Source organism: Williamsia soli, from assembly GCF_017377795.1.
Classification (GTDB): Bacteria; Actinomycetota; Actinomycetes; order Mycobacteriales; family Mycobacteriaceae; genus Williamsia; species Williamsia soli.
In genome coordinates, this window is record NZ_JAFRDR010000007.1 from 1 (window position 1) to 115343 (window position 115343).

The 115343-nt window shown below is 66.0% G+C and carries 100 protein-coding genes, 1 pseudogene and 1 riboswitch (1 of these 102 running past the window's edge); of the genes and pseudogenes, 61 read left to right on the plus strand and 40 right to left on the minus strand.

Annotation, left to right across the window (positions count from 1 at the left end; genetic code table 11):
• A partial coding sequence (locus tag J3S28_RS18375; RefSeq protein ID WP_207842194.1) for an LLM class flavin-dependent oxidoreductase occupies window positions 1-495 on the plus strand: 495 nt, incomplete at its 5' end.
• A 68-nt stretch (window positions 496-563) separates the two neighbouring features.
• Here the strand turns inward: J3S28_RS18375 and J3S28_RS18380 are convergent.
• Window positions 564-1382, minus strand: coding sequence for a DUF1206 domain-containing protein (locus J3S28_RS18380; protein ID WP_207842195.1), 819 nt, complete (start codon window positions 1380-1382; stop codon window positions 564-566).
• Between the two features lie 362 nt (window positions 1383-1744).
• Window positions 1745-2641 carry a LysR family transcriptional regulator gene (locus tag J3S28_RS18385; protein ID WP_207842196.1) on the minus strand — a complete coding sequence of 299 codons (897 nt, stop codon included), beginning with the start codon at window positions 2639-2641 and terminating at the stop codon, window positions 1745-1747.
• 82 nt (window positions 2642-2723) lie between these two features.
• On the opposite strand from J3S28_RS18385, the gene J3S28_RS18390 reads away from it, so the two are divergent.
• From J3S28_RS18390 to J3S28_RS18405, 4 genes are all read left to right on the plus strand, one after another.
• The gene (locus J3S28_RS18390) at window positions 2724-3650 is read left to right on the plus strand and encodes a DMT family transporter (protein ID WP_207842197.1); all 927 of its coding nucleotides are present in this window, start codon (window positions 2724-2726) and stop codon (window positions 3648-3650) included.
• Between the two features lie 9 nt (window positions 3651-3659).
• Complete coding sequence (locus tag J3S28_RS18395; protein ID WP_207842198.1) at window positions 3660-4220, plus strand: TetR/AcrR family transcriptional regulator; 561 nt, start codon at window positions 3660-3662, stop codon at window positions 4218-4220.
• Between the two features lie 997 nt (window positions 4221-5217).
• Window positions 5218-7317 (plus strand): phosphate acetyltransferase, encoded by a 2100-nt coding sequence (gene pta, locus J3S28_RS18400; protein WP_372436033.1) that lies wholly within the window; start codon window positions 5218-5220, stop codon window positions 7315-7317.
• Window positions 7310-8524, plus strand: coding sequence for an acetate kinase (locus J3S28_RS18405; RefSeq protein WP_207842199.1), 1215 nt, complete (start codon window positions 7310-7312; stop codon window positions 8522-8524). The genes pta and J3S28_RS18405 overlap by 8 nt, the downstream gene beginning before the upstream one ends.
• Here the strand turns inward: J3S28_RS18405 and J3S28_RS18410 are convergent.
• Genes J3S28_RS18410 through J3S28_RS18420 form a run of 3 tightly spaced genes read right to left on the minus strand, consistent with a single transcriptional unit; the run spans window position 8521 to window position 13200 of the window.
• Window positions 8521-10818, minus strand: a complete 2298-nt coding sequence (locus tag J3S28_RS18410; protein ID WP_307797247.1) for a serine/threonine-protein kinase — start codon at window positions 10816-10818, stop codon at window positions 8521-8523. The two genes, J3S28_RS18405 and J3S28_RS18410, sit on opposite strands and share 4 nt — an antisense overlap.
• A 10-nt stretch (window positions 10819-10828) precedes the next feature.
• Window positions 10829-11821, minus strand: a complete 993-nt coding sequence (locus tag J3S28_RS18415) for a glutamate ABC transporter substrate-binding protein (RefSeq protein ID WP_207842200.1) — start codon at window positions 11819-11821, stop codon at window positions 10829-10831.
• On the minus strand, window positions 11818-13200 hold the full coding sequence (locus J3S28_RS18420; RefSeq protein ID WP_207842452.1) for a GlnX family signal transduction membrane protein: 1383 nt from the start codon (window positions 13198-13200) through the stop codon (window positions 11818-11820). The genes J3S28_RS18415 and J3S28_RS18420 overlap by 4 nt, the downstream gene beginning before the upstream one ends.
• Window positions 13201-13418: 218 nt before the next feature.
• Between J3S28_RS18420 and J3S28_RS18425 the strand changes: the two genes are divergently transcribed.
• Window positions 13419-13898, plus strand: coding sequence for an NUDIX domain-containing protein (locus J3S28_RS18425; protein WP_207842201.1), 480 nt, complete (start codon window positions 13419-13421; stop codon window positions 13896-13898).
• A 21-nt stretch (window positions 13899-13919) separates the two neighbouring features.
• Here J3S28_RS18425 and J3S28_RS18430 read toward each other — a convergent pair whose 3' ends face one another.
• Together J3S28_RS18430 and thiE are read right to left on the minus strand one after the other, a co-directional pair.
• Window positions 13920-14381: a hypothetical protein gene (locus J3S28_RS18430; protein ID WP_237341780.1), complete on the minus strand. Its 462-nt coding sequence runs from the start codon at window positions 14379-14381 to the stop codon at window positions 13920-13922.
• Window positions 14382-14514: 133 nt separating this feature from the next.
• Window positions 14515-15201: a thiamine phosphate synthase gene (gene thiE, locus J3S28_RS18435; RefSeq protein ID WP_207842454.1), complete on the minus strand. Its 687-nt coding sequence runs from the start codon at window positions 15199-15201 to the stop codon at window positions 14515-14517.
• Window positions 15202-15242: 41 nt separating this feature from the next.
• Window positions 15243-15361, plus strand: a riboswitch (TPP riboswitch).
• Between thiE and thiO the strand changes: the two genes are divergently transcribed.
• The 5 genes from thiO (at window position 15352) to J3S28_RS18460 (ending at window position 19222) form a co-directional block, all read left to right on the plus strand.
• Window positions 15352-16395 (plus strand): glycine oxidase ThiO, encoded by a 1044-nt coding sequence (gene thiO / locus J3S28_RS18440; protein ID WP_237341781.1) that lies wholly within the window; start codon window positions 15352-15354, stop codon window positions 16393-16395. It overlaps the preceding riboswitch by 10 nt.
• Window positions 16392-16589, plus strand: coding sequence for a sulfur carrier protein ThiS (gene thiS / locus J3S28_RS18445; RefSeq protein ID WP_207842203.1), 198 nt, complete (start codon window positions 16392-16394; stop codon window positions 16587-16589). Before thiO ends, thiS begins: the two co-directional genes overlap by 4 nt.
• Window positions 16590-16614: 25 nt before the next feature.
• Complete coding sequence (locus J3S28_RS18450) at window positions 16615-17376, plus strand: thiazole synthase (protein ID WP_207842455.1); 762 nt, start codon at window positions 16615-16617, stop codon at window positions 17374-17376.
• A gap of 68 nt (window positions 17377-17444) precedes the next feature.
• On the plus strand, window positions 17445-18476 hold the full coding sequence (locus J3S28_RS18455) for an ABC transporter ATP-binding protein (protein WP_207842204.1): 1032 nt from the start codon (window positions 17445-17447) through the stop codon (window positions 18474-18476).
• On the plus strand, window positions 18476-19222 hold the full coding sequence (locus J3S28_RS18460; RefSeq protein WP_207842205.1) for an ABC transporter permease: 747 nt from the start codon (window positions 18476-18478) through the stop codon (window positions 19220-19222). The genes J3S28_RS18455 and J3S28_RS18460 overlap by 1 nt, the downstream gene beginning before the upstream one ends.
• Window positions 19223-19304: 82 nt before the next feature.
• Here the strand turns inward: J3S28_RS18460 and thiD are convergent, their stop codons facing one another.
• The 3 genes from thiD to J3S28_RS18475 all read right to left on the minus strand — a co-directional run bounded on the left by thiD (window position 19305) and on the right by J3S28_RS18475 (window position 23691).
• Entirely contained in the window at window positions 19305-20147 is an 843-nt protein-coding gene (thiD, locus tag J3S28_RS18465; protein ID WP_207842456.1) for a bifunctional hydroxymethylpyrimidine kinase/phosphomethylpyrimidine kinase, read from the minus strand.
• Window positions 20148-20182: 35 nt separating this feature from the next.
• The gene (gene thiC / locus J3S28_RS18470) at window positions 20183-21940 is read right to left on the minus strand and encodes a phosphomethylpyrimidine synthase ThiC (RefSeq protein WP_237341783.1); all 1758 of its coding nucleotides are present in this window, start codon (window positions 21938-21940) and stop codon (window positions 20183-20185) included.
• A 128-nt stretch (window positions 21941-22068) separates the two neighbouring features.
• Window positions 22069-23691, minus strand: a complete 1623-nt coding sequence (locus J3S28_RS18475) for a (2,3-dihydroxybenzoyl)adenylate synthase (protein WP_207842206.1) — start codon at window positions 23689-23691, stop codon at window positions 22069-22071.
• A gap of 208 nt (window positions 23692-23899) precedes the next feature.
• Here J3S28_RS18475 and J3S28_RS18480 point away from each other — a divergent pair, with 208 nt between their 5' ends.
• Genes J3S28_RS18480 through J3S28_RS18505 form a run of 6 tightly spaced genes read left to right on the plus strand, consistent with a single transcriptional unit; the run spans window position 23900 to window position 32712 of the window.
• Window positions 23900-25264: a salicylate synthase gene (locus J3S28_RS18480; protein ID WP_207842207.1), complete on the plus strand. Its 1365-nt coding sequence runs from the start codon at window positions 23900-23902 to the stop codon at window positions 25262-25264.
• A gap of 3 nt (window positions 25265-25267) precedes the next feature.
• Complete coding sequence (locus J3S28_RS18485; protein WP_207842208.1) at window positions 25268-26257, plus strand: ATP-binding cassette domain-containing protein; 990 nt, start codon at window positions 25268-25270, stop codon at window positions 26255-26257.
• Entirely contained in the window at window positions 26254-27066 is an 813-nt protein-coding gene (locus tag J3S28_RS18490; protein WP_207842209.1) for an ABC transporter permease, read from the plus strand. Before J3S28_RS18485 ends, J3S28_RS18490 begins: the two co-directional genes overlap by 4 nt.
• The gene (locus J3S28_RS18495) at window positions 27063-27887 is read left to right on the plus strand and encodes an ABC transporter permease (protein ID WP_207842210.1); all 825 of its coding nucleotides are present in this window, start codon (window positions 27063-27065) and stop codon (window positions 27885-27887) included. Before J3S28_RS18490 ends, J3S28_RS18495 begins: the two co-directional genes overlap by 4 nt.
• A gap of 1 nt (window position 27888) precedes the next feature.
• Window positions 27889-31392 (plus strand): non-ribosomal peptide synthetase, encoded by a 3504-nt coding sequence (locus J3S28_RS18500; protein ID WP_207842211.1) that lies wholly within the window; start codon window positions 27889-27891, stop codon window positions 31390-31392.
• Between the two features lie 3 nt (window positions 31393-31395).
• Window positions 31396-32712, plus strand: a complete 1317-nt coding sequence (locus J3S28_RS18505) for a SidA/IucD/PvdA family monooxygenase (RefSeq protein ID WP_207842212.1) — start codon at window positions 31396-31398, stop codon at window positions 32710-32712.
• 17 nt (window positions 32713-32729) lie between these two features.
• Here J3S28_RS18505 and J3S28_RS18510 read toward each other — a convergent pair whose 3' ends face one another.
• Window positions 32730-33392, minus strand: a complete 663-nt coding sequence (locus J3S28_RS18510) for a GNAT family N-acetyltransferase (RefSeq protein WP_207842213.1) — start codon at window positions 33390-33392, stop codon at window positions 32730-32732.
• Between the two features lie 101 nt (window positions 33393-33493).
• On the opposite strand from J3S28_RS18510, the gene J3S28_RS18515 reads away from it, so the two are divergent.
• The 7 genes from J3S28_RS18515 (at window position 33494) to J3S28_RS18545 (ending at window position 51226) form a co-directional block, all read left to right on the plus strand.
• The gene (locus J3S28_RS18515) at window positions 33494-34294 is read left to right on the plus strand and encodes a thioesterase II family protein (protein WP_207842214.1); all 801 of its coding nucleotides are present in this window, start codon (window positions 33494-33496) and stop codon (window positions 34292-34294) included.
• A gap of 10 nt (window positions 34295-34304) precedes the next feature.
• A complete protein-coding gene (locus J3S28_RS18520) occupies window positions 34305-35666 on the plus strand; it encodes a beta-ketoacyl [acyl carrier protein] synthase domain-containing protein (protein ID WP_207842215.1) in 1362 nt (453 codons plus the stop codon).
• Window positions 35659-38730 (plus strand): nocobactin polyketide synthase NbtC, encoded by a 3072-nt coding sequence (gene nbtC, locus J3S28_RS18525; protein ID WP_207842216.1) that lies wholly within the window; start codon window positions 35659-35661, stop codon window positions 38728-38730. Before J3S28_RS18520 ends, nbtC begins: the two co-directional genes overlap by 8 nt.
• Window positions 38731-38845: 115 nt before the next feature.
• Window positions 38846-39589: an MTB12 C-terminal domain-containing protein gene (locus tag J3S28_RS18530; RefSeq protein ID WP_207842217.1), complete on the plus strand. Its 744-nt coding sequence runs from the start codon at window positions 38846-38848 to the stop codon at window positions 39587-39589.
• Window positions 39590-39668: 79 nt separating this feature from the next.
• The gene (locus tag J3S28_RS18535) at window positions 39669-45551 is read left to right on the plus strand and encodes a non-ribosomal peptide synthetase (protein ID WP_207842218.1); all 5883 of its coding nucleotides are present in this window, start codon (window positions 39669-39671) and stop codon (window positions 45549-45551) included.
• 8 nt (window positions 45552-45559) lie between these two features.
• On the plus strand, window positions 45560-50182 hold the full coding sequence (locus J3S28_RS18540) for a non-ribosomal peptide synthetase (protein ID WP_372436036.1): 4623 nt from the start codon (window positions 45560-45562) through the stop codon (window positions 50180-50182).
• Window positions 50183-50314: 132 nt separating this feature from the next.
• Window positions 50315-51226: a DMT family transporter gene (locus tag J3S28_RS18545; RefSeq protein WP_207842220.1), complete on the plus strand. Its 912-nt coding sequence runs from the start codon at window positions 50315-50317 to the stop codon at window positions 51224-51226.
• On the opposite strand, the gene J3S28_RS18550 is transcribed toward J3S28_RS18545, so the two are convergent.
• From J3S28_RS18550 to J3S28_RS18560, 3 genes are read right to left on the minus strand one after another with little or no spacing between them, the layout of a single operon-like run.
• Window positions 51159-52619 carry a SagB family peptide dehydrogenase gene (locus tag J3S28_RS18550; RefSeq protein ID WP_307797252.1) on the minus strand — a complete coding sequence of 487 codons (1461 nt, stop codon included), beginning with the start codon at window positions 52617-52619 and terminating at the stop codon, window positions 51159-51161. The genes J3S28_RS18545 and J3S28_RS18550 overlap by 68 nt on opposite strands.
• Window positions 52616-53590: an ABC transporter substrate-binding protein gene (locus J3S28_RS18555; protein WP_207842221.1), complete on the minus strand. Its 975-nt coding sequence runs from the start codon at window positions 53588-53590 to the stop codon at window positions 52616-52618. Before J3S28_RS18555 ends, J3S28_RS18550 begins: the two co-directional genes overlap by 4 nt.
• A 17-nt stretch (window positions 53591-53607) precedes the next feature.
• On the minus strand, window positions 53608-54303 hold the full coding sequence (locus J3S28_RS18560) for a siderophore-interacting protein (RefSeq protein ID WP_207842222.1): 696 nt from the start codon (window positions 54301-54303) through the stop codon (window positions 53608-53610).
• Between the two features lie 98 nt (window positions 54304-54401).
• Here J3S28_RS18560 and J3S28_RS18565 point away from each other — a divergent pair, with 98 nt between their 5' ends.
• The 3 genes from J3S28_RS18565 (at window position 54402) to J3S28_RS18575 (ending at window position 56881) form a co-directional block, all read left to right on the plus strand.
• Entirely contained in the window at window positions 54402-54596 is a 195-nt protein-coding gene (locus J3S28_RS18565; RefSeq protein ID WP_207842223.1) for a hypothetical protein, read from the plus strand.
• Window positions 54597-54692: 96 nt separating this feature from the next.
• Window positions 54693-56441: an MFS transporter gene (locus J3S28_RS18570; RefSeq protein ID WP_237341784.1), complete on the plus strand. Its 1749-nt coding sequence runs from the start codon at window positions 54693-54695 to the stop codon at window positions 56439-56441.
• The gene (locus tag J3S28_RS18575) at window positions 56441-56881 is read left to right on the plus strand and encodes a MarR family winged helix-turn-helix transcriptional regulator (protein ID WP_207842224.1); all 441 of its coding nucleotides are present in this window, start codon (window positions 56441-56443) and stop codon (window positions 56879-56881) included. The genes J3S28_RS18570 and J3S28_RS18575 overlap by 1 nt, the downstream gene beginning before the upstream one ends.
• 16 nt (window positions 56882-56897) lie before the next feature.
• Here J3S28_RS18575 and J3S28_RS18580 read toward each other — a convergent pair whose 3' ends face one another.
• Window positions 56898-57701, minus strand: a complete 804-nt coding sequence (locus tag J3S28_RS18580; RefSeq protein ID WP_207842225.1) for an exodeoxyribonuclease III — start codon at window positions 57699-57701, stop codon at window positions 56898-56900.
• Window positions 57702-57819: 118 nt separating this feature from the next.
• Between J3S28_RS18580 and J3S28_RS28610 the strand changes: the two genes are divergently transcribed.
• The 5 genes from J3S28_RS28610 (at window position 57820) to eutC (ending at window position 62844) form a co-directional block, all read left to right on the plus strand.
• Window positions 57820-57954, plus strand: coding sequence for a hypothetical protein (locus tag J3S28_RS28610; protein WP_272874215.1), 135 nt, complete (start codon window positions 57820-57822; stop codon window positions 57952-57954).
• A 1-nt stretch (window position 57955) separates the two neighbouring features.
• Window positions 57956-59143 carry a N(5)-(carboxyethyl)ornithine synthase gene (locus J3S28_RS18585; RefSeq protein WP_207842226.1) on the plus strand — a complete coding sequence of 396 codons (1188 nt, stop codon included), beginning with the start codon at window positions 57956-57958 and terminating at the stop codon, window positions 59141-59143.
• 140 nt (window positions 59144-59283) lie between these two features.
• Complete coding sequence (gene eat / locus J3S28_RS18590; RefSeq protein WP_207842227.1) at window positions 59284-60684, plus strand: ethanolamine permease; 1401 nt, start codon at window positions 59284-59286, stop codon at window positions 60682-60684.
• Window positions 60685-60691: 7 nt separating this feature from the next.
• The gene (locus J3S28_RS18595) at window positions 60692-62113 is read left to right on the plus strand and encodes an ethanolamine ammonia-lyase subunit EutB (RefSeq protein WP_207842228.1); all 1422 of its coding nucleotides are present in this window, start codon (window positions 60692-60694) and stop codon (window positions 62111-62113) included.
• Complete coding sequence (eutC, locus tag J3S28_RS18600; protein ID WP_207842229.1) at window positions 62113-62844, plus strand: ethanolamine ammonia-lyase subunit EutC; 732 nt, start codon at window positions 62113-62115, stop codon at window positions 62842-62844. Before J3S28_RS18595 ends, eutC begins: the two co-directional genes overlap by 1 nt.
• Window positions 62845-62859: 15 nt before the next feature.
• Here the strand turns inward: eutC and abmR are convergent, their stop codons facing one another.
• Window positions 62860-63429: an ATP-binding transcription factor AbmR gene (abmR, locus tag J3S28_RS18605; protein ID WP_207842230.1), complete on the minus strand. Its 570-nt coding sequence runs from the start codon at window positions 63427-63429 to the stop codon at window positions 62860-62862.
• 112 nt (window positions 63430-63541) lie between these two features.
• On the opposite strand from abmR, the gene J3S28_RS18610 reads away from it, so the two are divergent.
• Complete coding sequence (locus J3S28_RS18610; protein WP_207842231.1) at window positions 63542-63970, plus strand: protein-tyrosine phosphatase family protein; 429 nt, start codon at window positions 63542-63544, stop codon at window positions 63968-63970.
• Window positions 63971-64038: 68 nt separating this feature from the next.
• Here J3S28_RS18610 and J3S28_RS28790 read toward each other — a convergent pair whose 3' ends face one another.
• Together J3S28_RS28790 and J3S28_RS18620 are read right to left on the minus strand one after the other, a co-directional pair.
• Window positions 64039-64998 (minus strand): N-acetylglutamate synthase, CG3035 family, encoded by a 960-nt coding sequence (locus J3S28_RS28790; RefSeq protein ID WP_207842232.1) that lies wholly within the window; start codon window positions 64996-64998, stop codon window positions 64039-64041.
• 46 nt (window positions 64999-65044) lie between these two features.
• Window positions 65045-65656 (minus strand): peptide deformylase, encoded by a 612-nt coding sequence (locus tag J3S28_RS18620; protein ID WP_207842233.1) that lies wholly within the window; start codon window positions 65654-65656, stop codon window positions 65045-65047.
• Window positions 65657-65808: 152 nt separating this feature from the next.
• Here J3S28_RS18620 and napA point away from each other — a divergent pair, with 152 nt between their 5' ends.
• From napA to J3S28_RS18640, 4 genes are all read left to right on the plus strand, one after another.
• Window positions 65809-66159: a nucleoid-associated protein NapA gene (gene napA / locus J3S28_RS18625; protein WP_084895097.1), complete on the plus strand. Its 351-nt coding sequence runs from the start codon at window positions 65809-65811 to the stop codon at window positions 66157-66159.
• Window positions 66160-66208: 49 nt separating this feature from the next.
• Window positions 66209-66715: a LytR C-terminal domain-containing protein gene (locus J3S28_RS18630; RefSeq protein WP_237341785.1), complete on the plus strand. Its 507-nt coding sequence runs from the start codon at window positions 66209-66211 to the stop codon at window positions 66713-66715.
• A gap of 122 nt (window positions 66716-66837) precedes the next feature.
• A complete protein-coding gene (gene sodC, locus J3S28_RS18635) occupies window positions 66838-67518 on the plus strand; it encodes a superoxide dismutase[Cu-Zn] (RefSeq protein WP_207842234.1) in 681 nt (226 codons plus the stop codon).
• Window positions 67519-67545: 27 nt separating this feature from the next.
• Window positions 67546-68682, plus strand: coding sequence for a glutamate--cysteine ligase (locus tag J3S28_RS18640; protein WP_207842461.1), 1137 nt, complete (start codon window positions 67546-67548; stop codon window positions 68680-68682).
• A 74-nt stretch (window positions 68683-68756) separates the two neighbouring features.
• Here the strand turns inward: J3S28_RS18640 and J3S28_RS18645 are convergent, their stop codons facing one another.
• From J3S28_RS18645 to J3S28_RS18675, 7 genes are read right to left on the minus strand one after another with little or no spacing between them, the layout of a single operon-like run.
• Window positions 68757-70142 (minus strand): ABC1 kinase family protein, encoded by a 1386-nt coding sequence (locus J3S28_RS18645; RefSeq protein ID WP_207842235.1) that lies wholly within the window; start codon window positions 70140-70142, stop codon window positions 68757-68759.
• A 33-nt stretch (window positions 70143-70175) separates the two neighbouring features.
• A complete protein-coding gene (gene mnhG, locus J3S28_RS18650; RefSeq protein WP_207842236.1) occupies window positions 70176-70508 on the minus strand; it encodes a monovalent cation/H(+) antiporter subunit G in 333 nt (110 codons plus the stop codon).
• A complete protein-coding gene (locus J3S28_RS18655; RefSeq protein WP_207842237.1) occupies window positions 70498-70779 on the minus strand; it encodes a monovalent cation/H+ antiporter complex subunit F in 282 nt (93 codons plus the stop codon). The genes mnhG and J3S28_RS18655 overlap by 11 nt, the downstream gene beginning before the upstream one ends.
• Complete coding sequence (locus J3S28_RS18660; protein ID WP_207842238.1) at window positions 70779-71528, minus strand: Na+/H+ antiporter subunit E; 750 nt, start codon at window positions 71526-71528, stop codon at window positions 70779-70781. The genes J3S28_RS18655 and J3S28_RS18660 overlap by 1 nt, the downstream gene beginning before the upstream one ends.
• Before the next feature lies 1 nt (window position 71529).
• The gene (locus tag J3S28_RS18665) at window positions 71530-73140 is read right to left on the minus strand and encodes a Na+/H+ antiporter subunit D (RefSeq protein WP_207842239.1); all 1611 of its coding nucleotides are present in this window, start codon (window positions 73138-73140) and stop codon (window positions 71530-71532) included.
• Window positions 73137-73766 (minus strand): Na(+)/H(+) antiporter subunit C, encoded by a 630-nt coding sequence (locus tag J3S28_RS18670; RefSeq protein ID WP_207842240.1) that lies wholly within the window; start codon window positions 73764-73766, stop codon window positions 73137-73139. Before J3S28_RS18670 ends, J3S28_RS18665 begins: the two co-directional genes overlap by 4 nt.
• Window positions 73763-76651, minus strand: a complete 2889-nt coding sequence (locus tag J3S28_RS18675) for a Na+/H+ antiporter subunit A (protein ID WP_207842241.1) — start codon at window positions 76649-76651, stop codon at window positions 73763-73765. Before J3S28_RS18675 ends, J3S28_RS18670 begins: the two co-directional genes overlap by 4 nt.
• 291 nt (window positions 76652-76942) lie before the next feature.
• On the opposite strand from J3S28_RS18675, the gene J3S28_RS18680 reads away from it, so the two are divergent.
• A complete protein-coding gene (locus J3S28_RS18680; protein WP_207842242.1) occupies window positions 76943-77365 on the plus strand; it encodes a hypothetical protein in 423 nt (140 codons plus the stop codon).
• A 5-nt stretch (window positions 77366-77370) separates the two neighbouring features.
• Here the strand turns inward: J3S28_RS18680 and J3S28_RS18685 are convergent, their stop codons facing one another.
• The 5 genes from J3S28_RS18685 to J3S28_RS18705 all read right to left on the minus strand — a co-directional run bounded on the left by J3S28_RS18685 (window position 77371) and on the right by J3S28_RS18705 (window position 84026).
• Window positions 77371-79596, minus strand: coding sequence for an AAA family ATPase (locus J3S28_RS18685; RefSeq protein ID WP_207842243.1), 2226 nt, complete (start codon window positions 79594-79596; stop codon window positions 77371-77373).
• Between the two features lie 48 nt (window positions 79597-79644).
• A complete protein-coding gene (locus tag J3S28_RS18690) occupies window positions 79645-80586 on the minus strand; it encodes a CDP-alcohol phosphatidyltransferase family protein (RefSeq protein ID WP_207842244.1) in 942 nt (313 codons plus the stop codon).
• Window positions 80583-81296 carry a phosphatidylserine decarboxylase gene (locus J3S28_RS18695; protein WP_207842245.1) on the minus strand — a complete coding sequence of 238 codons (714 nt, stop codon included), beginning with the start codon at window positions 81294-81296 and terminating at the stop codon, window positions 80583-80585. Before J3S28_RS18695 ends, J3S28_RS18690 begins: the two co-directional genes overlap by 4 nt.
• Window positions 81297-81450: 154 nt before the next feature.
• Window positions 81451-82677, minus strand: coding sequence for a molybdopterin molybdotransferase MoeA (moeA, locus tag J3S28_RS18700; protein WP_207842246.1), 1227 nt, complete (start codon window positions 82675-82677; stop codon window positions 81451-81453).
• A complete protein-coding gene (locus J3S28_RS18705) occupies window positions 82677-84026 on the minus strand; it encodes a dipeptidase (RefSeq protein WP_207842247.1) in 1350 nt (449 codons plus the stop codon). Before J3S28_RS18705 ends, moeA begins: the two co-directional genes overlap by 1 nt.
• 136 nt (window positions 84027-84162) lie before the next feature.
• Between J3S28_RS18705 and J3S28_RS18710 the strand changes: the two genes are divergently transcribed.
• Complete coding sequence (locus tag J3S28_RS18710; RefSeq protein ID WP_207842248.1) at window positions 84163-84951, plus strand: HAD-IIA family hydrolase; 789 nt, start codon at window positions 84163-84165, stop codon at window positions 84949-84951.
• 87 nt (window positions 84952-85038) lie between these two features.
• On the opposite strand, the gene J3S28_RS18715 is transcribed toward J3S28_RS18710, so the two are convergent.
• From J3S28_RS18715 to J3S28_RS18725, 3 genes are read right to left on the minus strand one after another with little or no spacing between them, the layout of a single operon-like run.
• A complete protein-coding gene (locus J3S28_RS18715; RefSeq protein ID WP_207842249.1) occupies window positions 85039-85494 on the minus strand; it encodes an SRPBCC family protein in 456 nt (151 codons plus the stop codon).
• Window positions 85495-85535: 41 nt separating this feature from the next.
• On the minus strand, window positions 85536-86693 hold the full coding sequence (locus tag J3S28_RS18720; RefSeq protein ID WP_207842250.1) for an acyl-CoA dehydrogenase family protein: 1158 nt from the start codon (window positions 86691-86693) through the stop codon (window positions 85536-85538).
• 36 nt (window positions 86694-86729) lie between these two features.
• On the minus strand, window positions 86730-87902 hold the full coding sequence (locus J3S28_RS18725; RefSeq protein WP_207842251.1) for an acyl-CoA dehydrogenase family protein: 1173 nt from the start codon (window positions 87900-87902) through the stop codon (window positions 86730-86732).
• A gap of 133 nt (window positions 87903-88035) precedes the next feature.
• On the opposite strand from J3S28_RS18725, the gene J3S28_RS18730 reads away from it, so the two are divergent.
• The 6 genes from J3S28_RS18730 to J3S28_RS18755 all read left to right on the plus strand — a co-directional run bounded on the left by J3S28_RS18730 (window position 88036) and on the right by J3S28_RS18755 (window position 93734).
• Window positions 88036-88698, plus strand: a complete 663-nt coding sequence (locus tag J3S28_RS18730; protein ID WP_207842252.1) for a TetR/AcrR family transcriptional regulator — start codon at window positions 88036-88038, stop codon at window positions 88696-88698.
• 74 nt (window positions 88699-88772) lie between these two features.
• Window positions 88773-89609: an AraC family transcriptional regulator gene (locus tag J3S28_RS18735; RefSeq protein ID WP_307797255.1), complete on the plus strand. Its 837-nt coding sequence runs from the start codon at window positions 88773-88775 to the stop codon at window positions 89607-89609.
• 189 nt (window positions 89610-89798) lie between these two features.
• A complete protein-coding gene (locus J3S28_RS18740; protein ID WP_207842253.1) occupies window positions 89799-90815 on the plus strand; it encodes an iron-siderophore ABC transporter substrate-binding protein in 1017 nt (338 codons plus the stop codon).
• A gap of 56 nt (window positions 90816-90871) precedes the next feature.
• Window positions 90872-91873 (plus strand): FecCD family ABC transporter permease, encoded by a 1002-nt coding sequence (locus tag J3S28_RS18745; RefSeq protein WP_307797275.1) that lies wholly within the window; start codon window positions 90872-90874, stop codon window positions 91871-91873.
• Window positions 91870-92928: a FecCD family ABC transporter permease gene (locus tag J3S28_RS18750; protein ID WP_372436028.1), complete on the plus strand. Its 1059-nt coding sequence runs from the start codon at window positions 91870-91872 to the stop codon at window positions 92926-92928. Before J3S28_RS18745 ends, J3S28_RS18750 begins: the two co-directional genes overlap by 4 nt.
• Complete coding sequence (locus J3S28_RS18755) at window positions 92925-93734, plus strand: ABC transporter ATP-binding protein (RefSeq protein WP_207842254.1); 810 nt, start codon at window positions 92925-92927, stop codon at window positions 93732-93734. Before J3S28_RS18750 ends, J3S28_RS18755 begins: the two co-directional genes overlap by 4 nt.
• 79 nt (window positions 93735-93813) lie before the next feature.
• Here J3S28_RS18755 and J3S28_RS18760 read toward each other — a convergent pair whose 3' ends face one another.
• Window positions 93814-94569, minus strand: coding sequence for a type IV toxin-antitoxin system AbiEi family antitoxin (locus J3S28_RS18760; RefSeq protein ID WP_504970636.1), 756 nt, complete (start codon window positions 94567-94569; stop codon window positions 93814-93816).
• Window positions 94570-94646: 77 nt separating this feature from the next.
• Here J3S28_RS18760 and J3S28_RS18765 point away from each other — a divergent pair, with 77 nt between their 5' ends.
• From J3S28_RS18765 to J3S28_RS18795, 7 genes are read left to right on the plus strand one after another with little or no spacing between them, the layout of a single operon-like run.
• The gene (locus tag J3S28_RS18765) at window positions 94647-95171 is read left to right on the plus strand and encodes an MSMEG_0572/Sll0783 family nitrogen starvation response protein (protein WP_207842256.1); all 525 of its coding nucleotides are present in this window, start codon (window positions 94647-94649) and stop codon (window positions 95169-95171) included.
• A gap of 7 nt (window positions 95172-95178) precedes the next feature.
• Window positions 95179-96249 carry an MSMEG_0568 family radical SAM protein gene (locus J3S28_RS18770; protein ID WP_207842257.1) on the plus strand — a complete coding sequence of 357 codons (1071 nt, stop codon included), beginning with the start codon at window positions 95179-95181 and terminating at the stop codon, window positions 96247-96249.
• A 1-nt stretch (window position 96250) separates the two neighbouring features.
• Window positions 96251-97663: an MSMEG_0567/sll0787 family protein gene (locus J3S28_RS18775; protein WP_207842258.1), complete on the plus strand. Its 1413-nt coding sequence runs from the start codon at window positions 96251-96253 to the stop codon at window positions 97661-97663.
• Window positions 97660-98553 (plus strand): carbon-nitrogen hydrolase family protein, encoded by an 894-nt coding sequence (locus J3S28_RS18780; RefSeq protein ID WP_207842259.1) that lies wholly within the window; start codon window positions 97660-97662, stop codon window positions 98551-98553. Before J3S28_RS18775 ends, J3S28_RS18780 begins: the two co-directional genes overlap by 4 nt.
• Window positions 98546-98869 (plus strand): MSMEG_0570 family nitrogen starvation response protein, encoded by a 324-nt coding sequence (locus J3S28_RS18785; protein WP_207842260.1) that lies wholly within the window; start codon window positions 98546-98548, stop codon window positions 98867-98869. Before J3S28_RS18780 ends, J3S28_RS18785 begins: the two co-directional genes overlap by 8 nt.
• 31 nt (window positions 98870-98900) lie before the next feature.
• Window positions 98901-99734, plus strand: coding sequence for a carbon-nitrogen hydrolase family protein (locus J3S28_RS18790; RefSeq protein ID WP_207842261.1), 834 nt, complete (start codon window positions 98901-98903; stop codon window positions 99732-99734).
• Window positions 99731-100822 carry an MSMEG_0565 family glycosyltransferase gene (locus J3S28_RS18795; protein WP_207842262.1) on the plus strand — a complete coding sequence of 364 codons (1092 nt, stop codon included), beginning with the start codon at window positions 99731-99733 and terminating at the stop codon, window positions 100820-100822. Before J3S28_RS18790 ends, J3S28_RS18795 begins: the two co-directional genes overlap by 4 nt.
• A gap of 17 nt (window positions 100823-100839) precedes the next feature.
• Here the strand turns inward: J3S28_RS18795 and J3S28_RS18800 are convergent, their stop codons facing one another.
• Window positions 100840-101160, minus strand: coding sequence for a hypothetical protein (locus J3S28_RS18800; RefSeq protein ID WP_207842263.1), 321 nt, complete (start codon window positions 101158-101160; stop codon window positions 100840-100842).
• A gap of 41 nt (window positions 101161-101201) precedes the next feature.
• Window positions 101202-101648: a GNAT family N-acetyltransferase gene (locus tag J3S28_RS18805; protein WP_207842264.1), complete on the minus strand. Its 447-nt coding sequence runs from the start codon at window positions 101646-101648 to the stop codon at window positions 101202-101204.
• Between the two features lie 191 nt (window positions 101649-101839).
• On the opposite strand from J3S28_RS18805, the gene J3S28_RS18810 reads away from it, so the two are divergent.
• Window positions 101840-103444, plus strand: coding sequence for an ABC-F family ATP-binding cassette domain-containing protein (locus J3S28_RS18810; RefSeq protein WP_207842265.1), 1605 nt, complete (start codon window positions 101840-101842; stop codon window positions 103442-103444).
• Here J3S28_RS18810 and J3S28_RS18815 read toward each other — a convergent pair.
• Window positions 103419-104672: a benzoate/H(+) symporter BenE family transporter gene (locus tag J3S28_RS18815; protein ID WP_207842266.1), complete on the minus strand. Its 1254-nt coding sequence runs from the start codon at window positions 104670-104672 to the stop codon at window positions 103419-103421. The two genes, J3S28_RS18810 and J3S28_RS18815, sit on opposite strands and share 26 nt — an antisense overlap.
• A 62-nt stretch (window positions 104673-104734) precedes the next feature.
• Between J3S28_RS18815 and J3S28_RS18820 the strand changes: the two genes are divergently transcribed.
• Window positions 104735-105430, plus strand: a complete 696-nt coding sequence (locus J3S28_RS18820; protein ID WP_207842267.1) for a GntR family transcriptional regulator — start codon at window positions 104735-104737, stop codon at window positions 105428-105430.
• Window positions 105431-105455: 25 nt separating this feature from the next.
• Window positions 105456-106238, plus strand: coding sequence for a DNA-formamidopyrimidine glycosylase family protein (locus tag J3S28_RS18825; RefSeq protein WP_207842268.1), 783 nt, complete (start codon window positions 105456-105458; stop codon window positions 106236-106238).
• Here J3S28_RS18825 and J3S28_RS18830 read toward each other — a convergent pair.
• Window positions 106201-107475 (minus strand): MFS transporter, encoded by a 1275-nt coding sequence (locus J3S28_RS18830; RefSeq protein WP_207842269.1) that lies wholly within the window; start codon window positions 107473-107475, stop codon window positions 106201-106203. The two genes, J3S28_RS18825 and J3S28_RS18830, sit on opposite strands and share 38 nt — an antisense overlap.
• 167 nt (window positions 107476-107642) lie before the next feature.
• Here J3S28_RS18830 and J3S28_RS18835 point away from each other — a divergent pair, with 167 nt between their 5' ends.
• The 3 genes from J3S28_RS18835 (at window position 107643) to J3S28_RS18845 (ending at window position 112014) form a co-directional block, all read left to right on the plus strand.
• Window positions 107643-109592, plus strand: a complete 1950-nt coding sequence (locus J3S28_RS18835) for an acyl-CoA thioesterase/bile acid-CoA:amino acid N-acyltransferase family protein (RefSeq protein ID WP_207842270.1) — start codon at window positions 107643-107645, stop codon at window positions 109590-109592.
• Between the two features lie 212 nt (window positions 109593-109804).
• A complete protein-coding gene (groL, locus tag J3S28_RS18840) occupies window positions 109805-111430 on the plus strand; it encodes a chaperonin GroEL (protein WP_084835243.1) in 1626 nt (541 codons plus the stop codon).
• A 227-nt stretch (window positions 111431-111657) separates the two neighbouring features.
• Complete coding sequence (locus J3S28_RS18845) at window positions 111658-112014, plus strand: hypothetical protein (protein ID WP_207842271.1); 357 nt, start codon at window positions 111658-111660, stop codon at window positions 112012-112014.
• 67 nt (window positions 112015-112081) lie between these two features.
• Here the strand turns inward: J3S28_RS18845 and J3S28_RS18850 are convergent, their stop codons facing one another.
• The gene (locus J3S28_RS18850) at window positions 112082-112381 is read right to left on the minus strand and encodes a Dabb family protein (RefSeq protein WP_207842272.1); all 300 of its coding nucleotides are present in this window, start codon (window positions 112379-112381) and stop codon (window positions 112082-112084) included.
• 9 nt (window positions 112382-112390) lie between these two features.
• On the minus strand, window positions 112391-113431 hold the full coding sequence (locus J3S28_RS18855) for an IclR family transcriptional regulator (protein WP_207842273.1): 1041 nt from the start codon (window positions 113429-113431) through the stop codon (window positions 112391-112393).
• Window positions 113432-113545: 114 nt separating this feature from the next.
• Here J3S28_RS18855 and J3S28_RS18860 point away from each other — a divergent pair, with 114 nt between their 5' ends.
• From J3S28_RS18860 to J3S28_RS18865, 3 genes and pseudogenes are all read left to right on the plus strand, one after another.
• Window positions 113546-114394 (plus strand): fumarylacetoacetate hydrolase family protein, encoded by an 849-nt coding sequence (locus J3S28_RS18860; protein WP_207842274.1) that lies wholly within the window; start codon window positions 113546-113548, stop codon window positions 114392-114394.
• A 1-nt stretch (window position 114395) separates the two neighbouring features.
• A pseudogene (gene fdxA / locus J3S28_RS28410) lies at window positions 114396-114707 on the plus strand (ferredoxin); the annotation flags it as partial.
• A 63-nt stretch (window positions 114708-114770) separates the two neighbouring features.
• Window positions 114771-115343 carry the 5' portion of an NAD(P)/FAD-dependent oxidoreductase gene (locus J3S28_RS18865; RefSeq protein WP_372436037.1) on the plus strand. It continues 480 nt past the right edge of the window, so 573 of the gene's 1053 nt are visible here — the first part of the coding sequence; the start codon lies at window positions 114771-114773; its stop codon lies off the right edge, out of view.

Genomic DNA, 115343 nt, shown 5'->3' on the forward strand with positions numbered 1-115343 from the left:
TACATCGCTGCCGGTGGCCCGGTCGTGGCCCGCTACGCAGGCCGGTCGGGTGACGGTTTCATCTGTACCTCGGGCAAGGGTATGGAGCTCTACACCGAGAAGCTGATCCCGTCGGTCAAGGAAGGCGCGGACAAGGCCGAGCGGAACTTCGAGGAGATCGACCGGATGATCGAGATCAAGATCTCCTACGATCCCGACCCCGAGCTGGCGTTGGAGAACTGCCGGTTCTGGGCGCCGCTGTCGCTGACGCCGGAGCAAAAGCACAGCGTGAACTCCTCGACGGAGATGGAACGTCTCGCCGACGAGCTGCCGATCGAGCAAGTCGCCAAACGCTGGATCGTCGCCTCCGATCCCGACGAGGCCGTCGAGAAGGTCAAGGCCTACACCGACGCGGGCCTGAACCACCTGGTCTTCCACGCACCCGGTCACGATCAGCAACGGTTCCTGACCAACTTCCAGAAAGACCTCGAGCCCCGCCTGCGCAAGCTCGGCTGACCGGTTGTGGTGGGTTCTGGCGACCATTTCCCCAGGTGGGAAGCGTCAGAACCCACCACTTTCGGGGGTTACATACGGGAGTAGCGGGCCATCGCGAAGCTGTAGAGGCCGTAGGCGGCGATCCCGATGCCGGCGAGGATCAGCAGGAACTTGCCGAACGGTGCTTCCCCGAGCGTCTTGACCGCCCCGTCGATGCCGGTCGCCTTGGATGGGTCCGAGTTGATGGACGCCACGATCACCAGGATCCCGGCACCAATCAGAACCGCCCCCTTGGCGACGTAGCCGACGACGCCGAGTGGGGTGATCGCCGTGCCCCCGGAGATCTTGAGGTCGTCCAGGAAGTTCTTCGTCACGCCCTTGTAGACGTGGTAGCCGCCGATCGCGATGATGACCAGACCGGCAACCACAAGGACTGCTTTCCCGGCCGTGTTCTCCATGAGTCGTGCCGACAGACCAGAACTCTGCTTTCCGCTGGACTGACCGGAGCCGCGAGCGAACTGAACAGCCGAGAACGCGAAGCCGAAATAGACCACCGCAACGCCGGCGGCTTTTGCCCGATCGAAGAGTCCGGACGCGCCTGAATCGCCGTTACCCGGCTCGGTGGCGTGTGGACCGATGATGGCCTCCGCAACCCGCCACAGTGCCATCGCCAAGAAGGCGACCGCCGCGATCCACAGCATGGCTTTACCGCCGGGACTGCTGCCGAGGGTGCCCAGCGCTCCGGACTGGTCGGCGTTGCCCCCGGAGCCGAAGGCGATCCGGATGATGATGAACGCGATCAGCAGGTGGACCAGCCCGCTCACGATGTGACCGGCCCTGGCCGCCCGTTCGAACGCCGTGCTGTCGGTGGCTTTGTCCACCGCGCCACTCACTCGATTTTCAGACATGGGCACCTCTGACGTGTAGTGATGAGACGGGGCGCGGTCTGGACCTCGTGGATCCCTCAACATTAGTGGGCCTATGGTCGGCTTGGTCACAGGAGGCCGCTCCTGGCTCGACTCACGTGCGCATTGCGCCTACGTTGGGGAACTCGATCAACCGGTGTTCGATCCGCACAGCACGGTCGATCACCATGCGCGTCATCAAGAAGTGAGTCAGTGCCGACTCCGGCGGCATCAACATCTCTCACTCAGGAGTCCCCAGTGCAGTTCTTTCCCCTTCTCGTCGTCCTTCAGGGCATTCTCTTGTCGACGTGGGTGATCTACGGCATGGCCGCGATCATCGTCCGTCGCGCCGACCAGACGCCGCCTCAGGCTGCCTGACGCACGGCGACCCGCTCCCGGAGCAGGTCGATGATCCGCTGCACCGCGGGGTTGTCGCGTACCGCCTCCCGGGTTCGGACGGCGATCGTCCGCATCGGGGTCGGGTTGATCAGCGGCCTCGCCACCAATCCTGCGGGCAGGATCCCGATGCCGAGTCGGGGCAGCACGGTGATGCCGATGCCTGCGGCGACGAAGCTGATCGCTGTCGGGTAGTCGTGCGTCTCGATGTGGAATCCGGGACTGAAGCCCACCACCGAACAGGCATCGAGAATCGATTGCCGGCATGGGCCGCGGGACACGTCGTTGTCGACCCACCGCTCGTCGCGCAATGCTGCGAGTTCCACATGTTCGCGGCCGGCGAGTGGATGGTCCTCGGGCAGGACCACCACATAGGGCTCGCTCAGCAGTTCCTCGACGTCGTATCCGCGCAGCGATGTCGACGCGGCTCCTTCGACGTAGATCTCCACATCGGGGTCGCCCGAAGAATCGTGGGCAAGTTCGACGAGCCGCAAATCGACCCGGAGCCTGGGGAATTCGTGGGTGATCGCGGCGATCACAGGGGGTATCCAGGCTGCGCCCGCCGATGCGAAGTAACTCACGGACAAACTGCCGACTCGACCCGAGCGTAGGTCTGAGACGAGTGATTCGAGCTCCGCCAACCGTTCGAGGACGTGTGCCGCTTCCTCGGCAAGGGTTCGGCCCGCGGCGGTCGTCTCTATGCCGCGACCATGTTTCTCGACGAGGGTGAGGCCGGTTTCCCGTTGCAGGGCGGTGAGGTGCTGGCTGATCGCTGATGGCGTGTATCCGAGCGCAGCCGCGGCGCCGTTGATCGAGCCGGCCGCGACGACGGCCCGGAATAAACGTAAGCGGTGCACATCGAGCATCTGTCAATCGTACAGTCGGACTGAAGTGTCATCAAGAAGTAATCGCTTGTGCTTACGTATGCGAGTCGGCGACAGTGGACCCATGAAAGCCAAGCTCTCGGGCAACCTTGCCGTTGTCGCCGCAGTGATCACCGTGCTGCTGTGGGCCTCGTCGTTTGTCGTCATCCGTTTTGTCGGGGAATCGTTGTCGCCTGGGGCGATGGCGTTCTCCCGTCTGTTGGTCGGGGCGGCGGTCCTGGCGGTGATCGCGGTGCGGTACCGCAGGCCCATCCCGCGGGGTCGGGCACTGGGCCTGGTCATCGGCTACGGACTGCTGTGGTTTGCGGCGTACACGGTGTTGCTGAACTGGGCCGAACAGCACCTGGACGCCGGCACAGCCGCCCTGCTCGTCAACTTCGCCCCGATCCTGGTGGCGATCTTCGCGGGTCTGTTCATGGGCGAAGGGTTTCCGCGACCACTGGTCATCGGGATCGTCATCGCGTTCGCCGGGGTGCTGCTGATCGCCCTCGGAGGTTCCGGCGGCAGCCACAACGACCGACTCGGCATCATCCTCGGCCTGATCACCGCCGTTCTCTATGCGGCGGGCGTGCTCATGCAGAAGGTGGCCCTTCGTACGGTGGACGCGGTCACCGCTACGTGGGTGGGCTGTTTCGCGGGCCTGCTCGCCACCACACCGTTCGCGCCGCAGGCGGTGGGCGAACTGGCCGACGCGTCCGCGGGGGCGATCGCAGGCGTGGTGTTCCTGGGTGTCGGACCGACCGCGATCGCGTTCCTGACCTGGGCGTACGCGTTGTCGCGCACCGACGCAGGCAAGATGGCCGCGACGACTCTCGCGGTTCCGGCGATCGCCATCGGGCTGTCGTGGGTGTTCCTCGGTGAGGTTCCGACCGTGCTCGGGCTGGTGGGCGGCGCCATGGCGTTGACCGGCGTCGCGATCAGCAGGCGCAGGCCCCGGCAACGGACACCCGCTGTCGATGCCCAGGTACCCGAAGCGAGCCCGACCTCCTAATCTTCATGTATGGATCGTGAGCGGATGGTCGACGTCGCCATCGCAGTGGTGGAGAGATTCGGTGCGCGGGCGCTGAGTCTGACGTCGGTCGCTCGGCATGCCGGCGTCGGGAGGGCGACTGCATACCGGATGTTCGGAGGTCGTGACGAACTGGTCCAGGCAATCGTCGAGCGTGAGGTGAGGACTCTCGGTGACCTGATCAAGGAGTGGACGGCCTCCCGGTCCGAACCGGCGGACAAGGTCCGGATCCTCGTCATCAACGTGATGGCGTATATCCGCAAACATGAGGCGCTGCAATACATTTTGCAGAACGAGCCGGAAGAGATCATCACGACCCTGGTCGCCCGCGGGCCTGATCGGGGGACCGATGTCACCATAGTCGACCTGATCGTGGCCAACAGTGTCGGCAACTTCGAGGGAGAACCCGAACTTGAGGCCGCGTTGGTGCCCGATTCGCGTCGGGCCACCGAGCTGATGGTCCGAGTCGTGTACTCGTACATGCTGATTCCGCGTAGCGCGATGTCTGACGAGGACATCGCCGACATGGTGGTGCGCTCGGTGATCCGCTAGTTCCTCCGGCTTCGGCGGGTTTTCCGGTTGCAGTCGGAGGTGGAGGCCAACGTCGGAGGATGTGCGGTTCCCAGGAATCTCCCAGGGTTCGCGCAGCCGTAGCGCAACCGGCGACCCCAGTGTGGTCGCATGACAACAGTGCTGAGCCGGCCCACGGCCGAACCCGACGAAGGGCGACACCGCGCGCCTGATACGCAACCTCGAGAGAGGGTGGCCACATACCGGCTGGGTGCGGCGGGTGCTGCATCTGCTGGGTGCCGCCCTCGCCCTGGTCGCGGCGGCCGGCTGGTGGGTTCTCGCCGTCGCATTGTGGCCGGCAAGCGCGCGCCCATATATCGGCGGCTCGACGGACTACACCGTGATGGATCTCGTGCTCGGCTACAACGGTCTGGGCCGGATCTTCGGCGCCTCCGGTGGTGGCGGAGGTGGTGGCGGTGGCCAGGGCGGCGCAGGATCGAGCTTCGGTGGTGCCACCGGCCTGAGCCGGCTGTTCTCTTCGGAGATGGGTTACGAGATCTCCTGGCTGCTGCCGGTGCGCCGCGGTCCGAATTCGTTGACGCGCAACACCCAAGCCGCGCTGATGCTGTGGTCGGGCTGGCTCGTGGTGACGGCTCTGGTGTTCAGTTACATGAGCGGCACCATCCACCCGTACTACACCGTCGCGCTGGCTCCCGCCGTTGCAGCGCTTGTCGGCATCGGGGGTGTCCTGGCGTGGGAGCTCCGCGGCACGGCGATCGGCCGGCTCGCTCGCCGGACTCGGGGGAGTAGGTACTTTTGCGATCGCGACCGCCGCGACGGCGCACAGTGGTTCGATTCTGATCGCGCTGCTCGAGGCCTCCGACGCCACATGGGCTGCGGCGACCTGCGGATCTGCGGCTGCCGGGCAACTCGAGATCGCCAGCGGCACAGCGGTGATGGCCATCGGCGGCTGGAGTGGGAGCAGCACCGTCTACAAGCTCATATAGCCGGTAGGCACGAAGAGCCCGTGTGGCCCACTATGGTGGGCGGCATGGGCTCTTCCTCGTCGAGCAGCATCTATCTGGCCTCACCCGAAGGCGACACCGGCAAATCGACAGTCGCGTTGGGGGTGTTGCACCTACTGGCTGCCTCCGGAGGGCGGGTGGGGGTGTTCCGGCCGATCTCGCGTACCAACTCGGGCCAGCGTGATTACATCCTGGAACTGTTGATCGAGCACGACTCCACCGATCTGAGCTATGAGGATTGCATCGGTGTCACGTACGACCAGGTGCACGCCGACCCCGACGGCGCGTTGAGTGAGATCGTCACCCGCTTCCATGCGGTCGAGCAGCGGTGCGACGCCGTCCTCGTGATCGGTTCCGATTACACCGACATCGCCAGTCCCTCCGAGCTCAGTTTCAATGCCCGGATCGCCGCCAATCTCCAGACACCGATGCTGTTGGCCCTCAAGGCAGCGGAACGCAGCGAGGCCGAGGTCGTCGGTTTGGCGGAACTCTGCCTGGCCGAGCTGGCCACCAATCACGCCCAGGCGGTCGCACTGATCGCGAACCGTTGTGATCCAGCGCGGCTGGCCCAGGTGAAGGAAGCGCTGGAGTCGGCGACCGGCCTGCCCGCCTGGGCGCTGCCGGAAGATCCGGTGCTGATCGCCCCCACCGTCGGAGAACTGATGGCCGAGTTGGGCGGGGCGATTTACAGCGGCGATCCCGAACTGCTGAGCAGGGAAGCGATGCATGTGATGGTCGGCGGGATGACTGTCGAACACATCTTGGAGCGGCTCACCGAGGGGCTGGCGGTGATCACCCCGGCCGATCGGTCCGATGTCCTGGTCTCGCTCGTCGCAGCAAATGCGGCCGAAGGGTTCCCCAAACTCTCCGGCATCATCCTCAACGGCGGGCTCGAGCCGCACCCCAAGATCGCCGCGTTGATGGAGGGATTGCAGTCCTCCCTCCCGATCATCACCTGTGAACAGGGGACGTACGAAACAGCGCGGGCCGCAGCACATGCCCGGGCCCGGATGAACATCGACTCGGTCCGCAAGATCGATGTCGCGCTCAACCTCATGGAAGAGCACGTCGATTCGGTGGGCTTGCTCGAGAAGCTGCAGCTGCCGATTCCCGAGGTCGTCACGCCGCAGATGTTCGAGTACCAGCTGATCGAGCAGGCCCGCAAGAACAAGAAGCGAATAGTGTTGCCGGAGGGGGGAGATGACCGCATCCTGCGGGCAGCGGGACGGTTGCTGCGGCGTCAGGTCGCCGACCTCACCATCCTCGGCGACGAACGCGCCGTCCGGGACCGGGCAGCCGAACTGGGTATAGATTTGTCCGAGGCCACCGTCATCGACCCGGCAACGTCGGAGCTCCTCGACGAGTTCATCGACACCTACACCGAGTTGCGCAAGCACAAGGGTATGGACAAGCAGCGGGCGCGAACGATCGTGCAGGACGTCTCGTACTTCGGCACGTTGATGGTGCAACTCGGCTATGCCGACGGCATGGTTTCGGGGGCGGTGCACACCACCGCACACACCATCCGGCCGGCGTTCGAGATCATCAAGACCGTGCCGGGAGTCTCGACGGTGTCGAGTGTCTTCTTCATGTGTCTCGCCGATCATGTTCTGGCCTATGGGGATTGCGCTGTGGTTCCCGATCCGACAGCCGAGCAACTCGCCGACATCGCGATCTCGTCGGCTGCCACCTCGGCCCGCTTCGGTATCGAGCCACGGGTCGCGTTGCTCTCGTACTCGACCGGAGAATCCGGCAGCGGCGCCGATGTCGAGAAGGTGCGTGAGGCGGCCAAACTCGTGCGCGAGCGGGCCCCGGAACTGTTGATGGAAGGGCCCATCCAGTACGACGCCGCGGTCGACCCGTCGGTGGCGAGCACGAAGATGCCCAACTCTCCGGTGGCCGGTCAGGCGACCGTACTGATCTTCCCGGACCTCAACACCGGCAACAACACCTATAAAGCCGTGCAGCGCAGCGCCGACGCCGTTGCTGTCGGGCCTGTCCTGCAGGGCCTGCGTAAACCGATCAATGACCTGTCCCGCGGCGCGCTCGTGTCCGACATCGTCAACACCGTCGCGATCACCGCGATCCAAGCCCAGGGGCAACCAGATGAGTGAAGCTGACCCGACCGACACCGTCTTCGTCTTGAACGCCGGCTCGTCGTCGCTGAAATACCAGTTGGTGCGACCGGCATCGGGTGAGGTTGTCGCACACGGTGTGGTGGAGCGGATCGGCGAGTCCGAAGCGCGTGTTGTCCTCGTCCGGGGTGATGACACCAAGGAGTTCGTCGGAGAGATCGCCGATCACCGGGCCGGACTGGCGAAGGCCCTGGAGCTGTCACGGGTGGGAGATCGGGATCTGACGTCCGAAGGCATCACCGCAGTCGGGCACCGGGTTGTCCATGGCGGGCCGAAGTTCTACAAGCCGACCGTCATCGACGACGACGTGATCGAGGCCATCAACGAACTCGAAGACCTGGCACCGCTGCACAACCCGGTCAACGTCCTCGGCATCGAGGCGATCCGGGAGCTCCTCCCGGACGTGCCTTCGGTAGCGGTCTTCGACACAGCGTTCTTTCACGATCTTCCCGACCATGCCGCCGCCTACGCGATCGACAAAGCGCTCGCAGATGCCCACCACATCCGGCGCTACGGTTTCCACGGAACGTCCCACGAGTACGTGTCGCAGCAGACCGCTGAGTTCCTGGGCGCTGACCCGGAGAGCCTGAACCAGATTGTGCTCCACCTGGGCAACGGCGCGTCGGCGTCGGCCATCGAGGGCGGCAGGCCGATCGAGACGTCGATGGGTCTGACCCCACTGGAGGGCCTCGTCATGGGCACCCGCAGCGGCGACATCGATCCCGGCGTCGTGATGTATCTGCGTCGAGCCGCCGGTATGGATGTCGACGAGATCGACGCCGTGCTGAACCGGCGATCCGGGTTGAAGGGGTTGTGCGGGGAGAACGATTTCCGCGCGCTGACCGAACGGGTGGAGGCCGGAGACGCCGACGCGACGTTGGCGTACAACGTGTACATCCATCGCCTGCGCAAGTACATCGGTGCCTACATGGTCACCTTGGGCCGAACCGACGCGATCGTCTTCACCGCAGGGGTCGGCGAGAACGCCGCCAAGGTACGCGCCGATGCGATGGCAGACCTCGAGAACTTCGGGATCCAGCTCGACGCTGATCGTAATGCGGCGAAAAGCCGTGATGCACGGGTGATCTCCACAGACGATTCCGCTGTGACCGTGTTGGTGATACCAACCAACGAGGAACTCGCGATCGCGCGGCAGTCGGTGGAGGCGCTGAAGGCGTCGGGCTAGAACAGTGTGTGCGGACGGACGAAGTTGGCCAGGTCGACGAGTAGGAAACGTTGGGTCCGGTTCATGGTGCCGCGTGCCAACTGTCGCAAGGATCGCTCGCACCCGACGCGCAACCCGTGGTCGTTGAACTTGTAACCGAGGATGTCGCCGCGCGCGGAGGCGTCCGTGGGGGACTGGTCCGGGCGCCGATGGATCCAGCCCAGCGCGATGCCGAGCACCAGGATCACGAGCCGTTGCTTGCGGGGTTCGCTGTCGGGCATCGACTCCAAACGGTGTGCGGCTTCGCGGAGTTGGTCTTCGTGGACCTCGCCGGGGTCGCGGCCGTGGACCAAGGTGAGGATCGATGTGCAGCTCGCGGCGTTGTAGTGGCGGCTGGTCGGTGGGACGTCGTCGAGAGCCTTCACCGCGCCCTCGACGTCACCGCCCGCGTACCGCATGCGCGCCAGGCCGAAAGCTGCGGTGACGATCGCCCGGTCGGTCTGCCAGAGCGACCGATAGTGTTGCAGCGCAACGTCATGGTTGCCCATCAACTCGGCCGTCGCTGCAACGGCAAGTTTGGGCGCCACCTCTCCGGGCATGGCGGCGAGTACGTCGTTGAAGCGTGCGTGCGCTCCGGCGACGTCATCGATCAACAGTGCGCCGAGTCCGAGGAACCACTCGGTCCGCCATGATTTGCCGTGATGCTCGGTGGCCTCGTTCAGCAGGTTGAGTGCGGTCTGTGCCTCGCCGAGTTCGAGATATGCGCGTGCCTCGATCAGGTCGATCTCACGGGACGGGTGATCGTCGGACGGATCGGTGCCGATCACCGACGACAGTCCACCCTCGCGAGCACTGCGGATCGAGTCGAGGGTTTGGGTCGGTTCCGACAGCGCTGTCGAGTTCAGCAGTCCGGCAGCGGGATCGGACTGATCGACGAGCGGTACCGGTAGCGCGGCGACGACATCGGTGGTGTCGAGGGTGATCCGGGCGCGAATCGGTTCGAGTATTCCGTCCACCGGTGCGAGCATCATCTCGGTGCCGAAAGTGGTTCGCTGCGGACTGAACACGGTGGACAAACCGGGCCGTGGGATCCCGGACTTGGCAGCCACGGTTTCGCGCAGCACATTGAGGAGTTGGCCCGCCATCTCGTCCGCGGAGGTGAAGCGTTTGGCGGGATCGGGATGCGTGGCCCGCTGTAACAACCGGTAGAAGGACGGATTCTCCGCGAACAGCGGCACGTCGGCAGGGTCGGGGAGACCGTCGAGATAGCGGCCCTTCTCCATCGGCATGTCCGCGGTGAGCACCGCGAGCGTGCGCCCGAGACTGTAGATGTCAGTGGCGATCTGCGGTCCCGTCTGCACGATTTCGGGGGCCTGGAAGCCGGGTGTTCCGTACAAATGCCCGTACCCGTTGATGGGAGAGACGGCGCCGAGGTCGATCAGCTTGACGTCCTCGCTGCCGATCATGATGTTCTCGGGTTTGATGTCGTTGTAGACCAGGCCGAGTGAATGCAGGTAGGAGACCGCGGGCAACACCTCGAGCAGGTAGGCGATCGCCTGCTCGGGTGGGAGTTGCTTGCGTGGAGCCCCCGAGTCGTCGTCCTGTGACGAGACGATGTCCTTGAGAGTGCTACCGCCGACGTACTCCATCACGATGTATCCGAAGGAGTTGCCCTTCGGGTCGTGGTGCTCGACAAAATTGTAGATCTTGACGATGCCAGGATGGGACACCGAGGCGAGGAACTGGCGTTCGGCCAGAGCGACGGCCTGTGCCTGAGCATCTTTCGAGTTCAGCAGGCCCTTGAGGACAACGGGTCGGTCTGACACGTTTCGGTCGATGGCGAGATAGATCCAACCGAGGCCGCCGTAGGCGATGGCTCCGGAGATCTCGTACTGGTCGGCGACCATCGTCCCTTTGTCCAGCCCGGGGATGAAAGAGTAACGAGCACCGCAATTCTCGCAGTTCCCGCTGAGGGGACCCCGCCCTTCCCCGGACTGGCGAGCAACCGGTTTGCCGCATTTCCAGCACAGCCGTTTGCCCTCGGAGATGACGGGGTCGGTCATGACTGCGTCGGCGGGTTCGATGTCGTGGACCCGGGGTACGTCGACCAGGCCTCCACCCATGCGTCGCCGGCTGCGGGAGCTGCGACTGGTGGGGACCATGAACGTCGGCTGACTGTTCTGGGTGGTGACGGCAGTGGGTTCTGTGAACGCCATGTCCCAGCGCACGGCCTGGGTGCCCACGTCGAGGTCGGCGGGGGTCGCTGCCTGCGTACCGACCTCGGGGTCGTTGTCAGATGTCTTGTCAGTGGTCACGATGGTCGCCTCAGTCCCGGTATTCCGGTTGCGGCGGATAGTATTTCGGTCCGAGGATGGACAGCCAGCGGTCGTAGATGTCGAACCAGGTGCCGTCCTCCCGCATCTTCTGCAGGACGCCGTTCGTGAAACGCACCAGGTCCTCGTTGTCCTTGTTGATCCCGATACCGTACGGCTCCTCGCCGAGGCTCTGCCCCACGACGTGGACATAGGGATCCTGCGCGGCCATACCCGCGAGGATGGCGTCGTCGGTGGAGACCGCGTCGACCTGCCCCTGCTGGAGCATGACCAGGCAATCGGCCCATGACGAGACCGTGTCGACGATCGCATCCGGCACCCGCTGCTGGATGCGGGAGATGGACGTGGTGCCGCGCGCGGCGCAGACCCGCTTGCCGGCCAGGTCCGCGACCCCGTTGATGTTGGAGCTTCGCATGGTCAGGATTCGCTGTGAGGCTTCGTAGTAGACAGTCGAGAAGGCGATGTCCTTGAGTCGCTCACAGGTGACGCTCATCGTCTTGACCACCACGTCCACGGACTCGTCCTTGAGGGCGTCGATCCGATCACCCGATTTGAGGATCTTGAACTCGACGCGTTCGGGGTCACCGAAGATGGCCCGGGCCAACTCCTTCGCGATGTCGACGTCGAAACCTTCGATGCTGCCGCTGATGGGGTCGCGGAAGGAGAGCAGATTCGAACCGATGTCGAGGCCGACCTTGAGCCAGCCCCGCTGATGGATGGTCTCCATCGTGCTGCCCGGGGGCATCTGTCCGACCGGGGGCAGGGGGCCGGGAGTCAGAGACGCGGTCGCATCGCATTCGTCGGTGGCCGGGGTCGGCTCCACCGGGACGTCGCTGGTGACCCCGGCAGGCGCCGGCCAGTTCGCGGTGGCCGAGGGCGGCAGGCTGTCCGGCGCGGCGGCGTGGACGCAACCGGCAAGGGAGGCGGCGGTGAGCGCGACTGCGCCGGCCAGAGCGATGGCACGAGCGCGCATCCGAATACTCATCGGTACTCCCTGATTCGCGGGAACAGCCCGGCCAGCGCCGCGACCGCCGCGGCGATACCCAGCAGCATGATGCCCAATCCGGCGTACCCGATCACGACGCGGGCGGTGTTGATGTCGTCACGGAACGTCTCCCGTGTGTCGGTGATGCCCTCGACCAAAGCCGTGTCGAGTCGGGTGTAGGCCGCTGCCGCACCGTCCGGATTGTCGCCGACGGCAATGGCTGTCGCCCCGTTGAAATCGCCGGCGTTGGTGCGCTCGAGCATGGCCGCGTGCGCGTCACGCCACATGGCGAGCGCCGCGACAGCTTCATCCACCGAACCCTCGGCGACATCTCGGCGTTCGTCGTCGCGGTAGTCGTCGAGTAGTGCGCCGATCTGTGCGGTGGCGTCGGCGTACCCCGCTTCCAGGGATTCCTGATCGCCGCGACGCACCAGCGACAGCGTCTCGTCGGATCGGGCCTGCTGGATCAGGATGCGTGCCGAGGTCAGCTCGCGCAGCGGCGCGGCCCCTCGATTCTCGGCATTGCTGGTGGCGTTCACCGAGAGGAGACCGCCGACCAACAGCCAGAGCAACCCGATGACCAAGAACCCGACGCCACTGAGCAGTCCGACGTTGAACCGGCGGCGACTGCGGCGGGCGACGTAGATGTGCGTACCGATCATGACGGCGAGCACCAGGACGAGAGCGATGTAGACACCCCAGGGCGGGCTGGTGAAGTTGGTCCGCGCGTCGCCGATGGCGTCGGCCCGCTCGGTGTACAACCGTTCGGCCGCGGGCAGGATCGTCGACTGCATCATGTTCGACGCCTCACCGAGATACGCGGAGCCGACCGGGTTGCCGAGGCGGTTGTTGATGCGAGCGGATTCGATGAGTCCGGTGTAGACCGGGATCTGTGACGAGAGGATGGTGAGGTCCTCGCGGATCCTGGCGTTGTCGATCGACGCACCGCTGACCGATTGGACGAGAGCCTGCCCAGACGTCGCGATCGCGTCGTTGTAGCGTTGCCGCAGTTCGGCCGGTTCGAGCCCGCCGGATATGAACGCGGTGTTGGCTGCGGCGTCGGCGATGGACAGCGAGCTGTACAGAACCTGTGAGGCCTCGGCAAGGGGTTCGGTCTCGACGATCATCCCCTCGAGAGTGCTGGTGCGATCGTCCAGCGTGTCGGAGGCGTACCAGCCGACCGTCACGCACGAGATCACCAACACGATCGCCAGCAAGAACAATTTGCCGGGGCTGGTCCACGCCAGCTGCCGCATGTTCGTGAAGGGATTCTGGGCGCGTTCGCGGGTCAGGACCATCAGTTCGCGCCGCGTCAGTGGAGCAGGCCGATCGGCCCCGGCCCGCCGGAAACGGTACCCCTCGGCTCTGTCGGCACGCATGAGCCGGGTACGCAAAGAGGTTGCGTTGCCGCCGGTCACACGATCCCTTCTTCCCGGAGTTCGCCGGTTGCTCAGGGTCTTACCTGAGAGGATGTTTTGTTGCTGAAACCGACATTACTGCGAATGCAGGTACACCAGTGACAGTGCGGCACCGTGTCACCACGTCGGTCCAAGTAGCGTGAGGATCGAGAACGGTTGGCCTGGCGAGGAGGTGCCGCGTGCGTGGCGACGGCGACGGATGGGTTTTCGACGCGGATGGATCGCGGTATTGGGGTCGACACGGCGCTGCCGGCTTGCTCCTCTTCACATCTAGTGAAACGAGCGCAGCGCTCATTCTGTTACAGCACCGTGCGGTCTGGAGTCATCAGGGCGGCACCTGGGCGCTGCCCGGCGGGGCGCGCGACTCCCACGAGAGTGCCGTCGACACCGCCACCCGGGAAGCCGACGAGGAGGCCGGCATCGCGGACGCCGAGCTCACCGTCCACGCCGAACTGGTGACTCACCGAGCGCCCAGCGGCTGGACCTACACGACGGTCATCGCCGAGGTGGCGGCCCCGCTGGCGACGACGGCCAACATGGAGTCGGTCGAGCTGCGCTGGGTGACCCCCGAGGAAGTGGACGGGCTCTCGCTGCACCCGGCGTTCGCGGCGAGTTGGCCCGAACTGCGCGCACAACTCATCGGGCTGGCCGGCGCGTGAGTCCGGTTGCGGGGCCGCGGTTCAGCTGAGCCGGTTGGCTGCCGCGATCAGCGCGCCGAGTGCGGACTCTTCGCCACCCGGACCGTTGCCCATCGACCAGCTCCGTCGTTCATCTCGCTCACAGAGCAGGAATGTCGCGACCCCGCCCGCGTGCGGGTACTGGTGCAAGCTGATGATCTCGACGCCCGAACCCAGCCGGTAGAGCATGTCCGACAACGCAGCGATCGAGCCTGTCGCGGTCGCCGTCAGCGAGGCGATCGTGGTGCCGGAGGCGATGGTCGCCTGGCACTCGAGCAGATCATGGCGCGTACGCGAAGCGGTCCAGGCGCCCAGCCGGATCGGGCCGGTGGCCGGAGCGTAGGTCTCGGTGAAGGTGGACCAGCTCATGCCGGTCGACTCGGCGCGCAGCGCGGGCGGGAGCGGGGTGCGAAAGTGCGAGGCACAGGAATCGAAACGGGTGTCAGGTGAGGTGAGAGTGTTCATGAGAGCGGTCTTCCGATGAGATGAGGATGACCAGCAGATAGCACGACGGCCCGCAGCGGGGGGCCGGTCGGATCAGACCCCGCTACGGGTGCGTACTACGAGAATTCGCTTCATGATCGCTTCACCATAGACCTCAGGTTTTCGGTGACGCAAGCAGCTTCCGCCGCAGTCGTTCTGCCGCTGCGCGAGGATCATCGGCCGCGGTTATGGCCCTGACCACCACGATCCTGCTCGCGCCTGCGGCGACGACGTCAGGGAGCCGGGCCTCGTCGATGCCACCTATCGCGAACCACGGCCGTTCGGTGGCCAGCGCCGCGGTATCGCGGACGAGGTCGAGTCCCGGTGCCGGCCGGCCGGGTTTGGTCGGCGTCGGCCAGCACGGTCCGGTGCAGAAGTAATCGACCCCCGCAGCTGTCGCGGCGGCGGTGGCCTCGGAGGTCGCATGGGTGGAGAGTCCGACGAGGATGTCGTCGCCGACGATCGTGCGGGCGAGGTCCACCGGTAGATCGTCCTGACCCAGATGGAGTACATCGGCGCCGGTGAGCGCGGCGATGTCGGCGCGGTCGTTGACCGACAGCAGGGCGCCGTGCCGTGAGGCGACCTCCGCCAGTGCACCGAGCAGGTCGATCTCCTGCGCGGCCTCGAGTGGTCCGAACTCGCGTTCGCCCGCCGAGCCCTTGTCCCGGAGCTGGATGACGTCGACGCCACCGGCGAGCGCCTGATCGGCGAACGCGATCAGATCTCCGCGTTCGCGGCGGGCGTCGGTGCAGAGGTAGAGCCGGGCTTCGGCCAGGCGAGCGCTGCGGGTGGAACGGGCGATGGGAGTCACGAGGTCAAAATGTACCGGCGTACCCTCGAAGCCAGTACACACACGGGTGCTCGAGGGAGACGTCGGGCTGAGATCGGGACGCGAGCCGTCCAGAGACCGTTACACCTGATCCGGGTAATGCCGGCGAAGGAAGGAGGTGGGATGAAAACCCTCGGGGTCGTCGGCGGCGCTGTCATCGGCTTGTCCTGCGCGCTTTACGCTGCCGAGAATGGTTGGGAAGTAACGGTTTTCGAACCCGACGAAAGTTCTGCGGCGTCGCGTGTCGCGGCGGGCATGCTGGGCATCGCAGGGGAGAGCCGTACCGGAGAAGACACGTATCTGGCGTTCGCCGAACAGGCGATGTCCCGGTGGCCCGCCTTTCTCGAGCGGCTCGGCGACGACGGTATCGTGGCCGCGTCGTCGAGCCTGATGGTCGGCGTGGACAGCGCCGATGTGGGTGAGCTGACAATGGTCGCCGACTGGCTCGCCGGCCGCGGGCACCCGGTGAAACCGTTGACCGGCAGAGACATTCGTGCACTGGAGCCGACCGTCTCACCCCGGATCCGCAGCGGTTTCTGTGCCTCCGGCGAGCTCGCGGTGGACAATCGACGGCTGCTGCAGGTGCTGTCGGATCGGGCTTCGGCAGCAGGGGTGCGGATCGTCCGATCGCAGGTCGCCGACCTCGCCGACGTTCCGGGAGACCAGGTAGTGCTGGCGGCAGGTGTGGGCTCTGCGAGGTTGTGGCCGGGCCTGGGTGTCTATCCGTCGAAGGGCGAGATCTTGCGGTTGGGCTGGGCGGCGGGAGCGCTGCCGCCACCGGAACATGTTGTTCGCGGCCGGATCAACGGACGAGCCGTCTACGTCGTGCCGCGCCACGATGGAGTCGTGGTGGGGGCCACGCAGTACGACGGCGGCGACGACCGGTTGCCCGGCGCGGGCGGGGTCGCGGATCTGTTGAGCGACGCCATCGAACTCATGCCGCCACTGAGGGAGTACCGGTTGCTCTCTGCGGAGGCCGGTCTGCGCCCGGCCACACCGGACGGGATGCCGCTGATAGGCCGTCTGGATGAACGCACCGTGGTGGCCACCGGGCACGGCCGCAACGGCATCCTGATGAGCGCCATCACCGCGGAATTGATCACAGAGGTGCTGGCGGGCAGGACCATTGACAATCCGTCGATCGATGCAGGGAGAAGACGGTCATGAACGTGATGGTGAACGGCGAACTCACCGCGATTCCGGAGGGTGCGACGGTGCGGTCGCTGCTGGGACAGCTCGACCTACCCGATACCGGTGTCGCCATCGCCATCGACGACACGGTACGCCCGCAGTCGTCGTGGGATTCGGAGCTCGGCCCGTGTGAACGCATCGAGATCCTCACGGCGGTACAGGGTGGTTGAGGCAGCGGAGCAGAGCTCGATCGGTATGGTCGACGCGCTGGTCATCGGGGACCGAGAGTTGTCGTCGCGGTTGATCACCGGCACCGGCGGAGCGGCGAATCTGGCTGTTCTGGAGGAGGCATTGGTCGCCTCGGGCACAGAACTGACGACGGTGGCGATGCGCCGCGTCGACTCAGGTGGCCGCACCGGGGTCCTCGACCTGTTGCGGCGCTTGAACATCGATGTCCTGCCCAACACTGCCGGGTGCCGATCGGCGGCTGAAGCGGTCCTCACGGCACAACTGGCACGCGAGGCACTCGGAACCAACTGGGTCAAGGTCGAGGTCATCGGTGACGAGCGGACGCTGTTGCCCGACGGTGTGGAACTGGTGGAGGCCACCACCCGGTTGGTGGACGACGGGTTCGTGGTGCTGCCCTACTCGAACGACGACCCGATCCTGGCGCGCCGGCTCGAGGACGCGGGCGCCACGGCCGTCATGCCGCTGGGGTCACCGATCGGCACCGGTCTGGGCATCATCAACACCCACAACATCGAGATGATCGTCGCGGGTGCCGGTGTGCCGATCATCCTGGACGCCGGTATCGGCACCGCCAGCGACGCCGCACTCGCGATGGAACTCGGCTGTTCGGGGGTCCTGTTGGCCTCGGCGGTGACCAGGGCCGCGGATCCGCCACGGATGGCTGCGGCGATGAGGTCCGCGGTGATCGCGGGCCGGCTCGCGTACGGAGCGGGGCGGATACCCAAACGGTTCTGGGCGCAGGCGTCCTCTCCCGCGCTCGAAACGTAAGTGGTCGGGCGCAAGATCAACCGCAAGGATGAGGCGTCGGTGCGTGGTGCTCTGGCACACTGACCTCCATGATCAGTGTTCAGGGATTGACAAAGGTCTATGGAAAGAATCAGGTGGTCAGCAATCTGACCTTTGATGTGAAACCCGGTGTCGTCACCGGTTTCCTCGGGCCCAACGGGGCCGGGAAATCGACGACGATGCGCATGATTCTCGGACTGGACCGGCCCACCTCGGGTGTGGCGACCATCAACGGCGTCACGTATCAGCAGTTGAAGAACCCGTTGACGCAGGTCGGTGCGTTGCTCGACGCCAAGTGGGTCCACCCGAATCGCAGCGCCCGAAGTCACCTGCGCTGGATGGCCGCCGCGAACGGCATCCCCGCACATCGCGTCGACCAGGTGCTGAGCGATGTCGGCCTCACCGAGGTGGCGGGCAAAAAGGCAGGCGGGTTCTCGCTCGGTATGTCGCAGCGGCTCGGGATCGCCGGTGCCCTACTGGGTGATCCCGGTGTCCTGCTGTTCGACGAGCCGGTCAACGGTCTCGATCCGGAAGGCATCGTCTGGATCCGAAAGTTCATGCGGGCGTTGGCCGATCAAGGCCGGACGGTCCTGGTCTCCAGCCACCTGCTGACCGAGATGTCCCTCACCGCAGAGCATTTGGTCGTCATCGGGCGGGGTCAGCTCATCGCGAACTCGTCGGTCAAGGACTTCACCAGCAACGCACAGGTCACCGTGCGAGTGCGGAGCCCACGGCTCGGTGAGCTGCAATCCGCGCTGGCATCGGCCGGTTTGCGGTCGGTACCCCTGCCCGACGACGGCGCGGGTCCCGCGCTGAGCCTGGAGAACGTCACCACCGATCAGGTCGGTGACATCGCGGCGGCCAACGGGATCGGTCTGCACGAACTCTCGGGCAAGACCGCCTCCCTCGAAGAGGTGTTCATGTCGATGACCGCCGGTGCGGTCGAGTACCACGGCGACTCGTCGATGGCGTACAGCGCGCAGCAGCAGGCCCCGTACAGCGCCCAGCAGCCTCCGTACGGTGGTCCGCCGCCGGGTCAATCGCCGCAACAGCCGAAGCAGTTCGGGGGAGGACACGCCTGATGTTGACCAATACCATTGCAGCCGAACGAATCAAGCTGATCACCACCAGGTCGCCCTACTGGTGTGTCGGCATCGTCATCGTCTTGGGGATCGGGCTCGCCCTCATCTTCGGATTGGTGACGAACGGCGAGAGTACGAGCGCAGACACCAACGTTTCCGACTACGTGATCGGTGTCACCGGATTCGGCATCACGGTCTTGATGATCATGGCCGTGCTCGCGGTGACGAGCGAGTTCAGGTTCGGCACCATCAGGACCACCTTTCAAGCCGTGCCACAGCGGTACAACGTCCTCATCGCCAAAGCCGTCGTCTACGGAGGCCTGTCGGCGGCGATCACGTTCGTGCTGACACTCATCTCACTGCCGATGGGCAAGGCGCTCTCGGGTAGCGACGTCGACCTGCTCGGCTCACACGCCGTGCGGCTCTACTGGGGTGTCCCGGTCTACGCGTTCTTCGCGGTGCTGATCGGGCTCGGGCTCGGCGCACTGATCAGGCAGACGGCAGGTGCGATCGTGATCCTGCTGGTGTGGAGCCTGGTGTTGGAAAACGTCCTGTCGGCCATCCCGAAGGTCAGCGACGTCGCCGGACCGTTGATGCCCTTCCTCAACGCCAACCACTTCATCGACGGCCGCGAGTACGGATTCGACTGGTGGTGGAACGAATACGGATCGCTGCTGTACTTCGTGGTGATCTCCGCGCTCATCTTCGGTGCCGCCGTCTTCGTCACCGATCGCCGCGACGCCTGATCTGTCCTACACACACCCACCCGTTCCGGGCACACCCAGCAGCTGCAACACCTGGGTGTTCCTGGGGCGGGTGGTTTTGTGTTCAGACCTCGAGCCGCCACAGCGGGTTGACCGGGCCATGTCCTGCCCCGAGTGCGTAGGCCACGGACAATGACCTGGTGACCCAGGCCTTCGCGAACCGGACGGCATCAGGTACCGAGAAATCGTGCGCCAACGCGCATGTGATTGCCGCGGCCAAGGTGTCACCCGCGCCGTGATCGTGCCCGGTATCGATTCGCGGAGCGCTCAATTCGGTGAACTCGGTTCCGTCGAACAGCAGATCGGGGCTACTGGTGCTCCCTCGCAGATGTCCGCCCTTGACCAGGGCCCACTGCGTCCCGAGCGCGTGGAGTTCGCGGGCGGCAGCCTCCTGGGTCGCCCGATCGATCACTTCGATCCCGGTGATCAGCCGGACCTCGTCGAGGTTCGGGGTGATGATGGTGGCGATGGGGATCAGGCGTGTCTTGAGAGAATCCATGGCCTCGTCCGCCAGCAGCTGATCGCCGTGCATCGAGGCGCAGACCGGGTCGACGACCAACGGGATCGCGCGGCCGGCCCCGAGGCCGACCTCCGCCGCGGCGTCCACCACCGCGTCGATGATCGCCCCGGACGCAAGCATCCCGGTCTTCGCTGCCCCGATCCCGATGTCGGAGATGACGCTGCGCATCTGCGCGGCCACCACCTCGGGCGGGATCGGATGGAAACCGCTGACACCCAGGGTGTTCTGCACGGTCACCGCCGCGACGGCGACGGTGGCGTGGACCCCGCAGAGCGCCATGGTCCGCAAGTCCGCGTTGATACCGGCGCCGCCACCGGAGTCGGTCCCCGCGATGGTCATCACCCGCACCGGGGTCTGGCCCAGGGGTACGCGCGGCAGCAACGGCACAGGTGCCTCCGCGCGTCGGGCTCCGGCGTGGTCGCTCATGTCGCGGCGGCTGTATCGATCTCGGCGAGTGGCAGATACACCGTTGCTCCCTTGTCCTTGAACTCCTTCGACTTGGCCGCCATGTCAGCGGCCAGCTTGCGGTCGATGTCTTCCTGGGTGACGAGGTCGTGCTCGCGCGCGTACTCACGGACATCAGCAGAGATCCGCATCGAACAGAACTTGGGTCCACACATCGAGCAGAAATGCGCCGTCTTCGCGGGCTCGGCGGGCATGGTCTCGTCGTGGTACTCCACAGCGGTGTCCGGATCGAGCGCGAGGTTGAACTGGTCGTTCCAGCGAAACTCGAAGCGAGCCCTCGACAGAGCGTCGTCGCGTTCCTGTGCCCTGGGATGCGCTTTGGCGAGATCGGCGGCATGCGCGGCGATCTTGTAGGTGATCACGCCGACCTTGACGTCGTCGCGGTTGGGCAGACCCAGATGTTCCTTCGGCGTCACGTAACAGAGCATCGCGGTCCCGGCCTGGGCGATCATCGCTGCCCCGATCGCGGAGGTGATGTGGTCGTAGGCCGGTGCGATGTCGGTGGCCAGCGGCCCGAGCGTGTAGAAGGGCGCCTCTTCGCACAACTCTTCTTCGAGCCGTACGTTCTCGACGATCTTGTGCATCGGGACGTGCCCGGGTCCCTCGATCATCACCTGCACCCCAAAGGCTTTGGCGCGTTTCGTCAGCTCGCCGAGGGTGCGTAGCTCGGCGAATTGCGCGGCGTCGTTCGCGTCGGCGATGGAGCCGGGGCGGAGGCCGTCGCCGAGTGAGAAGGTGATGTCGTAGCGGGCGAAGATCTCACACAGCTCGTCGAAGTGTGTGTAGAGAAACGACTCCTCGTGGTGTGCCAGACACCACGCCGCCATGATCGAACCGCCGCGGGAGACGATGCCGGTGACGCGGTTCGCGGCGAGCGGAACGTATCGCAGCAGCACCCCGGCATGCACGGTCATGTAGTCGACGCCCTGCTCGGCCTGCTCGATCACGGTGTCGCGGTACATGTCCCAGGTGAGCTTCACCGGGTCGCCACCGCATTTCTCGAGTGCCTGGTAGATCGGGACCGTGCCCACCGGCACCGGCGAGTTGCGCATGATCCATTCACGGGTTGCGTGGATGTCCTTGCCGGTGGACAGATCCATGATGGTGTCGGCGCCCCATCGCGTCGCCCAGACCATCTTTTCGACCTCTTCGGCGATCGACGACGACACCGCCGAGTTGCCGATGTTGGCGTTGACCTTCACCGTGAACGCCTTGCCGATGATCATCGGCTCGGACTCCGGGTGATGGTGGTTGACGGGGATGACCGCGCGGCCCGCCGCCACCTCCGACCGTACGAATTCGGGACTCATCCGCTCGCGTGCGGCGATGTACCGCACTTCGTCCGTGATCAAACCCGCTCTGGCCCAGGCCAGTTGAGTGCTGGCGCCGTCGATGGGGGCGAGGCGGTTCCAGCTGTCGCGGGTGCGCGGCAGACCTGCCTCGAGGTCGAGATGGGGGTCTGCGTCGGTGTAGGGCCCGGACGTGTCGTACAGGTCGAGGTGCTCACCGTTCGACAGGTGGACCCGGCGTCCCGGCACCCGCAGGTGGTCGATCTGCTGGTAGGTCTTCGAACTACCCCGGATCGGTCCCGTGGTGATCGGGGTCTCGCGTTTGTCGGGTCGAGCTCCGCTCCGCTTCGTCTCGCGATTGTCGGGTCGAGCTCCGCTCCGCTTCGTCTCGCGATTGTTGGGAACAGAATTCGATACGTCGGCCATGTGCTTCTCCCTACGCCGGCATTACCCGGTCAGGTTCATCCGGTCGACGGCCGCCTGCCGTCATCTCAGCCCTCGGTTCGCGAGAGCCCCCGTGCGTGTGTGCTTACCGAACGCAGCCTACGCCAGCGTCAGGTGAGTTGTGCCACGAGTGTGCGTTTGTCGATTTTTCCCACCGCGGTGACCGGTAGTGAACGCACCACCCGCAGCTGGTCGGGTTGCTTGAACGTCGCGAGCCCGCGGTCGGCCAGAAAGGCCCTGACCGCGGGTAGGTCGGGTGCCGAGTCGTTGGTGACGATGGCCGCGCAGATCTTCTCCCCGAGGCCCGGATCGGGCAGGCCGACGACGGCGGCCTGCCGAATGTTCGGGTGAGCCAACAGGTTCTCTTCGACATCGTCGGCGGCGACGTTCTCGCCGCCGCGGACGATGGTGTCCTTGATGCGCCCGGTCACCATCAGATGTCCCGAGGCCAGCCTCCGCACCCGGTCCCCGCTGCGGTAGTAACCGTCGCCGGTGAACGAGCGCGCGTTGTGGTCCTCGGCGCGGTAGTAGCCACGAATCGTGTACGGGCCGCGGACCAGCAACTCGCCCTCAGACCCGTCGGCCACGTCGACACCGTTGTCGTCGACGATCCTCACATCGTCGAGATCGCTCATCGGCCTGCCCTGGGTGCGGGTGACGACCTCGTCGGCGTCGTCGGCCCGCGTGTAGCAGATGAGCCCTTCCGCCATGCCGAACACCTGCTGCACAGCGCCGCCGAACACGGCGTTGGCGGCGATCGCGTCGGGTTCGGCCAGCTTGGCCCCGCCGACCTGGAGGAGACGCAGTGATGAGATGTCCGCGGGCTCCCATTCGGTGGCAGCGGTCCAGACCTGGGCCAGCGCCGGCACGAGTGCGACGACGGTGACGTGATGTTTCTCGATGAGGTCGAACGTGTTGTCGGGGGACGGGTTGTCGGTGAAGACGGTGTGCCCGCCCACCGACAGGACGCCCAGCAGTCCTGGGCAGGCGAGGGGGAAGTTGTGGGCGGCGGGGAGGGCGACGAGGTAGGTGTCGTGCGCGGTCAACGCGGCGATCTCGGCGCTGCGCTGCGCGTTGAACCGGTAGTCGTTGTGGGTGCGTGCGATGAGTTTGGGTAGACCGGTGGTACCACCGGAGACGAGAAACAGGGCAGGCGCATCGGGGTCGGGTGCGGGTACGTCCCGCAGAGACTCGGCGTCACCATCGGGCAACGGGGAGAACTCGGCGGGGTCACCCGTCACGAAGATGTTCTGCACCGCGGGCTCCCGGGTGACCAGTTCGCGCGCGAGGTCGCGGTAGTCGAAGTCCTTGCTCTCGTCGTGGCAGATGTATCCGACCGCGCCGGCCGTGTGCGCGAGGTGAGCGATCTCGCTGATCCGGTGCGCGGGCAGAGTCATCACCGGGGCCATGCCGCCGCGGAGCAACCCGAACAGGTTGATCGCGAACTCCACGGAGTTCTGGTTCTGCAGGATGACGCGGTCACCCGCGCGGAGTCCGGCGTCGAGGAAACCCGCGGCGCGGGCCTGCGCGGCGCCGACGAACTCTTGATACGTCAGGGTCCGGTCGGCATCGGACACCGCAGCCGCCTGTGGACGAGTATCGGCCTGGTCCCACAGCACCCGCCACAGCGGTAGGTCCAGCCATAGACCGAGGTCGCGGTAGCGCGCGGCGGCGGGACCGGGGTGATCGGTGAAACCGCTGGTGAGATCGCCGAAAGAGGTGACGTCAGGCATGCGTTGATTCCTCGCTGGGGGGCCTACGGGGTTGGCCGGGGCCGAAGTCGGCTCCGGACCGGCGTCGCTTCGCCACAAGAGACTTGGCGCCCCGCTTTGCTTAGGCTAACCTTCAAGCTGAACTTAGCCAAGCCTAAGTGTTGCACGGTCGCGTGATGCGGTGAGCAGAGGATGTCATGAGCAAAGCATGGGCCGCGGGAGTGCCGCGATGACGGCCATCATCGACACCGAGAACAACGATCACACCCACTCCGGCGTCGTCGGCACCATGAATGCGGCGCAGGTCTGCGCTGCGTGGGCCGCAGCGGGCATCAGTTCCGACCATGTGGTCTACGAGCGTGAGAACCGATGGGTCTTCGCCGGAGGCCACCGCGCTGAGCTCACGCTCACCACCGAGACGATCACCACCATCGCCGGCGACGGAGAGACTGTCGGCGAATGGACCGGGTCACCCGCGGCCGTGATCGCGAAGGCGTTGGCGGAGTTGCCGTTCCCACATTGGCGCGTCTATGGCTGGGTGGGCTTCGATTTCTGTGCCCCGGGGCTGGGCGCCGGCCATCATCTCGCTGCGGGCAGTGTCCTCGCGCACCTCATCGTGCCGGAGTTCGAGGCCTGGATCGACAACGACGGGATACGCATCGAGGGTGCCGACACGGCCACCGAGGCGCGCCTGCGGCAGATCGCGGCGGACACCGATCACACCGATGCGGTGGTGCCGCGCCCCCTGCCGGTCCACGAGGACACCTCCGACTACCGCGCGCGGGTGGCGACCGCCGTCGCCGAGATCCACCGCGGCGACTATGAGAAGGTCATCATCTCGCGCGCGGTAGAGGTCCCGTTCGACGTCGATGTCGCGGCCACCTACGCCGAAGGTCGCCGGAACAACAACCCGGCGAGGTCGTTCCTGTTGCGACTCGGCGGCCTCGAGGCCGCCGGGTTCAGCCCGGAGCTCGTCGGCGCCGTCGATGCTGCCGGGACTCTGGTCACCGAACCGCTGGCGGGCACCCGTGCGTTCGGCCGATCGGACGAGATGGATCGGTCGGCACGTGCCGAGCTGATCTCCGACGCCAAAGAGATCGTCGAACACGCGGTGTCGGTGCGTACCTCGTTCGCGGAGGTCCAGTCCGTGGCCGTCCCCGGCACCACCGCGGTCACCGAGTTCATGGTCGTCCGCGAACGGGGAAGCGTTCAGCACCTGGCTTCGACGGTCGAAGGCACACTGGCTCCGCAGTTCGGACCGTGGGATGGACTCGAGGCGCTGTTCCCGGCGGTCACCGCGTCCGGAATCCCGAAAGCGGCTGCGGTCGACGCGATCTACCGCCTCGAGGCCACCCGCCGTGGGCTCTACTCGGGTGCGGTCCTGACCGCATCGTCGGAAGGCGAACTCGAAGCCACCTTGGCCCTGCGCACCGTCTTCCGTGAGGACGGACGTTCGTGGATCCGGGCGGGCGCGGGGATCGTGGGGCAGTCGTCCCCGGACCGTGAGTTCGAAGAGACCTGCGAGAAACTCGGCAGTGTCGCGCCGTATCTCGTCGAGCGCGAGCTGCACCACGGCCGTGAGGACAAGAGGTGAACTGTGTCGGCAGTTGTCATTGATGAATTGGTCAAGGACTACGGAGAGATCCGAGCGCTCGACCAGGTGAGCTTCGCGGTCCCTGAAGGTGCCGTGCTCGGATTGCTGGGTCCGAACGGCAGTGGCAAGACCACTGCGTTGTCGATCTTGGCGACGCTCCAGCGACCGACGGGTGGTCGCGCAACCGTCGGTGGATTCGACGTGGTCGGCGATCCCGCCCGCGTGCGGGAACTGATATCGCTGACCGGGCAGTACGCGTCGTTGGACGAATCGCTCACGGCCAGAGAGAACCTCACGATGTTCGGTCGGCTGACCGGGTTGAGCAGGCGTGGGGTCCGCGCGCGGATCGGCGAGGTGGCCCGCGACTTCGGTCTCGAGGAGTTCATCGATCGACGGATCGGCACGCTGTCCGGAGGCATGCGTCGCCGGGTCGACATCGCCTGTGCGCTGGTGACGAGGCCGCAGGTGCTGTTCTTGGACGAACCGACCACCGGACTCGATCCCCGCAGCAGGCAGTCGGTCTGGGAGACGGTCTCCACTTTGCGTACCCAGGGCATCACGGTGCTGCTCACCACCCAGTACCTCGAAGAGGCCGACCGGCTCGCCGATCAGATCGTCATGCTCGATCACGGGCACGTGGTCGCCGAGGGCACCTCCGAAACCCTGAAAGCCCGGGCGGGTGGGGCCATCTGCGAGATCAATGTGCAGGATCCGACCGATCTGAATCGCGCGCGAACGGCACTGGCCGGGCTGGCGCTGATCGAGAACGGCGACAGTACCGCCGCCACAGCGCATCCACGTCTCGGGGTGGCAGCGCCGGATGGGATGGCCACCGTCGCCGACGTCATCGCCCGCCTGCAGGACCACTCGATCGAGGTGTTCGACATCGGCCTGCGCCGACCCTCGCTCGACGAGGTGTTCTTCCGGCTGACCGGGATCGACCCCCAGCCCGTCGACAGCGCCACCGGCGATATCGGGTCGGTTGTGCCGTGAGCCTCGCCGCCCAGATCGACCGCGCGCCGGCGAGCAACGCAGCGGTGCGTACGAGCGTTCGCTTCGGGCCTGCGCTGCAGGTCCTTTCGGCTCGTTCGATCGGTTCGGCCTGGCGCGACGGTGATCTGATCTCCGGTGCACTCACCCCGGTCATCTTCTTCGTGTGCTTCTATGTTCCGCTGCACGGACAGTTCGAGCGGTCCGGCATCGACTACGCGCAGTATCTGACGCCCGTGATCCTGCTGCAGACAGGACTGTTCACCGCGATCATGGCTGCGCAGAACGCGGGCATCGACGCCGCAGCCGGCGTGCGCGACCGGCTCACGTCGTTGCCCATCTCCCGATCTGCACCCATCCTCGCCCGGATGTCGGTGGTGATCGTCATGTCGCTGGTCTCGACATCCGGCGGCCTCATCATCGGTTCCGTCTTCGGGTTCCGCTTCGATACGACGGCAGTCGGGATCGCGGTGTTCGTACTCCTGGTCGTGGTCTTCGCCCTGGCACTGAGCCTGCTCACCGACGCGCTCGGGTCCGTGATCACCAACGCGGAGAGCGTCGGACAGGCTCTGATGATCCCGCAGCTGATCCTGGTGATGCTCTCGACCGGCATCGTGCCGGCTGCGGCGTTCCCGGAGTGGGTGCAACCGGTGGTCCGCAACTCGCCGGTTTCTCAATTCGCCGACGCGCTACGGGCACTGTCCACCGGATCGGAATTCGACGCCACCGCACCGACCATCTGGGCTGTCGGCCTGCTGGTCGCCGGAGGCGTGGCCGCCGGTGTGGTCGGTCGCCGGGCGGCGAGTCGATGAGTCAGGCGCAGACGGCTTCAGTCGCTGCCACCGCATCTTCCGTCACTCGGAGCCGTGTCGGTCTCGGCACCCAGAGCACGGTGCATGCCGCGGCATTGCTGCGAGCGTGGTCCCGCGATCCTGCTGTCGTGGTGCAGGCTATCGTCTTCCCCGCATTCCTGCTCGTCATGTTCCAGCTCGTTCTCGGTGAGACCGTCACGGCGATGGGCGGTGGTGACAGCGTGTACGGCAACGTCGGGCTCGTCGCCCTCGTGGGCACGATGTTCGGCACCGTCTCGACCGGTCTGAGTCTGACCGCCGAGCGCGAAAGCGGGCTGCTCGGGCGGCTGTGGACGTTGCCGGTGCCGCGGATCGGTTTCATCACCGGGCGGCTGCTGGCAGAGATCGTCCGTACCGGGATCGGCACGATCATCTTGTTCATGGTGGCCATCCCCATGGGATTCCGGTTCGAGCAGGGAATCGCTTTGGGGGTGGCGGCCATCGGCGTCGCGATGCTGTGTTCGCTCGGCTGGGCGGTGCTCGTGATCGCTCTCGCCACCGTCTCCTCCGGCAAACAGATCGTCACCCACCTCGGCGCGCTGTTCCTGTTGATGCTCTTCTTCAACAGCGGATTCGTCCCGGTCACCGAATATCCGGGATGGCTGCAACCGATCGTCCGATACCAGCCGATGAGTCCGGCCATCGACACGATGTCCAGCCTCACCGAGGGCGGCGCCATCGCGGCGCCCCTGGCGCTCACGCTGTTGTGGGTGGCGGGCATGACGGTGGTGTTCGGGGGATTGGCCGTCAGGGGCTATCGCAGAGCTGCGGAGAACAGCTGAAATGAGGAATACCGTCGTGACAGGACACAACGCATCGGATGCATTGGGACTGAGTCAGATCCGTGAGCAGGTTGCTGCGCAGCTCGACATCGCGGTCGACGACGTCGCGGTCGACGCAGACCTGATCGGGCTCGGCCTGGACTCGATCCGGATGATGAAGATCGCCGGCTCGTGGCGAAAACGGGGTCATGACGTGAATTTCGCCCAGTTGGCAGCGGCCCCCACCATCGCGGCCTGGGCCGAACTGATCGGGGTGGCAGCAGAGCCCACCGTCGCGGACATCGCTGCACCCCGGGTCGATTCGGCGTCGACCGAGTCGTTCCCGCTGGCGCCGATGCAGCACGCCTACTGGATCGGGCGATCGGATGGTCAGGAGCTGGGTGGGGTCGCGGCACATCTCTACGTCGAATTCGACGGGTCCGGCGTCGATCCCGAGGTGCTGCGCGCAGCGGTCGGTGCACTGGCGGCGGCGCATCCGATGCTGCGTGCGCAGATCTTGCCCGACGGTACCCAGCGGATCCTGCCGGCCCCGGGGCGCGAGGTGTTCTCCGTGGTCGACCTTCGCGATCTCGCCCGCGATGAGCTCGACCAGCGGCTCCACACGATCCGGGACACGAAATCACATCAGGTGCTGCCCATCTCGGACGGCCAGGTCTTCGACATCACGCTGTCGCTGCTGCCGCAGAACCGGACCCGGCTGCACGTGGACGTCGACATGATCGCAGGCGATGCGACGAGTTATCGCACGATGCTCGCCGACCTCGCCGCGCTGTATCACGGGGCCCGGATCCCCGCGGTCGACTTCACCTACCGTGATTATCTGACATGGCGCAGCGCCAACCCCGACCCAGCGCGTGATCGCGACCGGGACTGGTGGGCCGAGCGCCTCTCGGAATTACCTGCTGCACCGGCACTTCCCCTCATTCCGCAGTCGCAGCGTACGGACTCCGGTCACGTCGTCCGCCATCACCACTGGATCGACGCCGAGGCCAAGGAAGCGCTCGCAGCGGCCGCCCAGGAACGTGGTGTGACGATGGCGATGGCGCTTGCCTCTGTGTTTGCGGAGTCGATCGCACGCTGGTCCAGCGCCCAGCGGTTCCTGTTGAACCTGCCCCTGTTTCATCGCGAGCCGGCGCACCCCGATGTCGACCACCTCGTCGGCGACTTCACCACATCGGTGCTGCTCGACGTCGATGCCTCCGCTCCGACCACCATTGTCGATCGGGCGCGACAGATCCAGAAGACCATGCACGCCAATGGCTCGCATGCGTCGTACAGCGGTTTGGAAGTGCTTCGCGATCTCGGCAGGCAGCGGGGTGAACAGGTTCTCGCGCCTGTCGTCTACACCAGCGCCATCAATCTCGGTGAGCTCTTCTCCAGCGAGGTCGTGGCCACCTTCGGAGAACCCGAATGGATCGTGTCGCAAGGCCCCCAGGTGCTGCTCGATGCGCAGGTCACCGAATTGCGCGGCGGCTTGTTGCTGAATTGGGACGTCCGGGAATCAGCATTCTGCCCCGGCGTGATCGACGCGATGTTCGCGCACTATCGGGGCGCGGTCGACCGGTTGACCATGTCGGGTGCCGCGTGGGAGGCCGACACCACCGGTCACCTGCCGCTCGACCAGCGCGCGGTACGGGACAGCGTCAATGCCACCGACTTCCCGACCAGCGATGATGTTCTGCACGAGGGCTTCTTCCGGTGGGCACAGGCAACCCCGGATGCACCTGCAGTACGTTTCGGTGCCGACGGGATGCTGACCTATCGCGAGGTGTCCGCGCGAGCCCTGGCGGTGGCGGGGGCGTTGCGCGACGCCGGGGTACGGCAGGGACAGGCCGTCGCCGTCCAGCTGCCCAAGGGTCCTGACCAGCTCATCGCGACCCTCGGGATCCTGGCCGCCGGTGCCACATACGTCCCCGTCGGACACGACCAGCCCGCCGCCCGGCGCGCGCACATTCTCACCGCCGGTGACGTCGTGGCCTGGCTCGGCGTGGACGCGACGGCCGGGCAGCAACCGGAGGCAGTGGTGTCGCTGTCGTACTCCGATGCCGCCGGTCATCGAAATCCGCTTGCGCACGCGGTGATCCCGGATCCGGAGGTGCCGGCGTACGTCCTGTTCACCTCCGGTTCCACCGGGGTCCCGAAAGGTGTGCAGGTACCGCATCGCGCGGTGATGAACACGATCGAGGATCTGCATCATCGGTTCGGGGTCACGGCCACCGACAGCGCGCTGCTCGTGTCGAACCTCGAGTTCGACCTCTCGATCTACGACATCTTCGGACTGTGGGGGGTCGGAGGTACCGTGGTCACCCTCACCGATGCCGAACGTGCGAACCCGGACACCTGGGTCGACTTGATCGATCGGTACGCGATCACCCTGCTCGCCTGCGTCCCGAGCCTGCTCGACATGTTGCTCAATGCGACGCCGGCCGGCAGTACCGCCCTGACGTCGGTGCGAGCGGTGTTCCTCGGCGGGGACTGGGTGGGTGTGGACCTGCCCAGGCGCATGGCGGCCCTCTCCCCGGGCGTCCGCGTCGCCGGGCTGGGTGGCACAACCGAAACCGCCATCCACGCCACGATCTGTGAAACCGTCGACCCGCCCGCCCACTGGGCGGCCGTGCCCTACGGGGTGCCGCTGCACAACGTCCAGTGCAGGGTCGTGGACGCGGCGGGCAACGACTGTCCGGATTGGGTCACCGGGGAACTGTGGATCGGTGGCGCCGGTGTCGCACTCGGCTACCGGAACGATCCCGAACGGACGGCCGACCGGTTCATCCGAAAGTTCGGGCAGAACTGGTACCGCACCGGCGATCTGGCCAGGTACTGGCCGGACGGTTGCCTCGAATTCCTCGGCCGCGCAGACCATCAGGTCAAGATCCGCGGGTACCGCGTCGAACTCGGCGAGGTCGAGGGCGCCCTGCGGCTGTTGCCGGGTGTGCACCGCGCCGTCGCGTCGGTGATCACGACGGCCGCACCGAAACTGGTCGCCGCCGTCTCACCCGAGCCGGGCGTCGAACTGGATCATGACGTGGTCCTCGAAGGTCTGCGGGAATTGCTGCCCGGCTACATGATCCCCGGGCACCTGCTGATCATCGAGGTCTTCCCGATCACGAGGAACGGCAAACTCGACCGGCGGGCAGTGCAGACACAGCTCGAGTCCGGTGAGGACGAGAACGCATTCGAAGCGCCCCGGACTGCGCTCGAACGGGCGCTCGCGCAGATCGTGGGCGAGTTGCTGGGCGTCGACGTGGTGGGACGAGGTGACGATTTCTTCTCTCTCGGCGGCGATTCGGTACTGGCGACCACTTTGATCGCCCGCATCCGGGAGTGGCTGGACGCGCCCAGGGCCGGGGTCGCCGACGTGTTCTCCGGACGGACCATCGCCACGATCGCCGATCGCCTGGCGGTGTCGGACAACTCGGGCGATCGGCTCGAACGCGTCGCCGAGATGTACCTCGATGTCCTTGCGCTCGACGATGACGACCTCTCGCAATTGGTGGCGGAGTAGAAGATGACCGAAGACTCGACGACCCCGAAACCGGTGGACACGCTGCTTGTTGTCGGTGCCGGCCCCAAAGCGCTGGCGGTCGCGGCGAAGGCCGCGGTGATGCGCGATCTGGGTCTGCCGGCACCACGGGTCATTGCCGTCGATTCCCATGCGGTCGGCGGGAACTGGGAGGCGGGCGGCGGTTGGACAGACGGGCGGCACCGCCTCGGGACCAGTCCGGAGAAAGATATCGGGTTCCCCTATCGCTCCAACATCGCGCCCGGCCACAATCAGAAGATCAACGCCGCGATGATGGCGTACAGCTGGTCGTCTTTCCTGGTGGACCGCGGCACCTACGCGGAGTGGATCGACCGTGGCAGGCCCAACCCCCCTCACCACAACTGGGCGAAGTATCTCCAGTGGGTCGCCCAGAAGATCGACCTCGAATTGGTGGTGGGCACGGTGACGTCGGTGTCCTCGGACGGTGCCGGGTGGACCGTGCAGGTGACATCGGCAGATGGCACGGCACGCACCCTGCAGGCCGACGGGCTGATGATGTCGGGACCCGGTCGCAGTGACCGGGCGCTGGCCTCCCACCCGAAGGTATTGAGCATTGCCGAGTTCTGGAATCTGGCCGGCCGCAGAGAGATCCCGCCCTCATCGCGGGCTGCGGTGATCGGCGGCGGCGAGACTGCGGGGTCTGCACTCGACGAGCTCATCCGTCATGACGCGATGACGATCTCCGTGATCTCGCCGACGGCGACGATCTACACCCGCGGTGAGAGTTTCTTCGAGAACGCTCTGTTCAGCGACCCGTCGAAGTGGGCCGCGCTGAGCACCGTCGAACGCCGCGACGTCATCCGGCGGACGGACCGCGGGGTGTTCTCCGTCCGGGTACAGGAGACCCTGATCGGCGACGCCCGGGTGCATCATCTGCAGGGCAGGGTTGTCCGGGTGGCCGACCAGAACGGTTCGGTCGCCCTGACCCTGCACAACGAACTGCGTGCCGCGCAGGCACACACCTTCGACCTGGTGGTCGATGCGACCGGTGGTCAGCCTCTGTGGTTCATGGACCTGTTCGACTCGGCCACAACAGATCTGCTCGAGTTGGCGATCGGCTGGCCGCTGAATTCCGAACGTCTCGAGCTGTCCATCGGATATGACTTGGCCGTGACCGGTCTGGAACCCAAGCTGTATCTGCCGAACCTTGCCGGGTTCGCCCAGGGACCCGGATTCCCGAATCTCAGTTGCCTCGGCGAGCTCTCCAACCGCGTGCTGCGGTCGGACGACGCAAAAGCCAGGAGCGCCAGCCGTTCACAGGCCCGATCGGGGCGCCGGTGAACGGCCGCGGCGTTGTGTCAGGAACGCCTCATGGTGTGCAGCGCGATCCGACGACCGGGCCGTACGTCGAACTCCCCGAGTTCGGTGTACCCCCGCTTCTGCAACGCCCGCCGCATCCGGGTGTTGCGGTGGTCGGGGTCGACGATGATGGTGTCGCACCGGCGGTCCGCCGCGAAGATGGCGTCGGCGAGCTGTGCCATCCAGGCCGAGATGACGCCACGGTCGATGAATTCTGTTGGCCCGGTGGCGATGTGAAATCCCATGTCGCAGGGGTTGGCGTCGTACACCCGGGCGTTCTCGTCGCGGGCGGCACGGTACAACTCCACGTAGGCGACATCGGTCACCCCGGCACTGCCGACAGTGAGGTCTGCGCCGGACGGCGTCGCGTCGAACCCGTCGAGCTGCGAGACGTCGACACCGAGGATGCACGGTCGCGAGTAGTCTCCCGCCAACCGGGCCGCCGAGTCGGCGCGCCACTCCTCACGCGTCCACGGTTGCTCCCACGATTCGACCAGGTGCGGCAACGACATCCACGACGCGATGGTGTCGGGATCCGCACTGTCCGGATCGACCAGCCGGAGAGAATACGGAGTGGTGAACGTCGGGACCACCGGGGGGCCTGCCGCCCGGATGTCGTCACCGACATCGACGATTTCACGTTTGAGGACGTGCGATGTCATGTCGGGGGTGCTCCGTTCACGTGCATGGGGTCAATGAACGAAAGCCTACGTCAAGGCCTCGCGGCCTCCGCACCGCCGCCGAATATGAGGAGCACCACCCAATGTCACGTGATCTCGGATGGATCAGGCAATTCCACAAACCCGTCTCGGCTGACAATCCGCCTCTGCTGATCTTCCCGCATGCGGGAAGCGGCGCGTCGACCTACCGGGCGTTCTCCAAGCAGCTCAGCGCGGATCTCGATGTCGCGATCATCCAATACCCCGGTCGACAGGACCGCGCCCGCGAAGCACCGGCGCAGACCCTGCCTGAACTCGCCCGGGGGGCGTTCGGCGAGTTCGTGTCGTCCCGATGGAATCGACAGGTCCCGATCGCGGTCTTCGGACACAGCATGGGGGCGATCGTCGCGTTCGAATTCGTCCGGCTCGCCGAGGCCGCCGGTATCGAGGTCCGACTGCTCGGGGTCTCGGCCGCGGTCGCGCCGTCGCAGGTCGAGAATCTGCCGCCGCACCCCACAGAAGACCCCGAGTTGCTCGCCCATCTGTCGGCACTGAACGGCACCGGCGGTGACGTGTTGGCCAGTGCTGATCTGATGAGGATGGCGTTGCCGGTCATGAAGATGGACTACCGCGCGTTCGACGCATACTCCTGCGCGGCAGACGTCACCGTCGCCGCCGAGATCCAGGCGCTGGGCGGGGCCGAAGACCCCTTCATCAAACCCCGCGAACTGTACGGCTGGTCCGCACACACCACCGGGGAGAGCGGGGTGAGCGTCTTCGACGGCGGCCACTTCTATCTGGACGAGAACCGGGATCCGATCGCAGAACTCCTGGCGCCCCAGCCGTCGGTGTCCCCAACCTCGGTGTCCCAAACCTCGGTGACCCAGACCTCGATGTACCGATAGGAACCTTGACATGACCGATGACACAGCCGATCCCATCGTCATCTCCGGGATGGCCGTGGAGGCACCCGGTGGTATCGACGACCTCGGGTCGTTCTGGGACGCCCTGCGCGGCGGACACGAACTGATCGGTGCATTCCCCCGCAACCGGGACTGGGACATCGAGGAGGTCCTCGCGCTCGATCGCGTCGCCGGGTGGACGAAGGTCGCTGATGCCGGTGGGTTCCTCGACGCGGCAACCGAATTCGATCCGCTGTTCTTCGGCATCAGCCCCCGCGAGGCGGTCGCCATGGATCCGCAGCAGCGGGTGGCACTGCGGGTCGCCTGGCGTGCTCTCGAGCATGCGGGCATCAATCCCGGGGCGCTCGACGGTGAAGAGGTCGGTTGCTACATGGGCGTCTCGATCAGCGAGTACGGCCCTCGCGCCGCAGCGGTCAATGAGTTCAGCGGGCACCGCATCGCCGGTACCGCCCTCGGCGCCGCGAGCGGTCGGATCTCACACAGCCTCGGGCTCATCGGCCCCTCCGTCAGCGTCGACACCGCATGTGCGTCGTCGCTGACAGCCCTGCACCTGGCTGCGGGCGCGGTTCGCGGTGATGAGTGCGACTGGGCGATCGCCGGTGGTGTCTGCGTCATGGGTTCCCCGGCAGCCTTTTACGAGTTCTCCAAGAACAACGGTCTCGCCTCCGACGGGCACTGCCGTTCCTACGCCGCCAACGCCACCGGCACCCTGTGGGGTGAGGGCGCCGGTGTCGTCATCGTGGAGCGCGAATCCCGGGCTCGGGCCATGGGGCACCGGGTGTACGGCAGGGTCGAAGCGACCCGTATCAACCACAACGGCAAAGGCATGCCCATCGTGGTGCCCAGTGCCTCGGCACAGGAGAAACTGATCCGAAAGACGTTGCTGGCAGCCCAAATCGAACCCCGCGAGGTCGGTTTGATCGAAGGACACGGGACAGGCACCCCGCTCGGTGATCCGATGGAACTGACCGCCTTGCAGAACACCTACGGCAAGTCCGGTGCGTCTGAGGTGAAGCTCGGATCGGTCAAGTCGAACGCCGGGCACGCCCAGGCGGCATCCGGGATGTTGGGTCTGATCAAGGTGTTGCTGTGCGGCGATCACGGTCAGACGGCACCGAGCCTGTTCGCCGACGATCCCACGGACAAGGTCGACTGGGACGCTTCGGCCCTGCGTCTGGCCGACGGTCTCGATCACTGGGAGCCCACCAACGGCGTTCGATACGGCGCCGTTTCTTCCTTCGGGGTGTCCGGCACCAATGCCCACGCGATCATCGGAATGCCCGTGCCGGCTGACGTCGGTCCGCGGAGTCCGTCCCAACGTGCGAACACTGCCGCGGAGGTCTCACATGCCTAGCTACCGGTTGCCCGACGGCCGTGTCCCGGTGATCGTGTCCTCTGATTCGGCGGAGCTGTTGCGGACCGAGGCCGCATCCTTGGCCGACTACCTGCACCGGCACCCGGAGGTGACGGTCGGGGACGTGGCCTCGATGCTGATGCGCACCCGGGTCGTCCGGCGACACCGGGCGATGGTCCTGGCCACCGACACCGCGCAGCTGACCGAAGCGCTCGAAGCCCTGGCCGAGAGTGCGGACCACGCGGACGTGGTCGTCGGGAGAGGCGCAGCTGCCAAGCGCACCACCGGATTCATCTTCCCGGGTCAGGGCAGCCAGCGACCGGGGATGGGCAGGCTGTTCTACGACCTCTCGCCGGTGTTCCGCGAGTCCGTCCACAACAGCAATGCGCTCTTCGCGGAGCTGTACGACATCTCGCCTCTGGATTACCTGCTCGGAGAGGAATCCGACGAGCGCGAGGACATCCGGATCGTCCAGCCGGCGTTGCTGATGCAGATGGTCGCGCTCGCGGAGATGTGGCGATCAGCAGGAGTGGAACCGGCGACCACGGTCGGGCACAGCCAAGGCGAGATCGCTGCGGCGTACCTCTCCGGGGCGATGTCGTTGGCCGACGCCATCCACGTCGTGACCAGCCGGGCGAACCTGGTCGTCGAGTTCTCGCCGACGGGCTATTCGATGGCCGTCGTCGCCATCGACCGCGACGAATGTGAGGCGATGCTCGCCGCGAACTCCGGATGGGCCGAGCTCTCCGTCGTGAATTCACCCCACATCCTGTGCATCTCGGGTGACCGCGGCACGGTCATCGAAATGGTCGAAGCCCTGACAGCGCAGGGCAAGTTCGCCAAGGAGATCCGGGTCGACTATCCCGCGCACACATCGATAGTGGCCAAGTTCCGTACCAAGCTCGGCGAGGCGATCGGCGACAAGCTCGAGAACCAGGCGTTTCTCGAGACGGACATCGGTTGTGTCGGTGGCACGCTCGGCAAGCAGGTCACGACCGACTACCTGCTCTCCGACTATTGGTTCTGGAATCTGCGCAATCCGGTCCGGTTCGATCTCGCGGTCGGGGCGGCGATCATCGGTGGCGCCGACACGTTCATCGAGATCGCCGAACATCCGACCCTGATGCTGGCCATCGGCGAGAACATCAGCGTCACCGCACCTGATGCGACGATCCCGGTCATCGGCACCTCGCGCCGTAGCTCTGTCGACCTCTCCGAGTTCACGAGAAATCTCGCCACGGTCGCGGTCAACGACACCGGATACCGCTGGGAAGCACTGGCTGTCGCTGACGAAGCGGTCCCGCCGCCATTGCCCCTGCGAGACTTTCCGGGGGTGCAGATGAAGGCGACGTCGCTGTGGGCGTCTCACCTCGCTCCAGGCGAGAAGCCCCGTGGTGCGGCAATGACGCCCGAGTATCCGCGTCGTGTGGTCGAGACCTGGACGCGGCTGCAGCGTCGCAAGCTGGGTCCACCGCGATCCCTGCTCATCGTCGAACACGGCGATGGCCGTCCCGATTTCGCTGCAGGGCTCATGGCCACGGCCGCCGACCACGGCGCGACCGCCACCCTGTACGAGGCGGGGGTTGTCGAGGGAACGTTCGATTCGGTGGTTGTCGTGCTACCGGCCCTGCCGAGCGTCGACCTCCCGACCGCAGTGGCCGGATTGGCACAGCTCTTCGGAGACCCGCAGTGGCTGCCCGACGTCGCGAGGAGTGCCGGCGAATGCTGGCTGGTCACGGTGAACGGCGAGTCCGTCCTGCCCGACGACGAGCTCCCGCAGCTGTTCGGCGCAGGCGCCGCGGCGGGATTCCGTTGTCTCTCCGCCGAATTCCCGACCACGGTGTTCCGGCACCTGGATCTTCCGGCGGACGCGCCCGCGGGAACGGTTGTCGGTGCGTTGCACACGGCAGGCGAATCGGACCTCGCGCTGCGTGGGGGCAAGATCTACGCCAAACGACTGGTCTACGCAGAGTCCGATGCGCCCGGAACCGACCCACGGCCCGCGACCGAGGATCTGAGTCACGTCGTGATCGTCGGCGGCACCGGCAAACTAGGACTCGAGTTCTGCGAGCACTACGCACGCGCGGGTGCCGAGCGGATCACTCTGTTGAGCCGCACCGGCGCGAGTGCGGCCATCGAACCGCGACTGCGGGCGATCCGGGCGCTCGGAGATGCTGACATCGTCGTCGCCTCCTGCGACGTCGGCGAAGAGTCCTCCGTGCTCCAGTTCGCTGCGGCACACGAGAACCTTCCGGCGGGGGTGCTCGTCCATGCCGCCGTCAATTACGTCGACGCAGGACTGGACGACATCACGCCGGAGATGGTCACCGAGGCCGCCTCCTCGAAGGTGCTGGGCATCGCCAACGTGCTGCGATCGTTCCCGCTCACCGCTGACTGCCGGGTGCTGCTGTGTTCGTCGATCGCGGCGTCACTGGGCGGTCGCGGTCAGATCCTGTACGCGGTGACCAATCGGCTTCTCGATATCCTGGCCCGCACGCTGCGGGTCCAGGGCATCGACGCCTACGCGCTGCAGTGGGGACTGTGGAGTGTGCAAGGTCCGCTCGATCAGGCGGCCGTCGACAGGGTCGAGGGCGCGGGCGTCGTCCCGATGAGGCCGGCAGATGCGCTGGCAGTCGCCTTCGAGGGCAGGCAGCGTGACTCGATCATCGCCGCGGCGGATTGGGCGCAGGTGCATGCCCTGGTATCGGCGTTCGGGCATGGATCGCTGATCGAGGGGCTTGTCCCGGAACCGGTGGTGATGGCAACCCCGCCCCCGGTTGTCGCAACCGGTCCACGTGCTCCGGCCACCGAGTTGCCTGCGCTCTCGTTCGCAGAACTCGTTGTCGCCGAACTGAACCGGGTGATGGGCATCGACGGAGGCGATATCGACCGGTCGATGCCGCTGGTGGCGCTCGGACTCGACTCGCTGCAGGCCCTCGACTTCCGGAAACGGGTGAAGGCAGAACTGAACCGGGACCTTCCGATCGAGGCCATCCTTGGTGGCGCGTCGTTGGACGAGGTCGTGGCGTTGATGGACGAGCAGTCCCGGAGCCGGGTCGGCTGACAGATGGCCGGCACACCTGGACGCTAGTAAGGACAGGCTTACCATTTCGGTAACCACCGTGGTTGAATGAGCCGAACCATAATTGCGGACCAGATGTGAGTAGAAGGCAGATGCAGTGACCGGGAAACCAAGTTCAGGTGTCAACATGCCGACGGTGTTCGTCGCCGCTGGTGTGTCGGCGATCATCTCGGCCCTGATCGTCTCGATCGGCGTGGTCGGAGTCCTGTTCGCCGTCGACTCCGACAACTCCAGCGCCACGGCCGCGCAGCCGACCGTCGTCAATCTCGGTTCCGCCGCCAACCAGCAGGGGACCGCGCCGGTCGCCGGAAACGCACAGACCACGGCGCCTGCGGCTCCGGCGCCCGCGCCGACGACCCAGGCTCCCGCAGCCGCTCCGGCTCCCGCCGTGGGCGGCGGAACATCGGGAGGTGGCGGCTATGCGGCCCCGCAGTCGCAGGCCCCGGCAGCCACACAGGCACCGGCAGCGGAGACGGAACCACAGGTTGATGCACCCGCCGCGCTGTCGACGGACGAACTGAACAGCAAGCTCAAGACCGTCCTGAACGGGTCCAGTGGTCAGAAGGCAGATGAGCTCGAGGGTGGCGCCAAGGCGGTGCCGGTCGGCGAAGGTATCGGCAGCACTCTGCGTACGTTCGAGCCCGTGGGACTCAAATGGTGGATCGCCGGCCCCGTGAACGTCAGCGGCAACACGCTGACCGCCAACCTGGTGCTTCGCTCACCCGGATTCAACGACGCGACGATGGGTCTCACCTGGGTCTGGAAAGACGGCAAGTGGAAATTGTCGAACACCAGCGCCTGCGAGATCGCGGCCTACGCGCAGGTCCCCTGCTCCCTGTAACTCCCAGGGGAGATAGTTGATCTCTTCGTGGCGGCCCGACTCTGCCCACACCAGCTGAAAGATTAGTAAAGGCCGTCAGATGTCAGAAGATGTGATTGCGCGACGAAAAGAGCTGCTGCGCCGAAGGTTGCGTGAACGCGGACTGAGTGCAGAGACCGCGCCGGTACCGGTCCGGGTACCGGGCGAACGCTCGCCGCTGGCTCCCGGCCAGCAGCGGCTGTGGTTCGTCCAACACCGCGACCCGGCCGACACCACGCTCAATGTGTGTGTGGCATACCGACTCACGGGTGCTCTGGACCCGAACAAGCTGCGTGCGACGGTGAATGCGGTCGTCGAGCGACACGAGATCCTGCGCACCTCCTACGGCGTCGACGACTCGGGAACTCCGTACCAGGTCGCCGCGGCGCACGTGGACGTGCCGTGGAGCGAACACGATCTGTCCGAGCTCCCCGAGCAGGGCCGGGCCCGCCGACTCGAGGTGCTCGCACGACGACAGTTCTCTCGCTCATTCGACCTGAGCTCGGACGCGCTCCTGCGGATCAGCCTGGTGCGCACAGATGTCGACGAGTGGGCGTTCATCTTCGTGGTGCATCACATCTGTTGGGACGACGATTCTTGGGAGGTGTTCTTCGGCGAGGTGAACGCCGCCTACAACGCCGGATCCGAGCCCCAGGCCCCGACGGCACAGTTCGTCGACGTCGAGGTGCTCGGTCGACGCCTGAGCGAAGTCGACGACACGACGGGTATCGAATACTGGCGCTCGAAGTTGCGCCCGCCGCCCGAGTGGCTCGAACTCCCGGCCGAGAATGCAGGTCCCGCAGCGAAGACCGCAGGGCACGGCAGGCGCGATATCCCGTCCGAGGTGATCGACGCCGTCACCCGGTACGCGAGGGAGCAGTCGAGCACACCGTTCGCGGTGCTGCTGGCGGCGTTCAACGCTGTTGTCAATCGCTACACCGGTAGCGACGACTTCCTGGTCGCCGTACCGATCGTGGATCGCGCCGCGTCTGCGCAGTCGCTGATCGGCTACTTCGGCAACAGCCTGCTGTTGCGGTCGAGTGTGCGTCCCGACGGGACCTTCGCGGATCTGGTCGCCGCCACCCGTGACGAGGCGCTCGGCGGATTCGCGCACCAGCACATCGGGGTCGATCGCGTGGTCCGGGAGATCAACCCCGACCGTGTCAGCGGCAGCGATGGGCTCGAACACATTGTGCGACTCAGCTTCTCCACCCGAAAGAGTGCGGTCGGCTTCGCGCTGGACGACGTGCGTGCCGAGCAACTGGAGCTGACCAGTTCGGTGACCCAGCTGCCCCTCGGGCTGACTGTGGTGCTCGGCGACGACGGAGCGCATGTGGAGGCGGAATACTTCGCCGATGTACTCGACGGACGGATAGTCGACCGGATGCTCGCCGGTTACGTGGATCTGCTCCGCGGCGCCGTGGCCGAGCCGGACCGGCGGATCGGTGAGCTGGACATCCTCGGTGACGAACGGGCCGAGGTGATCGAACGATCGCTGGGCGAGCAGGTCCCCTCGGCCGCGACAACGTTGCCCGCGATGATCGAGGCCCGGGTCGCTGCGCATCCGGACCACCCTGCGGTCACCGACGATCACGTCGTGTTGACGTACCAGGACCTCAACTGTCGCGCAAATCGTCTGGCGCACTGGTTGATCGGTACGCATAGCATCGGTCCCGAGGACATCGTCGCCCTCGAGGTCGCGGCCTCGGTGGAGTTCGTCGTCGCGGCGACAGCGGTCCTCAAGGCAGGTGCGGCGTACCTGCCGATCGACCCGTCCTACCCGGGTGACCGCATCGCCTTCATGATCGAGGACGCGAATCCGAAACTCGTACTGGGCGCAGCCGAACTCGCAGCAGCAGAGCGCGCTGCGGGCGGCCTCTCGGTTGCCGATCCCGTGGATGCGGACAGGGTGACGCCCCTGCTGCCGGAGGCGCTTGCGTACGTCATCTACACGTCGGGCTCGACCGGTAAGCCGAAAGGTGTCTCGGTACCGCACGTGGCCATCGCGGACCACCTGTCGGGTTTTCACGCTCAGTTCGGGATGACCGCGGACGACCGGCTCGTGCAGACGTCGTCGGTGAGTTTCGATGCGTCGTTGTTCGAGGTTTTCTGCACCCTGACCCTCGGCGCCACTCTTGTTGTTCCCAAACCCGATGCCCTCCAAGATATTCCGTACATGGCAGATCTGCTGGTGCGTCAGCGGGTGACGGTCATGCACATGGTCCCGTCGATGCTGAGCATGTTCCTGCTACTGCCGGGTGTGAACGAATGGACCACGCTGCGGCAGATCCCGGTCGGCGGAGAGGCGTTGCCCGGTGAGGTGGCGGACAAGTTCGGGACGGTGTTCGACGCGCAACTGCGTAACAACTACGGTCCGACCGAAGCCGTGGTGGCCGCAACGCATTACCCGGTCGATGGCCCGCAGGGTGTGCGAGTGGTCCCCATCGGGGTGCCCAACCGGAATGTGTCGGTATATCTGCTCGATCGAACACTGCAGCTTGTTCCGGCCGGAGTCGTCGGTGAGATCTACATCGGCGGTGATCAGCTTGCGCGCAGTTATCACGGCCGCCCGGCGCTGACTGCGGAACGGTTTGTCGCCGATCCGATGCGACCCGGTGGCAGGCTGTACCGCACCGGGGATCTGGCTCGGCGCAACGTCGATGGCGATATCGAGTTCGTCGGCCGAGCAGACGAGCAGGTGAAGATTCGTGGATTCCGGATCGAACTCGGTGAGGTCGAGGCCGCGCTGTCCACCCACCCGGCAGTCGCCCGTGCGCTCGTGATCGTGACCGAGGATCCCAACGTGGGACCCGCGCTGGCCGCCTACCTCGTCGGTGAGCGCGGCGCGGTGGTGGACATCGATTCGGTGCGCGAACACGCAACCGCGGTCCTGCCGGACTACATGGTGCCCAGCGCATTCGCCGTGATCGACGAGGTGCCGCTGACCGCGCACGGAAAACTGGACAGGGACGCGCTTCCGGACCCGGCCGACGCGGCGCCGCGAGTCTTCCGCGCGCCGGCGACGGGCACCGAGATCCGCGTGGCGGCGCTGTTCACGCAGCTGTTCGGCCGGGATTCCATCGGTGCCGACGATTCGTTCTTCGAACTCGGTGGGCACTCGCTGCTCGCCGCCCGCCTGGTGACGCAGATCCGTACCGAGTTCGGGGTGGACATCGACGTACGCGCGCCCTTCGACACCCCCACGGTCGCCGGTCTGGCCTCGTGGCTCGTCGCGCAGGTGCGCGATGAGTTCGGTATCGACCTCGATGCTGCTGACGACGACTACGAACCGATCGGTGGCGCAACGACACCGCAACGGCCGCCGTTGGTGAAGCGGGATCGTCCTGAACGCGTTCCCTTGTCGTACTCGCAGCTCGCGATGTGGTTCGCGCGGCGTTTCGAGGGTGCGAGTGCTGTGGGAAACATTCCCATGGCGGTGCGAATCGACGGCCCGGTGGACGCGACTGCGCTCACTGCCGCCATGGGCGATGTGGTGGCGCGCCACGAGGCCCTGCGCACGACGTTTCCCGAACACGAGGGTATTCCGTACCAACTGATCGGGCCGATCGCCTCTGTGCCGCTACCGATCACGGTGCTCGGCGGTGAGTCGGTCGCCGAATCGGAGATGGAGCTGGCCGCGCACCTCGAGGCGATCGCCCAGTACAACTTCGCAGTCGAATCCGAGCCGCTACTGCGCGCGCACCTCTTTGTGCTCGGTGACGACGCGCACGTGCTGTCGATCCTGGTGCATCACATGGTCATCGACCACTGGTCGTTCGGGGTGCTGTTGTCCGATCTCGGTATCGCCTACCGACATCGCCTCGCGCACGGGACGGGCCCTGACTGGGTGCAGCACCCGATCGAGTACGCCGATTACGCATTGTGGCAGCGTGACCTGTTCGATGGCGATGGAGCGTCGGTCGAGGTGGGTGCGGCCCAGATCGATTATTGGCGAACCACCTTGTCAGGTGCACCCGACGAGATCACCGTGGCGCCAGATCACCCACGACCGGCGGTACTCGGTAAGACGGGTGAAGTGGTGTCGTTCTCGGTGCCGGCGGAACTGCGTACCCGCCTACGGGAGATGGCCGACACGATCGGCGTCAGCGAGTTCATGGTGCTGCAATCGGCCGTCGCGACCCTGCTGCACAAGCTCGGTGGCGGCGACGACATCGCGATCGGTACGCCCGTCGCCGGCCGAACCGACGAGGTGACCACGGATCTGGTGGGACTGTTCGCGAACATGGTCGTGTTGCGCAACATCCTCGGTGGTGAACTCTCGCTCCGCGAGGTCCTGCTGCGGGGACGCGACGTCGCACTCGGTGCCTACAGCAATCAGGACGTGCCCATCGAGCGCCTGGTCGAAGCACTCAACCCGCGGCGTTCCCGTTCCCGCAATCCACTGTTCCAGGTCATGATGCATTTCCGGGACGACTACAGCGCCCCGGACAGCCAGGCGTTCACCGAATCCGGGGACACCACGCTCACTCTGCTGCCGGTGGAGTTCGAGACCTCGTTCCTGGATCTGAACATCATCTTCGCTTCACAATCAGGCGGTGGACTGGGTGCACGTCTGGTCGCCGCGGGCGATCTGTACACCCGGGAGGGTGCGGAATTACTCGCTGCGCGGCTGATGCGTGTGCTGGCGGCATTCGCCGACGACGTCGATCAACAGGTCCGGCGCATGGACGTGCAGTCGCCGGACGAACGGGAGCGGGTGCTCGGCACCTACAGTCGCGGCGCAGACGTGACTCCCGGCGCTCTTGCTGCGCGACTGAGCGCTGTTGGACGGCAGAGCCCTGATTCGGTTGCCGTGGTGCGTGGTTCGCAGTCCCTGACCTATGGGGAACTGCGGTCCGGCGATGCTGCTGGATTCGCCGACGTCCGCGAGGTGTTCGCGCGCGCGGCCGGAGGCGACGGGCCCGCCTCGACCGGTGGGCCGGATGCAGTCGACGGGCCTGTCGGCGTGCGACTGATCGCGGCGTCGCCCGCGTCGCCTGCGGGCACTGCCGAATTGCTCGCAGGACTCGCCGGGTCGGCAACAGTGGTCCTGGCAACCGATGCAGAGCGAGATGATCCGGTTGCGCTGGCACATCTCATCGCCAGGCATTCGGCCGAGCGGGTCGTCGCGGAGCCAGAGGTGTTGGCGCTCCTTGCTCATTCAGGCACATCCGTGATGCCGTCGGTACGCAGCTGGGTTGCGTCGTCGCCGGGCGGACCGGCTTCCCTGGCCGAGGTGCTCTCGGCACTGTCCGAGAGATCGACCAGTCATTACTACTATGCGCCTGCAGATTTCGGATCTGTGGCCGTGGTGGGTCAGATGGGCGGGAAGCGGTCGGGCCGTCCGGCGCCCGGGGCGTCGGTGCTGATCCTCGACCAGTCGCTGGCGCCGACACCGGTCGGTGTGTTCGGTGAGGTGTACTTGGCGGGTACGGAGACCGCCGTCGGTGAGTGGGTGTCGAATCCATACGCGCCCGGGTCGCGGTTGCTGCGTAGCGGGGATCGAGCCAAGTGGGACCACGACGGACGCCTGATTTTCGAGATCACCGCCGCGGACGTGGCAGTCGCCGGTGTCGGAGGTGGCGGGGAAGCTCCCCAGACCGCCACGGAGAAGGCGATGTGCGACCTGTTGGGGGAACTTCTCGAGATCGACGACGTGGGCCGCGACGACAACTTCTTCGCGCTCGGCGGCGACAGCGTGATCTCCATTCAGATGGCCGGGCGGGCGGCGGCCGACGGCCTGCCACTGACCCCGCAGATGATCTTCGATCATCACTCGATCGCAGAACTCGCGGCCGCCATCGACGACGCGCTCGCCAATCCGCCAGTCGAGGTGGAGGCCGCCGCGGAGCCGGTGACCCTCACCTATGCACCGATGAGTGCGTCCGGACTCAGCGACGACGCACTGGCCGCTCTCACGGCCAACTGGAAACCCGGATCATGACCGGAGGGGTGGTCGATCGGTCGGCGCCGCCTGCCATCGAGGATGTGCTCGCGCTCAGCCCTTTGCAGGAGGGTCTGTTCTCGCTGTCGAAGATCGCCGGTGACGATCTGGACCTGTACTCCATGCAGTTCATCGTCGAGATCAGCGGTCCGGTGGATGTGGCGTTGCTACGCCGCAGCGTCGACGTGATCTTCCAACGGCATCCGAACCTCCGGGTGTCGTTCTACGACCGCGACATCCCGACGCCCGTGCAGATCGTGCCGACGTGGGTGGACGTCCCGTGGTCCGAGCGTGACGCCGACCCCGCCGAATTCGATGCGATCGCCGAGGCGGAGCGGCGCACGAACTTCGACCTGTCCTCGGGTCCTGCGTTGCGGGTGGTCCTGGTCGACTTCGGCAACCAGCGCGGCAGCCGCAGCGACGACGCGCCGGGCCACGGGGGCCGCCGTCGATTGCTGATCACGGCGCACCACATCTTGATGGACGGCTGGGCCGTCGCGATCTTCTTCCAAGAGTTGCTCGCACTGTACGAGGCGGGCGGCGAGTCGGCCTCGTTGCCCGCGCCGCGGCCCTACCGCGACTACATCGGTTGGCTCGCTGCTCAGGATTCGGTGGCGGCGACCGACGCGTGGGCGACCTACCTCGCCCGGTTGAGTGCTCCTCTGATGCTCGCCGAAGGGGCGGTGGCGCCAGCTGATGCAGTACCGAGGCGTACTCGTGTGCAACTGGATTCGCCTGACACCACTCGGCTGATCACCTGGGCGCGCACCAACGGGATCACCATCAACACCGCGGTCCAGTTCGCCTGGGCAGTGGTGCTGGGCCGTCTCACCGACCGCCGCGACGTGGTCTTCGGAACCACGATCTCGGGTCGCCCCGATGCGTTGCCCGGCGCCGAGACGATGATCGGACTGTTCATCAACACGGTGCCTTCGGTCGTCGACATCGACCCGGCCGGAACTGTTCTCGAACTGTGTAAAAGGCTGCAACGCGAGTCGGCGACGATGCGTGAGCTCGGCTTCCTCAGCCTGTCCGCAGTGCAGCGGGCCGGCGGCCGGGGCAGTTTGTTCGACACCCTGTTCGTGTTCGAGAACGCCCCGATCGGCGCCGTGACCGAACCCATCAGCCTCGGCGACGGCACCCGATTCCTACCGGTGGCGATGGAAAGCCTCGCCCACTACCCACTGACCATTGCCGCGTACCAGCTCGGTGTCAATCTCGTGGTGATGACCGAAGCCATCGACGGCGCGTTGCCGCACCTGCCACCGGCCGAGATCGCGGAACGAATCCTGCTGGTGCTCCGGCAACTACCGGATGCAGCGGATTCAGGTCCCGATCATCTGGAGGTCCGCCTGGCTGATGAGGTCACGGGCGACGAGCTGTCGGTATCGGCACCGGACGCGGTACCGAGCGGCACCATCGCGGACATCTTCGCGCGGCAGGTGGACGCGACACCCGACGCGCCGGCGTTGACCAGCACGCTTCGCGACTACACCTATGCAGAGCTGCACGACGACGTCATGCGTCTGGCGAATGAGCTGGTCGGCCGCGGTGTCGGTCCTGAGTCGGTGGTGGCGGTGGCCCTCGACAGATCTGCCGAATCGATCGTGACGATCTTCGCGGCGTTGTCCGCCGGTGCCGCCTACGTCCCGATCGATCTGTCGCTCCCGGCACCCCGGATCAGTTCGATTCTGCAACAATCGAATCCGAGGATCATCGTCACCGCGGGCCCACACATCGACCTGCTCGAGGCGGCCGGTGCGGGTCGTACGCAGCGCCTGGTCCTGGACGACCCGGCGACGTCTGCGGCACTCGGTGTCCAGTCGACGTCACGCCCGAAAGGTGTTGCGACGCCCGACCTTGCCGCCTATCTCATCTTCACGTCGGGTTCGACCGGTGAGCCGAAGGGTGTCATCGGTACGAATGGCGCAGTCGCAAGCTATTTCGTGGACCACCGCGATCACGTTTATGCGCCGGCCACGGCCCGGCTCGGCCGGAAACTCCGGATCGCGCATGCCTGGTCGCTGAGTTTCGATGCGTCCTGGCAGCCGATGATCGGATTGCTCGACGGGCACAGCGTGCACCTGTTCGACGGAGCGCAGATGCGTGATGCGGAGCAACTCGTGTCCGGTCTGGTCGCCCACCGGATCGACATGATCGACACCTCGCCGTCGATGTTCGGTCAACTCGCTGCCGCGGGCATTCTCGGGAGGCCGGAGGCGGAGCTCGACGGCACGACTGGCGCGCGATTGTCGGTGCTGGCACTCGGTGGGGAAGCGATCAGTCAGGCTCTGTGGCAACAGTTACAGGCATTCGAGGATGTCGACGTCTACAACTGTTACGGCCCGACCGAGACCACCGTGGAGGCGCTGGTCGCCCCGATAGCCGACTCTGATGTCCCGACGGTCGGTATCCCTGCCGATCGCATGACCGCCCATGTCCTGGATTCCAGGTTGCGCCCGGTACCGCGCGGCGTCGTCGGCGAACTGTACCTGGCCGGAGCCCAGGTCACCAGAGGCTATGTGGGACAACCGGGTGTGACCGCAGGGCGCTTCGTCGCCGATCCCGCCGCGCGCGGTGGCCGGATGTACCGGACGGGCGATCTGGTCCGACATCTCCCAGACGGAAACCTCACGTTCCTCGGACGTGCCGACAGCCAGGTGAAGATCCGCGGTTTCCGGATCGAGATCGGCGAGATCGAAACGGCGATGCGCCGGTTGCCCGGGGTCGAGACCGCCGCGGTCGTGGTGTTGCGGCGTCCGACGGGTGCGACCCTGGTCGGGTTCGTGGTCGGGGTGAGCGTGCCTGTCGCGCAGGCACGTTCGGCCCTGGCCGAGACACTGCCGACCCACATGCTGCCCGCCCGGGTGCTGACCGTGCCGGCGTTGCCGATGACCTCGAACGGCAAATTGGACGAGGCGGCGCTGATGACACTGGCGCGGGAGGCCCTGGCCGGTTCGTCGGGACAACAAGCGCAACCGGCGACGGACACAGAACGTCTGCTGTGCATGGTGTTCGGTGAGCTGGTGGACGGTCCGGCTCCTGGTGTCGACGAAGACTTCTTCGACCTCGGTATGGACAGCATCGTGGCCATGTCCCTGGTGAACTTGTTGCGACGGCAGGACGTTCAGGTGAGTCCGCGCCTCGTGCTGGCGAATCCGTCGGTACGGACCCTGGCTGCGGCGATCGACAACGGCGTGTTCGTGGGATCCGACGACGAAGGCGAACACGGCGGTCCGGGTGAGGTCGTCGCGCTGCCGGTTGTCCGCTGGATGTACGACTTCGGGCGGTTCCGGCGGTTCACGCAGACCACCCTCATCGCCCTGCCGAAGGGGTTGTCCGACGCCGAACTCGAAGCGACGCTGCAGGCGATCCTGGATTCTCACGACATGCTGCGGTCGCAGTTGCAGGACACCGGGACCGGGTATCAGCTGATCACCAGGACCGTCGGGTCGGTGCGTGCGACCGACATCCTGACCACGGTGTCGGTCGGTGACGACCTTGCGGCCGGCGTGTACCGTGCAGCGCCGACCGCGATGGACCGCATCGATCCGATGGCCGGGACCATGGTCGCCGCGGTGCGCCTGGTCGGAGGTGGCGATGACGAGGGTGATGTCCTCCTTCTCGCGATCCACCACCTCGCCACCGATGCGGTGTCGTGGCACGTGCTGTTCGGAGACCTCGCCGAGTGCGGTCGGCAGCTGAGGTCCGGGACCCTGCCCACCCTCGGGTCGGAGTCCACGTCGTACCGGCGGTTCTCGCACCTGCTGGCCGAACGCAGCGGCACAGCGGAGGTGCTCGAGCAGCGTCCGTATTGGGCCGTACAGGTCGGCGGGCCGGACCCGATCATCGGTGCGCGAGCGGTGAATCCGGACGGCGACACCTGGACCTCGCTCCGCACCACAGCAGCGCACACGTCCGTCGATCAGACCGCGGCCGTTCTCGCATTACTCGGCGGAGCGATCGGGATGAGGGAGTTCCTGCTCACCGCGCTCACGCTGACGATCAACACCTGGCGCACCGTCAACGGCCAGGACAAGTCGGCCGGCGCCTTCATCGCCCTGGAAGGCCATGGGCGCGAAGACGAGACCGTCGGTGTGGGTGTCGACACGTCACAGACCGTGGGCTGGTTCACGAGCGTGTTCCCGGTCCGCCTCGGTGCCGGCGCTGATGCAGTGGACCTCGACGTCGCGGCCAGAGAACCGGAATCCGTTCGTGCGCTGATCGATTCGGTGACAGAACACATCGCGGGTATACCCAACCGGGGACTCGACTACGGTCTGCTGCGGCATTTCGAGCGGGTGCCTGAACTGGTCGCGTCGACCGATCCGCAGGTGGAGTTCAACTATCTCGGCCGGTTCGACCTCAGCTCCGCCGGGGCCTCCGACACACCCGAGCCATGGGCACCCATCACCGATCTCGACCTCAACGACCGGCTCCCGACAGCGCCAGAGCCCGAGCTTCCGCTGCGGTACGCACTGGACGTGGTCTCGGTGGTGCGTGGCACACCCCTGGGACCGCAACTGGTCACGAGCTGGCGGTGGAGTGACCAGCTCATGGTGGAGGCGGACGCAGACCGGTTGGCCGAGATCTGGCAGCGTGCGCTGTCCGCCGTGGCTGCCGCACTCTAGCGCTCCGCCGGAACCGGAGGATTCGGGTCTTCGTCCGGCTTTGGCGACGTCCTCCGTCTGCAACGGGAGGACCTGCGCGGAGTCGGAGGAATTGTCGCGTCCTCCGACGTCGGGATCGGTCATACTCATCCCATGATCTACGGCGTCCTGGCCGCACTTTTCGCCTGCATCGCGTACGGCACCTCGTCGGTGTTGCAGGCCTACGGTGCCCGCAAGTCCAAGGGCGACGCCCTCTCGCGCGGCGAGACCGCGGGCCTGGAGACCGCGACGGGTGGGCCGACGTTGCGAGCGACGATGGCTGCGGTCCTCACCACGGCCTTCATCGCCGGTACCTGCCTCGACGTCGTCGGGTTCGCGGGCAACGCCGTGGGCTCGCGCTTGGCGCCGCTGTTCTTGTCGCAGACCATCGTCAGCGCGTACCTGGTGGTCACGGCGATCCTCGGGATCTTCGTCCTCGGCATCACGTTGCTGCCCCGCGACTGGATCGCGATCGGTGCGGTGGTCGCGGCCCTGTGCGCGATCGGGCTGTCGGCGGATCAGGACGGCCACGGACACGACGGCACCTGGTTCCACTGGGGTGTGCTGATCGCGGCGGTCGTGTTGTTCGCGATCTCGTCGGCACTCGTCCGGTGGCTCGGATCCCGCGCCGCCATCGCTGCCGGACTGTGTGCCGGTGCGATGTTCGGCGTGGTCGCGGTGTCGGTGCGCATCCTGCACGGCATCTCCGACTTCGACATCGTCGAGATCCTCAGCGACCCGGCCGCATACGCCATCGCGCTCGCCGGGGTCGGTGGTTATTACCTCAACACAGTTGCGCTGCAACTCGGTTCGGTGAACTCGGCAACGGCCGCGGTGGTGGTCGGCGAGACGGTCATCCCGTCGATCATCGGCATCATCTGGCTCGGCGACGATGCGCTACCCGGTCGCACCTGGCTGGCAGTGGTCGGTTTCGTGGTCGCGGTGGCCGGTGCGATGGTCATCGCCTGGTCGGGAGCCGCCCAGGCGGCCAACGAGGCAGAGGCCGGTGTGGATGCGAGGACCTGACCTCTCGGTGACGGTCGTTCAGCGTTTCGGGGGTGCCGAGTACGAGGCTGCCCAGCGCGCATTCGGTCAGCTCGTCGACACCGGCGAGTTCGGCGAAAGCCGCGGTGTCGCAGTAGCCCTGGGCGACGGTACCCAGCCCCATGTCGGTGGCGACCAACGACATCGTCTGCGTGAGCACCCCGACATGTTTGAGCATCACCGCGTAGGGGATCTGCTCGTAGGTCCACATGATCCGACCGACGCGGGCCGCGAAGACGAAGAGGATCTGCGGTAGTTGGCCGCCGGAGAGGGTGAGCGACGACGGGGTCAGCAACCGGCCGATCGCGGCATGCTCGATGCCGGTGACCGGACGCAGGACGTGGTCGAACGAGTCGTAGTGATACATGCCTGCAGACAATCCCTGGCATTCGCGTACAACGGGATACACCTCGAGTTCGTACAAACCCCCGCCGGATGGATACGGCCGGGACGGAAATTCCTCGGTGCCGATCACCCGCAGCTCGCGGTTGCGGTGCGTGCGATAGAGGAACTCGCCGAGCTGGTCGAGGGTCGGGGTCGAGGTGGTGTCGAAGTCGCGACACGATCTCCGATCCTCGATGGCGCTGGTGAGGGCATCCCCGGTGACGCGGAGTTCGTCGAGGTCCACGTCCTTCAGTGCGACCGCCGGACCCGGATATTCCGGCTTGCGCGCAGGTAGTGGGGGATACGAGCCCGCCGCCCACTTGGTCGGGCCGAACCGTCCCCAATCCTTGGCGCGTACACCGAAGGTGCTCTTGCGGTGAAACCACAACTCGTGGGCGCCCCAGCTACGGGTGGCGAACCCGGACTCTTCGGCGTCGTCCTGCGTGGTGAAACCCGCCCACGTCAGGTCTCGGGCGAGTTCGGCCACAACCGGGGGTACCGGCCGATCGACCCCGGGCAGCCCGGTGAGCACCGCCAGCACACCCGCGTCGTGGATCTCGATGTCGCACCACGACAACGGATGTTCGGCCACGCACCGACCGTCGACCCGATGGATCACCGTGAACTTCGAGAGCTGTTCCACGGCAGTGCACTCGTGCGAGACCGGCGGCCGGGGCGGGGGAGTGTCGAAGGGCCGCAGCGTGTACAGATCGGCGCCCGCCCACCGCATCGTGACCGTGAGCAGCCCCTGACCGACCAGTTGGTCGAGGATCCCGGTCACCGCAGGATCAGCCCCTGCACCCGGAAGTTCGCTCAGGGCCGGTCGACCCCTGCCCAGAGCTTTGAGTGTCTGCATCTGTGCCGGCGTCAGTCCGGTCAGTCGCTGCTTCGCGGGCAACAGCACCGCAACGCCTCCGGAAGCGGTCATCGCGGACGCCCCCGCACGGAAGGCGTAGGCGAACTCGTGGCCGGTCACCGGTGCTGCCGTCACTGCGCGGCGTTCTCGAATGCGGGGGTCATCTTCTCCAGTACGAACGGAAGCGACAGCGGGGACGGCTGATTGATGGCGCTGACCTCGGCAACACTGAGTTCGGCAACGGCATTCTTCTTCACCGAGGTGAGATTCGAATAGCCGGGCAATGTCTTCATCTTCTCGTTGAGGGCCGGTGAGTTGGCGGCGAGGATCATCATGTCCGACTGCAGTTCCGGGACGTTCTCGGTGGAGATCGGGAACCGTGGCTGCCCGTCGCGTTCGAAGATCTTCTGAAGCTCCGGCGCCATGGTCATGCCCATCGAGGTGAACACCTCTGCCGCGCCGTCGGCGGGATCACCGAAGACCTGGATCTGGTCGTTGCTGAGTATCCAGGCGAGTGCGAAGCTCTTGCCCTGCAATCCCGGATTGGCTTTCTTGATCCCGTCGATCTTGCTGTTGACGCCATCGATGATCTGCTGCGCCTTTTCGGGCTCCCGGAGCACGGTGCCCATGAAGACGACCATTTCCTCCCAAGGGTCCACCTGCTTGCCGGTGATGGAAGGGATTGTCGGGGCCAGCTTGCTCAGCTTGGCGAAGGTCTCTGTCTGGTCGCCGAAATCCGTCGAGACGATGAGGTCGGGATCCACGGCCGCGACCTGGCTGGCCACGTCGCGCGAGGGATCGATGGCCTCGGAGGATTCGAGTCGGTCTCCGACCCAGGGCGTCGGGGCCTTGGTCAGCAGTTCCACGTTGTCGAGGTACGCGACGGGGGTGACGCCGAAAGCCAGTGCCACATCGGTCCATTGGGTACCGATGGTGACGATGTTCTCGGGGACGCCGTTGATCGTGACCTGGCCCATCGGGGTGTTCACCTGGATGGGTGCCCCGTTGTCCTTGTCCTCGTCCGGTGAACTGCAGGCCGTGACAGCGAGAGTCAGCGCCGCGAGGAGGGCGAGCACTACGGTCAGGCGGTTGGAACGGGCTCGCATGGATCCATCTCTCTTGATCATTTCCAGTAGGCCTGGGACTTGACCGATGTCTTGGGGAGTTTGCTCCTGAGTGACTTCGTGATGTCTCTGGTGGTGTAGAACTCGCAGGCCACCCATCCGAACGCGCCCGGGGCAACCGCCAACTGTGCGGCCGTGTCGCGCAGGGCTTGTCCTTTGGTGCCGCGCTCGACCCACTCCACGGTGGTCGCGGGCGTCGCTTTCAGAGGAAGGTTCTTGTCCGATTCGTGCTGCCACTCGAGCCAGACCCGGGCAGGGACATCGCCGATCGCGTCGAGCAGGGAATTGATCGCGGGCACGGCGGCCGGATCGCCGAAGATGACGTACTCCGACGGAGCCGGGTCGGGGATCGCGAACTTCGAGCCCATGACGGTCGCGCCGATGGTCTCGCCGACGTCGGCGGCCACGGCCCAGTTCGCGGCAGGACCGTCGTGAATCGCGAACTCGATGTCGAAGGTGTCGGCCGTCTCGTCCGGGTCGACCAGGGTGTATCCGCGCTGCTGTTGCTTGTCGCCGTTCGGTATCCACAACCGGATCCACTGGGTCGGGTGGCGGTCGTGGTGACCGAGCAGTCCGCCGGCCTGGAAACTGATCCGGAGGTAACTGTCCGTGACCTGCTGTTTGCCGGTCACGGTCAGTACGTAGTCGTCTGCGCCGAGTGCCTTGAGTACCAGCCCTTGTAGTCCCCTGCTCATGACGGTGAGCTTAGCCTAAGCTCTACGCCGCGAGAATCCTCGGACAGCGCGAAGTCGGTGTACTCATTCCGGCGGGCGAGGCGTGCTCTAATGGCCCGATGCAGCAGTCGGACGATGACGACGTGACCCAGGAGATCGGTCCCTGGGAATCGGGCGAACCGCAGGAGGAAGACGCGGCGTCGGCGGGCATCAACTCTGCGACGGTGCTGGTCGCCGTGGGTGTATCGGCGATCATCGCCGCCCTGATCGTCACCGTCGGTCTCGTCGGCATCCTGCTGCTGCACAGCAACTGACCGACCGCGGGCGCATCGTCGGCTTGCGTGGGCCATGCCGGCACCGTAATTTAGTTGTAGCCCTACAACTAACTACCAATGCCTGGGGGCGCCTCCATGACGGCAGAAGTGACCACAGGTCGGATGAGCAGTGACCACCCCGGCTACAAATGGGTGGCACTGACCAACACCACGCTCGGGATGCTGCTGGTGACGGTCAACAGCTCGATTGTCATCATCTCTTTGCCGGCCATCTTTCGTGGGATCGGTCTGAACCCCCTCGAACCCGCCAACGTCAGCTACCTGCTCTGGCTGCTGATGGGGTTCTTGCTCGCGTCGGCGGTGCTGGTCGTCACCTTCGGTCGCCTCGGCGACATGTACGGACGCGTCAAGATCTACAACCTCGGATTCGTCGTCTTCAGCGTCTGTGCGGTCATGCTGTCCATCGATCCCTTCGTCGGCGACCTCGGAGCCATCTGGCTCATCGCCTTCCGAGTGATCCAGGGGGTGGGCGGTGCCATGCTGATGGCGACCTCGGCGGCCATCGTCACCGACGCGTTTCCCTCGCGACAGCGAGGAATGGCGCTGGGAATCAACATGGTTGCTGCTGTGGCCGGATCGTTCATCGGGCTGATCGTCGGTGGGCTGCTCTCGGAATGGCACTGGCGCGCGGTGTTCTGGGTGAGCGTTCCGCTCGGCATCGCCGGAACGCTGTGGAGTATCCGGTCGCTGCGAGAGGTGGGTAGCCGCAACGCGGGAAAGCTGGACTGGCCGGGCACGATCCTCTTCGGAATCGGATTGACCGTGCTGTTGACCGCCATCACGTACGGCATCCAGCCGTACGGCGACAAGGCAACCGGATGGACCAGTCCGTGGATACTCGGTGGTGTCGCCGCCGGAGTGCTGTTGCTCGTTGCCTTCTGCGTGGTCGAGACGAAGGTCGCCGACCCGATCTTCGACGTCAAGCTCTTCAAGGTCCCAGCCTTCGGTCTCGGCAACCTCGCGGGTTTGATGAACGCGATCGGCCGCGGTGGACTGCAGTTCATGCTGATCATCTGGCTGCAGGGCATCTGGCTCCCGCTGCGCGGCTACGACTTCGAGTCGACACCACTGTGGTCGGCGATATTCCTTCTGCCGTTGACGGTCGGCTTTCTGGTGAGCGGCCCGGTAGCCGGCTGGCTGTCCGACCGATACGGCGCCCGATGGTTCTCCGCGGGCGGATCGCTGATCGTGGCGGCGACGTTCATTGCGCTGCTGCTCATACCGGTCGACTTCGACTACTGGCTGTTTGCACTGCTCATCTTCCTCAACGGCGTCGGGTCCGGGCTGTTCGCATCCCCGAACACCGCGGTCATCATGTCGAGTGTCCCGGCCCGGCAGCGTGGGGCGGCATCGGGAGTGCGAGCGACCTTCATGAACTCGGGCAACGCGTTGTCGATCGGTGTCTTCTTCTCGCTGATGGTGGTCGGCCTCGCCCAGCATCTGCCGTCGGCGTTACGCGACGGGCTGATGACCCACGGCGTCTCTGCGGCAGCCGCGGGACAGACCGCAGACCTGCCACCCGTCGGGAGTCTGTTCGCGGCGTTCCTCGGGTACAACCCGATCGAAGAACTGCTCGCCGACAGCGGGGAATTGTCCCGGCCTGCGGTTGACGCCGACACCCTCACCGGCCAGAGCTTCTTCCCGCACCTGATCTCCGAACCCTTCCATGACGGCTTGGTCGTGGTGTTCGTCGCAGCCGCGGTGATGATGGTGATCGCGGCGGTGGCCTCGGCCGTGGCGCCGGTAACCTATGTGGACGACGACCTGGCGCGGACCGATGACGACGGCTCCGTCGCCGCCGCGCAACTGACGGGAAAACGGTGATGGATCTGCAGGGAGCATCGGCCGCTTCGGTGTACCGCGACCTGGCGCGGGTCGTCCGATCGCTGCGGTCGCGGACCGGTCAGAACTCCCAGCCGCTCAGCTCCCTGTCGGCGCTGTGGGTCCTCATCGACACTGCTCGACCGATCCGGCTGTCGGAACTCGCGGAGCGCGAAAACGTGACGGTACCGACGATGTCGCGCATCGTGACAGGACTCGAACGGGACGGACTCATCGCGCGGACCGCGGACCCGGACGACGGCCGGGCCAGCCTCCTGGCGGTGACCGAGGCAGGTGCCGACCTGATCAAGGGCAGCAGATCCCGCCGGGTGCAGGCCCTGGAGACGGCTCTCGAGGGTCTCGACGAGGCCGAACGTGAAGTGCTGGGCCGCACCCTGCGCAAGGTGGCCGACGAACTTGCCGAGCGCCCCGAGCAGACCTAGACTCGGCTGCGCAGCTCTACACCACGTCGATGATGACCGGCGCGTGATCGCTGGCGCCCTTGCCTTTTCGTTCCTGCCGGTCGATCTCGGCGCCGCTCACCCGGCTCGCGAGCGCCGGTGAGCACAGGCTGAAGTCGATGCGCATGCCTTCCTTGCGAGGAAAACGCAGCTGCGTGTAGTCCCAGTAGGTGTAGACCCCGGGTCCAGGAGTGTAGGGCCGCACGACGTCCGTGAAGCCCACCTCGGTCATTGCGTTGAAGGCGGCGCGCTCGGGCTCGGACGTGTGTGTCTTGTCTGCGAACAGGGCCGGATCCCACACGTCGTCGTCGGTGGGGGCGATATTCCAGTCCCCGCTGAGGACGATCTCGGCGGTGGGGTCGTCGGCGAGCCACTTGGCGGAGGTATCACGCAGTGCAGCAAGCCATTCGAGCTTGTACGTGTAATGGGGGTCGGTGAGGGTGCGGCCGTTGGGGACGTACAGGCTCCAGACCCGCACCCCGCCGCAGGTGGCACCGATCGCACGGGCCTCGATCGCGGGGTCCACCTCGGCGTCCTTGCTGAAACCGGGCTGGTTCTCGAAGCTCGACTCGATGTTCTCGAGACCGACACGGGACGCGATCGCGACGCCGTTCCACTGGCTGAAACCGACCGTGGCGAGCTCGTAGCCGGCGGCGGCGAAGCCCATCTCGGGGAACTGCTCGTTCTTGCATTTGGTTTCCTGCATGGCCAGGACGTCGATGTTTGCCCGTTCGAGCCAGTCGACGACCCGTTCGCTGCGGGCGCGGATGGAGTTGACGTTCCAGGTGGCGATGCGAAGCATGACTTCGAGTTTTTCACACTGCCTTCGCGGACGCGGGCCGCGCCCGGCAGAGGCCCGGGTCAGGGGCGTAAGCTGGTCGGATCGGGACCTATCAGGTTCCCAATCAAGGGATCGCCACATGGCCGACAAGTCGCCACGTCAAGGTATGACCAAGAAATCCGGTAAGTCCCTCAAAGAAAAACGTGCGATCAAGAAGGGGAAGGCAGACGCCGCCCCGGGCGAGACCATCTTCACCGGCAACAAGAAGCGCTGACTTGCCGAAAACCGCTGAAATACCAACTCTTTCGATCGGAATACTGGCTCACTCAGCGAAGGAGAACGAGCGACGTCTGCCCATCCACCCGCGGCATTTCGAGAAGATCAAGCACGGACTGCGCTCGTCGATCCGCCTCGAGCACGGTTACGGCGAGCACTTCGGTGTCACAGATGACGATCTGCGGCCACTCGTGGCAGGCATCGGCACGCGCTCGGAGCTCATCGCCGAGTGCGATGTGATCCTGCTGCCCAAGGTGCAGGCCGAAGACCTTCTCGAAATGCGTGTGGGGCAGACTGTTTGGGGTTGGCCGCACTGCGTGCAGGACGCCAGGCTCACCCAGGTCGCCATCGACCGGCGGCTGACCCTCATCGCCTTCGAGGCGATGAACCACTGGACTGAAGACGGCGGATTCGCGCTCCACGTGTTCCACAAGAACAACGAGCTCGCCGGATACTGCTCGGTGCTTCATGCACTGGAGTTGGCAGGGAAAACCGGTGACTACGGTCGCCGGTTGCGGGCCACCGTCATCGGATTCGGTGCCACTGCGCGCGGCGCGGTGACCGCACTGAACGCGCACGGCGTCGACGATGTGCATGTCTTGACGAACCGCGACGTAGCAGCGGTCGGTTCACCGATCCACTCGACGCAGATCGTGCAACTCGAATACGGCGATCCCCGGGACCCGCACAGCATGTGGGCCGAGACGCCGTCGGGACGACTCCCGGTCGCCGAGTTCCTGGCGGGCAACGACATCATCGTCAACTGCGTTCTGCAGAACACCGACACGCCGCTGACATTCCTCGACGAGACAGATCTGCCGGGGTTCCCGCCGGGAACCCTGATCATCGACGTCTCGTGCGATGAAGGTATGGGTTTCAGCTGGGCCCTGCCGACGACGTTCGAAGCTCCGGCATTCACCGTGGGCAACGGCGTGCTCTACTACGCGGTCGATCACAGTCCCTCATACCTGTGGGACTCGGCGACGTGGGAGATCAGCGAGGCCTTGCTGCCGCACCTGCTGTCAGTTCTGGCCGGACCGGACCAGTGGGATCAGGCGCCGACGATCTCGCGGGCGATCGAGATCCGGGAGGGTGTCGTCCAGAATCCGAGTATCCTGTCGTTCCAGCAGAGGTCAGAGACGTTTCCGCACGCGTTCCTCGAAGATCCTGTCGCCGCGGTGACCTGATCGTGCACCCGGTGACGCACCACCCGTCGCAATGTTCGGGCGGGCGGTGCGAAATCGGCCGGATTTGCGAACAGAAAGTACGAAACACGTCGGAAAAGCCGATCTAACACGACGGTTTCAGTTGCTGGCTATCGTTGCGTATGACTGAAACAGCCGCCTCCTCCGAGTACTTGGAGAAACGACAACTCCGTAAAGGCACCGCCGGGTGGGTCCTGCTCGCGGGACTTGGGGTGAGCTATGTGATCTCGGGTGATTACGCCGGCTGGAACGCGGGACTACTCGAAGGTGGCTTCGGTGGCCTGCTCATCGCCGCCGTCGTCATCGCGGCGATGTACCTCGCGATGGTCCTGGGCATGGCCGAGATGTCGTCGGCACTGCCGGCCGCGGGCGGTGGTTACACCTTCGCCCGAAGAGCGCTGGGTCCGTGGGGTGGTTTCGCCACCGGCACGGCGATACTCATCGAATACGCGATCGCGCCGGCCGCCATCGCCACCTTCATCGGCGGCTACGTCGAATCGCTCGATCTGTTCGGGATCTCCGACGGGTGGTGGGTGTACCTCGCCGTCTACGTCATCTTCATCGGAATCCATCTCGTCGGCGCCGGCGAAGCGCTGAAGGCGATGTTCGTCATCACCGCGATCGCGCTGGTCGGTCTGGTCATCTTCGGCATCGCCGCGATCAGCCACTTCGACGCCGCATTGCTCACCGACATCGCACCCGATGCGGACGCCGCGGGCTCGTCGGACTTCCTGCCGTTCGGTTACCTCGGGGTGTGGTCGGCGATTCCGTTCGCCATCTGGTTCTTCCTGGCGATCGAAGGCGTGCCGCTGGCGGCCGAAGAAGCAGAGAATCCGGAGAAGAACGTGCCGCGCGGCATCATCGCTGCGATGGGCGTCCTGTTGCTCACCGGTGCGCTGGTGCTGTTCATGGCCACCGGCGCACTTGGTGCGCAGGGCGTCGGTGAATCGGTGAATCCGCTGGTCGACGCGATCGACGGCACCGCAGCCACCGTCGTCAACTACGTCGGTCTGGCCGGACTGATCGCGAGCTTCTTCTCCATCATGTACGCGTACTCGCGGCAGCTGTTCGCGCTGTCGCGGGCCGGCTACCTTCCGCGGGCGCTCTCGGTGACCAACACTCGCAAGGCGCCCACCTGGGCGCTGATCATCCCGGGCATCATCGGGTTCGCGCTGACCTTCACCGGTGAGGGCGCGATTCTGCTGAACATGGCCGTCTTCGGTGCGGCCCTGAGTTACGTGCTGATGATGGTCAGCCACATCGTGCTGAGGGTTCGCGAGCCCGACATGCACCGGCCCTACCGCACCCCCGGTGGCATCGCCACCACCGGTTTCGCTCTGGTCATCGCGGTGGTCTCGGTGATCGCCACCTTCCTCGTGGACACGACCGCAGCGCTGTGGTGTCTGGTCGCGTTTGTCGCCTTCATGGCGTACTTCGGTCTCTACAGTCGTAAGCACCTGGTTGCGAACTCGCCTGACGAAGAGTTCGCGATGCTCGCCGCAGCCGAAAGCGATGTGGGATGAACCGACGATGAGCCGTTATCAGCACACCTTGGCTGGGACCACCTACGCCTTCGACGGCCTCGTCGAACTGATGGCAAAAGCGACACCGGCGCGCAGCGGTGACGAACTGGCGGGGTGTGCCGCCGAGTCCGATACCGAGCGGGCCGCGGCGCAGTGGGCGCTGGCCGATGTGCCGCTGACGGTGTTCCTGAACGAAGCGGTGGTTCCTTACGAGAGCGACGAGATCACCCGGTTGATCATGGATACCCATGATGTGCAGGCCTTTTCGCCGGTCAAGGCGATGACGGTCGGGGGATTGCGGGACTGGCTACTCGAGGTTGCGTCGGGCCCCGCCGATGTTGCTGCGGCCACGTTGACCGCTGTCTCGCACGGGTTGACCCCCGAGATGGTGGCGGCAGTCTGCAAGCTCATGCGCAACCAGGATCTGATCGCGGTGTCGCGGGCGGTGAGCGTGGTCTCGGCGTTTCGGACGACGATCGGGCTACCGGGCACACTCGCCACCCGGCTGCAACCGAACCATCCGACCGATGACCCGACCGGGATCGCAGCAGCGACGCTCGACGGACTGCTGCTCGGCTGCGGGGATGCGGTGATCGGGATCAATCCGGCGACCGACTCGCCGCACGCCACGTCGGAGTTGCTGCATCTGCTCGACGACATCCGGCAGCGGTACGAGATCCCGGTGCAGTCGTGTGTGCTCTCGCACGTGACGACGACGATCGGGCTGATCGAGGCGGGTGCCCCGGTGGACCTGGTGTTCCAGTCGATCGCCGGGACCGAAGGCGCGAACAAGGGTTTCGGTGTCGACATCGCCATTCTCCGAGATGGTAACGAGGCGGGGAAGTCGCTGCATCGCGGCACCGTCGGTGACAATGTCATGTACCTCGAGACGGGCCAGGGTTCGGCGTTGTCGGCAGGTGCCCACATCGGTACCGGTGGCAAGCCGGTGGATCAGCACACCCTCGAGACCCGAGCGTATGCCGTTGCGCGCGAGCTGGATCCGTTGCTGATCAACACCGTTGTCGGGTTCATCGGGCCGGAGTACCTGTTCGACGGCAAGCAGATCTTGCGCGCCGGACTCGAGGACCACTTCTGCGGCAAACTGCTGGGTCTGCCGATGGGGGTGGATGTCTGCTACACCAACCACGCAGAGGCCGATCAGGACGACATGGACAATCTGCTGACCCTGCTCGGCGTCGCGGGGGTGCCGTTCGTGATCACCGTGCCCGGTGCCGATGATGTGATGCTCGGCTACCAGAGCCTGTCGTTCCACGACGCGCTGTATGCCCGTCGCACATTGGGTTTGAAGCCGGCCCCGGAGTTCGAGGCCTGGCTCGACCGGGTGGGGATGCTCGGCGCCGATGGTCGGGTCCTGGATCTGCAACCCGAGTCGTCGCCTCTGCGCAGCCTCACCGGGCCGGTGTCCTGATGAGTGAATTGTGGGATGCCCTGCGTCTGCGGACCGCAGCACGAATCGGGTTGGGCCGCACCGGGGATTCGCTGCCGACCACTCGGGTACTGGAGTTCGCGGCGGCCCATGCTGCAGCGCGCGATGCGGTCCACCAGCCGCTCGATGCCGACGCGCTCGCCGTAGCGGTGGGTCAGCTGGAGTTGGGTTCGCCGATCGTCGTGACGAGCCAGGCAGGTGATCGGAGCGAGTACCTGCGCCGACCAGATCTGGGTCGGTCCCCGGCTGATCTGAGTGAGCTCGCGGAGGTGGATGCCGATGTGGGCTTCGTCCTCGCCGACGGACTTTCGCCGATCGCGTTGTCCGAACATGCGACCGGCCTGTTGTCCGCACTCAAAGACGTGCTTGCGCACAAATATTCGTTCGCGCCACCGGTGATCGCGACCCAGGCCCGGGTTGCCCTCGGTGATCACATCGGAGCCGCCCAGAAGGTCGGAACGTTGATCGTGATCATCGGGGAGCGCCCCGGTCTGTCGGTCGCCGACAGCGTCGGCATCTACCTGACGCACCTACCACGACCGGGACGCGCAGATTCTGAACGGAACTGCATCTCCAACATCCACCCACCCGGAGGGCTGGGCTACGCCGATGCTGCTCGGGTGTGCGCGGCCTTGATCGAGGGTGCTCGCCAATTGGGCCGCAGCGGAGTCGATCTCAAAGACAACAGTCGCGCCATCGCTGAAGGTGCCTGAAATTTCGGGGTGGACCTAGAGACCCGGGCCTTCGGCGCGCAGTGCGTCGACGTCGTCCATCGCCGATCGTAGTTTGCCCAGCCACTCCTCGGTGTGTTCGCCGACGAGTTTGACCGACCACGCGAGTGCGTCTGCCCGCGAGCGGGCGACTCCGGCGTCGACGAGCGTGTCGAGCACCTGGCGTTCTGGCTGTCGCAACCGCGTCATGACCGGAACGGCGATGTGGGTGTACAGGATTCGCTGATCGCCCACCCGGACGCCCCAGGAAACCTTGCGCGCGTATCGGGCCTGGGCCTCGTCGGCGATGGCCATCCGTTCACCGCGGGTGTCCTCGCGGAAGCGTGATGCTCGACCTTCTGCCGCGGCGGTCGCGGTGCTCTCGTCGGATTCCGGGGCAGTCAAGGTGCCGATGACGGTGATCTCGTCGCGGTCGACGGTGACCTCTGCGGTGCCCTCGAACCAGTCGTCGGGCAGTCTGCCGGCGAACCAGCCGGATGCGTCGGACGCGTCGGGTAGTTCTGCCTGCTGCCAGCCTCCGCGGCGTCCGCCGCCTGGTCCGCGTGATCCTTTGTGTGTGCTTTTCATCTTCACTCCTTTGTAGTGATTACATGATTACACCGTTGCATTGATTCGTCACTCGAGTTCGCTGTGGGCGGAGGCCGCCGTCGCGGACAGAAGGGTCGTCTAGGGTGAAATTGTGGCCACAACCTGGGACGATTCCACCGCGGGTCTCTTACGGCTGCCATCGGGACGGACTGTCCGCGGACGAGGATTACGTCACGGGATACCCACAGGCCCCGACCCCGACTTCGGGCTGTACTTACTCGGACACGAACCGCCCGCGGTCGATTGGCCGAGCCGCTGGCTGAGGTGGCGCGACTTCTGGCTCCCGGCCGATCGCGTCGACGCGGCAGACGCGTTCCGGGAGGCGTGGTCGCGGTCGGAGGGGGAGAGGGCCGAGATCGCGTGTCTGGGCGGACGAGGGCGGACGGGTACCGCGCTGGCGTGCATCGCCGTGATCGATGGGGTGCCTGCTGCCGAAGCCGTCGCGTACGTCCGGGCTCACTATTCGCCGTCTGCGGTCGAGACACCCTGGCAGCGCCGCTACGTCGCCCGCTTTCCGTAAAAGCACACCGTTGAGTCATGTGCACACGTTGCAACGTGTGCACATGACTCAACTGTGTGCATCTGTGGTCAGGGGTATTCGACGTACCCGTAGCTGTGATGTAGACCAAAACCCATGCGGCGATACCAGTCTCGCGCGTGGGTGTTGCCGGTCTCCACCTGTAGGTAGGTGTGCGACGCGCCGTTGTGGGCGCCCCAGCTCTCCAACGCCGAGGTGACCGCCCGGCCCAGTCCTCGGCCGCGATGATCCGCCGACGTCCACAACGCTGAAAGGCCCAGCCAGACATCGTTGTCGAGTCCCGTGGTGACGGCGCCCCTGCCGATGGAGAGCAGCGCGCCCTCGTCGTCGCGGACGGTCGCGAAACCGAGCTGCCCGCCGTCGACCGCTCCGACCACGGCTGCCGCGACCGCGCGGTCTGCACCATCGCGCTGACCGACGTACGCGGCGACCCACTCGTTCGAGGGCGTCTCGTCGATCGCCACGTCCACCCCACTGTCCGACGCAGCCGATCCCACCGGCGCCACCAGGACGTCGACGTCGATCACATAGTCAGCGGGGGAGACGTGGGCACCGGGGAGCAGTCGCGTGACCGCCGCGATCCTGAGCGGCAGACCCCGAACCCGGTACCACTGGCTCAGTCGGTCCATCGTCTGCGCATCGAGTCGTGCGCCCATCTCCAACGGCACCGCGGAGTTCGCCCGGCGGGTGAAACCGCCCCCCGCCCGCGCCAGCCAACCATCGATCCATTCCGATTCGACGCCGGGCCACCCGCGCGCCGCGGCGACCTCGAGCGACCTGATCTGCGAGTTGCGCACCGGTCTGTCGGAGAGCACCTTCACCGCGACGACGAGATCCTTGGACACGACGACGCGGTCGGCGCCGCGAAGGATCACCAGGTCAGGACTCTCGCTGTCGAGCACACCGGTGACGTCGCTCAGGGTCGCCGACTCGTCGGCGCGCCAATCGGCGGGCGCCCCCGGCCCCTTCCGGAACCGCACGACCACCCGATCACCAGGTGACGGTGTCACTCGTCGTCATCCGTGACGAAGTCACTCGTCGTCATCCGTGACGAAGTCACTCGTCATCATCATCGTGTCCGAAGGGGTCGGTGTCTTCGCCTGGTTGCCAGCTCAGCCCGGGCACACCCCACCCGTTGCGTTTGATGGCCTTCTTCGCGGCGCGGGCGTTGCGGCCCATGAGCACGTCCACGTAGAGGAAGCCGTCGAGGTGACCTGTCTCGTGCTGCAGCATCCGGGCGAAGAAGTCTTTGCCCTCGATCTCGACCTTGTCGCCGTTGCGGTCGACGCCGGTGACCTTTGCCCAGTCGGCGCGGCCGGTCGGGAACTGTTCACCCGGCACCGACAGGCAGCCCTCGTCGTTGTCGTCGGGGTCGGGCATCGTCTCCGGGATCTCGGAGGTCTCCAGAACGGGGTTGATGACCTCGCCGCGCCGCCGCACGCCGCCGCGGCCGTTGCCTTCGGGGCAGTCGTACACGAAGAATCGGCGACCGACTCCGACCTGATTCGCCGCCAGTCCGACGCCGTTGGCGGCGTCCATGGTTTCGTACATGTCGTCGAGGAGCGCCACCACGTCGGCGGGGGGCTTGCCGGCCTCGTCCAGTGCGACGGATTCAGTGGGATTGTGCAGCACCGGATCACCGACGATGCGGATGGGAAGAATTGCCATGAGGGTCAGATTACTCGGCAAGCCATCGCGCGAATTCCTTTGGCGGCGTGGTTAGATGTACTGCGAACCACACTGTTGTAATTCACGCCGTTGATATCGACAAGCGACGTGTGGCGATGGGGTGGAGTAGGACCGATTCTCAAGGGAGCGAGATGGACGGCGCAACCGCGCGAGACCAGAAGCAATCCGGGCAGGCGGACAACGCGAACCAAGACCACGCAGAGCTCGGTCCAGGCGAGGTTGGGGCCGACGGGTTGACCCGGCGTGAGCACGACATCTTGGCCTTTGAGCGGCAATGGTGGAAGTACGCCGGGGCGAAAGAAGAAGCAATCAAGGAACTGTTCGGTCTGTCTGCGACTCGGTACTACCAGGTTCTCAATGCTCTGGTCGATCGTCCCGAATCGCTCGCGGCCGATCCGATGCTCGTGAAGCGGCTCCGGCGTCTGCGAGCCAGTAGGCAGAAGGCCCGGGCGGCCCGGCGTCTCGGATTCGACGTCACCTGACTCGTCCGAGAATTGTCGTGCGGTCGTCAAGTTTCGTAAGGTGGGCGCAATGACCAAGTCCGAGCCTCCACACCTGCCGTTTCGCGCGGGCGCCATGTTGCTGCTCGCGATCGCCGTGGTCTTCATCGGGCTGGGCTGGCACTCAGCCGCCACCGGTGATTCAGATCCGGAGGCAGGCCTCGAAGCGGCGCAGAGTCGTCAGCCGACATCCTCATCCTCCGAGGCGCCGACGTCGTCCAGCGCGACAACCAGTGCTTCGACCAGTACGTCGGTGGATCCGGATCGTCCTCAGGTGTGCGTGTTCAACGCCGGGGCGATCGGTGGCCTCGGCCAGACGTATGCGAGACAGGTCGAAGACCTGGGCTGGGACACTGCGACCCCGGCCAACCTGCAGTCGGCCAGCATCACCGAGAACACTGTCTTCTACAGCTCGGGCCAGCAGGACGCGGCGGAGCAGCTCGCCGAAGACCTCGGGGGCGACGTCTCGGTGGACCCCCGCCCGTCCGCGTTCGACGAGTGCCCGCGGGGGTTGCCGCTGATCGTGGTCACTCGTTGACGACTCCGGACCACGGCTCAGCTATGCGGTCGGCGGCGCCTCGAGTTCAACCAGTTATGATTTCGCTGACCTACTACCGACGGTAGAACCGGCGACACGCCCGACCACAAGGGAGCCCAACCATGGCGCAGCGCTCGCTCAAGAACTTCACCACCGTGCGGCGGACTGCTGCGTTGGTGACACCGGTCGCGGTGGCCGCGTTCCTGTTGGCAGGCTGCAGTCCCGATGAGAATCCGACCGATGCCAAAGGCACGCAGCCCAGTGTCGTCACCGGCGACCGGGCACCTGTCGACGTCGGCGGCGTCGGGCAACCGAGCGAGGGCGGCGAGGCAACGGCGACGCTGCGTCAGCCCAACGGGCAGCCTGCCGGCGAGGCGAGCTTCGAGAGCAGTGAGGGCTCGGTGATCGTGACCGTGAAGGCCGAGAACCTCGCGCCGGGCTTCCATGCGATGCATCTGCATGCGGTGGGCAAATGTGAACCCAACTCGACGGCACCCTCGGGCGGCGCGCCGGGCGACTTCCTCTCCGCCGGCAGCCACCTGCAGGTCGACGGCAACACCAGTCATCCGGCCAGCGGCGACCTGGTGTCCATCTACATCAACGAAGAGGGTAACGGCGAAACCGTCACCGCCACGGATGGTTTCGACATCCAGCAGATCCTCGAGACCGCGATCGTGATCCACGAGAAGCCCGACAATTTCGGCAACATCCCGACCAAGTACGCCCCGGCGCCGGATGAAGAGACGCTGATGACCGGGGACGCCGGCAAGCGGATCGCCTGCGGTGTGATCGAAGAGAGCTGACATAAACCGCGATCGAAGAGAGCTGACATAAACAACGTCCGTTCGATCGAGTTCAACTCCTCACCGAAGCCGACCATCGGTGTCGAGTGGGAGTTCGCGCTCGTCGACAAGGAGACGCGCGATCTGTCGAACTCGGCTGCTCGGCTCTTCGAGCGGGTCAGCGAACTCGACAACCCGAGTTCGGGCGATCGCATCCACAAGGAGTTGCTCCGGAACACGGTGGAATTGGTCACGGGCATCTGCCGCAACACCGGCGAGGCGATCGCCGACCTGTCGGAGTCGCTCGCCGTGGTCCGTGGGATCGCAGACGATATCGGCGTCGATCTCTTCGGCGCGGGTACGCACCCGTTCGCGCAGTGGTCCACTCAACAGCTCACGCCCGGGCACCGGTACGCCGAGCTGATCGAGCGGACCCAGTGGTGGGGTCGGCAGATGCTGATCTGGGGTGTGCACGTCCATGTCGGGATCAACCACCGCGACAAGGTGTTACCGATTGTCTCGTCGCTGTTGAACCAGTATCCGCATCTGCTCGCGCTGTCCGCGTCGTCGCCGATGTGGTCCGGCCAGGACACCGGGTACGCCAGCAACCGCGCGATGATGTTCCAGCAGTTGCCCACTGCCGGGCTGCCTTTCCAGTTCCAGCAGTGGAGTGAGTTCGAAGCGTTCGTCGGCGATCAGATGCACACGGGCATCATCGAGCACCTGAACGAGATCCGCTGGGACATCCGCCCCTCGCCGAACCTCGGCACCGTGGAGATCAGGGTGTGCGACGGGGTGTCCACGATCTCCGAACTCGCCGGACTGGTGGCCTTGATCCACTGCCTCGTCGTCGATCTGGACCGACGCCTGGATGCCGGGGAACAACTGCCGGTGATGGCTCCCTGGCTGGTTCAGGAAAACAAGTGGCGCGCAGCGCGTTACGGACTCGACGCGATCATCATCACCGACAGCGACTGCAACGAGCGACTGGTCACCGACGATCTGACGGACATGTTGACCCGTCTCGCACCGATCGCCAAGGATCTCGACTGCGTCGACGAACTCGCGTCCGTGGCGTGGATTCCACTTCGAGGTGGCTCGTATCAGCGACAGCGCCAAAAGTTCGCCGAGACCGGCGACATGGTCGCCGTCGTCGATTCGATCGTCACCGAGCTCGCGCGCTAGAGCCCGATGTTGGTGGGTTCTGGCGACCGCCACCAGCGGAGACACCCGCCAAAAGCCACCACGATCGGGATGGCTCAATCGCTGAACGTGCGCCTGCGCCACCACTGATCGACCTGTCCCAGTTCGGTTTCCGGCTCTGCGGCAGTCAGCCACTCACCTTCGATCCGATACCAGTTCGCGGTGGCGCCCAGTTGGCCGAGCATGGCGCAGGTGTAGAACTCCACCCGCCGGGCCATCAGATGCTCCTCCGGGAACCGTTGTTCGCGGGCATGTCCGCCGTAGTCGGTCGCCGGGTGGACGGCCGCGATCATAGTGGTGTTCGCGATCTGCGGGGTGATGGTCAGTGGCTCGTCGTTCATGTGCCACCAGGTGGAGTCGCGGACGTAATCGAGCACGTCCTCGTCGGTGATCGACTCCTCGTTGACGAGGACGCCGCCGCGACGCAGAACGCTCGCGACCCCGGCCGCATCACCCGCCCTGGCTGCGATCAGCGACTGCTGCTCGAGTTTCAGCGAGCCCTTCGACATGGTCTTGCTCGAACCGAAGTCGAGGAACGCGACACGGCCGTCGTCGGCGAGGATGACGTTGCCGGGATGGGGATCACCGCAGAACGTGGCGTCGGTGTGGATGCTGCCGCAATAGAACCGGTAGATCACCTCGCCGACCTGGTCCCGCGTCTCGACATCGAGTCCGGCGACCTCGGCGAGCCCGATGCCCGTGACGAGTTCCGTGGTGAGCACCCTGGTGCTGCAGAGGCTTTCGATCACGTCGGGGATCTGGATGAACGGATGCCCTGCGTATCGGATCGACAGCCGGCGTTGATTGTCGGCCTCGGCCTCGTAATCCAGTTCGGCGAGGATGTTGCCCGTGATCTCGCGGACAAATGACTGCGGATCGACGGTCGGCAGCAATTTCTTGTACAGCCGCAGGGCGATCGCCAGATTCTTGAGGTCGGCGCGGACCACCCGGTCGATGCCCGGATACTGCACTTTCACCGCCACCGCGCGGCCGTCGGTCAGCGTGGCGCGGTAGACCTGACCGATCGAGGCAGCGGCGATCGGTTCGGGATCGATGTCGGCGAACTCGGACATCGTCGGACCCAGCTCGTCTTCGAGCACCCCGAGCATCGTCGCGTTGGAGACGTGAGGTGCGTTGTCGCGCAGGATGGCCAGCTTCTGGTTGAACGCGCCACGCGCCGACCTCGGCACCATGTCGAGATCGAGGAGGGACAGGAATTGCCCCACCTTCATCGCGGCGCCCTTCATCGACCCGAGCACGGTGATCAGTTCGTCGGCGGCGGCCAGCGCGTCCTGTTCCGCGCGCAGGCGCCGCTCATCAGGGGAACCACCGAGTGTCACCGCCCGCGAACGGACCCGCCTGATCGCGGAGTGCGCGGCGACCTTGCCCAGTTCTCCGCCGCGGCGGAGTTGGGAGGCGGACAACTCGTCGTCGGCACTCACCGCGGGTCGACCTTCATGGGTGGGCGGATGTCATCAGTCGGTGCGCGGCGATTCGACGTCGTCGGAATCGATGAGGTCGTCGCGGATGCGTTGCTCCTGATAGGCCAGCTTGCCGACCCGGTGCGCGATGACCGGCGCCGTGAGGAGCGCGAAGATGCCCGACAGCACCAACATGCCGAAATCGATGGTGTCCCAGAGGCGGACGCCCGCGCCGAGGAGGACCAGGATCAGGCCGAGGGTCTGCGGTTTGGTGGCGGCGTGCATCCGCGTCATGGTGTCGGGAAACCGCAAGATGCCGATCGACGCGGTGAACGCCATGGTGGATCCGGTCAGCATGAGTACCGCGACCACGATGTCAGCGATCATGGTCGGCCACACCTTCGTTGTCCCGGACCCGGAATCGGGCGACCGCCACGGACCCGACAAAACTCAACAGCGACAGCGCGACGATTCCGGACACCACCGTCGAGTCCTCCGAGTAGGCGGCCCAGACGGCGAGCGAACACATGGCGACAGCCACCGCGGTGTCGAGGGCGACGAGGCGGTCCAGTGTGTTGGGTCCGATCAGCATGCGGGCGGTGGTGAGGACCGACGCGGCCAGCAACAGACCTGCCGCGATCATCCATACGTAGGCCATCAGATACCTCCACGTGGGTAATCGCCGGCGCTGAGGTCGTCGTCGATGCCGTGATAAGGGCTGGCCCGCCACTCATGGTCCCGCTCGAAGCCGCGAATGAACAGCCGCTCGATGGTTTCGATCTGCTTGTAGAAGGCCTTGACCTTCTCCGGCGAGCTCGCGTCGAACAGGTGCACGTAGAGCAGCCGACGGCTGTGATCGATCTCGACGACCATGGTGCCGGGGACGAGGTTGAGGTAGTCGACTGCGAGAGTCAGGACCATGTCCGATTTGATGGCGAGCCGGGCGCGCAATACGGCGCTCAGCGGGGGTTTGGCCGGTCGGACCGCGGCCCAGGCGACCTGTGCGCTGGAGATGAAGAACGCGGCGATGAGTCGGGCGGCCAACTCGAGGAGCGTGAGGGGATGGATGCGGCCTTCGACCGGCACCCGGGGCAGCGGCAACGCGATCAGCACCAGCAGTGCCACCCCGATTCCGGTGAAGACGTTCGCGAGATCGTAGGTGCCCCACAGCAGTACCCACACGAATGTCAGCCAGGTCACGTTCCACAGCCGGACCGCGACCTCGCGACGGTTGCCGCCGAACCACCGTTTGATCTGGATCTTGGCGCGGAACCAGAAGATGGTCCGGGCGATGTACCAGGCCAAGAAGATGACCGAGAAGCGCCAGGCGTTGACCAGCGCTGCCCGGATCGGGCCCCGCGGCGGGGGAGGCTGCGGTCGGGACTGGGTGGTGGGCTCATCGCTCATCTCACCGACCACCTCCCAGCACGGCGTCGAGGTAGATGCTGGAGTCCGTCAGGTCGGCAGCGGCCTGGTCGGTGAACTCGAAGATCGGGCCCGCCCACAGCGTCAGAATGATGCCCGCGCCGACCATCGCGATGGTCGGGATCACCATCCCGATCGGCATCCGGCCGACGTCGACACGGTCGTCGTACGCCACATCGTCGTCGTCGGCCCCGACGAGCGCGGCAGGCCCGGCGTCGGCGAGGTCGCCTTCAGGGGCGTCGGCGCGGGGACGCCAGAACGCCTTGGTCCAGACGCGGGCGACCACGTACAGGGTCAGCAGACTGGTCACGACGGACCCGGCCACGAGGGTCCAGGCCAGTACGCTGCCGTCCTGGACACCGGCTTCGATGAGCGCGACCTTGCCGATGAAACCTGAGAACGGCGGTATGCCACCGAGGTTGAGGGCCGGGATCAGGAACAGCGCGGCGAGCAGCGGACTGGCAGCCAGGCCGCCGAGTCGGCGCAGCGAGGCAGACCCCGCCTGTCGTTCGATCAGACCCACCACCAGGAACAGGGTCGTCTGCACGAGAATGTGGTGGGCCACGTAGTAGATGGCGCTCGAGAGTCCGAACTCCGTGGACAGGGCGATGCCGAAGATCATGTAACCGATATGGCTGACCAGTGTGAACGACAGCAATCGTTTGATGTCGGACTGGGCGATGGCACCGAAGATGCCCACCAGCATGGTCAGCAGTCCGGCGACTAGCAGGACCCGATCCATCGAGCCACCGGGGAACAGCAGGGTGTGCGCCCGGATGATCGCGTAGACGCCGACCTTGGTGAGCAAACCCGCGAACACTGCGGTGACCGGCGCCGGGGCGGTCGGATAGGAGTCGGGTAACCACGTCGACAGGGGGAACACCGCAGCCTTGATGCCGAACGCCACCAGCAACACGGCGTAGAGCGCGCCCTTCGTCCCATCGGGGACGTCCTCGAGGCGCACCGCCATCTCGGCGAGGTTCAGGGTCCCGGTGGCCGCGTACGCGAAGGCGATGCCCGCGAGGAACACCAGCGACGACACCATCGACACCATCACGTAGGAGACGCCCGCACGCACGCGATCGGCGCTGGCGCCGAGGGTGAGCAGCACGAAACTCGCGGCGAGGAGCACCTCGAACGAGACGAACAGATTGAACATGTCGCCGGCGAGGAACGCGTTGCAGACGCCCGTGCACAGCAGTAGATAGGTCGGCAGGAAGATCGACACCGGCTGTTCGCTGGTGCCGTCACGGATACCCTGGCCGACCGCGTAGAGCATGACGCAGAGCAGGACGGCCGTCGACACGACCAGCATCAGGGCCGAGAGCTGGTCGGCCACCAGGGTCACACCGAGCGGCCCGAGATCGCCGCCCTTGGAGTCCCAGCCCCCGATGTGCAGGGCGTACGTGCCGTCGCGATTGGTGAGGTACAGCAGCAGGCAGGCCGCGACGAAGGCGATCGTGATCGCGGACACGGTGACCAACCGCTGAAAACGGGGGTAGCGCCCCATGATCAGGGTCAGGACGGTCCCGATCATCGGGACCAGCACGGGGGTGACGATGAGGGTGGGGAACCATGCGTTCGACAGTGTCATCGCGGCGCACCCCCTTCGGTGTCCTCGTCGATCGCGGGTTGCTCGTCGGTGTCGGTCTCTCGGTCGTCGCCGAGTTCGTGGCGATCCTCGATGTCGTCGGGTTCGTCAGGATCGGGCAGCACGTCGGTCTCGTGGATCTGCGCCCGCCTGGCCCGGATCTCCTCTTGCGTCACGGGATTGCCGTCGTCATCGAACAGATCGCCGCGGATGGTGTCCGACCCGGTGATCGGGTCGTCGCTGCGGTCCCGGTCTGGGGCGTCGAAATTGCGTTGCCGCTTGACCTTCAGATCCTCGGGGTCGTCGTCCACCTCGTCGTCGGTGTTGATCATGAAGCTGCGGTAAGCGAGTGAGAGCACGAAGGCGGCCACGCCCATGGTGATGACGATCGCCGTCAAGACCATCCCCTGCGCCAGTGGATCGGCGTCGGCGCTGCGTTCGTCGGAGGTCCGGCCGATGATCGGGGGATTGCCCATCGCGCCGGCCACGGTGACGATGAGCAGGTTGATCGCGTTGCCCACCAACAGCAATCCGAGCAGCATCCTGATGAGGCTGCGCTCGAGGAGCAGATAGACACCGCAGGCGGCCATCAGGCCGACCACGATCAGCAGACCGAGGTTGATGCTCACGACGCCGCCTCCTGCGACTCGCGGCGCCGCCGGGGAGCGTCCTCGTCGAGTCGGGCGCCGAGGCTGCGCAACACGTCGAGGACGAGTCCGACCACGATCAGGTACACGCCGAGGTCGAAGAACAACGCGGTGACGAGTTTGATGTCACCGAAGATCGGCAAGGTGAACTCGATGGTCGCCGACGACAGCGCGGGCGCTCCGAGTAGGACAGACGCGACCGCGGTGCCCACCGAGAAGCCAAGGCCCACGCCGAGAATGCGTCCTGCGTCGATCGGCAGCGCCTCGCCGAGCTCGTACCGTCCGCCTGCGAGGTAGCGGAGGACCAGTGCCAGGCCCATCGTCAGCCCGCCGGCGAAGCCGCCGCCGGGCGCGTTGTGACCTGCGTAGAAGAAGTACAGCGACAGCACGATCATCGTCGGGAAGATGATCCGGGTGGTTGCCTCGAGCACCATCGACCGGTGTCGAGGGTCGCGGAAGTTGCTGCCGCGCAACCAGGTCGTCCGTTCGCCGAACTGTTGCTTCCCGTCGGCTTCGGGTCGCGGGGTGCGGGCGCGGGTGGCGTCGGCGACTCGCGGCGCCGCACCGAAGCGTCGGTGCCGGAAGACCATCGATGCCACACCGGTCGCGGCGACCAGCAGGACCGACACCTCGCCGAGGGTGTCCCAGGCGCGGATGTCGACGAGCAGGACGTTGACCGCGTTGGAGCCGTCCCCGTACTTGTATGCCGCATTGGGCAGTTCGGATGCCATCGGCACGGTGGTTCGAGCCGCGGCGGCGAAGAGGCCGACCAGGACCAGCAACGCGCCGAACGCGAGACCGAGCAAGGCACGCAGCGGCTTGAACCCGGTGGCGTGCCGCGACTCGGCTTCTGCCGGCAGCTTGCGCAGGACGAGCACGAAGATGACGAGAGTCAGTGTCTCCACGAGGAACTGGGTCAGGGCCAGGTCAGGGGCGCCGTGCAGGGCGAACAGGACGCCGCAGCTGTAACCCGTGACGCCGACCACCAGAACGGCGGCCAGGCGGTTGCGCAGCACGGCCGCTGCGATCGCGGACGCGATCATGATGCCGCCGATGACCAGCTGCACCGGCGATTCGAAACCGTTCAGTTCCAGGCGATTGCGGGCGCCGGTGAACAGGACGACCGTCGGCAGCAACACCAGGGTCACGATGATGATCCCCTGGGTCAGGGGCAGGGAACCGCGCTGGGTGTTTCGAGTCAGGTTGATGGAGATGGTGTCGGCGCCGCGTAGGACGGCGTCGTAGATCCGGTCGGCGTTACCGAGTGCAGGTTTGACGAAGCCGAGGCGGCCCAACTCGCGAACCAGGGCGAACAGCGCGGTGCCGAACACGAGGGCGATGGCGGTCAGCAGCAGCGGCAGGTTGAAGCCGTGCCAGAGTGCGAGATGGACGAGTTCTTCGGAGCCGTAGCTGGTGACGGTGTCGGCGTAGGGCTCGAACCGCTTGCCGAGCAGACCCGACAGCGGGCCGGAGGCGATGCCTGCAACGGCGAGGAAGAGTGCGGGCAGCTGGAACGCGAGGTTCGGCTTGTGCATCTTGGCGACGGCTGGGCTGGGTTCGGCCTTGCGCTTGCGCCCGAACGCACCCCAGATGAACCGGAGTGAGTAGGCGACGGTGAGGATCGATCCGAGCAGCAGGACGATCACCACGACCGGTCCCTGCCAGGCACTGAGCGCCCCGGTGTCCCAGATCTCGGCGAAGGCGGTCTCCTTGCCGACGAATCCGAGGGTGAGCGGTATCCCGGCCATGCTGGCGGCGGCCAGGGCGGCAGTGACCGCGAGCAGCGGGGCCTCTTTGCCGAGGCGGGCGAGCTTGCGCAGGTCGCGCGTACCGGTCGAGTGGTCGATGATGCCGACGACCATGAACAGCGCCGCCTTGAAGAATGCGTGGGCCACGAGCATGGCGAGCGCGGCCATTGCCACATCGGCGTCACCGATGCCCACCAGCACCATCAGGAACCCGAGCTGCGAGACGGTGCCGAAGGCCAGGACCAACTTGAGGTCGTACTCGCGCAGGGAACGGAAACCACCGAGCAGCATCGTCGCCATACCCAACCCGACGACGAGGACGTGCCACGACACCAGGTCGGAGAACGCGGGTGCGAGCCGGGCGACCAGGAAGATGCCGGCCTTCACCATCGCGGCGGCGTGCAGATATGCACTGACCGGGGTCGGTGCAGCCATGGCGCCGGGCAGCCAGAAATGGAACGGGAAGATCGCGGACTTGCTCAGCGCGCCGACGAGGATCAGCACGATCGCGACCGTCACCGACCACCCGACGGGTGGGTTCGCGATGATCTCCGACAGTGAGTACGACCCGGCGGTCTCGCCGAGCATGATGATGCCGACCAGCATCGCCAGGCCACCGGCGGTGGTCACGAGCAGGGCCTGGGTCGCGGCGCGGCGACTGGTCGCACGGACCGCGTAGAAGCCGACGAGAAGGAACGACAGGACCGTCGTCAATTCCCAGAAGATGTAGAGCACGAGCATGTTGTCGCTGCAGACGAGCCCGAACATGGCGCCTGCGAAGGCGACCATCTCCCCGCCGAAACCGGCCACCCTACGTCGCGTCTCGCTGAAGTACTCGGCGCAGTAGCAGAGGACGAGGGCACCCACCCCGAGGACGAGGACGGACATGATCGCGGCCAGGGTGTCGAATCGCAGATCGATGTTCATCTGGAGCTCGGGGACCCAGGTGATGGACTCGGTGCGGATCCCGTCTGCCTCGTCGGGCCAGTTGGCGAAGACCCAGACGAGTCCTCCGAACGGTGCGAGGGCGAGTACGTAGAAACCGCGCCGGCCCAGCCACGTGATGATCCCAGGCGCCAGCGCAGCCGTGATGGCCAAGGCGGCCAGTACTGCGATCAAGGGGCACTCCGTCGATCAGGTGGGCGGGGTGTCGGGCGCGGAGAGAGGTGGCGGCGAACTACGCACCTACCATCGGTGCGAGAAGTCGCATTGAAGTGGTTTCGCCTCACTCTCCAGGTGTCCAGTCTACCGTTAGCGCTGCTAGGTGCCGTATTCGGGTGAGGACGACCCGGCTGACACAGCTCGCCGATGCCCGTCCGATTCCCGCCAGTCGAGCCCTTCGCAGCAGGTCACGTGAGGAACCGGCAGGTGTTCCACGCACGCTCCGACATCACCACTTAGGCTGTCCTCATGAATCGGGTGCGGGTCTTGGTGATGCTCTTTTTCGCGGGTGCGATGTTGTTGGTGGGTGCGTGTGGCGGTGACGACGCGAAGTCGCCTACCGAGAGTCCCGGATCGGTGGCGCTGCCCGATGATTTTCCCGAGCAGGTACCGCTGATCGAGGGCTCGGTACTCGCTGCCGGGGGAACCGCGCAAGAAGGCTGGAACCTCACGGTGGCCGGTGCTGTGGACGCCGGTAACCCGTTCGACAACGCATCCACCCAACTCACCGACGGAGGCTTCACCGAGGAGTTCGCGCGGGAAGAGGGCGGACAGACGGTGAAGGGGTACTCCGCCGACAAGGACGGGAAGACCTACACCGTGGTGATCGGCACCACCGCGGGGTCGGCGGTCGGACCGAACTCCATCACGTACCTGGTGTCCGTACGGTGATCTGATCAGCCGCCGCGCTTGTCCGCGTACTGACGCAGGTACTCCACCTGCTCCGGATCAAGGGACGGGCGGACCTTGTCCCGGGCGACGGCCACGTCGTCGGCCGTGACGGTGGCGGCATCGATGTTGCGGCGCATCGCCGCAAGCGCGGCTTCTCGCAGCAGTGCCGCGCAGTCTGCGGCGGAGTAGCCGTCGAGGGTCTGTGCGAGCTCGTCGAGACTGATCTCCTCGGCCAGCGGTACCGACTTGCTCGAGGTCCGCAGGATGTCCCCTCTGGCCGCGGCGTCGGGTGGTGGGACGAACACGAGACGTTCGAGCCTGCCCGGACGCAGCAGCGCCGGGTCGATGAGGTCGGGCCGGTTGGTCGCCCCCAGCACCACCACATCGCGCAACGGCTCGACCCCGTCGAGTTCGGTGAGCAGTGCGGCGACCACGCGGTCTCCGACGCCGGAGTCCGACGACTGGCCGCGGCGCGGCGCCAGCGCGTCGATCTCGTCGAGGAAGATCAGGGACGGGGCGGATTCGCGGGCGCGATCGAACAGGTCGCGCACCGCCTTCTCCGAGGAACCCACCCACTTGTCCATCAACTCGGCGCCCTTGACGCTGTGCACACTGAGCTGTCCGGACGCGGCCAAGGCGCGGACCACGAACGTCTTGCCGCAGCCCGGGGGGCCGTACAGCAGCACCCCACGCGGTGGGTCGACGCCGAGGCGGGTGAAGGTGTCGGGATGACGCAGTGGCCACAGGACGGCCTCGGTGAGTGCCTGTTTGGTCTCCACCATGTCGCCGACGTCTTCGAGGGTCAGACTGCCCACCGCCACCTCTGGTGAGGCCGAACGGGAGACCGGCCGGATCACCTCGAGCGCCCCGGTCAGGTCGGACCCGATGAGCTTGGGTGGTTCGCCGTCCCTGGCGCTGCGGGCAGCTGCTCTCAACGCGGCTTCACGGGTCAGGGCTGCGAGGTCGGCAGCTACGAAACCCGGCGTCCGCGAGGCGATCTCGGCGAGATCGATGGTGTCGGTCGGGACCTTGTCGAGCAGTGCGGCCAGTAGGCCGCGACGTATCTTGTTGTCGGGCAAACCGATCGAGAGTTCGCGATCGCAGAGATCTGGATCGCGTAGCCGCCGATCGAGGTTCTCCGGGGCGGAGCTGGTGCAGATCAGCGCCACCCGGGGGGCGGTGATCGCCACCCTCAGGGCGTCGAGGATGAGAGCCGAGACGGGATCGGCCTCGGCCGGCAAGAGCGCTTCGGCGTCGCTGATCAGCAGTACGGCGCCGTTCTCGGTGGGACGAGAGACCAGTTGCTGTACCGCGGCTTTCACAGCAGCGAGGCGGCCCGATGCCTCGACCGCACCGGCGACCGGACCGTCGAGACAGATGAGTTCGCGACCTGCGCACACGGCCCTGGCGACGGTGGCCTTGCCGACACCGGGTGGGCCGGTGAGCACGACACCCAGGCGGGCCTGGGCGCCGAGGGCGGTGAGCAGTTCCGGATTGTCCAGGGCGAGCCCGAGCCATTCGGTGAGTTTGTCGACCTGCGCGTCGACGCCGACGAGTTCGTCGACCGTTCGGGGTGGCGGAGGTGGTGCTGCCGCAACGGTGGCGGCGGGGGAGGCAGGTGCAGAGGCGGACGGGCTCGCCGACGACGGTATCGGCAGTGCGGCGCTCTTGTCGGCCCAGAGCACCGCCGTATTGGGTTGCACACTCACCGGACCTGCGGGTTCCGCGCTGACCACCGTCAGCAATTCATTGGTCCAGGTGATGCCGACCGAGCGGGCCAGCGTGCGCGTCGCGTCCGACGTCGCGAAGTCGGGGCCGAGGTCGCGGGGTAACAGTGAGACCACGTCCGCGGCGGACACCACCTTGCCGAGCAGCGCGCGGCGCAGTGTCGGTTCGTCGACGGATTCGGAGGTCAGCGACGACCCTCGGACGACCACGCGAGTGGCCCCGTGTACGACGGTGGGCGAGAGGACCACGGGAGCATCGGCTTTGAGTCCGGCGTTCGACAGCGTCAGCTCGTCGAGCAGAGCGTTGCCTGTCGGAGCCGAGTCGCTGGTGGCGGCGATGACCGCGGCCGTGGTGCGGGATCCGATGACGGCGACGCCATCCCACTCGCGCAACGCCAGGGCCGCCAGTACCTCCGGATGCACCCGGACGATTCCGCGGCGGGCCTCGGCCGCGGAGAGGTTGAGTCGTGCGGTCAGCGTCAGTTGCGGCGATGCGGCGGTCACCTCAGCAAAACTACCGGCAATTGCGGAAAACCCCGGTCCATGGGAGGACTACCGGGGCGGCCCGCCCGGACGCCGCAACCCCAGACGCGCAGCCGACTTGGTCGGTCGGCCGCGACGGACCTGGCGGATCGCCCGGCGCTCGGCACGCCGCTCCCTCGGATGGAAGTCCCAGGTTTCGGGCCGGCTCGCCACCCAGCGCTTGGTGCGCCAGGCGAACGGGATGTGCGCCAGGTAGATCCCGATGGCCACGACCATGAGCAGATACGGATAGGTGAGCAGCGCAGCGGCGAACAGCGCGACCCCGATGAGCACGAGCACGAGCGCATTCGGCGGCACCGCGTAGGACTTCAGCGAGGCCGTGGGCAGCCGGCTCACGGCGAGCAGCGCCACGAACGTCATCCACCCACCGACGAAGGCGTCGGACGTCCACCAGCCGGTTCCGAACTGCTGGTCGAGGGCGATCGGCAGGATCGCGATGAGGGCGGCCGCAGGTGCGGGCACCCCGACGAAGAAGTCCTTGGTGTACTGCGGCGAATCGTCGTCGTCGATCAGGGTGTTGAACCGCGCCAGTCGCAAAACGATTGCACAGCAATAGATCAGCGACAGCAACCAGCCGACGTCGTTGCCCTGCAGCATCAGCACATACAGGGTCAGCGCCGGTGCGACGCCGAAGTTGATCGCGTCGGCGAGCGAGTCGAGTTCGGCACCGATCTTGGTGGTGGCGCCGAGCAGCCGGGCCACCCGGCCGTCGAGGCCGTCGAGCAGGGCCGCGGCCGCGATCATCGCGACGCACAGATGGATCCGGCCGTCGAGGGCGAACTTGGCTGCCGACAGGCCGGCGCAGATGGCGAGCACGGTCAGCGCCGACGGGACGAGCAGCTTGCCGGTGTTCAGGGTGCCGGAGCGGCGGGGTCTCGACCGGCGCGGTAGCGCCTGCGGAACCCGGTGGGTGGTGCGGCGAGCAGGTTCTCTCCGTACGGACTCTTTCATGTCAGATGAGCCAGCACTGTCTCCGCACCGACGGCCCGCTGGCCGACGGCGACAAGGGGGGTGGTGCCCTCGGGAAAGTAGAGGTCGACGCGGGAGCCGAACCGGATCAGACCGTAGGTGTCGCCGAGGGTGACGGCATCACCGGCGCGGGCGTCGCAGACGATCCGGCGCGCGATCAGGCCCGCGATCTGGACGACGGCGATCTCGGCGCCGGCATCGGCCCGGATCAGCATCGAATTGCGCTCATTGGCCTCGCTCGCCTCGGGCAGGTCGGCGCTCACGAAGGTGCCCGGTCGGTACTCGACGGCCTCGACCGTCCCCGCGACGGGGATGCGCTGGACGTGGACGTCGAAGATCGACAGGAAGATCGACACGCGTGGTCGGGGCGTGGCAGGCAGTCCCAGCTCGGCGGGTGGCGCGGCGTGATCGACCAGGGCGACCTGTCCGTCGGCCGGGGCCACCACCACACCCTGGGCGTTGGGTGGCACCCGATGGGGGTGGCGGAAAAATGCTGCGGTCGCCAGTGCCGCGACGGTCGCCGGGGTGCGGATCCACCCGTGCCTGCGGCCCAGGATGGCCACGGCCGCCGGCGCGGCGACAAAGGGGATTCCGCCGCGGTGTAGTGGCGGCACGGTTTCGCGGACGAGGTCGGCAAAGTGTGCCAGGCGGGTCGTCGGCTCGGATTCGGTCGGCTTGGGGCGTCTGGCCATGGGTCCCATTGTCGCAGGCGGCGTGCTCGCGTCGACCGTTGCGATCATGTCTTGTCCGAATTCGGCTCCGTGAGCTGCCACGAAGGGCAGATTTCCCTCGGTCGGCGCCCTCGGGGACGAATGTGGCGGGTGTCCGCGCACACCTCGAACCGGGTCAGTCTTCGAGCAGTAGGACCTCGATGGTGCTCCCGGCCTCGACGCGCTCGACGTCGGCCGCGATGTCGAGCAGCGCATTGGCGGACGCCATGAAGGCCAGGTGATGCGAGCCGGGTGGGCCGATGGGTTTGACGATCGCACCGGCGCCGACGATCTCGAGTTCCCCGCGCCGGAACTGCCGTTTGCCCGGAGGGGAGGTGAAGGACTCGGTGACCTGGGCGTGCGCCGTCCTGCGCCCCGGGCGCAGGCCCATCGCGGCGCGCAGTGGAGGTCGAACGAACACCTCGAACGACACCTGGGCGCTGACCGGGTTACCGGGCAGCGTGACGATGGGGACCGCGGTGCCTGCCGCGCTGGTGTAGTGCCCGCAACCCTGCGGCATACCGGGTTGCATCGCGACCTTCGTGAACTCGACCCCGTGGCCGGTGAGCGCGTCCTTGACGACCTCATAGGCGCCGGCACTGACTCCGCCGGAAGTGATGATGAGGTCCGCGCCCTGCTCGCGGTCGACGTACTCGTCGAGTCTGGCGCGGAACTCGTCGACGCTGTCGGGAACGAAGTGCACCTGTTCGGCGAACGCTCCCGCTTCGGTGGCGGCAGCGGTCAGCATCGCGCCGTTGGATTCGTAGATCTGCCCGAACTCGAGCGGCGTCCCGGCCGGGACGAGCTCGCTGCCGGTCGAGAGCACCAGAACGCGCAGTGGTGCGAAGACCTGGACATGTGAGAGTCCCAGCGCGGCCAGCAGCCCCAGCTGTGGTGCGTGCAGCACCCTGCCGGCGGTCAGTGCGAGGCGGCCGGGTGCGATGTCGGAGCCGGCGGACCGGATCGCCGCCCCGGCGTCGACCGCGGCGTAGATCCGGACCTCGTCGACTCCACCGTCGGTTTTCTCGACCTGGACCACCGCGTCGGCGCCGGCGGGCAGGGGTGCGCCGGTCATGATCCGGTGGGCCGTACCGGCGGAGAGGGTGAGGCGATCGGTGCGACCGGCCGGGATGTCCTGCGCCACCGGCAGGATCGCAGGATCGTCGTCCGTCGCCGCGGCGATGTCTGCGGCCCGCACGGCGTAACCGTCCATCGCGGAATTGTCGAAACCAGGCAGGGACAGCGTCGCGGTGACGTCCTCTGCGAGCACCCGCCCCAGGGCCTCGCTCGCGGGCAGGGTCACGGTTCGGGGTGCCGCGAACAGCGCGTTGACGTGCTCCTGGTGTTCGGGAACGCTGCGCATCAGGCCTTCACTTGGTAGGTCGAGAGGAACATCGCCAGGGACAGCGCGGTCTTGGAGATCTCGCCTGGGTCCACGCTCTCGTTGGGTGCGTGGATCCGGCAGTTCGGTTCTTCGACGCCGAGCAGCGCGATCTCGGCGCGAGGGCAGATCTCGGACAGGACGGTGCACAGTGGAATCGAGCCGCCCTGCCCCGAGAACAGCACCTGCGAACCGTAGGCCTTGCTCATCGCGGTGATCAAAGCGGTGTAGCCCGGACCGTCGGTTGTTGCCGAGAACGGTGCGCCGGTTGCCAGCACCTCGACCTCGACCCGTGCGTGCCACGGGATGTGCCGGTGCAGGTGGGCTTCGAGCGCGGCGGCGCCGGCCTTCGGATCCGTTCCTGGTGGCACCCGCAGGTTCAGCAGGGCCGCAGCGCGCGGGTTGATGGCGGCAGGGGCGTCGGAGGTCGGTGGCGCGTCGAGGCCGATCACCGTCACCGCAGGCCGGGCCCACACCATTTCCGCGGGTGTGCCCGAGCCCAGCAGATCCACGCCGTCGAGCGTCGTCGAGTCCGAGCGGAACTCGCGTGGGTCGTAGGACGCTCCGGGCCAGGCCTGGTCGCTCGGCAGACCGTCGATGGTGGTGTTGCCGTCCGCGTCACGCAGGGTGGCCAGGCCCGCGATGAGCGCGGCGAGTGCGTCCGGCGCGGCACCGCCGAACTGGCCTGAATGCACTTCGGAGCCAAGAGTTTGCACAGACACCCGCACCGCGGCCATCCCGCGCAGACTGGTGGTGAGGGTGGGGACACCGGGGGCGACGTTGCCGGTGTCGCAGATGAGGATCATGTCCGCGTCGAACAGTTCGGGACGCGCGCGGGCCAACCGGTCGAGACCTTCTCCGCCTGCCTCTTCCGATCCCTCGATCACCACCCTGATACCGACGGGCGGCAGCGGGGAGAGAGAACGCAGCGCGGTCAGCAGCGCCACCACGTTTCCTTTGCAGTCCGCGGCGCCGCGGCCGTACCATCGCCCGTCCCGTTCGGTGAGGGCGAACGGCGAGGTCTCCCAGAGCTCGTCCGGGCCGGCAGGCTGCACGTCGTGGTGTGAGTACAACAGCACGGTGGGCGAGCCGGGCGGCCCAGGTTGGTATCCGAGGATGGTCTGGCTGCCGTCGGAGGTGTCCATCACCAGGGAATCGATCCCGGCATCGGAGAAAGCACCGCGAACCCAGGCCGCGCTGGCCCGGCAATCGTCCCGCTTGTCGGGGTCGTCGTGCACGGAGGACAAGGCCACCAGATCCGCGAGATCTGAATGTGCGCGGGACATCAAACCGTTCACGCGTTTGGACAGGGTCGAGAGCTGGTCGGCCATGGCCCCCAGCATGCCGCAGTGACTCGGAGACGACCAGCGTTCGGCGAGGTGTTTTGGACCTCGCGTCGGTGTTCGGGCCTATGAGACCGGCGGCCCGTCGTGCGACGGTCCCGCGGCAGGACTAGGTTTCTCAGGTATGGCTGAAGGGTTGCTACTCGACATCGACGGGGTGATCGTCACCTCGTGGCAGCCGCTGCCCGGTGCGGTCGAGGCCCTCCAAGCCGTCGCCGACTCCGGTATCCCGCGAATGTTCCTCACGAACACGACGTCGCGGTCACGCGGCCAGATCGCCGACACCCTCACCGATGTGGGCTTCACGGTGCGCGCGGATGAAATCCTCACCGCGGCCGTGTTGACCGCCGAGTATCTGCGGTCGCGTCATGCCGGCACCCGAGTCGTCGTCCTCAACGAAGGCCCGGTGACCGAGGACATGGACGGGGTGAATCTGGTAGACGACGATCCGGAGGTCCTCGTCTTCGGAGGTGCGGGACCCTCGTTCACCCACGACGTACTCTCGCGTGCTCTGGCCTGGATGCTCGAGGGCGTACCGGCCATCTCGATGCATCGCTCGTTGACCTGGGCGACCGCGGGCGGGCCGAAAATCGATACCGGGGTCTACCTCGAGGGGCTGCAGAAGGCGACAGGCAAGAAGATTCCCGCGATCGGGAAACCGTCGCCGCTGGGTTTCCGGTCGGCGGTCGAGATGCTCGGTGTCGGGGATCCGTCCGGGGTGGTCATGGTCGGTGACGACGTGTACAGCGATGTGCTCGGGGCCCAGAAAACCGCGATGACGGGCGTCCTGGTGCGGACCGGCAAGTTCGTCCCGGAACAGCTCGACGCATTGCACAAGGACGAGTTCGGGCAGGTCCCCGATCACGTCATCGACTCGATCGCGGACCTGCCCGACCTGCTCGAGAAGCTCTGACAACACAATCCCACCCGTTCCAGGCACAACCAGTTGTTGCAGCAGGTGGGTGTGCCCGGAACGGGTGGGTTTGTGCGGGGCGCGGTACTAGCGGACCGCAGCCTTGATCTTGCCCAGCGTCTGATTCATCCCGTCGACGAGTTCGGCGTCGAATGGCTTCTCGCCGCCCATCGCCACGTTGATCAGCACCTGAGACACCTTCTTGGTGTTGTTGGGCGCCTCCCGACGTTCGGTCAGCGTCACGCCGTCGCCGGTCGGCGTGATGGTGAAGCTCCAGATGCTGCCGTTCTCGGTGATCCGGTAGGCGATCTCTCTGTTCGGCTCGAACCGCACGACCTTGGCGGTGGTGGGCCAGACCAGCAGTCCGCGCTTGTTCACGTTGATGGTCTTGGTCCCCAGGGTCACCGGCCCGCCGCCACGCACGACCACCTTGCGGCACTGCGGGCTCCATTCACCCATCCGCTTGAGGTCGGAGACCAGCTCCCAGACCTTCTCCGGGGATGCCTTGATCTCGGTGGACGCTTCTAGCAGTGGTGCAGCCATGTGTCTCCTGTCTGGTGCTTACTCGTCAACGAACGTTGTCACTATCCGATCAGGATCTTGTCATAGTCGCCGACCTGGTCCGACAGGGTTCTCAGATGTTCCGCCGCGCCACCGAGCGTGTGCTCGATCGCCAGCAGCCGGCTCACGTAGTGGCCTACGGGATATTCGGCGGTGATGCCGATGCCGCCGTGCATCTGGATGGCCTCCTGGCCGACCTTGCGCGCCGAGCGGCAGACCTGGAGCTTGGCACGCGAGGCGATCACCGGATCGACCTCGCCCTCGGCGAGGGTCACCGTCGCGTACAGGCTCAGGCTGCGGGCGAGCTCGACGAGAACGTACATGTCGGCCGCGCGATGGGTGAGCGCCTGAAACTTCGCCAGTGGCACACCGAACTGCTTGCGCTGCTTCAGATAGTCGGTGGTGAGCCGCAGGGTCTGCTCCATCGCGCCGACCGCCTCGGCGCAGAGAGCCACCTGCGCAACGACTTCGGCCTTGACCAGAGCGGCGTTGACGGTCGAGCTCCGCTTCGCTTCGTCTCCGGCCGTGTCGCCCGAATCGAGCAGGGTCGCGGGCGCATCCTGCAGGTCGATCTCTGCGCCGCGCCGTGAATCGTGCGTCCGGAAGTTGGTGCGCGTGACGCCGTGCGCATCGGCGTCGACCAGGAAGAGCCGGATCTCGTCGTCGAGGCGGGCACTGACCACGAGCACGTCGGCGGAATCGCCGTGCAGGACCGGGTTCTTGCGGCCGGTGAGGGTGTGACCATCGCCTGATGCGGTGGCGGTGGTCGAGACCGCGGTGTGGGGCCAGCGATCGCCGGGTTCGGTGTGCGCAAACGCGCCCAGCAGGTCACCGGAGGCCAGTTGCGGCAGATACTTCGACTTCTGGTCTGCGCTGCCGACATCGGCGATGAGACCGCCCGGGATCAGGACGGCATCGAGGAGGGGTTCGGGGGCGAGGGCGCGGCCGAACTCACCGAGCACGGCAGAGATCTCCTCGGGGCCCGCGCCCATCCCACCGTCGTCCTCGCTGAACGACAGGCCGAGAATTCCGATCTCGCCCAACGACTTCCAGACGTCCCGACTCCACCCGAGGTCGGTGTCGGTCACGTCGCGGAGTTTCTCGAGGTCGTAGAACTTGGTCAGGACGTCGCGCGTGGTGTCGCGAAGGAGGGTCTGTTCTTCGTTGTATTCGAAATCCATGGTGAAAGGCAGTCCTTCTGGTGTGCGGCCGGGGGTCTACAGGCCGAGGATGGAAGACGCGATGATGGTGCGCTGTACCTCGGACGAGCCGCTGTAGATCGACACCTTGCGGAAGTTCAAGTAGGTCGGCACCGTCTCCTGAGCCCAACCGGGTGAGGCGATGTCGGCGGCGTTGACCGCCAGGGAGTCGACTCCCGCGAGGTCGGCGAGCAGCTCGGTCGAGGCCTGCTGCAATTCGCTTCCGCGCAGTTTGAGGACTGACGAGACGGGGTCGGGCTTGCCGTCGGCAGATGCCGCGACGACTCGAAGCTGCGTCAATTCCAGTGCCAGCAACTCGTTTTCGAGTTCGGCCAGGCGCGCGGCGAACAGCGGATCCTGCAGCAGGGTGCCGTCACCGACAGGCGTTTTGGCCGCGAGTTCTTTCGCCAGGGTGAGCCGGTTCTTGGTGATCCCGACCCGGGTGACGCCGGCCCGCTCGTTGCCGAGCAAGAATTTAGCGTAGCCCCAGCCGGCGTTCTCTTCGCCGACGAGGTTCTCGACCGGGACGCGCACGTTCTCGAAGAAGACCTCGTTGACCTCGAAACCGCCGTCGATCAGCTGGATGGGACGGACGGTGACGCCCTCGGACTTCATGTCGATCAGCAAGAAGCTGATGCCGGCCTGCCGCTTCGGTGCGTCGGGGTTGGTGCGCACCAGCGCGAAGATCCAGTCGGCGTACTGCGCCATCGTGGTCCAGGTCTTCTGGCCGTTGACCACGTAGTGGTCGCCGTCGCGGACGGCCTTGGTCTTCAGCGACGCGAGGTCGGACCCGGCCTCGGGCTCGGAGAATCCCTGGCACCACCATATGTCGAGGTTGGCCGTCGGGGGGAGGAACCGTTCCTTGAGCTCCTGCGAGCCGAAGTTGGCGATGACCGGTCCGACCATGTCGGCGTTGAAGGCCAGCGGTTCGAGAACCGAGGCCAGGTTCATCTCGTTCTGCCAGATGTGCTTCTGCACCGGGGTCCAGTCTTTGCCGCCCCACTCGGCGGGCCACTTCGGGACGGCCAGGCCGTGCTCGTTGAGCTTGCGCTGCACGGCGATCATGTCGTCCGGCCAGATCGAGGTGCCGGCCGCGGCGCGCTCGCGAATTTCCTTGGGGATTTCGGTGGTGAAGAAGGTGCGCATTTCCTCGCGGAAGGCGACATCTTCGTCGCTGAGTTTGAGATGCATGGTTCCTTGATACTCCCGTTCGTGTACCCGCGTATGACACTGATCACATAGAGCGACCCGCTCATCGAAACAAAGTTTTACTCGTCGGTCAAACTGTGGTTTACCCGCGGGGTCGATGCCATAAACTGCGCGGATGGCAGGAGTCCGGCACGCTTCGGTGGGGAAGTCCCCGCGTCGTAGCAACGGCAATCGTCCGAGCGACGACGCATTGCTCGACGCGGCCAGGGACGTCTTCGATGTGACCGGCTATCACGCGACGTCCATGGAGGCGATTGCGCAGCACGCGAACTCGACGAAACCGACGCTCTACGCGCATTTCGGGAGCAAGGAACAGCTGTACCGCGCAGCCTTGGAGCGGGAGGCAGCTCAGTTGCGAGGATGGCTCTTCGAGGCGTACGAGTCGGTGGCCGGCCTGACGATGGAGGAGCAGGTCAGGGCCGATATGTTGGCGTTCTTCCGCTACGCCACCACGCATCCGACGGGCTTCGGGTTGCTCTTCGGCGACACCGGGTCGGGGCCGGCCGCCGAGGTTCGCGACGACCTGGTGCATGCCATCACCGATCAGATCGCGGTGCGGATCAGGGCGTACTACATCCAGCGCCGCCTTCCGCCACCGGCGCAGAGCGCGGAACTACTGGCGTCGATGCTCGTGGGTATCGCCATCCATGGGGGGCGGCAGGCGTTGCTGCTCTCGCTGCCGCCCGCCGACGTCGGGGTGTTCGCGACGGCGCTCGCCCATGCGGGGTTGCAGCATCTCGCCCCGGCGCAGATGGAAGCCATCGACGAGCTCGGGTGACGCGGGTCGCGCGCCAGATGTGGCGGGCAGGTGCGTTCACCGGCAATGTCCCCGCGACCACTAGCGTGTTCACCGTGAGTATCGACAACCATCGTCCGCTGTCGGCGTCTGATCGCGTCGACGATCGGACCGTGGTCGGCGACATCGACACCCGACGGTTGCCGATGTACGAGGCCGGTGCCATCGACGTCCCGTTCGTGATCGCGGGCATGTACGAGAACGTCTCGCGCGACACCCTGTGGGAAGAGCACTCGCATCCCACCCACGAACTGCTGTGGAGCGAGCGCGGCGCGTCGTCGGCGACCATCGGACCGCGGATCTGGACCATCACTCCGGCAATTGCTCTGTGGATACCGGCAGGAGTCCGGCATTCGGGCTGGACGCCGGGCGGAACCTTGCTTCGCGCTGCGCAATTCAGCATCGCGGCCGTGCCGTCCATTTCGCCGGGGCCGGTTGCCGTGGAAGCCTCGCCGTTGCTGCGTCTGCTCCTTGATCGGCTCACGGTCGACGACATCGACGCCGATTCCCGTGCGATGACCGAGACGATGGTGCTCGACATCCTGGCCCCCGCTCCCAACGAGCTGCTGCTGCGGGTTCCCGAGTCGGCACTGCTGGCGCCGATCGTTGCCGCGGTCGGTGCCGACCCGTCCGACGGGACACAGTTGGCCGAGTGGGCAAAGCGACTAGGGGTGAGCGCCCGCACGATCACGCGCGCTTTTCTTGCCGAGACCGGAGTCGGGTTCGCCCGGTGGATTGCCACCGCACGCGTGCAGCACGCGATCACGCTGCTGGCCGAGGGGGAAGACATCGACGACATAGCGTTCACGGTCGGGTTTCGTTCATCCAGCGCGTTCGGGACGGCCTTTCGGCGGGTCACCGGGATGAGTCCGGGGCGCTTCCGTGAGCAGTGAACGGGCGCGCTGATGCGTCGCGCTTGTCCGTTTCGCTAAAAACAGTGTCGTAAATGCTTGATTGCAAACTCTTTAAGGAGTACCTAGCCTTCTGTTAGGTAATCCTTACCGACCTTGCCGTAGCCGGCCGGACGATCGTCCGCACCCTACGGACGTCTTCACCTTTAGTTTGTTGATCGAAAGGGATCCATGTCTCGCGCACCGAAGCTGGTGGCATTGGCAGCAGCCGCACTTCTCACCGTCGGAATCTCCGCGTGCTCGTCGTCGAACGACGACAACGGCAGTGGTGGTGAATTCGAATCGATCACCATCGAACACGCGCTCGGCACGACGGTCATCGACGAGAAGCCCGAGCGGATCGCCACTGTGAACTGGGCCAACCAAGAGGTGCCGCTGGCACTCGGGGTGGTGCCGGTGGGAATGGCGGCCGCGAACTTCGGTGATGACAACGGCGACGGCATCCTGCCATGGGTCGATGAGCGTCTACAGGAACTCGGCGGAGAGCCGCCCGTACTGTTCGACGAGACCGATGGCGTGGACTTCGAGGCGGTCGCCAACACCAATCCGGATGTGATCCTGGCCGCGTACTCCGGTCTGACGCAAGAGGACTACGACACCCTCAGCGAGATCGCACCCGTCGTGGCATTCCCCGAGACCGCGTGGGGCACCCCGTGGCGCGAGATGATCCAGTTGAACAGCCAGGCCATGGGAATGGCTGCAGAGGGTGAGGAGCTGATCGCCTCGCTCGAGAACGAGATAGAGACAGCTGTTGCCGAGTTCCCTGCACTGCAGGGCAAGTCGGCGATGTTCCTGACCCACGTCGACCCCTCTGACCTGAGCGAGGTCAGTTTCTACACCACGCATGACACCCGTCCGATGTTCTTCGAAGACCTGACCCTGACGACGCCGGCCAGCATCGCCGCTGCCTCGGCCGAGACCGACAAGTTCTCGCTGACCCGCAGCGCCGAGCAGGTCGACGGCATCAGCGATGTCGACATCATCGTCACGTATGGCTCGGATGAGCTCATCGCCGCGCTGAAGGCCGATCCGCTGCTGTCGCAGATCCCCGCGGTTGCCAACAATGCGATCGTGAGCTTGCCGAGCACCCCGCTGGGCACCGCCGCGAACCCGACCCCGCTGTCGATCTCCTTCGTGTTGAACGACTACCTGGAGATGCTCGCGCAGGCCGCTGACAACGCGCAGTGACCAGCAGTAACCCCGGTTCCATCACCGAGGCCCCGGCTCTCCCGGGCGTCGCCGCCGTGCGACGCCCGCGGAGGGTCCGGGCGCTCGGTCTCCTCGCCGTCACTGCAGGACTGCTGGTCCTCGGGATCATCTCGGTGAAGGTCGGATCCAGGGACGTCGACTGGTCCGACGTGTTCACCGTGCTCGGCGGGAACAGTTCCGGACTCGATCAGGCCGCCGTCGAAAAGCGGATACCGAGAACACTTCTGGCGATGCTCGCCGGCGCCGCGCTCGGTGTCTCCGGGGCTGTGATGCAGGGCGTGACCAGGAATCCGTTGGCGGACCCGGGCATTCTGGGCGTCAACATGGGAGCGGCGCTCGCCGTGGTCGTCGGCATCGCCTATTTCGGGCTCGACACCGCATCGGGCTTCATCTGGGTTGCCATCGTCGGGGCCGGTATCGCCGCGGTCTTCGTCTACTGCGTCGGATCCCTCGGCCGTGGGGGAGCGACCCCACTCAAACTCGCCCTTGCCGGTGCCGCGACATCGGCAGCTCTGGTGTCCTTCGTCACCGCAGTTGTGCTGGGACGCAACGATATCGCCGACACCGCGCAGTCGTGGCGCATCGGTGGGGTCGGCGGGGCGACGTATTCCAGCATCGAGCAGGTGCTGCCCTTTCTGATCGTGGGATGTGCGATCTCGCTGTTGTCTGCGCGTGGCCTGAACTCGCTGGCCCTCGGCGACGATCTCGCTGCTGGTCTGGGCGAGCGGGTTGCCCTGGTCCGGGGAGCGTCCGCGATCGGTGCGGTGATCCTCTGCGGCGCCGCGACCGCTGTGTGCGGACCCATCGCCTTCGTCGGTCTGGTGGTCCCGCATGCCTGCCGATTGATCGTCGGTGTGGATCACCGCTGGCTGCTGCCGTTCTCGGCGATCACCGGCGCCGCGTTGTTGACCGCAGCCGATGTGCTCGGCCGCATCGTCGCCCGTCCTGCCGAGATCGACGTCGGCATCTTGACCGCGCTGATCGGAGCCCCGTTCTTCATCTACATCGTCCGCCGGCAGAAGGTGAGTGCGCTGTGACGGCCGGAGTGGAGAAACCGGCCCGTGTCCTGACCGCCGACGACATCGCGTCGCGGCGTCGCGGGCGGGGTGTGCGGCGACGTGTGGTCATCGCAGTGCTCGCTGCGCTTGTCATTGCGGCCTTTGCGATCTCGCTCATGTTCGGCCAGACGTTCTATCCGCCGGGCGATGTCCTGCGGGTGATCTTCGGGGAGCAGGTGCAGGGCGCGACGTTCACCGTCGGCCGGCTGCGACTGCCTCGTGCCGTGCTGGCCGTGATCACCGGTGCCTGCTTCGGCCTCGCCGGCGTCACATTTCAGACCATGCTCCGTAATCCGCTGGCCAGCCCCGACATAATCGGGATCAGTGCCGGCGCCAGTGCGGCAGCGACATTCGCGATCGTGACGCTATCCCTCGGTGCCACGCAGGTCTCCGCCTTCGCGATCGTCTCGGGCCTCGCGATCGCACTGCTCATCTATGTGCTCTCGTTCAAGAACGGCGTCGGTGGTACCCGGCTGATCCTGATCGGCATCGGCATCGCCGCGATGCTCCACAGCGTCACCGACTACCTGCTCGACCAGGCGTCCCAATGGGATCAGCAAGCCGCGATGCGCTGGCTCACCGGCAGCCTCAACGGCGCCTCGTGGACACAGGTCGTGCCCGTGGTGGTCGCGCTGGTGATCTTCGCCCCGATCCTGCTCGGTCAGAGCCGCAACCTCGACATCTCGCGGCTCGGCGATGACACCGCGTCGGCGCTCGGCGTCCGGGTCAATCGGCTGCGACTGATCGTCATCGTCGCCGCGGTCGGTGTTTTGGCCTTTGCCACCGCCGCAGCCGGACCGATCGCGTTCGTCGCGTTTCTGTCCGGACCCATCGCCGCGCGTCTGGTCGGACCGAACGGCTCGCTGGTGATCCCGTCGGCACTGGTCGGCGCGCTGCTCGTGCTGGTCGCCGACTTCGCCGGACAGTTCGCCTTCGACACCCGTTTTCCCGTCGGGGTGGTCACCGGGGTACTCGGTGCCCCCTATCTCATCTATCTGATCGTCCGTACCAACCGTGCCGGAGGCTCGCTGTGACCACCGACCATAGTCTCGTCGTCGAAGGACTGACCCTCGGTTACGGCGACCACACTGTCATCTCCGAACTCGATCTCCTCGTACCGCCCGGCAAGGTCACGGCGATCGTCGGCGCCAACGCCTGCGGGAAGTCGACTCTGCTGCGGTCCATGTCGCGCCTGCTCGCACCTCGGGGCGGCCGGGTGTTGCTCGACGGCAAAGAAGTTCACCGGACGCCCGCCAAACAATTGGCCCGCACCCTGGGCTTGCTGCCGCAATCGCCGATCTCGCCGGAGGGCATCACAGTCGCGGACCTGGTGGGCAGGGGCCGCCATCCGCACCAGGGGATCTTCGCGCGCTGGAGCCGCGAGGACGACGAAGCCGTCGCCGATGCTCTGACCGTCACCGAAACGGCCGTGCTGGCCGATCGCCCGGTCGACGAACTGTCCGGTGGACAGCGCCAACGGGTCTGGATAGCAATGGCTCTGGCTCAACAGACGGATCTGCTGCTCTTGGATGAGCCGACCACGTTTCTCGACGTCAGTCATCAGATCGAGGTCCTTGATCTGCTCACCGACCTCAATCGGAACCGCGGTACCACCATCGTGATGGTGCTCCATGACTTGAACATGGCCGCACGCTACTCGGATCACCTCGTCGCACTGGCAGACGGAAAGCTGCACGCCGCAGGCGATCCTGCAGAGGTGCTGACAGAAGACAATGTTCGCGCGGTCTTCGGACTCGACAGTCAGGTGATCGCAGATCCGACGTCCGGTAAGCCACTGATGCTCCCGCTGGGCAGGCATCACGTCCTCAACGAGCTCTAGCGGGTCCCACAAAAGCACACCGTTCAGTCATATACACACGTCGCAACGTGTGCACATGACTGGAGTGAGTGCATCTGTCTCAGATCACTCCGGCGACCCGAAGAACCTTCCGGATCCTGGCGGGCAGCAGCCGTGGATCCTTGAGGTCGTCCCACACCCATCGGATGACAAGGATCCCTTCCTCCCGAAGTCGATCCTCGCGACGCTTCTCGCGAATGACCACGTCCGAGACGGATTCGCCAGGACGACGGTGCTTTTCGTACTTCACCCTGCCGTCGAACTCGCCGACGACCTTTCCATCCCAGTCGAAATCGACCCGGGCAATCAACTCTCCCCACGGTTCGCGGTACTCGGTCTGCAGCGACGGGATCGGAATGTCCGACCACTCGATGAACAACGTGCGGCTCAGCGATTCCCCCACGGACTCGGAGCGGCGATCGGCGGCGTCCAGCGAGCGACGCAGCACCGCAACCCCGGAACTCTTTGCCGACCGTTGAGCAATCGACTCCAACTCCGCTCGGTCGACACCGAGGCGTAGCGCATGGTCGAGGACAACGACCGCCTGCGCGAAAGATCCCTGCCGAGCGACATCGCAGGCGGTCATGGCCAGCTTGGTCAGCAGGACTCCGTCGATCACGGTCACATCAGACCGTGGACAGCCTGCAAAAGCACACCGTCCAGTCATCTGCACACGTCGCAACGTGTGCAGATGACCGGAGCGTGTGTATCTGCGGGGTAGAAAAATTACCGCCGCGTTACATCTGTGAGGTTCTCGAATCGCAGATTTGGTCCCGGGATAACCACTGGGAAACGTGTCGAATCTGTACTGGAACACGCAGCCGGATCCGGCTTCTCGCCTCCGCGGCAATGACGTCGCAGCGGTTCAATCTTCGCCCCTCACCAGGAGTCCTGATGTCTGAGATCGATCAAGCCATTGCCGAGAATATCAAGAAGTCCCTCGCCGAGATCCCACACCCGTCGCTACCCAAGGGCAGCAACATCTACGGCAGCACCAAGCTGTTCCCCGACTACAAGGCCGAGGACGGCGAAACCTACTTCACCCTGGTCCACGGAATCGCCCACGAATCGTCGGTGAGCTTCGTTGCGGTCTTGCAGGCCACCCGCGCCCTGCGTAAAGGCTTCGAGTCGGCTCTGTACTTCTACGGACCGGGCGCGATCAACTGCCTGGCCACCCGCGGCTTCCCGACCACCGGAGACTCGGGCTTCCCGGGCGAGCAGAACATCAACGACTCGCTCGCCACGTTCATCGGCGAAGGCGGCACCGTCTACTGCTGCCGCTTCGGCCTGGCCCTGCACGGCGGCCGCGAAGAAGACCTGATCGAAGGCGTCATCCCCGCTCACCCTCTCGATGTGCAGGACGCACTCATCCACTACGCCCGCAAAGGCGCCATCATCAACTCCACCTACATGGTCTGAGGTTGCTATGTCCCTATCGGCACGCGTAGATCTCGCGCTGCTCGGTGTTCGTGGTTCACTACCCGTGCGCCGATCGGCCGGAGCCGGTCCCAGCGACGACGGCCACCTGCTCATCGACGGCCTCAGCGCCGCGATCCCACGCAATCCCCTGAGTCCGTATGTCCTCGATGGTGACCAGATACTGCTCGATGGCGCCCCAGAGGGATTGTCACCGACCGGATTGCAGGTCTCCGCCATCGAGCGGCCTGCGTTCTACGATCTGCGCACCGATGAGGGCATCGAGTACGAGAAGATTGCCAAACTGCACGGCAAAGACGTGCTGGCCACCACGGTGATGCAGACCTGCATCCGCTACGACCCGTCACAGCGGTGCCGGTTCTGCACCATCGAGGAGTCCCTGCGATCGGGGGCCACGGTCGCGGTGAAGAAGCCCGCCGAGCTCGCGGAGGTCGCCGAGGCCGCCGTGCGGCTCGACGGCATCAAGCAGATGGTGATGACCACCGGTACCTCGGCGGCCAAGGATCGTGGTGCCAAGCATCTGGCCCGCTGTGTCCGGGCCGTCAAGGCCGCGGTCCCGGATCTCCCGATCCAGGTGCAGTGCGAACCGCCCGGGGATCTGGCGACCCTGACCGAACTGCGGGACGCCGGTGCGGAGTCCATCGGCATCCACGTCGAGTCCCTCGATGACGCGGTTCGTGCGGAATGGATGCCGGGCAAGGCCACAGTCACCCTGGACGAATACCGCGCTGCGTGGGCGGAGGCGGTCCGGGTGTTCGGACGCAACCAGGTGTCCACGTACCTGCTCATCGGACTCGGTGAAGATCCGGACGAATTGGTCGCCGGCGCTCGCGAACTCATCGAGATGGGTGTGTATCCGTTTGTGGTGCCGTTCCGTCCGCATCCGGGTTCGCTCGCCGTGGACGTCGACCATGCCTGCGCCCCACGCGGCGACGTCGTGGAAGACGTCACACGCCGGGTCAGCAAGGAACTCGTCGCGGCCGGGATGGTCGGATCCGATCAGAAGGCGGGCTGCGCGGCGTGCGGCGCCTGCAGCGTGCTGCAAAACGTAGGAGGCTGACATGCAGGTGGCAGCGCGAGACCTCGCGATACTGACCGGTCCACGGCCCGTGACGACACCGTCCGTCGGCTTCTTGATCCAACCTGCCGAGAGCAGAACGCATCTCGCGGACTACAACGCGTTGCGGCACGACGCATTCGTGGTCGAGCAGGGGTTGTTCGCAGGTACCGATCACGACGACATCGACGATGATCCTCGCACTGTGGTGTTGTGCGCCATCGACGACGACGGCACGTTGCTCGGTGGGGTCCGGTTGGCTCCGGCCACCACCGACGACATCGGGTGGTGGACGGGAAGTCGGCTGGTGGTCGCACCCACCGATCACGCGCGCGGTGTCGGGCCTGCCCTGGTGCGGGCGGCCTGCGCCCACGCCGAGAACGCCGGCGTCCTGCGTTTCGACGCCTCCGTCCAGCAGCGGTATCGGCCGATGTTCTCCCGTCTCGGCTGGGACCACACCGGCGATGTCGACGTGGCCGGTGTGTCCCATGCCGCGATGCGATGGCCGATCAACAAGATCGAACGCCTCGTCGCCAGTACGAAAGCACTGCTCGCCGATGTCTTGGCGCCGCTCGGAGAGCAGGCGATGGGCCTCGGGCCGATCGGTTTTCGCGGCGACGACGGCGCCCCGGTACCCGGTACCGACATGATCGCCGCCTGCGACGCCATCATCCCCTCTATGGTCGAGCGCGATCCCGAATGGGCCGGCTGGTGCGCGGTACTCGTGAACCTCAATGATCTCTCGGCGATGGGCGCCACCCCGGTGGGTCTGCTCGACGCCGTGGGTGCGCCCACCCGGTCCCAATTGACCCGCATCATCCGGGGGATGGCCACAGCTGCTGCAGCCTGGAATGTCCCGGTCCTCGGAGGGCACACCCAGGCCGGAGTCCCGTCCTCGCTCTCGGTCACCGCGCTCGGACGGACCACTGCCCCGGTCCCGGCCGGGGGTGGTCGGGTGGGACATTCGCTGCGACTGACCGCCGACCTCGGTGGCGGATGGCGACGCGGATACGCTGGGTATCAATGGGATTCGACGTCCCATCGTGGCGCCCACGACCTCGCGAAGATGGCGAGTTTCGTCCAACGTGCCGCACCGGCCGCCGCGAAGGACGTGAGCATGGCGGGCCTCGTCGGCACCACCGGGATGCTGGCGGAAGCCAGCGGTACGGGTGCAGTCCTCGACATCACCGACATCCCGCGACCGTCCGGTGTGGCCGTGGGTGAATGGATCACAGCATTCCCGGGATTCGCGATGATCACCGCTGACGTTCCCGGACATACGGTTCCAGATGCCGGCCCGGCGCAGAGCGCTGTCTGCGGGCAGCTCACCGATACTCCCGGTGTCGGGTTGCGGTGGCCCGACGGGCAGGTCACACAAGCGGTGCGAAGCACCGTCACAGGATTGGGGACAGCATGACGACCACGATCTCGGTCGCGGCGGCAGAGTTCGGCCGCGACATGGACGAGGGTTACCGCACGATCGGCGCGCTGATCTCCGAAGCCGCAGACAAGGGCAGTGACCTGTTGGTCCTACCGGAAGCCTGTCTCGGTGGGTACCTGCCCAGTCTCGGGGGTGGTGATGAGACCCCGGAAGCCCGCCAACGTCGGCTGGACGATCTGCCACCAGCATTGGAACTCGACGGTCCCGAACTCGCCACGATCTCGGAGATGGCGGGCGACATGACCGTCACCCTCGGGTTCTGCGAGGCCGACGGCGATACCCGGTACAACGCGGCGGTCACCCTGACCGGCGACGGTATCCTCGGTTCGTATCGCAAGGTACATCAGCCGCTCGGCGAGAACCTTTGTTACGCAGCAGGTTCGGAATACTCGACGTTCGACACGCCGGTCGGGCGGATGGGTATGCAGATCTGCTACGACAAGGCATTTCCGGAGGCCGCGCGGGAGCTGGCACTGGGCGGTGCGGAGATCATCGCCTCGATCTCGGCGTGGCCGACCTCGCGCACGAACGCCACACCCAACATGGAGGACGACCGCTGGAAACAGCGATTCGACATCTACGACCGTGCGCGTGCGCTGGAGAATCAGCTGATCTGGGTGTCGTCGAATCAGGCCGGGACGTTCGGTTCCCTGCGATTCGTCTGCAGCGCGAAGATCGTCGGTCCAGGCGGAGAGATTCTGGCAGACACCGGAGTCGAGCCCGGCCTCGCGACCGCAACCATCGACGTCTCCGGAGCGCTGGGGGGCGCCCGGGGCAGCGGGATGTACAACCTGCGCGATCGGCGGCCATCGGTGTACGGCAGTGTCACCGCACCCAACACTTTCGAGGAGCTCACCTATGCCTGAGATGACCTTCACCGTGCAGTGGCCCGACGGCGCACGGCAGCAGTGTTATTCGCCGTCGCTGGTCATGCATGAGCATCTCGAGGTGGGTGCGGAGTATCCGGTGGCCGAGTTCGTGGCCCGGACCAGCACCGCGCTGGGAATAGCCGGCGATCGGGTGCGGGAGAAGTTCGGGTTCGCGTGTACGTCGGCAGCGGCTCAGTTGGCGGAGATCGAGGGGGCGGCGCAACGGACACCCGAGGGAACGGTGCGGGTGCTGGCCATGACCGGTGCGGAGTTGATCGCGCCTTCGAGCACCGAGATCGCGCGCGGTCGATAAAGCCACCGCTTCGACACTAGTCGGATCACTCATGGCACCCATACGAGTTGCCGCACTGGCAGCCCATTTCGGCAGGGATGTCGAACGCGCGGTCAACAAGATCGTCGGCATCATCGAGTCTGCGTCACGCGACGGTATCGACCTGTTGGTGCTTCCCGATGCGTCGCTGGGCGGTTACATCGGGGATCTGCGCGCCCCCGACATCGAACACCTGCCGCCCGCCGTCGAGACCGACGGGCCGGAGCTGGCGCGGATCGTCGCCGCGGCCGGACCCATGACGGTCTGCGTCGGATACACCGAAGCCGCTGCGGGTGAGCGTTACAACACCGCGGTCTGCCTGACCGGGGACGGGATACTCGGCACCCACCGAAAGGTTCACCAGCCGGCGGGAGAATCGCTCGCATACGCGGCGGGCGATGATTTCTCGGCGTTCGACACCCCGGTCGGCCGGATGGGCATGCTGATCGACTACGACAAGACATTCCCGGAGTCTGCGCGGACCCTGGCGCTCGACGGGGCGCGAATCATCGCCGCGTTGTCGGCGTGGCCCGCCAGCGTCACCGACCGGGCGTCACGTCTGCCCAACGACCGCCAGTCGCGATTGTTCGATCTCTACGACGCGGCGCGGGCCGCGGAGAACCAGGTGGTCCTCGTCTCGTCGAACCAGACCGGGGTCATGGACAAGCTGCGATTCCTCGGCCAGGCCAAGGTGGTCGGCCCCGGTGGTGAGGTTCTCGCGAAGACCTGGGCGAAGGGCGGTATGGCGGTGTGCGACATCGACATCGACGCGGAGATCGATCGTGCCCGCAGGGTCCTGCACCATCTGGACGAACGTCGGGTCGACACGTACTGGCGACAGTCATGAGGGTGTCGCTGCTGACGTACTCGACCAAGCCGCGTGGTGGGGTGGTGCACACACTCAATCTCGCCGAGGCTCTCGCCGAATTGGGCGCTGATGTCACGGTGTGGTCACTGGCCCGCGGTGGGGATCCGGGTTTCTTCCGCGAGGTCGATCCAGCGGTCACGATCCGGCTCGCGCGCTTCGACGACAGGGAAGGCGATACCGTCACCGACCGAATCGTACGATCCATCGAGGTGCTGGGTAACGAGTTCGACCGTGGTGCAGCGGATATCGTCCATGCGCAGGATTGCATCAGCGCCAACGCGGTCGGTCGCTGTATCCGTACCATCCATCACCTCGACCAGTTCACGACGCCGATTCTTGCGTCCTGTCACGAGAAGGCGATCGCCCTGCCCTACGCCCGCATCTGCGTCTCGTCGGCCGTGGCTGAGGAGGTACACGCCGGGTGGGGATTCGAGCCGACCGTCATACCCAACGGGGTGCAGGCAGACAGGTTCGCCGGTGCAGCCACTGCAGCGCCGGATGCGGTTGCCGCACGGACACTCTGGGACCGCAGGCTCGGCCGATACGTGCTCGCGGTCGGAGGGATCGAGCCGCGCAAAGGCAGCATCGACCTACTCGAGGCCTATGCGCTGATGCGCCGTGGCGATCCTGATCTCGCTCTCGTCTTCGCCGGCGGTGAAACCCTGTTCGACTACCGCGGTTACCGAGCCGATTTCGATCGGCGCGCGGCCGAACTGGGGATCGAGCCGATCGAGCTCGGGCAGGTGGACGACAACCAACTGCCCGCTCTGGTGGCCCAGGCGGCCGTCTTCGCGTTCCCCTCCACGAAAGAGGGTTTCGGCCTCGCCGCCATGGAGGCTCTGGCCGCGGGTGTCCCCGTCGTCGCCCGCGATCTGCCCGTGTTGCACGAGGTGTTCGGCGACTCCGTCCGCTATGCCCGGACCCCGGCCGATCTCGCCACCGAACTGACCGCCGCGATGGTCACGGATTCAGTGCGGGTGGCACTCGGCCGAGAAGTTGCCGGTAGATTGACCTGGGAAGCGGCAGCGCGAGCGCACCTGGACTTCTATCGCGAGGTCGGTGCCTGACCGGCATCTGGGCTCGGTCAGTGAAAAGTGAACCGTCGACGGCGCCGGGCCCTCGTAGGTGCGGTTGCGGTCATCTCCCGGATGTAATCGACCATGTCGATCAGGGCGCGACGATCTTCGTCGTCATCGCCGCCGTCTCTGTCGCCGACAACGATGGACATCGGAGTCCCCGTCCGGACGTCCAGCTCGTCCCAGCACAGCGACAACAGGTGCGCGTACAGCCGACGGCGATCGACGACCAGGACGATCTTGGTGTTGTATTCGCCTGTCTTCCAGGAGATCTGGTCGGCGGTGTCCTGGGTGAGAGCGCCGGCCGCCGCAAAATCCTGTAGGTACATCCGGCCACCTCCAGTTTCCATCGTAACCGCCGTAGCGCGGGTCACAGCTGTTTGGAGAAGAACACCCGGTCGAAGCCGTCGACTGTCGACCGATGCGTTTCGACGAACCCACGCCGCGGATAGAAATCCAGGTTCTCGGTCATCGCCGCGTTGGTGTAGAGCCGCATCTCGGCCACCCCGAGGGCCCGGCCGTGTTCGGCGGCGAAGTCGAGCAGGAGCGCCCCGATTCCGAGCCCACGGGCGAGCGCGGGCACCGCGAGGTTGTCGAGTAACAGGTGGTCAGGGTTCGGGGACAGCACGATCGTGCCGACCAACTGGTCCTCGTCCTCGGCGACCCACACCGTGCCGGTGTCGATGAGGGCCGCGTAGTCGGTGTGCATCGGCGCGGGCTCGGTGCCGATCCGGTCGACGTAAGGCGCGAAAGCCTTGTTGATCAGGACGGAAACCGCGTGTGCGTCATCAGGACGTGCGGATCGGATGCTCACCATCGGTCCAGTGTGCCCAATAAACAGTTGCCTCCGTGTCGAGGAGGGGGCACAATCGCTGCTGCCAGTGTCCCCTGCAGTGAGGCTTCACGTGAACTCCTCCGGCGTCTCCGCGTCCTGACGCGCCTGACATCACCGCGCATACCGCGGGATGAGTTGTTGGCGCATTCCATCACTGCATCCTGGGGAGTCACATGCGCCCGAATTCTGAATCATCCATCCTGCTGCGCGACCTCGGCTTCGATTGGCCCGACGGAACCACCGCGCTGCGCGGCATCACGGCCACCATCGGGACCGGCCGCACCGGTCTGATCGGCGCCAACGGCACCGGGAAATCCACGCTGCTCCGGTTGCTCGCGGGGGAGCTCGCTCCCACTTCGGGATCGGTGGTCACACTCGGTGACACCGCCTATCTGCCCCAGACCCTCTCGCTCCGGGTGGATTGGACTGTTGCCGATCTGCTCGGCGTCCGAGCGCAGGTCGAGGCACTGGCCGCGATCGAATCGGGGTCGACCGATGCCGTCCACTACGACATCATCGGGGACCAGTGGGATGTCAACGCCCGGGCGGGGCAGCTGCTTGCCGAGGCGGGTCTGGCGGGAATCACGTTGGACCGCAACGTCGGGACGCTGTCCGGTGGTGAGGCGATGCTGGTGGCGATCTCCGGTCTGCGGCTGTCCGGCGCCGCGATCTCGCTGCTCGACGAACCGACCAACAACCTCGATCGTGACGCGCGAGAGCGGCTCTACACCATGCTCGACCACTGGCCCGGCACTCTCGTGGTCGTGTCCCACGACACCGCGCTGCTCGAACTGATGGACACGACAGCAGAACTGCGAGAGGGCGAGCTGGTGGTGTTCGGCGGTCCGCTGACCGCCTACCACGACCACGTCGAACAGCTGCAGCGCGCGGCTCAGCGAGATCTGCGGGCTGCCGAGCAGGTGTTGAAAACCGAGCGGCGACAGCGGATCGAGGCCGAGACGAAGATTGCTCGGAGTGCGAAGTCTGGGAAGGCGAAAGCAGAGAATCTACCCAAGATCCTGGTCGGTAAGCGGAAGAACAATGCCGAGGCATCGGCCGGTCGCCTGCGCACGGAGGCCGACGCCAAGATTCGCGATGCGCGCAGAGCGGTGGAAGACGCTGCCGAACTGATCCGGGAGGACAAACAGATCCGGATCAGCCTGCCCGATCCCGATGTGCCGGGCAGCAGACGGCTGGCCGAGATACGTTGCGGCGACGAGGTCGTGGTGCTTCAAGGGCCGGAGAGGGTCGCGCTGACCGGTCCGAACGGCAGCGGGAAGACGACGTTGCTGACGTCGCTGTGGCGCTCGGAGCCGCCGGCGGATGGTCCGTATGCCGTCGCGCATACGGAACGAATCGGCTACCTGACACAGCGTTTGGATGGTCTGGACGACGATGCCAGTGCGCTCGCAAACATTCGGACGGCGCTCCCAGCGGCCGATCCGCAGGAGATCCGCGCCAAACTGGCACAGTTCCTCTTGCGCGGTGGCGCCGTCGACAAACGGGTCGGAGTCCTGTCCGGGGGCGAGCGCTTCCGGGTCGCGCTGGCCAAACTGTTGCTGGTCGTCCCACCTGCGCAATTACTCGTCCTCGATGAACCGACGAACAATCTGGACATGGCAAGCGTTGATCAGCTGATCGACGCGCTGGCGGGATATAGAGGAGGTCTGCTGGTGGTCAGTCATGACGAGCAGTTCCTGCGCAGACTCGGCGTCACCAGGGAGCTGCATCTGGCGGACGGGCAGCTCACGGTCACCGAGGAGTCTCGTCGGGCTTGACCGGTATACGACGCTCTGGTCCCTCGGGTGGCAGGGCCTCTGCGTCCGGCGACTTCCGCAGTACGACGTACACGAGCAGTCCGGCGAGCAGGGCCCAGAACGCCGATCCGATCCCTGCCACAGTCACCCCCGCAGCTGCGACGACAAAGGTGAGAACCGCTGCGGTGCGCGAGTTCTCGTCCCGCAGGCTCGCAGCGAGTGACCCCGCGAGGGTGTCGAGCAGCGCGAGTCCGGCGACGGTCTCGACCAGGCCGGAAGGGGCGACGGTGATCAGGGCGACCACAGCGGCCGAACTGAAGGCGAGTACCAGGTAGGCGGGACTCACCGTGGCTGCCGCGATCCAGCGTCGGCGGGGGTTCGGCTCGGCGGCGGGCGCGGCGGCCAGAGCCGCGCTGATGGCGCTGAGATTGACAGCGTGCCCGCCGGCCGGGGCGACCAGGGCGGTCAGGGCTCCGGTGACCAGCATCGATGGCCGCCAGGGGATCCGGTACCCGAAGCTGGACATCACCGCCGTTCCCGGTAAGTTCTGCGACGCCATCGTGACGATGTAGAGCGGCAGCGCGATCCCGATACAGGCCTGCCACGACCACTGGGGGACAACAAGATCCAACTGCGGGATGAGGGAATCGCCGGTGATGGTCTTGTCGGAGGTCAGGATGATCACAGCGATCACCACCGCAGCGGTGGCGAACGCGGCGGGCACTGCCCAGCGTTTCGCATAGCGGCTCAGGACAAGCCACACCAGCACCACCGGGGTGATCGCCAGCGGCTCGTCCGCGAAAGCGTGGACGGGCTCCAGACACAGCGGCAGCACGATGCCCGCCAGCATGGCCTGGGCGATCGGAGTCGGAATCGCCTGCACCAGCGCGCCGAGGCGGGGCCACAACCCGGTGGCCAGGACCATCACGCCGACCAGAACGAAGGCTCCGACCGCGGCGGGGAAACCCCCATCGGGACTCGCTGTGCCGGCCAGGAGTGCTGCTCCGGGGGTGGACCAGGCCAGGGTGATCGGCATCCGGTAGCGGAGCGCGAGAAAAGCTATCCCGATCGTCATCGCGAGACAGAGGGCGAAGAGTCCTGAGGCGGCCTCGTCGGCCGACGCGCCGACTGCCCGTAGTCCCGTCAGAACCACCGCGAACGAACTCGTGAAGCCGACGAGCGCGGCCACGACGCCGGCGGTGATCGGCTGCGAGAGCGGCGCGCGGGCGGTCGTCGGATCGGGGGTCACCCGGTTATCGTAGGTTAGATTGGATCTTGGATCCAATAAAGAGTGATCGTTCAGAGGGAGCAATGCCACCGAAGCGTTCGACGTACGTCCTGGACACGCTGGGATCACGGCCCACGGCAGTCCAGCATGCGCGCACGGTCATCGAAGACACCCTGGCCGAGGCGATCCTGAGTGGAGACCTGGCGAGCGGCACCCCACTGCGCCAAGCCGAACTCGCGGAGGTGTTCGGCGTGAGCCGGATGCCGGTCCGTGAGGCGCTTCTCGCGCTGACGGCGCGTGGACTCGTCGACAACGTCCCACACAAGGGCGCTGTGGTGATATCGGTGGATGCGGCCGACGTCGTCAACACCTACCGGATCAGGGCGATGCTCGAACCCGAGGCGCTCGGCGGCTCGATACCGCTACTCGATCCGGATGATCTGGACCATGCGCGAGAATGCTTGCTCGCGATGGACGGCGAACCCCCGTTGGCGGATCTGGGTCGGCTGAACTCCGAGTTCCACCTCTCGTTGTATCGGCGCCATCCGAACGCCAAGTTGCTGAAACTGATCGCAGCGGAACTCGACGACGAGGAGCGCTACCTGAGGTTCCATCTCGCAGAATTGGGTACCGGTCAGTTGGCGCAGGACGAGCACCGGCAGATTCTGGAGCACGCGGTCGCGCGTGAGGTCCAGCAGGCGGTGACGGTGTTGCGGCAACACATCTCGGCCGCCGCCGACACGATCGAGATGTACTTTCGGCAGCGATCACCGAACTGAGAACGCGAGGAGCACCCAAGACGTCATGCCAGAAGGCGACACAGTTTTCCAGGCGGCTGCCAGACTGCACCGCGCCCTTGCCGGAAAGACATTGACTCGTTGTGATGTTCGGGTCCCGCGGTACGCGACGGTCGATCTGAGTGGCGAACACGTCGACGAGGTGATCGCCCGGGGCAAGCACCTGCTGATCCGTGTCGGCGACGTCTCGGTGCATTCCCACCTGAAGATGGAAGGTCGCTGGGACATCTACAAGAAGGGCGAGAAGTGGCGTCGCCCAGGTTTCAAGGCCCGAATCATCCTCGAGACGGCCACCATCCAGGCGGTGGGGTTCGAGCTCGGCAAACTGGAGATACTGCGCCGGAGCGAGGAGGACAAAGCGGTCGGGCACCTCGGGCCGGACCTGCTCGGACCGGACTGGGACGCAGACGCCGCCATCGCCAATCTGGCCGCGGACCCGGCCCGTCCGATCGGTCTCGCGCTCCTCGACCAACGCAATCTCGCCGGGATCGGCAACGTCTTTCGCGTCGAGATGTGTTTTCTGCGCCGGACCCATCCTGCCGTGCCCGTTGCCGATGCCGGCGATCTGAGCGAATGGGTGGCGCTGGCCAAGCAGGTTCTCGAGTACAACCGGACGCGTTCGATGCGGGTCACCAACGTCGACCGGCCCGGTGAGCGAACCTGGGTCTACGGCCGAGCGGCGCGACCGTGCCGTCGGTGCGGAACCACCATCAAGAAGGCGGATCTCGGCAACCTCACCGACATGGATCGTGTCATCTACTGGTGCCCGCTGTGTCAGCCGCCGCCGTGACCATATCGGCGTCGGCCGCAGCGGTCTCAGGTGGCGCCGGTCGGTCGGTGCGGGCCCGCCAGATCGCTGCACCCGCGGCAAGGATCACGAGGGCCAACACGAAGACGCTGTAGCCGATGGCGGTGGGACGAAGACCGACGTGGATCGCCGCGAATCCGGCGACGACGGCCGGAATGCTGAAACCCGTGTAGCTCACGATGAACAGGGTGGAGAAGACCTGACCACGCGACGCCGGGGCGGTGACGGCGATGAGGGTGGCCATCACCCCGACGAACGTCGCGCCGAATCCGAAACCGGCGATCATCGAGCCGACGATGTAGCTCGGAACATTCGCGGAGATCGTGCCGATCAGACTGACGACCAGTCCGGATCCCAGGGTGCTCAGCCCCACGGCCAGTTTGCGATGTGCGCTCCAGCCGGACGCGGCCATGGATCCGATGGCGCCCGAACCGAAGAACGAGCCGATGATCAGGCCGGCCACCATGTGGTTCTCGATGTCGAGGATCCGGGCCGTGATGGACGAACCCAGCGACAGGTACAGGCCGCCGAGTGACCAGGTGGCGAGAATCGCCGGTGTCGACGCGAAGAACACCCCACGGACCGCGGGCGGCAGGCTCGCGTTCGGCCGCAACACCTTCCACAGGTGAGCCCGCGAGATGAACCCCGTACGAGGTGAGGTCTCCGGGATGAAGACGATGAGAACCGCGACGATTGCGAACGCGGCTATCAGGATCAAGAACACGAGTTCGCGCGGCATCGGCGCGTATTGGACCAGAATCCCGGCACCGACAGCGCCCAGTGCCAGGCCACCCGGAGGTGACGCGGAGCTCGCGATCGACCCCGCACGCGGTGTGGGTTGCAGGTCGACCAGAGCCGCACTCAGGGTCCCGGTGACGGCACCTGCCGCCAGCCCTTGCAGCACCCGGGCGGCGATCAACATGGGTACGCCGTCGGCGAAGGCGAACATCGCCATGGACGCCGTCAGCACCGCGAGCCCACCGAACAGCACAGGCCGCCTGCCGACGTGATCGGAGAGCGAACCGACGGTGAGCAGCCCGCCCAGCAGGGCGATCACATACACGGCGAAGATCACGGTCAGGGTGAAGGACGAAAAGCCCCACAGCTCTTGATAGACGGGATAGAGCGGGGAGGGCGCCGCGGCGCCGAACATCATCGCGATGGTGGTGGCTGCGATCACGGTGAATGCCGGGACGTGCCCGATCTGCCTGACTCCCATTTGGTTAGCCAACAGCAAAGACCGGTCCGCCTATTCCTTGTCGGCCGGGGTGCGGAGATCCACATCTTCGTCATTTGGACCCGCTCATGGGCCGGTTCTGTCTTAATCTGGGGATCTTCAGGTGCTGCTCACGCTGCACCGATGACTCAGTCGAGCGGGAGCCACCCATGGGATTTGTGATCGGATTTGCGCCGTGGATCGTGTTCTGGGTCCTGGTCGGCAACGCCGGCTTCATCACCGCGGTCCTGGTGTCGTTCGGGCTGACCATCGCTGGGCAGGTGTTCGGGCGCCTGCGGGGTGCACCGTTCCGCACTCTCGAGGTCGGTACGGTCGCGGTCTTCGCGGTGCTGACCATCGCGGCACTGACGCTCGACGAGAACGTTCTCGAGCGCTGGCTGCAACCGCTGAGCAACCTGGGGTTGTTCCTGATCGCACTGGTCGGGGTTCTCGTCGGCAGGCCGTTCGTGCGCGAGTACGCGGAAGGATCGGTGGACGAGCAGACAGCGGCGAGCGGCGGGTTCACCTACATCACGACCGCGATGACCTGGATGTGGGTGGCAGCCTTCGGCGCGATGACCGTGTTGTCGATGATCCCGCCGATCGTCGACGGGGACGCCACGATCAAGGACGACGGCGACGCGTTGTCGATCGTCTGTTACTGGGTCGCACCGTTCACGTTGCTGGGCCTGGCCGGGTTGGTCTCGTCGGTCTTCCCCAACTGGTTCGACGCCAGGTCGAAGGAGGTCTCCGCCCGAGAGGCCGTCGACGTCCCGGTGGCCGCAGCGCAGCCCGCGCCGCAACCCGACGTCGCGACCAGCACGCTCACGATCACAGCCCCGGCGGAATCTCGGCACGACGAGGGATTCGGCTTGCAGATCACCGGTGCCGATGCGGGTGCGGCGGTCACGGTGACCGCAGGTGGTGTCGACCTCTTCGGTACGCACTGGTCGAGTCGCGCGGACTTCACCGCGTCGGCCGACGGCGTCGTCGATGTCGGTGTGCAGGCACCCGACCGCGGCGACTGGACCGACGCGGACCCGGACGCACCGTTGTGGGCGATGAGTCCGGATTCGACGGGTGACCGGGTTCCCGAACTGTTCGTGCCACCGGTCGGTCCGTGGCAGGTGGTGCTCGAGGCCACCTCCGCCGACGGGCTGGTCCGGCGAACCGTGCTGCGATCGCCGTGGGCACCGGGAGTGGCGATCTCCGAAGTCGACATCGCCGGGCGGCCCGCGCTGCTGGCGCTACCCGCAGGCGACCCTCCGGAGGTCGGGTGGCCGGCCGTCGCGTGCTTCGGTGGTTCCGAGGGCGGCGTGGACTCCCAGCGCGTCACCATCGCGACCCTGGCGTCGAATGGAGTCGCGGCGTTGGCCTACTCCTGGGTCGATGAGGAATCGCCCGACAACCCTGAGGCGAAGCTGGTCGACATCCCTCTCGAGCGGTTCGGCGCCGCCATCGACGCGCTGGCCCGGACTCCCGGGGTCGACGCGGGGCGACTCACCGCGATGGGGATCTCTCGTGGTGCCGAAGGCCTCACCGCGGCGGCCACCGTTTCGAGGCTCCCGATCGGTGGCCTCGTACTCGTGAGTCCGAGTTCGGTCTCGTGGCAGGCAATCGGGCCCGACGGTGAACTCCCCGACGCCGCGTCGTGGACCTTCGGCGGGGAGCCGCTGAGCTGGACGCCGCTGCCGACCGGGTCACTGATGCCGCAGCTGATCAGAAACGCCTGGCGAGTGCACCGCGACATCGCGCACCGCACGCCCAGCCTGCTGCGACTGCACGCGGCGTACACCGCGGGACTCGACGCGGCCGGTTCCGGGGCCGCCCGGCTCCCATCCGAACTCATCGACGTCCCCATCCTCTGCATCGCCGGATCCGACGATCGACTCTGGCCGTCGTCGCGGATGGCGACCGAACTGCTCGCAGCACGTTCCGATCCGGCGGACGAACTCCTCGAGCTCGAGAACGCCGGACACCTCATCCGGCTCGCCACCCTGCCCGCGACGGCCCAGTGGACCGGCGGGATCGCATTCGGCGGCACTGCCTCGGGACAGGGGCGTGCCCAGCGGGCGGCGACAGCGGCCGTCCTGCGCTTCGCCGTGCGGGTTCCCGTCTGATCAGGCGTTCATGGTCGGGCACTGCCTTCGGCGTCGTCGCCACCTTGCACTCGGCACCTGTGAGTGCTAAAACGGTGGCTGGCACTCGACAACCGTGAGTGCCAGGTCGGAACGGTGAGATCGGTCCTAATGACACGACCGATCGTCCGTCGCGGGCACCGGAACCGACCAACGAACTTCAGTGTCACCCCCTATCGGAGGATCACTTCGTAATGGCCAAGATCATCGCATTTGACGAAGAGGCCCGTCGCGGCCTCGAGCGGGGCCTCAACGCCCTCGCCGACACCGTAAAGGTGACGTTGGGACCCAAGGGTCGCAACGTCGTGCTCGAAAAGAAGTGGGGCGCCCCCACCATCACGAACGACGGCGTCTCCATCGCCAAGGAGATCGAGCTCGAGGATCCCTACGAGAAGATCGGCGCCGAGCTGGTCAAAGAGGTCGCCAAGAAGACCGACGACGTCGCGGGCGACGGCACCACCACCGCCACCGTTCTCGCTCAGGCTCTCGTTCGTGAAGGTCTGCGCAACGTCGCAGCCGGCGCGAACCCGCTGGGCCTCAAGCGCGGCATCGAGAAGGCCGTCGAGGCCGTCACCGAGTCGCTGCTGAAGTCCGCCAAGGAGATCGACACCAAGGAGCAGATCGCTGCTACCGCCGGTATCTCCGCAGGCGACCCGGCCATCGGTGAGCTCATCGCCGAGGCCATGGACAAGGTCGGCAAAGAAGGCGTCATCACCGTCGAAGAGGCACAGACTTTCGGCCTGAGCCTCGAGCTCACCGAGGGCATGCGTTTCGACAAGGGCTACATCTCCGGCTACTTCGTCACCGACGCAGACCGCCAGGAAGCTGTCCTCGAAGATCCGTACATCCTGCTAGTCTCCGGCAAGGTGTCGACCGTCAAGGACCTGCTGCCGCTGCTGGAGAAGGTCATCCAGGCCGGTAAGCCGCTGCTGATCATCGCCGAAGACGTCGAGGGCGAAGCCCTGTCGACCCTGGTGGTCAACAAGATCCGTGGCACCTTCAAGTCCGTCGCCGTCAAGGCTCCGGGCTTCGGTGACCGTCGCAAGGCCATGCTGGCCGACATCGCCATCCTCTCCGGTGGCGAGGTCATCAGCGAAGAGGTCGGACTGTCCCTCGAGGGCGCCGGCATCGAGCTGCTCGGCACCGCCCGCAAGGTCGTTGTCACCAAGGACGAGACCACCATCGTCGAAGGCGCGGGAGATTCCGACGCCATCGCCGGTCGTGTGGCTCAGATCCGCGCCGAGATCGAGAACAGCGACTCCGATTACGACCGTGAGAAGCTGCAGGAACGTCTGGCCAAGCTGGCCGGTGGCGTTGCTGTCATCAAGGCCGGCGCTGCGACCGAGGTCGAGCTCAAGGAGCGCAAGCACCGCATCGAAGATGCTGTGCGTAACGCCAAGGCTGCTGTCGAAGAGGGCATCGTCGCCGGTGGTGGCGTGGCCCTGCTGCAGTCCGAGTCGGCCATCGATTCGCTGACCCTGGAAGGCGATGAGGCCACTGGCGCCAACATCGTCCGCGTCGCCCTGGAGGCTCCGGCCAAGCAGATCGCCTTCAACGCCGGCCTCGAGCCTGGTGTTGTCGCCGACAAGGTCCGCAACAGCCCGCTGGGAACCGGCCTCAACGCCGCAACCGGTGTGTACGAGGACCTGCTGGCCCGTGGCATCAACGACCCGGTGAAGGTCACCCGCTCGGCGCTGCAGAACGCAGCCTCGATCGCGGCTCTGTTCCTCACCACCGAGGCCGTTGTCGCCGACAAGCCCGAGAAGAACGCTGCACCGGCCATGCCGGGTGGCGACGAGATGGGCGGCATGGGCTTCTAGTCCACGCTTCCTGGCTCCACCTTTTCAACTGAGCCCGGTCACCTTTCGGTGGCCGGGCTCAGTGCTGTTCCGACCCTCACAAAACCAGCCGTTGCAGGCAGAACCAGGTGCAGCAACACCTGGTTCTCCCTGCAACAACTGGGTTTGTGCGGACAGGGTGTTTCACCCGTGCGAACTGAGTAGTTTCACGCTGCTGCCGGAATCGGTGCGGTCGTAATCTCCTCCGCATGACCTTCACCCAGCAGCCCGCGCGACCACCGCGCACGACCAACCAAACCGTCGACATCGTCATGACGGTGGTACTGCTCGTCGTCCAAGGCCTTGCGTTCATGGTCAGCGTCTACATCAGTCTCTTTTTCGGGATGGCTACCGACTCGTGCTCCGGCGAGTGCGATACCGCACCGCTGGACGCCGCATTTCTGATCACCGATGGCGGTGGGCTGCTGACTCTGGCTCTGGCGATCATCGTCTCGATAGTCCTGCTGGTCCGGCGGCACCTGGCGTTCTGGGTGCCGCTCGTGGGGATCGCCATCCAGATCGGATTGGTGATCGCCGGGTTGTACCTCGCGAGCAGCGTGGGATGACCGATGATGTGCCCTTCTGGCGAACAAACACCCAGGTGGACTCCGCCAGAACAACCCATTTCGGGCGTCAGGCGTCTGTTTCGAGGGTCACGATGGTCTGGGTCTCGATGACAGGCCTCCACACCTCACGGACGAAGGTCTCGTGCGGCGTCCCGGTGAGGTAGGCGTCGAGGTCGGCGCGGTTGTCGAATTCGACGATGAAGGCATGGGACATCGTGGTGTCACGAGTGCTGCTGTTGGGGGAGAGCGTCCAGTTCCGCATTGCCGGGTATTGCCCGGGGAAGGTGTTGAGTTCGGCGATGATGCGTTCCCGGTCGGGGTCGCTGACCTCGGGCCTGAACATGAAAGCGACGACGTGCTTGATCAATGTCTGCTCCTACTTGGTGACCGCCGGTCCTGTCTGACGCTGTGGTGAGTGCTCGCTCGACAGGGGCTGGGGGATCGCTTCGATGGTGCGGGTGGGCGCTGGTTGTTTCGACTTTGCCCTCGGCTTCCTGGGCGCTCGCGTGGGTGCTGTGGCGCTCGCCTGCTCAGGCGAGCGGTGGAGTTCCGCTCCGAGTTGCTCTCCGAGCGCGGAAGCCGCCCGGGACAGAGCTTTCGCCACGTCCGAGTCGGTCGAGGGTGGGACGCAGTCGGTCGTACCGACGACCGCCAACGCTGCGATCACGTGTGTTCCCTGGAAAACCGGGGCTGCGATCGTCCTGATCCCGTGCTCGCGAGGCGAATTGAACGCGAGACGATTCGCCCTGATGTCCTTGAGTTCGGTTCTCATCGCGCGGTCGCCTCGAATGCGGCCGGCCAGCAGTGGATGCTCGTCGGGGTCCGCGAATGCGCAGAAGAGTCGTCCCTGAGCGCTGTCGGTCAACGGCAGCCGCGACCCCTCGTTCACGCTCACTCGGATGGCCTTGGTGGTGTTGTCGTCGACCCGGATGACGACCACGGAGTCGGAGCTGTCCCAGATACTCAGGACCGCTGTCTCGTTCAATTCCGTGACCAGTCGTTCCATGAACGGGCCCGCGGCGGTGAAGATCGACAATCCGGCCTGCGCTGCGGCGGAGAGTGACATCATCTCCGGCCCTAGCGAGTACAGCGCGTCCACCGGGTCGTACCGGAGATAGCCCACAGCGCGTAGGGCTTTGGTGTATCGGTGGGCGGTTTGCTTGCCGGTGCCGAGTTCACTCGTCAGCTCGGACAAACTCAACCGGGGCCGCACCACGGTGAAGGCTCGCAAGATCCTGGACGCCCGCTCGACGGCCTGGATTGCGTTGTTGGCGACGATGTCCGGCGCAGCGCTGTCCTGCGGATTGGTGCCGATGACGAAGACCTCCTGATAGTTCGAGCCGTTTCTTCGACGTTCTCGGTGGGATCTACGTCGCTGCGCGGTGGTTCGGGTTTGTTCATGCGGTGGTTCTGCCACGCACGCGCGTGTCCAGATTTGTGGTCGAAACACGAGCGATACAAGGCTGTATTGCAACGGCAGCCGTATCGCTTGACACTATGCCGTCTCACAATACAATATGCCGTTATGGAAATGATCGCTACAGCAGAGGGTCTCGGCAGGGTGGATGGAGACTGCATACAGCTGTTGTCGACTGAGTTCGTGGACCTCGCGGAACCGCTACGCAAAGGACTGGCGCTCGAGGATCTGAGTACGTACCCCGTGCGTGGTGAGATCGCTTATGGTGACGCGACCATCATCGCCCCACTGGGACGCGGGGCCACGACCTGGGGAGTTGGGTCCAACTATGCGCGCGAAGGTGCGACGCCGACCCGGCGTGGAGGGTTGCCGACGTTCTTCATGAAAGCCCCATCGAGTCTGGCCGACCCTCACGCCGACATCTGGGCGCCCGGCGCGATGGCCGCCGAGTTCGACTACGAGGGCGAGGTGGCTGTGGTGATCGGCCAGGCAGCTTTCGACGTTTCGGAAGCTGAGGCGTGGTCTCATATTGCGGGCATCACAGCCGCCAACGACTCGACAGCCCGCGACGTGATGAAGGCAACCGGCAATCCGGCGCTGGCCAAATCATTTCCGGACACCGCGGCCATCGGGCCGAGTCTTCTGCCGCTCTCGGACGTCGCCGACAGGGACGCCATCACTGTCCGGAGTTGGGTGAACGGTGAACCGCGACAGGACTCGTCGACGGCGCACCTGATCTATTCGATCCCCGAACTCATCTCGCTGCTGTCCAGGTTCGTCCGACTGGTGCCGGGAGATGTCGTGCTGACCGGCGGTCCAGAGGGCCGCGGGGTCGACAGCGGACGGTTTCTGGCGGCCGACGACGTCATCTCGATATCTGTTGCCGGACTGCGTCCGTTGATCAATACGGTCCGCTCTCGCTCGAGGGCACTGACATTGCAAGAACTTGTGAAAGCGAAATGACGTGGCGTATGTGATCACCGAGTCGTGTGTGGACATCCAGGACAAGTCCTGTGTCGAGGAATGTCCCGTCGACTGCATCTACGAGGGCCCCCGGATGATGTACATCAATCCGGAGGAATGCGTGGAATGCGGACGCTGTGAGCCTGTGTGCCCGACCATCTCGATCTTCCACGAAGAAGATCTGCCGGATGACCGTGCCGACTACCGCGACATCAACGAAGCCGTCTTCGTCGACCTCGGGATGCCGGCGCCGGGAGGTGCTCGCCTGCTCGGCCCGCTCGCCACCGATCATCCGACGGTCGCCGCGCTGCCCATCACCGCCGCCGCCCCACCTACGCCGGTCACGTCGGCGCCCGCACCGGCGATCGCACCCGCAGTGGCACAACCCGATCCGGTCGAACCCGAGACCACCGGCCCCGCTTTCCCACCTCGTGCGGACCCCGCGGCCGGGGACCGGCACGAAGTCGATGTCGTGGTGATCGGGGCAGGCCCGGTCGGTCTCTACGCCGCCTACTACGCGGGCTTTCGAGGCATGTCGGTTGCGATCATCGACTCGCTCCCGGAACCCGGTGGTCAGTGCTCGGCGCTGTATCCGGAGAAGGAACTCTTCGACATCGCCGGCTTCCCTGCCATCAAGGGGCAGGCGCTCGTCGACGGTCTCGTCGCGCAGGCACAGAAGGCGCACCCGCTCTGGCTGCTCGGCGAGCGGGCGGAGAAGCTCGAAACCTCCGACACCGGAGTCGAGATCGCCACCGACCGTGGGACGATCGTCAGTGCCAAGGGCCTCGTCATCGCCGGTGGTATCGGCAACTTCGAGCCCCGGGTGCTCGAGCCCGCATCGCGGTTTCTCGGCAACGGACTGCGGTACTTCGTCCCGCGCCTGTCCGAACTGGCCGGCCGCGATGTCGTCGTGGTCGGCGGGGGAGACTCGGCGGTGGACTGGGCCCTC

Excerpts from the sequence above, each read along its gene's own strand:
- J3S28_RS18560 (WP_207842222.1), bottom strand. The coding sequence starts at position 54,303 with ATGAGCAGGGGACTACAAGGGCTGGTACTCAAGGCACTCGGCGCAGAC.
- J3S28_RS18775 (WP_207842258.1), top strand. The coding sequence starts at position 96,251 with ATGCAGGTGGCAGCGCGAGACCTCGCGATACTGACCGGTCCACGGCCC.
- J3S28_RS18620 (WP_207842233.1), bottom strand. The coding sequence starts at position 65,656 with ATGGCAATTCTTCCCATCCGCATCGTCGGTGATCCGGTGCTGCACAAT.
- J3S28_RS18795 (WP_207842262.1), top strand. The coding sequence starts at position 99,731 with ATGAGGGTGTCGCTGCTGACGTACTCGACCAAGCCGCGTGGTGGGGTG.
- J3S28_RS18405 (WP_207842199.1), top strand. The coding sequence starts at position 7,310 with ATGAGTGAAGCTGACCCGACCGACACCGTCTTCGTCTTGAACGCCGGC.
- J3S28_RS18480 (WP_207842207.1), top strand. The coding sequence starts at position 23,900 with ATGACGGCCATCATCGACACCGAGAACAACGATCACACCCACTCCGGC.
- J3S28_RS18845 (WP_207842271.1), top strand. The coding sequence starts at position 111,658 with ATGACCTTCACCCAGCAGCCCGCGCGACCACCGCGCACGACCAACCAA.
- nbtC (WP_207842216.1), top strand. The coding sequence starts at position 35,659 with ATGCCTAGCTACCGGTTGCCCGACGGCCGTGTCCCGGTGATCGTGTCC.
- J3S28_RS18810 (WP_207842265.1), top strand. The coding sequence starts at position 101,840 with ATGCGCCCGAATTCTGAATCATCCATCCTGCTGCGCGACCTCGGCTTC.
- J3S28_RS18575 (WP_207842224.1), top strand. The coding sequence starts at position 56,441 with ATGGATCTGCAGGGAGCATCGGCCGCTTCGGTGTACCGCGACCTGGCG.
- J3S28_RS18770 (WP_207842257.1), top strand. The coding sequence starts at position 95,179 with ATGTCCCTATCGGCACGCGTAGATCTCGCGCTGCTCGGTGTTCGTGGT.
- J3S28_RS18415 (WP_207842200.1), bottom strand. The coding sequence starts at position 11,821 with ATGAGTATTCGGATGCGCGCTCGTGCCATCGCTCTGGCCGGCGCAGTC.
- J3S28_RS18395 (WP_207842198.1), top strand. The coding sequence starts at position 3,660 with ATGGATCGTGAGCGGATGGTCGACGTCGCCATCGCAGTGGTGGAGAGA.
- thiO (WP_237341781.1), top strand. The coding sequence starts at position 15,352 with ATGAAAACCCTCGGGGTCGTCGGCGGCGCTGTCATCGGCTTGTCCTGC.
- J3S28_RS18680 (WP_207842242.1), top strand. The coding sequence starts at position 76,943 with ATGAATCGGGTGCGGGTCTTGGTGATGCTCTTTTTCGCGGGTGCGATG.
- moeA (WP_207842246.1), bottom strand. The coding sequence starts at position 82,677 with ATGCGCAGCGTTCCCGAACACCAGGAGCACGTCAACGCGCTGTTCGCG.
- J3S28_RS18460 (WP_207842205.1), top strand. The coding sequence starts at position 18,476 with ATGTTGACCAATACCATTGCAGCCGAACGAATCAAGCTGATCACCACC.
- J3S28_RS18830 (WP_207842269.1), bottom strand. The coding sequence starts at position 107,475 with ATGGGAGTCAGGCAGATCGGGCACGTCCCGGCATTCACCGTGATCGCA.
- J3S28_RS18805 (WP_207842264.1), bottom strand. The coding sequence starts at position 101,648 with ATGGTGAGCATCCGATCCGCACGTCCTGATGACGCACACGCGGTTTCC.
- J3S28_RS18510 (WP_207842213.1), bottom strand. The coding sequence starts at position 33,392 with ATGACATCGCACGTCCTCAAACGTGAAATCGTCGATGTCGGTGACGAC.
- J3S28_RS18800 (WP_207842263.1), bottom strand. The coding sequence starts at position 101,160 with ATGTACCTACAGGATTTTGCGGCGGCCGGCGCTCTCACCCAGGACACC.
- thiC (WP_237341783.1), bottom strand. The coding sequence starts at position 21,940 with ATGGCCGACGTATCGAATTCTGTTCCCAACAATCGCGAGACGAAGCGG.
- J3S28_RS18715 (WP_207842249.1), bottom strand. The coding sequence starts at position 85,494 with ATGGCTGCACCACTGCTAGAAGCGTCCACCGAGATCAAGGCATCCCCG.
- J3S28_RS18825 (WP_207842268.1), top strand. The coding sequence starts at position 105,456 with ATGCCAGAAGGCGACACAGTTTTCCAGGCGGCTGCCAGACTGCACCGC.
- sodC (WP_207842234.1), top strand. The coding sequence starts at position 66,838 with ATGGCGCAGCGCTCGCTCAAGAACTTCACCACCGTGCGGCGGACTGCT.
- J3S28_RS18380 (WP_207842195.1), bottom strand. The coding sequence starts at position 1,382 with ATGTCTGAAAATCGAGTGAGTGGCGCGGTGGACAAAGCCACCGACAGC.
- J3S28_RS18475 (WP_207842206.1), bottom strand. The coding sequence starts at position 23,691 with ATGCCTGACGTCACCTCTTTCGGCGATCTCACCAGCGGTTTCACCGAT.
- J3S28_RS18705 (WP_207842247.1), bottom strand. The coding sequence starts at position 84,026 with ATGGCCGACCAGCTCTCGACCCTGTCCAAACGCGTGAACGGTTTGATG.
- J3S28_RS18570 (WP_237341784.1), top strand. The coding sequence starts at position 54,693 with ATGACGGCAGAAGTGACCACAGGTCGGATGAGCAGTGACCACCCCGGC.
- J3S28_RS18580 (WP_207842225.1), bottom strand. The coding sequence starts at position 57,701 with ATGCTTCGCATCGCCACCTGGAACGTCAACTCCATCCGCGCCCGCAGC.
- J3S28_RS18860 (WP_207842274.1), top strand. The coding sequence starts at position 113,546 with ATGATCGCTACAGCAGAGGGTCTCGGCAGGGTGGATGGAGACTGCATA.
- J3S28_RS18555 (WP_207842221.1), bottom strand. The coding sequence starts at position 53,590 with ATGCGAGCCCGTTCCAACCGCCTGACCGTAGTGCTCGCCCTCCTCGCG.
- J3S28_RS18820 (WP_207842267.1), top strand. The coding sequence starts at position 104,735 with ATGCCACCGAAGCGTTCGACGTACGTCCTGGACACGCTGGGATCACGG.
- J3S28_RS18690 (WP_207842244.1), bottom strand. The coding sequence starts at position 80,586 with ATGAAAGAGTCCGTACGGAGAGAACCTGCTCGCCGCACCACCCACCGG.
- J3S28_RS18450 (WP_207842455.1), top strand. The coding sequence starts at position 16,615 with ATGGTCGACGCGCTGGTCATCGGGGACCGAGAGTTGTCGTCGCGGTTG.
- J3S28_RS28610 (WP_272874215.1), top strand. The coding sequence starts at position 57,820 with ATGGCCGACAAGTCGCCACGTCAAGGTATGACCAAGAAATCCGGTAAG.
- eutC (WP_207842229.1), top strand. The coding sequence starts at position 62,113 with ATGAGTGAATTGTGGGATGCCCTGCGTCTGCGGACCGCAGCACGAATC.
- J3S28_RS18785 (WP_207842260.1), top strand. The coding sequence starts at position 98,546 with ATGCCTGAGATGACCTTCACCGTGCAGTGGCCCGACGGCGCACGGCAG.
- J3S28_RS18790 (WP_207842261.1), top strand. The coding sequence starts at position 98,901 with ATGGCACCCATACGAGTTGCCGCACTGGCAGCCCATTTCGGCAGGGAT.
- J3S28_RS18420 (WP_207842452.1), bottom strand. The coding sequence starts at position 13,200 with ATGCGTGCCGACAGAGCCGAGGGGTACCGTTTCCGGCGGGCCGGGGCC.
- J3S28_RS18545 (WP_207842220.1), top strand. The coding sequence starts at position 50,315 with ATGATCTACGGCGTCCTGGCCGCACTTTTCGCCTGCATCGCGTACGGC.
- J3S28_RS18695 (WP_207842245.1), bottom strand. The coding sequence starts at position 81,296 with ATGGCCAGACGCCCCAAGCCGACCGAATCCGAGCCGACGACCCGCCTG.
- J3S28_RS18455 (WP_207842204.1), top strand. The coding sequence starts at position 17,445 with ATGATCAGTGTTCAGGGATTGACAAAGGTCTATGGAAAGAATCAGGTG.
- J3S28_RS18515 (WP_207842214.1), top strand. The coding sequence starts at position 33,494 with ATGTCACGTGATCTCGGATGGATCAGGCAATTCCACAAACCCGTCTCG.
- J3S28_RS18765 (WP_207842256.1), top strand. The coding sequence starts at position 94,647 with ATGTCTGAGATCGATCAAGCCATTGCCGAGAATATCAAGAAGTCCCTC.
- groL (WP_084835243.1), top strand. The coding sequence starts at position 109,805 with ATGGCCAAGATCATCGCATTTGACGAAGAGGCCCGTCGCGGCCTCGAG.
- mnhG (WP_207842236.1), bottom strand. The coding sequence starts at position 70,508 with ATGATCGCTGACATCGTGGTCGCGGTACTCATGCTGACCGGATCCACC.
- abmR (WP_207842230.1), bottom strand. The coding sequence starts at position 63,429 with ATGAAAAGCACACACAAAGGATCACGCGGACCAGGCGGCGGACGCCGC.
- J3S28_RS18430 (WP_237341780.1), bottom strand. The coding sequence starts at position 14,381 with ATGAACACTCTCACCTCACCTGACACCCGTTTCGATTCCTGTGCCTCG.
- J3S28_RS18665 (WP_207842239.1), bottom strand. The coding sequence starts at position 73,140 with ATGACACTGTCGAACGCATGGTTCCCCACCCTCATCGTCACCCCCGTG.
- J3S28_RS18710 (WP_207842248.1), top strand. The coding sequence starts at position 84,163 with ATGGCTGAAGGGTTGCTACTCGACATCGACGGGGTGATCGTCACCTCG.
- J3S28_RS18500 (WP_207842211.1), top strand. The coding sequence starts at position 27,889 with ATGAGGAATACCGTCGTGACAGGACACAACGCATCGGATGCATTGGGA.
- J3S28_RS18720 (WP_207842250.1), bottom strand. The coding sequence starts at position 86,693 with ATGGATTTCGAATACAACGAAGAACAGACCCTCCTTCGCGACACCACG.
- J3S28_RS18780 (WP_207842259.1), top strand. The coding sequence starts at position 97,660 with ATGACGACCACGATCTCGGTCGCGGCGGCAGAGTTCGGCCGCGACATG.
- eat (WP_207842227.1), top strand. The coding sequence starts at position 59,284 with ATGACTGAAACAGCCGCCTCCTCCGAGTACTTGGAGAAACGACAACTC.
- J3S28_RS18630 (WP_237341785.1), top strand. The coding sequence starts at position 66,209 with ATGACCAAGTCCGAGCCTCCACACCTGCCGTTTCGCGCGGGCGCCATG.
- thiS (WP_207842203.1), top strand. The coding sequence starts at position 16,392 with ATGAACGTGATGGTGAACGGCGAACTCACCGCGATTCCGGAGGGTGCG.
- J3S28_RS18730 (WP_207842252.1), top strand. The coding sequence starts at position 88,036 with ATGGCAGGAGTCCGGCACGCTTCGGTGGGGAAGTCCCCGCGTCGTAGC.
- J3S28_RS18520 (WP_207842215.1), top strand. The coding sequence starts at position 34,305 with ATGACCGATGACACAGCCGATCCCATCGTCATCTCCGGGATGGCCGTG.
- J3S28_RS18660 (WP_207842238.1), bottom strand. The coding sequence starts at position 71,528 with ATGAGCGATGAGCCCACCACCCAGTCCCGACCGCAGCCTCCCCCGCCG.
- J3S28_RS18535 (WP_207842218.1), top strand. The coding sequence starts at position 39,669 with ATGTCAGAAGATGTGATTGCGCGACGAAAAGAGCTGCTGCGCCGAAGG.
- pta (WP_372436033.1), top strand. The coding sequence starts at position 5,218 with ATGGTGGGCGGCATGGGCTCTTCCTCGTCGAGCAGCATCTATCTGGCC.
- J3S28_RS18565 (WP_207842223.1), top strand. The coding sequence starts at position 54,402 with ATGCAGCAGTCGGACGATGACGACGTGACCCAGGAGATCGGTCCCTGG.
- J3S28_RS18725 (WP_207842251.1), bottom strand. The coding sequence starts at position 87,902 with ATGCATCTCAAACTCAGCGACGAAGATGTCGCCTTCCGCGAGGAAATG.
- J3S28_RS18505 (WP_207842212.1), top strand. The coding sequence starts at position 31,396 with ATGACCGAAGACTCGACGACCCCGAAACCGGTGGACACGCTGCTTGTT.
- J3S28_RS18495 (WP_207842210.1), top strand. The coding sequence starts at position 27,063 with ATGAGTCAGGCGCAGACGGCTTCAGTCGCTGCCACCGCATCTTCCGTC.
- J3S28_RS18385 (WP_207842196.1), bottom strand. The coding sequence starts at position 2,641 with ATGCTCGATGTGCACCGCTTACGTTTATTCCGGGCCGTCGTCGCGGCC.
- J3S28_RS18740 (WP_207842253.1), top strand. The coding sequence starts at position 89,799 with ATGTCTCGCGCACCGAAGCTGGTGGCATTGGCAGCAGCCGCACTTCTC.
- J3S28_RS18835 (WP_207842270.1), top strand. The coding sequence starts at position 107,643 with ATGGGATTTGTGATCGGATTTGCGCCGTGGATCGTGTTCTGGGTCCTG.
- napA (WP_084895097.1), top strand. The coding sequence starts at position 65,809 with ATGGACGGCGCAACCGCGCGAGACCAGAAGCAATCCGGGCAGGCGGAC.
- J3S28_RS18655 (WP_207842237.1), bottom strand. The coding sequence starts at position 70,779 with ATGGCCTACGTATGGATGATCGCGGCAGGTCTGTTGCTGGCCGCGTCG.
- J3S28_RS18595 (WP_207842228.1), top strand. The coding sequence starts at position 60,692 with ATGAGCCGTTATCAGCACACCTTGGCTGGGACCACCTACGCCTTCGAC.
- J3S28_RS18390 (WP_207842197.1), top strand. The coding sequence starts at position 2,724 with ATGAAAGCCAAGCTCTCGGGCAACCTTGCCGTTGTCGCCGCAGTGATC.